Here is a 115,343-nt window from a genome sequence, read left to right as displayed (position 1 = left end):
TGGCTAGCGATGTACTGGTCGAACTCGGCCTGCGGGACGAGCTTCACGTTGAAGAGCATCCGGCTGTGGTCCGTACCGCAGAGCTCGGCGCACCGGCCGGCGTAGACGGCGGGCTTGTTCAGCGTGTCGACCTCGAACTTGTTCTCGACACCCGGGATCACGTCGCGCTTGAAGTGGAAGGCCGGCACCCAGAAGGAGTGGATGACGTCCGGCGAGACGAGGTCGAACTCGACCTTCTGGTTCACCGGGAGCACCAGCTGCGGCCCCTGGGTGTAGTCGCTGACGGGCTTGCCGACGACTTCGACCTTCTTGCCGTTGTAGTCCGTCGTGAAGCGCCAGCTCCACTGGAATCCCTCGACCTTGACCTTCACGGGCGCCTGGCCGGTCATCGCGTTGACGTAGTTCTGGTCACGCGCGGTGAAGTAGAAGAACACGCCGACCATGATGATCGGCACCACCGTGTAGAGGATCTCGATGGGGAGGTTGTAGCGCACCTGGGGCGGCAGCTCATCCTTCGAGTTCTTCTTCTTGCGGTGGAAGGCAACGGACCACAGGATCAGGCCCCACACGACCACGCCGGTGGCGAGAGCGGCGATCCAGGATCCGTTCCACAGATTCTGAACGGTCTCGGCCTGCTTGGTGATAGCGCCGGGCAAGCCGCCCCGGGACCACTCATCGGCACTACAGGCCGTCGCGGACACCAACAGCAGCGCCAGAGCGGCAGCGCGTGGCACCCGGCGGCGGGCCAACGGACGCCGTGCAGAACGGCGGGTCGGACTCACGGATCGCCTACCCCACAGATGAAGCCCAGGAGTCGCTCCTGGGCGGTCGTTTATTCATGTTCACAACTTGTAGTTCACAGCTTTACGCTGGGGGACACACTAGCGCGGACCACCCCCGCCCCCCCGCGCAGCCCCCGAATGCGCCGCACTTGGTGCGACGATTGAGGCGTGGCGTACTTCGACGCGGCCTCCACCGAGCCGCTGCACCCTCAGGCACGCGAGGCTCTGATCGCGGCGCTCGACGTCGGCTGGGCCGACCCGGCGAGACTGTACGGTCCAGCCCGCCGCGCAAGGATGTTACTGGAACAGGCGCGGACGGAAATCGCCGAAGCGCTCGGCGCCCGGCCCGACGAGGTCTCGTTCACCGCCTCCGGGACCCAGGCCGTGCATCTGGGCGTGCTCGGCACCCTGCACGGACGGCGGCGCGCCGGGCGCCGCCTGGTGACCTCGGCGGTGGAGCACTCCAGCGTGCTGCACGCCGCCGGGATCCACGAACGCGACGGCGGTTCGGTCGAGACGATCGGCGTCGGCCGCACCGGCGCGGTGGACCTGGCCGCGTTCGGCGAGGCGGTCCTCTCCGGCGGTACGGCCCTGGCCTGCCTGCAGAGCGCCAACCACGAGGTCGGCACGGTTCAGCCGGTCGCCGAGGCCGCGGCCCTGTGCGCCGAGGCCGGCGTGCCGCTGCTGGTGGACGCGGCGCAGACCGCCGGCCGGATGCCGACGCCGGAGGGCTGGTCGGTGCTGACGGCGAGCGCGCACAAGTGGGGCGGCCCCGCCGGGGTCGGCGTGCTGGCGGTCCGCAAGGGCACCCGGTGGCGCACCCCGCTGCCCGAGGACGACCGGGAGCGCCGCCGGGTCCCCGGCTTCGAGAACGTGCCGGCGATCGTCGCGGCGGCCGCCGCGCTGCGCGCCATGGCGGCCGAGTCGGCGCAGGAGTCGGCCCGGCTCTCGGCGCTCGTGGACCGGATCAGGACGGAGGTGCCCCGGCTCGTCCCCGATGTCGAGGTCATCGGGGATCCCGTCGCGCGAGTCCCACACATTGTCACCTTTTCGTGTCTTTACGTGGAAGGTGAAGCATTGTTGACAGAACTGGATAAGGCAGGATTCGCTATATCGTCCGGCAGTTCCTGCACGGCGAGTACGCTTCGTCCATCACATGTTTTGGAGGCCATGGGCGTGCTTACACACGGCAACGTCCGGGTATCGCTGCCCCAGGGCGCATCCGCCACGGATGTCGACCGCTTCCTCGCCGTCCTGCCGGACATGGTGAAGAGGATCCGCGAGGACGCGGGTGTAAGGACGTGATCAACATTCGGGGAGTGAAGGTTTCATGACGTCCAGGCAGACCGCCACGGAGGGATCCACCCAGCCTCCGGCGCTGACCATCGACGCGCTGGGCAAGAAGTGCCCGATCCCCATCATCATGCTCGCCGAGCAGATCAACCAGGTCCCGCGCAACGGGATCGTCTCGGTCCTCGCCGACGACCCCGCGGCGTTCACCGACATCCCGGCCTGGTGCCGGCTGAAGTCCCACCACCATGTGGCCAGCTACGAGCTCCCCGGCGGCGGCTGGGCCATCCACGTGCGGCGCAACTACTGACTTATCCGGAAAACGGGTAGAACCCCCCGAAAGTCGGCACACGTTTCGGGGGGAACACATGAGCGGAGAGACTGCCAAGGACCTGATGAGCTCGGGAGCCCGGTGCATCGAGGCGCACGAGACGCTCGACCGGGCCGCGCAGCTGATGCGGGAACTGGGGGTCGGCGCGCTGCCGATCTGCGGGAGCGACGACCGGCTCAAGGGGATCATCACCGACCGCGACATCGTGGTGAAGTGCGTGGCCGCGGGCAAGGACCCGTCGAAGGTCACCGCAGGCGAGATGGCCACGGGCCTGGTCTGGGTGCCCGCGAACGCCACCGCCCGGGACGTCCTGGCCAAGATGGAGGAGCACCAGATCAAGCGGCTCCCGGTGATCGAGAACAGCCGCATCGTCGGGATGATCAGTGAGGCCGACCTGGCCAAGCATCTGCCGGACGACCAGCTCGCTGACTTCGTGCACCGCGTCTACGCCAGATCCTGAGCTCCGGCCGCCCGGCGTTCCGCGGCGCCACCGCGGAACGCCGGGCGATCCCGGCCGCCCGGCGTCACGGCGGGCGGCGCGGTCCGGGCGAGGAGCGTGGGGTACGGCGAGCCCGGTGGGCGGCCGGTGCCTCCAGCGGGCTCGCCGTGGCGAGAACTCAGGCGTGGTGGCACTTCACGTGCTGGGCCACCTCGGCGGCGGCCTCGGCGCCGTAGGCGGCGGCGAAGCGCTCCAGGAAGACCTTCTGGCCCAGTTCGTACTCCTGACCTCCGACGCGCTCCAGCACGTGGGTGGCGGTGAGGTTGCCGACCTGGCCGCACCGCTCCAGGGACAGGCCCCAGGCCAGGGCGGACAGGAAGCCGGACCGGAAGGCGTCGCCCACGCCGGTGGGGTCGGCCTTGCCGAGCTCGGGGGCCGGGGGGACGTGCAGGGACGGCTCGCCCTTGCGGTCGATCACGACGCCCTTGGGACCGAGCGTGGTGACGCGGACGCCGACCCGGTCGAGGATCTCCTCGTCGGACCAGCCGGTCTTCTGCTCGATCAGACCCTTCTCGTAGTCGTTGCCGAACAGGTAGGCGGCGCCGTCGACCAGCTCGCGGATCTGCTCGCTGGGCATGCGCGCGAGCTGCTGCGACGGGTCGGCGGCGAAGGGGATGCCGCGCTGGCGCGCCTCGTCGGTGTGCCGGAGCATCGCCTCGGGGTCGTTGGGGCTGACCAGCACCAGGTCCAGAGCACCGAGCCGCTGGGTGATCGGGCCGAGCTCGATCAGCCGGGCCTCGGCCATCGCGCCGGTGTAGAAGGACGCGATCTGATTGTGATCCTCGTCGGTGGTGCAGAGGAACCGAGCGGTGTGGTGGAGCTCGGAGACGTACACCGACTCACAGTCGACGCCGTGCCGCTCCAGCCAGGATCGGTAGTCGGCGAAGTCAGCGCCGACGGCACCGACCAGGATGGGGCTCAGCCCCAGGCAGCCCATGCCGAAGGCGATGTTGGCCGCGCAGCCGCCTCGGCGGACCTGCAGGTCGTCGACGAGGAACGACAGGGACACCCGGTCGAGCTGGTCGGCGATGAGCTGGTCGCCGAAGCGACCCGGGAACGTCATCAGATGGTCGGTCGCGATAGAGCCGGTGACGGCGATGCGCACGGGATCTTTCTCCTCGTTGTCAGCATCTAAAGGAAGGGCGAGCGGTGAAACCCCGCAAGAATACGCGACCTCGCAGACGCGCGACGGCCCCGCGGAGTGAGAGATCTCACCCCGCGGGGCCGTCAGGTGCCGCGCCGCCGCCTAGTTGAACGAGTCGCCGCAGGCGCACGAACCCGTGGCGTTCGGGTTGTCGATCGTGAAGCCCTGCTTCTCGATCGTGTCGACGAAGTCGACCGTGGCACCCACGAGGTAGGGCGCGCTCATCCGGTCGGTGACCACGCTGACACCGTTGAAGTCCGTGACGATGTCGCCGTCCATGGAACGATCGTCGAAGAAGAGCTGGTAGCGGAGGCCCGAACAGCCACCCGGCTGCACGGCCACGCGCAGCTGGAGGCCTTCCTCGCCCTGCTGCTCCAGCAGGCTCTTGACCTTGGCGGAGGCCGCGTCACTAAGGATCAGACCCTGCGCCGTGGTCTCGCTGCTCTCAACCGACATGTGGTGACTCCCGCGTCTGCGTCAACCGCCCGATCGGAACGGCTGTCTGTTTTGACGTCCTTCTTAGACGCTACCAACACCCGCTGGCAGCTACACATTCCTCAGCCCCGAACTACCCCCGTGACCCCGGAATAAAGCGACCACCGGTGTGTGTCATGATTAGTCGTCAGTTCGACGATAAGGGGGTGTGGTCGTGACGACCACCGAGACCGGGCTTCCGCTCTTCGTCCTCGGCAGGGGGACCGACCCGCACAGCGAGCGCGGTGTCGACTGCCCTGGCGAGTTGCCGTCCGCCTCCGACCCGGCGCTGGTGGAGCGCGCCAGGCGGGCCAAGGCCGCGCTCGGCGACCGGGTCTTCGTGCTGGGGCACCACTACCAGCGTGACGAGGTCATCCAGTTCGCCGACGTGACCGGCGACTCCTTCAAACTCGCCCGGGAGGCGGCGGCCCGGCCGGACGCCGAGTACATCGTCTTCTGCGGCGTGCACTTCATGGCCGAGTCCGCCGACATCCTCACCGGCGACTCGCAGCGGGTCGTGCTGCCCGACCTCGCGGCCGGCTGCTCGATGGCCGACATGGCCACGTTCGACCAGGTCGAGGAGTGCTGGGAGGCACTGGAGGACGCCGGGATCGCGGGCGTCACGGTCCCGGTCACCTACATGAACTCCAGCGCCGACATCAAGGCGTTCTGCGGGCGCAACGGCGGCGCCGTGTGCACCTCCTCCAACGCCAGGCGCGCCCTCGACTGGGCCTTCTCCCGCGGCGAGAAGGTGCTGTTCCTGCCCGACCAGCACCTGGGACGCAACACCGCGGTGCTGGAGATGGGCCTCTCGCTGGACGAGTGCGTCGTCTACAACCCGCACCGGCCGAACGGCGGGCTGACCGCCGAGCAGCTCGCGAACGCCAAGATGATCCTGTGGAAGGGCCACTGCTCGGTGCACGGCCGCTTCACCCCCGAGTGCGTGGACGACGTCCGCGCGCGGATCCCCGGCGTCAACGTGCTGGTGCACCCCGAGTGCAGGCACGAGGTGGTCACCAAGGCCGACCACGTCGGCTCGACCGAATACATCATCAAGAAGCTCGAAGAGGCTCCGGCCGGGTCGTCCTGGGCGGTGGGCACCGAGCTGAACCTGGTCAAGCGGCTGGGGCAGATGTTCCCCGACAAGCACGTGACGTTCCTGGACCGGACCGTCTGCTACTGCTCGACGATGAACCGGATCGACCTGCCGCACCTGGTGTGGGCGCTGGAGTCCCTGGCGGCCGGTCAGGTCGTCAACCAGATCACGGTGGACGAGGACACCACCCACTGGGCCAAGGTGGCGCTGGACCGGATGCTGGCCCTGCCCTGATCCGGATCCCTCCACGGGACGGGCCCCGGCGCGCTGCGACCGCCGGGGCCCGTCCCGTTCGCGCGGATCCCCCGTACCCGGGCCGGGTGCGGGGGATCCCGCACGGGCGGGCCGTGCGGGCGGGACTCTCCTGACGGAAGCGACTACCGCAGCTCGTAGACCACCCGGATGTGGACCGAGACGGTCTGCTGCCCGGGACTGACGGAGGCCTTGTCGGCCATCATCGCGCCGCCGAACGCGACCGGCGAGGGCGGTGTGACCCCCTCCTCGCTGATCGACACGATGCGGCCCAGCTCGTCACCGGCCAGCCTGGCGTACTGCTCGGCGCGTGCCCGGGCGTCCTCGAAGGCCGCGTCACGCGCGGCCCTGAGCACCTTGCGGGTGTCGGACACCTCGAAGGAGACGCCGTTCAGCCGGGCCTCCTCCCCGACCGCGGCCACCGCGTCGATCACCTTGTCGGCGGAGTCGATGTCGCGCACCACGGCCTCGACGCCCTGTGCCGCCCGATATCCGGCGACGACGGGGTAGTCGTCGTACACGGGACCGAGGGACAGTTCGTTGGTCTGCAGATCCTTGGCCGCGATCCCGGCGCCGAGCAGCGCCTCGGTCAGCTTGGCGGCGGCCTTGCGCGCGTCGGCGAAGGCCGCGCTCGCGGAGGCACGGCGCACTTCGACGCCGGCGTTCAGGTGCATGACGTCGGGGACGGAGGACAGGTTCCCCTCCCCCACGACCGTGATCTGCGACTGGTTGTCGTTCACCGTCACCTTCGCGGAACCGGAGCCGGAGCCGGAACCGGAGTCGGCGGACGCGATCCCGCCGAACATGCCCAGGGTGACGAGCGCGGCCAGGGCCACGGTGCGAGGAATCTTGATCATAGGTGCATGGCATCACGGGGCGTCGACGGCGGCGGGGAGCCGCCGGTGTGCCCTGTCATATCTTGAACTTCAGATCACCGCGCGCTCCCGCCACCGGGCGAGCAGCCCGGCGTGTTCGGCGTGGGTCCACTCCCTCGCGTCAGCCCTCCCGGGTGAAGCGCATGAACTGCTTCTCGTACTCCTTGGCGTCGGTGCTGGTGGCCAGCACCCGCTTCACCTGCCCCCGAAAGTCGATCACTACCGCCTCGTAGCCGGTGCCCTTGCGCCGCCAGCCGGCGATGTGCTGGTCGTCGTACCAGCCGATGAGCCGTTTGGTCGCGAACGGGATCCTGACCCGGGCCTCGGCGTCGGCGGCGGTGGACCAGATGCAGATCTCCCGCTCGGTCCCCTTGCAGTACGTCATGAGCAGCGTGCCCGACGGGGAGATGTCGTCGCCCTCCACGGTGACCGGGGTTCCGACGTCCAGCAGGGTCTGCAGCACGGTGCCCTGCAGGTCGTAGAAACGGATGCGCTGGGTCTTGCCGGCCAGCGCCCAGGTGCCGACCGCCCGGCCGTCCCCTCGCCAGAAGTAGCTCCAGGTGCCCGCGTCCTTCTCCTTGACGCGGACGATGGCGGCCTTCTTCCTGGCGATGTCGATGACCGCGTAGCCGTACTCCTTGCTGGTGTCGCCGACCGCCTCGTACAGCGTCACCAGGCCCCGCCTGCCGTCCGGGGACCACTGCGGCAGGGTCGGGTAGACCGGCGCCTTGGTGATCTTGATCTTGCTCACCGACCCCGACCGCCGGTCGACGACGGAGACGACGGCGTAGTTGTTCTTGTCGTAGACCTTGTCGGTGGCCAGCGCATGGGTGCCGGAGGCGTTCGTCGTGTACTGGAAGTACTTGCCGTTCTTGGCGAAGCTCCCGCCGGGGGCGCGGACGTAGAGGTTCTTGTCCCAGTCGAGGCTGTAGGCGCTCAGCTTGATCGGGTCGTCCTCGCTCTCGTGGAGCGTGATCGAGCTGCCGGGAAGCTTGATCGTCCTGGTCGCCTGGGGCGGGACGGAGACCGCCGAGGTGGGGGTGGCGGTGGGGTCGCCGGCCTGGGGGGTGGAGTCGCCGGGCCGGGAGGTGGCGGGCGGGTAGGTGCTGCCCGCGTGGGTGGACACGATCGGGTCGGGCGTGGTGCCGCGCAGCGCCAGCGTGATCCCCACGGCCGCGACGAGCGTGACCGCGAGCCCCGCGCCGACCGCCACCCAGACCTTGCGCCCGCTCCTGGGCTCCGGCCCCTGCCCCGGGTACGGCGAGGCGCCGCGGGAGGGGTAGGTCGCGGGGCTGCCGTAGGGCTGCGGGGCCGCCTGCTGCGGGTAGCCATCCGGCCCGCCCCGGAGGTAGCCGTCCGCCTGCTGCGGGTAGCCCGGCCCCTGCTGGTGGTGGGCCTGCTGCGGGTAGCCCCCGGGGCCGGTCTGGGGGTAGCCGTCCGGCCCGGTCTGCCGCTGCGGGTAGCCCGGCCCGGCCTGCGGGTGCCCTCCCGGACCTGTCTGCAGAGGGTGCGGGTTACCCGGCCCCTGCTGCGGATACCCTCCGGGGCCGGTCTGGTGGGGATGGGCCCGGCCCGGCCCGGTCTGGGGATAGCCGTCCGGCCCGGTCTGCCACGGATGGCCGCCCTGCCCCGCACCGGGGTGCTGGGCAGGGGCCTGGCCGCCGGAGCCGGGGCCCGTCTGCTGCGCGGCCGCCGCCGAGCCCTCCGCGAGGATGCCGCGGGGCGCGGTGGGTGCCGGCACGCCCGGCGCGCCGCCGGCGTGGCCCAGCAGCCGCAGCAGCGCCTCCCCCGCCGTGGGCCGCAGGGCGGCGTCCTTGGACAGGCACTGCCCCACCAGGTCACGCAGGGCCGGATCGGTGATCGCCCGCAGGTCGGGCTCCATGTTCATGATCCGGTTGAAGATCGCGGGGAGGCTGTCGGTGCCGAACGGCGGCTGGCCGGTGGCCGCGAAGACCATCGTGCAGCCCCAGGCGAACATGTCGGCGGGTGAGCCGGCGGTCTCTCCCGCGAGCTGCTCGGGGGTCATGTAGGAGGGGGTGCCGATCGCCATCGCGGTCAGCGTGGAGGTCCGGTCGAGCGCCTTGGCGATGCCGAAGTCGATCACCCGGGGGCCGTCGGGGGCGAGCAGCACGTTGGAGGGCTTGAAGTCGCGGTGCACGATCCCGGCCTGGTGGATCGCGACGAGCGCGGTCACCGTGCCGATCGCCAGGCGGTGCAGGGCCGAGCCCTCGCGCGGCCCCTCGCCTGCCACGACGGCGTCCAGCGTCGGGCCGTCGATGTATTCGCTGACGATGTAGGGCCGGTGCTGGTCGACGCCGGTGTCGATGACCGCGGCGGTGCAGAACGGCGCGACCCGCTGGGTCGTGCTGACCTCGCGGACGAAACGCTCCAGCGCCTCCTCGTCCTGGGCGAGGTCGGCGCGGAGCAGCTTGACCGCGACGCGGGCACCCGTGGGCGACACGCCGAGAAACACCGTCCCCTGCCCGCCCTCGCCGAGCCGCGCGGTGAGCTGGTACTCCCGCACCCGCTCGGGATCCCCAGGCCGCAAGGACGCGAGGTCCGGCATAGCCACACCCTCCCTTTAAGGACTTTTTACGGTCCATTGTGAGGGCAAATGGTCACAGTCAGTGCATCACCCCCGGGGCCGCGCCAGCGGGAAGGACAGGGTCTGCCTGATCGACTTCCCGGTCAGCAACATGATGAGCCGGTCCACTCCGATACCGAGGCCGCCGGTGGGCGGCATGGCGTACTCCAGCGTGCGCAGGAAGTCCTCATCCAGCTCCATCGCCTCCGGGTCCCCGGCGGCGGCCAGCAGCGACTGCTCGGTCAGGCGGCGGCGCTGCTCGACCGGGTCGACCAGCTCGGAGTAGGCGGTGCCGAGCTCGACGCCGTAGGCGACCAGGTCCCACCGCTCGGCCAGCCTGGGGTCCTGGCGGTGCGGCCGGGTGAGCGGGGACACCTCCGACGGGAAGTCGGTGTAGAAGACCGGCCCGGCGGTCCGCTCCTCCACCAGCCGCTCGTACAGCTCCAGGAGCATCGCGCCCCGCCCCCACCTCGGGTGGTACGGCACCGCCAGCCGGTCGGCCAGCTTGCGGAGCTCCTGGACGGAGGTGTCCACGGTCACCTGCTCCCCCGCCGCCTCCGAGACGGCCTCGTTGACCCCGACCGTCCGCCAGACGCCGGAGATGTCAATCTCCTGCCCGTGCCTGCGGATCACCGGCGCGCCGAACGCCGCGATGGCCGCCTCCTGGACCAGCTCGCGGGCCAGCTCCAGCATCGTCCGGTAGTCCGCGTAGGCCTGGTAGGCCTCCAGCATCGTGAACTCCGGGTTGTGCTTGTAGGAGACCCCCTCGTTGCGGAAGGTCCGGCCGAGCTCGAAGACCCGCTCCGCCCCGCCCACGCACAGCCGCTTGAGGTGCAGCTCCGGCGCGATCCTCAGGTAGAGCCGCATGTCGTAGGCGTTCATGTGGGTGACGAACGGCCGTGCGCAGGCGCCCCCGTGGACGGGCTGCAGGATCGGCGTCTCGACCTCCAGGAAGCCCCGCCGCACCAGGGAGTCGCGGAGGCCGTGCAGGACCGCCCCCCTGATCCGCAGCGTCTCGCGGGCCTCGGGATCGGTCACCGGGCCGGGGTGACGCCGCCCGGCCCGCGTCTCCTGGCCGGGCGCGCCGCGCCGCCTGCCGGGCGGCGGGCGCAGGCACTTGGCGGTCGTCGCCCACTCCTCTGCGAGCACCGACAGCTCCCCGGTCCTGGTGGTGACGACCTCGCCGACGCAGCCGACGTGGTCGCCCAGGTCCACCGTGTCGCGCCAGCGCTCCAGCCCCGCGGCCTTGGTGATCATGAGCTGGAGGGTCCCGGTCCAGTCGGCGACCGTGGCGAACAGCAGCCCGCCGTGGTCGCGGACCAGCATCACCCTTCCGGCCACCGCCACCCGCTCCCCGGTCCGCAGGTCGGCGGCCCGGCCGGGATGGGCCCGCCGTACCTCGGCGGCGGTGTGGGTGCGCGGGTAGCCCACCGGGTAGGGGTCGCCGCCCCCGGCCCGGATCCGGTCCAGTTTGGCGAGCCGGACCCTGACCTGTTCCGGTACGGCGGGGCCCCGCCCCCCGCTCTCGCCCGGCTCCGGCGCGAGGGCCGCACGGGCCGCCGCGGGGGGCTCCACCGCCGGGCGGGCCGGGCCCTCCCCACGCCGCAACAGGGTGGGCAGGCTCGGCGCGTGCCCCAGGAAGCCTTCGGCGATCACCGAGGCGAGGCCGACCTTGGGCAGGTCCCGGCCGTCCTCGTAGGCGAGGTAGCGCGGCACCCAGTCGGGGCGGTACTTCACGTTCGACCGGTACAGCGACTCCAGCTGCCACCAGCGGGAGAAGAACAGCAGCATCCCCCGCCAGGCCCGCAGCACCGGCCCGGCGCCGATCCTCGCGCCCTCCTCGAAGGCGGCCCGGAAGACCGCGAAGTTCAGCGAGACGCGCTCCACGCCCAGCGTGGGCGCCTGCCTGACGAGGCCGGAGACCATGAACTCCGTCAGGCCGTTGTCGGCCTCGCGGTCGCGGCGCATCAGGTCCAGGGAGAGGCCGTGCTCGCCCCACGGCACGAACGACAGCAGCGCGGCGTGGCCGCCGTCCGGCCCGAGCGCCTCGACCAGCACGCACCTGCCGTCCGCCGGGTCGCCCAGGCGTCCCAGCGCCATGGAGAAGCCGCGTTCGGCCTCGGTGTCCCGCCACGCCTCGGCCCGGTCGATGATCCGGCGCATCTCCTGGGGGGTCAGCTCCTCGTGCCGCCGGACGCGCAGGGTGTATCCGGCCCGCTCGACCCGGTTGACCGCCTGCCGCACGCCGCGCATCTCCCGGCCGGACAGGGTGAAGCGGGCGACCTCGATCACGGCCTCGTCACCGAGCTGCAGGACCCGCAGCCCGGCCCGGTTGTAGGCCCTGGCGCCCTCCTCGCTCGCCCCGATGGCCGCCGGGGTCCAGCCGTACTCCCCGGCCTGGTCCATCCATGTCCGGATGGCCGGTTCCCACGCCTCCACGTCTCCGATCGGGTCGCCGCCGGCCAGGCTGACCCCGGCGACCACCCGGTAGGAGACGGCCGCCTTGCCGCTGGGGGAGAAGATCGCGGTCCGGTCCCTGCGGGTGGCGAAGTATCCGAGCGAGTCGCGCTCTCCCGTGGCGGCCAGCAGCGCGCGCACCCCGGCCTCCTCGTCCGGGGGCAGCTCGGCGCTGGCCTGCTGGGAGCGGAAAAGGACCATGAAGGCGGAGAGGATCGCGACGGCGGTCAGCAGGCCCACGACGAAGCCGACCCAGGCGGGCGGGTGCCCGACCCGGTCGAGGTCGAGGGTGACGGCGCCGCCCAGTGACTTCTCCAGCGCCCAGGCGAACCTGCCCCGCGGCTCCAGCGTGCCGGGGAAGAGCGTGACCAGCAGGTAGGCGACGCCGAAGGACACCGCGAACAGGAGGGCGAGGGTGAGCAGCGCCTTGCGGAAGGCGCCGCGCTGCACCTTGGCGTAGAACTCGCGGCGCGCGAGCACCAGCACGGTCAGCAGGCCGGTGACGAAGACCAGGTTGACGGCGCCGGTGGCCAGGAGCCAGGTGGACTCGCGCCCCCGGAAGGCGCTGTCGCCGAAGAGGTAGACCAGGGGCAGCAGGAGCACGTCGAGCAGGAGGGTCAGCGACAGCAGCACCACCAGCAGCCAGTACGCCGCGCGCTTGTGGCGGGAGAGTGCCCCGGCGAGGATCGCCAGGAACACCGCGTAGCCGAGGTTCGCCTCGACCGAGAAGACGCTGGTGCTGATCACGTCGGTGGCCGGCCGCAGCAGCCTCCGGACCGGCCCGACGAGCGCGATGAGCGCCGAATAGGCCGCCAGCACCGCGAAGAACACGCCCAGCGCCCGGGGCACCGTCGCCGTCCAGCGCCGGTCCTTCAGCCGAGATGCCATCATCACCCCCGAGGTGATCGCTACTCAGGTCGTATACCCGGCTACGTATCGTGAAATCTGCTAATCATCCGGACCGCCTCGGTGATCGCCTCGGGACTTTCGAGCTGGACCTCGTGCCCGGTGCCGGGCAGGGAGATCAGCTTGGCGTCGAGGAGCTCGGCGAGGTCGTGGTGGCAGCGGTCCTCCGGACCGGCGCTGAGGATGACGACGGGGATCTCCGGGAAGGGATGGGTCCCGCGCAGCTCATCGAGCTCGGCGGTCATGTCCGGATAGGCGAGCCACTCGGCCGTCGCGGCGGCCAGGACCCGGCCCCTGCCGTACACGGCACGGGCGCGGTCGTGCGCTCCCATGAGGAGGCGGTGCGCGAAGGGCAGCGCCAGGCAGGCGACGGCGGTCGCGCCGAACGTGCCGCCCAGCGCGGGAAGGGCACGCTGTACGGCGCGCACGGCCGCCGCGCGCGCCGCGCCGCGGGGCCGCACCGCGGACTCGCAGCTGGGGTCGACCAGCACCAGCCCCGCCACCCGCCCGGGGTGGAGCCGGGCGAAGGCCTCCGCGTGCCGGCCCGCCGCCGAGTGCCCCACCACCACCGCCGGCACCCCCGCGAGCGCGCCGATCCGATCCGCCTCCTCGCGCAGCGTGGGCGGCCTGCGGTGGCCGGAGCTGAGGCCCAGGCCCGGCCGGTCGAACCGGATCACCGCGTGGTCGCGGCTGAGGTCGGCGGCGACCCGGTCCCAGTGGAACCACGCTCCCGCCATTCCCGCGCAGATCAGCACCGGCGGCGTCCCGGCCCCCTCCAGCAGGACGTGCGACTTCGGCGGGGCCGCCATCGTCCGGTCGCGCCACAGCGCGACCCCCGGCAACAGCAGCCAGAGCCCGATGACCGCGACCTGGAACCGCTGCGCGAGCCCCACCGGGGCGCCGGACGCGATGGCCGCCAGGGTCCACACCGTGGCGACGGCCATGAGCACGGCCAGCACCGCCCCGCCGTACCCGATGAGCGGCCACCTGCGCCGCCGCAGCGCGCTCACCGGCAGCGCCACGAGGCTGATCATCGCTCCCGCGGACGCCAGGGCGCTGGTCGCCGTATGGATCCGGTGGGACGGCGAGACCCGCCCCGCCGCCTCGGCGGCCGCGCATACGGGGTCGCTCAGCGCGGCGCAGTCCAGCGGGAACAGGCCGCTGTCCAGAACCGTCATCCCGCCCAGCAGCGCGAGACCGAGCCAGCCGGCCGCGCCCCACCGGCCGGGACGCTCGTCGGGGACCAGGGCCACCGCGGCCAGGCAGGCGATCCCGGCGACCACGTCGGCGGCCCGCACCAGCCACGACCACGGCTGGTCGGCCGCCGCCAGCTCGCTGACGTACGCGTCCGGCCCGCCGATCCCGGGGTTGAGGAACTGCGCCGGCAGCCAGGCGCTGTAGCACAGGCCCGCGATGACGAACCCGCAGGCCGCGAACCAGGTCAGCCTCCGCCGGGCGCGCATCGCTCTAGAGCCCGGGAGCGCCCCACAGGGGGAACCAGCGGCTGAGGTCGGGCTCGATCGGGAGCTCCCCCTCGATCGCGGCACGCACCTGAAGCTCCAGCGCGTTGTCCCTGTGCTGACCCGACAGCGGCGCGAACGGGTAGAAGGTGCCCCGCTTGTAGAGGTAGACCAGGGCGAGCTTGCGGGCGGACTCGTCGGCGAACACGACCAGGGAGCAGAGCAGGGAGGGGCCGAAACCCGCCGCCTCAAGGGAGGAGTTGACCGCGTGCAGATCGGTGACCAGGTCGCCGACCTGCTCGGGCGTGCGGCGCACCAGCAGCCAGGTGTAGCCGTAGGCGTCCTTGGACTCCTCCACCGGCGGGCCGCCGCCGGTGGCGAGCAGCTGGGTGACGTCACGCTCCAGCTCGGCGAAGGCCCCGCCCTCGGCCGAGCGGAAGCAGACCGACCCCGTCCCGGTCGGCGCCAGCCCGGTCGCGGCCTGCAGGGTCACCGCCGCCGACGGCAGCGCGAACAGCGCGTCCAGGTCCGGCTTCACCGGTTCGGTACGGCCCAGCAGCGCGTCCCACCACTTCACCGGGTCACACCCCCTGCCCGAGCTGGGCCGAGATCCTGGCGAGCTGTTCCAGGCGCCGGTTCAGCGGCGGATGGGTCGCGAACAGCGTGGCCAGGCTCGTGCCGCCGGACAGCGCGGGGACGAAGAAGAAGGCGTTGAACGGCTCGGCCTCGCGCAGGTCCCTGGTCGGGATGCGGGCCATCTCACCGCTGATCTTGACGAGCGCGCTGGCCAGGACGGAGGGACGCTGGGTGAGCAGCGCTCCGGCGCGGTCGGCGGCCAGCTCGCGGTAGCGCGACAGGGCGCGGGTGAGCAGGAAACTGACCCCGTACACCAGGGCGGAGACCAGCATGATGATCAGGCCGATCGGCAGGCCGCCGCGGTCGTCGCGGGCACGCCCGCCCAGGCCGCTGTAGAGCGCGACCCTGGTCATGAGCCCGGCGACGATGCCGAGGAACGAGGCGACGGTCATCACGGCGACGTCGCGGTGGGCGACGTGGGACATCTCATGGGCGAGCACGCCCTCAAGCTCGGCCCGCTCCAGGCGGCGCAGCAGGCCGGTGGTCACGCACACCACGGCCTTCTTCTGGTTGCGGCCGGTGGCGAACGCGTTCGGGACGTCCGAATCGGCGATCGCCACCCGCGGCTTGGGCATGTCGGCCATGGCGGAGAGACGGTCGATCATGCCGTGCAGCTCTGGGGCCTGCTCCGGGGTGACCTCACGTCCGTGCATCGCGAACAGCGCGATGCGATCGGACATGAAGTACTGCACCAGCAGGGTGCCGCCGGCTATGAGCAGCACCAGGATCGTCCGGACGCCCAGCGTGATCAGCACGCTCACGAAGACGACGTACAGCAGTCCGAGCAGGAACATGGTCAGAACCATGCGACTGGTCAGGCCCCGGTCCGGGGCGAACCGGGTGTGTGCCATATGCCCAAACTATCCGGGAATCAGCCCCTCATCGCCGAGCATCTCCCGCACTTCTTCCATGGAAGCGTCGGCCGGAGGCAAAATCAGCTCCGAGGACTCCAGGCTGTCGTCCGGGAGCGCCTTGCCGACATGGCGGACCTTGTCCAGCAGGTCGTGCAGGCGGGCCCGGAAGGCCTCCTCGTCGCCGGCCTCGATCGCCGCCTCCAGCTCACCGTCCAGGGCGTTGAGAACCCCGAGGTCACCGGGATCGATCTCGGTCTGGCCCTCGCCCATGATGCGAACGATCACAGCCCCTCCCCCGGCTGACGGTACTGCTGGGTCTGGGGGGACTGCTGGGGCTGCTGCTGGGGCTGGGGCTGGGGCTGCTGCTGGGGTGCTCCGGACTCGATCGCGCTCTTGGGCGCGGAGCCCTGCCCGAGCTCGGCCTTCATCCGGGCGATCTCCAGCTCCACGTCCTGGCCACCGCCCATGCGGTCCAGCTCGGCCTGGATGTCGTCGCCGCGCTGCCCGCTGAAGTCGTCGAGCGCACCACTGGCCAGCAGCTCGTCGATGGCGCCCGCGCGGGCCTGCATCGAGGCCGTCTTGTCCTCGGCGCGCTGGATCGCCAGGCCGACGTCGCCCATCTCCTCGGAGATGCCGGAGAAGGCCTCGTTGATCCGCGTCTGCGCCTCGGCCGCGGTGTAGGTCGCCTTGATCGTCTCCTTGCGGGTGCGGAAGGAGTCGACCTTGGCCTGCAGCCGGTGCGAGGCGGTGGTGAGCTTCTCCTCCTCGCCCTGCAGGTTGTCGTGCTGGACGCGGAGGTCGGCGATCTGGGTCTGCAGGCTCGACCGGCGGGTCAGCGCCTCGCGGGCGAGGTCCTCGCGGCCGACGCCCAGCGCCTTGCGGCCCTGCTCCTCAAGCTTGCGCGACTGGGCCTCGATCTGGTTGATCTGCAACTCCACCCGCTTGCGCGAGGTGGCGACGTCGGCCACACCCCGGCGCACCTTCTGCAACAACTCCAACTGACGCTGGTAGGAGTAGTCCAGGGTTTCGCGTGGATCCTCCATCTTGTCCAAGGCGTTGTTGGCCTTGGACTTGAAGATCATGGAAAGTCTCTTCATCACGCTCATGCGCGTCGGCCGTCCCCTTCTTCAAATGCGCTTCGGGTCACCCCAGTGATTCCAGCCCCCCATAGAAAGCTCCGGAGCCACCTAGGTTCACCCTACGCATAACGCACGAGGGCGTCACTAAGTTGCAGTCCCGGTAGGCTGACGATGTGTTCCGACGTACCCAGACCACCGCGGACGACTCCCCCGTCTCCGCTAACGATCCTAAGCCTGCGGGCAAGGGGCGTCCCACACCCAAGCGCCGGGACGCCGAAGGCCGTCGCCGCCAGCCGGTGAACGCCCCCCAGAACCGCAAAGAGGCCTACAAGCAGCTCCGCGAACGCCAGGCCAACGACCGCGTCAAGGCGCGCGAGGGCATGATGCGCGGCGACGAGCGCTACTTCCCGGCGCGCGACCGGGGCCCGGCACGCAAGTTCGCCCGTGACTGGGTGGACTCCCGCCGGATCATCAGCCAGTACTTCCTGCCGTTCTCGCTGCTGATCCTGCTGCTCACCTGGGTCCCCTTCCCCGGCGAGACCCGGCAGTACATCTACGCCGCCGTCATCACGATCGGCTGGCCGATCATGATGGTCGGCGTGCTGTTCACCTCGGTCTGGGTGTCCTGGAAGGTCAAGAAGCTCGTGACCGAGAAGTTCCCCGGCGAGAGTGTCAAGGGCGTCGGCTTCTACGCCGCCATGCGCGCGCTGCAGATCCGCAAGCTGCGCTTCCCGCCGCCCGCCTTCCTCCCCGGCGGCAAGCCCGTCCCGGCGAAGAAGTAGGCGTCCGGGCCCCGTCCTCCGCTGGGGGACGGGGCTCTTCCTTTCCGGGCCTTTCCGGGGTCGGCCCCGGCTCTTCCTTGTCCGGGCCTTGCTTCCTTTCCGGACTCCGGGCCTTGCTTCCTTTCCGGACCTTTGCGGGGTCGACTTCCAGGCCTTTGCGGGGTCGACTCCGGCGGGAGCCGTGCCGCGGCCTCAGTCCACGACGTCCCAGTCGAGCTCGCCCTCGGTCACCCCGGGCTTCCAGTAGCCGACGGCGCCGCCGGTCTCCATCGCGTCGGCGACCGCCTTGAGCAGGGCGTAGTGCGAGCGGATCGGGACCCCGCCGAGCGTGAAGCTCATCTGGCCCTCGTGGTCGGTCTCCCCCACGTCGCGCCTGACCGAGTCGACCACCAGATGGTTGCCGCTCCCGTCGGAGCCGAACGGGATCATGCGCCCGTCCCACCACTCCGTACGCGGGTCGGAGCCCTCACTCTCTCCGTCGACCTCGCACAGCCCCCGCCAGGTGTCGCGGATCTCGCGGACGCCGAGGAAGCCGTTGGACAGGAAGCCGAACGGCCAGGTCCCGCCCACGGCCGCGGCGCCGTTGTGCCGCAGCAGGGAGGCACGCAGGTCGTTGGGGAAGCGCAGGCCCATCTGGGCCTCCGCGACCGCGATCGTCCGGGCCCTGGCGGGCCCCCTGAGCGTGCGGCGGCTCGCGGGGGCGTTCGCCTTCAGCCACCTCTCGATCCGCGCCCACTGCCGGTTCACCGCCCGGGTGACCCTCGGGCTCACCTTCCGCGCCGCCGGGGTCCGCACCACCGGCGCGCAGTCCGTGTCGGGCCCCTCCACCTGCTCCTCGGGGGCAGGGACGAGGTCCTGGAATGTGGGGGCGTTCTCGCCGCCTCCGGAACCCGCCCTCTCCGGCTCCGCCTCCTTCTTGCAGACGGCGGACCATCCGTCCGGCCCCGGGGAGGCGGGTATGCAGTCGCGGCCGTCGAGCACGTCAAGGTTGCCCGCGCCGAGGAAGTGCTCCTCGGTGTACTCCTCCCCCTGGGAGGACGCCGTGGTCTCGTCCTTGGAGAACGTCGAGGTCTCCAGGACCTGGGCGGCGAGGACCAGCAGGCACAGCGCCACCGCGACGGCGCCCCAGCGGGTCAGGCGGCGCCGGGTGGCGTCGTCCAGGGGCGCTCTCGACGGGGGCGCCCCGGTGAGGAAGCGGGGGATGTAGGCCCCGGTGGCGTAGTGCTTGAGATCGTCGGCGGTGGGGGTGCCGAGAATCGGGGCCGGGGGCCACTGCGGTGAGAGGGCCGGTACGGCCTCGGCCTCGGATCGGGGGGCGGCTCCGGGCCCGGGAGCGATCTCCGTGCGGAGGGCGGCACCGGGGAGGGTCGGAGACCTGCGCAGGCGCAGGACCGCCACGACGATCGCCGCCACCGCGGCGGCCACGAGCGCGAGCCGTACCCATCGAGAAGTGATCAACCGCAACACGCCGGGCAGAGTATCCCGAATCGGTCTGTCGCATGACACCTACTAGGGTCGGAAGCATGGAATTCCGCCACCTTGGCCGTAGCGGCCTCATGGTCAGTGAGATCAGCTACGGCAACTGGATCACTCATGGTTCCCAGGTAGAAGAGGACGCCGCCCGGGAATGCGTGCGGGCGGCGCTCGACGAGGGGATCACCACCTTCGACACCGCCGACGTGTACGCGGGCACCAAGGCGGAGGAGGTGCTCGGCCGCGCTCTGAAGGGCGTCCGCCGCGAGTCTCTGGAGATCTTCACCAAGGTCTACTGGCCCACGGGTGCCGGCCCCAACGACCGCGGCCTCTCCCGCAAGCACGTCACCGAGTCCATTCACGGCTCGCTGCGCCGCCTGCAGACCGACTACGTCGACCTGTACCAGGCCCACCGCTTCGACAACGAGACGCCCCTTGAGGAGACCCTCAAGACCTTCGACGACCTCGTACGCCAAGGCAAGGTCCTCTACGTCGGCGTCAGCGAGTGGAACGCCGACCAGATCGCCCGGGCCCTGAAGATCGCCGACGAGATGGGCTTCGACCGCCTGGTCTCCAACCAGCCGCAGTACTCGATGCTGTGGCGGGTCATCGAGGCCGAGGTCGTGCCGCTGTCCGAGAAGGAGGGCCTCAGCCAGGTCGTCTGGTCCCCGATCGCCCAGGGCGTGCTGACCGGCAAGTATCTGCCGGGCCAGCCGCCGCCCGCCGGCTCCCGGGCCACCGACCCGGCCGGAGGCGGCTTCATCTCCCGGATGCTGAACGACGACGTGCTCACCCGCGTCCAGGACCTGAAGCCGATCGCCGCCGACCTCGGTCTGAGCATGGCCCAGCTCGCGGTGGCGTGGGTGCTGCAGAACCCGAACGTGGCCTCCGCCATCATCGGGGCGACCAAGCCGGAGCAGGTCCGCGACAACGTCAAGGCCTCCGGGGTGAAGCTGGACGCCGAGGTGCTGAAGAAGATCGACGACGTTCTCGGCCCGGTGGTCGAGCGCGACCCCGCCAAGACCGTCAGCCCCGAGAAGCGCCCGTAGCCGTCCGGACAGACGAAACCCCGTGAGTCGCCATTCCAAAAATGGCGGCTCACGGGGTTTTCTCATTCATTCGGGACGCAGCGTTTCATTCAGGACGCAGTGACATCTTCGCGTATTCGACCCGGTCGTCCTCAAGCAGAGTGACCCTCTCCACACCGGCTTCCAGCAGCTCACGCCAGCTCTCACCGAGCCACGACTCCGCGTCCGCCTGACTCGGGAACGTTTCGGGCGGCACAACCCCCTCGGTCACCAGCCCGCCGTTCGCGTTCTCATAGCGCCAGTGCCAGGTCATGTCACACGCTCCTTGTCGCAGGTTCTGCCGGTGCCTCCGACGGCTCAGCGAACCCTACATCCCCAAGCATGAGGGCGGACGGACGCAGACGCGCGTCCATCACCCCCGGGCCACACCTCTCCCCCGCCATGCCCGCCCGCCCCCGGATGACCCGACGCCCCCTACCAGACCCCTGTCAGGCATCCCCCAGGCACACGGAGCACCCCCACCGGACAGGCAACACCCTCCCCCACATGGACGGCCCCTCCGGCCATCGCGGCGGCCTTCGTCCGTAGCACCTTGCCCCTTCCCCAGGCAGACTGCGCCTCTCCTGCCCAGGTGGGCGGTGTGCCCGCCGTCGGCCGGTCAGGCCGGGTGCGCCTACCCTGAGGCCGTGAAAGTCCTGATCTCCGGCACGGCGGCGGGCCCCGGCTGGCCTGTCCCGGGCTGCGGGTGCGCCTCCTGCGGGCGCCTCGCCTCCGGCCACCGCCGCCCCACCGAAGTCACCCTCACCGGCTCCGTACGGCTCCCGCTCACCGGCCCGCTCCCGCCCGGCCACCGGGTCTCCACCGGCCCGGACGGTCTGACCCTCACCACCCCTGGCGGGGAGCGGGTTCTCTACGCGGCCCCGGCCCCAGCCGTCTCCCACTCCCCGCAGCCTCCGGCCTCCCACGACACCCCTTCCCCGGACTCCCATGGCGCCCCTTCCCCCGACTCCCGTGACGCCCATCCCCCGGTGGACCCGTACGGCGAGCGCGGAGTGCGGCGGGTCCCGGCGCGCGCGGAGGACGGGCGGCCCGCCTGCGATCTGGTGCTGATCGACGTGCTGGACCGGCCGGAGCGGCTGGGAGACCTGCGCCGCCGAGGCGTGGTCGGCGAGCGGACCCACGTCGTGGCCGTGGACATCGACCATCGGGTGCCGACGGAGGCGGAACTGGCACGGCGGGCGGCGCTGTGGAGGGTGCGGGCCGTACCGGACGGGACGGTCCTCGACACCGGCGAACCCGTCCCAGGCCGGGTCCCGCAACCGCGGCGGACCCTGCTGCTGGGTGGGACGCGCTCGGGAAAGTCGGCCGAGGCCGAACTCCGGCTGGCGGGCGAGCCCGAGGTCCTCTATGTCGCGACCGGGCCGTCCGGCGGCGACGACGACGAATGGACCCGCCGGGTCCAGACGCACCGTGACCGCCGGCCGGCTCACTGGGGCACGGCCGAGACCACCGACCTGGCCGGACTGCTCCGGACCGCCGAGGCCCCGATGCTTATCGACGGACTCGGCACCTGGGTCGCCGCGGTCTTCGACGAGTGCGACGCCTGGTCGGGCGGGGACGGCCGGGACGCGGTCACGGCCCGGTGCGACGAACTGGTCGCCGCCTGGCGGCAGGCCCGCGCCCAGGTCGTCGCGGTCTCCGACGAGGTCGGGCTCGGCGTGGTGCCCGCCACCTCCAGTGGCCGAATGTTCCGCGACGTCCTCGGCCGCCTCAACCAGCGGCTGGCCCTCGAATCGGAGGACGTCGCCCTGGTGGTGGCCGGCCGCCTCCTCCCCCTGCCCATCTGACCGCCCTGCCCGTCCGGCCAGGCACAGCCCCCGCCTTCCGGCCGGACGCAGAGCGACACCCCAGCCATCCCCCGACCGACCCCCGCCCCTCCCCGCACCAGACACGAGACAGCGCGCCGACCCCATCCTCGGACCAAATATGAGGCAGCGCGCCGGCCCATTCCCGCACCAGAAACGAGACAGCACACCGGCCCCAATCCCCGGACCAGGCATGAGGCAGCGCACCTGCCCTGTCCCGGAGCGGATCCGGCACAACGGCTCCGCCGACCCCGGACCAGACCCGAGACGGCGTGCGGTGGGGAGGCGTCCGGTGGCGGGCGGCGTGCGCGGGGCCGCCGTTCAGGGGTTCCGGACTACGATCGTCGATCGTGTCTGAAACGCCGCCTCCGGAGAGACCGTCCACGTTCGCCGACGGGGTGCGCCTCGCGATCGGCACGTTGAGCGTGTTCCCCGTCCGCCCTGGGGTCGTCGACCGCAGGGCCGGGGGGATCGCGATGACGGTCGCCCCGTTCGTGGGAGCGCTGATCGGAGCCGTCGCCGGGGCGGTGCTCACGGTGGCGCTGTGGCTGGAGATCACCCCGCTCCTGTCGTCGGTGCTGGCCGTGGCAACTGTGGCGCTGCTCACGCGGGGGCTGCACCTGGACGGGCTGGCCGACCTGGCCGACGGGCTGGGCAGCGGCAGGCCCGCCGAGCAGGCACTGGACATCATGAAGCGCTCCGACATCGGCCCGTTCGGCGTCGTGACGCTGGTCTTCACGCTGCTGGCCCAGGTGGCGGCGCTGTCGGAGGTCACCGCTGCCGGGGCGGGCCCGATCGCGCTGTTCACCGCCTGCGTGGCGGGAAGGCTGGCGCTCACCTGGGCATGCCGCGCGGGTGTCCCCTCCGCCCGCCCGGGCGGGCTCGGCGCGATGGTCGCGGGCACCGTACGGCGGGGCCCCGCACTGGCCGTGACGGCGCTCATGCTCGCCCTGCCGGCGGTCCTGACGCTTTTGGCCTCCATCGGCGCGTTCAGCCCGGTGTTGCCCGCCTTCTCCGGCGCCTCCGATGGACTCGGCCTGTTCACCTACGTCTCGCCCGGTGATTCCGGAGCCGCTGGAGAAGTGATGCTCTCCGAGGCCTACAGGACGGTCGATGTGGCGGCCGTCGGCCCCGGTTCAGGACGTCCGTCCTCCTCCCTCTGGGGCCCCTGCGTGGCCGTCCTCGCCGGACTGCTGGCCGCCTGGGCACTGCGGCGCAGGGCCGTGCGGCGGCTGGGCGGGATCACCGGGGACGTGCTCGGCGCGCTCGTCGAGATCGCCATGGCCACCACGCTGGTGGTGTATGCGGTGACCGTGGGCTGACCCCGGTCAGACGGCCACCGGGGCGGGCCGCTCGACCGGCCGCCATTTGAACAGCACGGCCGAGACCACGGCCAGCAGGGCCGAGCCGACCAGCCCCGTGATCCCGGCGACGACGAGGTCAGGCGGGTCGGCCGCGTCGCCGACGAGCAGGACGAGGCTCGCCGACGCGTTGAGCGCGCCATGGCCGACGACCGCGGGCCAGATGCTCCCGGAGTAAAGGCGGAGCCAGCCGAGCAGGGCTCCGTAGACCACGCAGAAGACGACGAACAGGGGCGCGGCCCACGCGCCGAGCTCCGGGTAGTTGTAGCCGCGCAGGGTGAGCGGGGCGTGCCAGACACCCCAGATCACGCCGGACACCAGCAGCGCCCGCCAGGTGCCCAGCGGCATCAGGCGCGGCAGCAGCCAGCCTCGCCAGCCCCATTCCTCCCCGAACGCCGCGACCGAGTTGATCAGCGGGGCGATCAGGAACGCCGCCGCGATCTGCACTACGGCCAGCGTCCCGGGATCCACCGGGGACGCCTGCCCCCGGGAAGCCGCGGCCAGTCCGTCGCGGAACAGGCTGAGCCCGTCGAGGTCGACGGAGAGCAGCCCCAGGGCGGCGCTGAGCGCGATGGCCGCGGCGGCCAGCAGCGGGGTGCCGAACCAGGCCATCACGACGAGCGCGAGGGTGCGGCCCCGGCGCTCGCCCAGTGTCAGCCCCGTCCGCCCGGCCCATTCGCGCCAGGTGGTCCCGGGCGCCGCGCGGCGCCTGCCGTACAGCCTGACGGCGAGGACGGCGAGGGCCGGTGTGAACATCATCGCGACACCGGACACCATGATCAGCGGGGAGGCGAGAGAGGCTCCCGTCAGCCAGACGGGGAGGGCGAACAGCCAGGCCAGGCCGTACGCGGTGAGCAGGAACAGCCAGAGGTCGGCTGGACGACGGGGCATGACACCACCTTCGGGGGGAGGTCTTCACGGAGCGGGGAGGCCTTCGGGGAAGGCGTGGGGGGTGGTCCCGGCCGGTGCCCGGGATCAGCGGGCACCCTCCAGGACGAGGGTGTTCAGCAGGGCGGCGCCGCGCTCGGCGTCGTCGACCGAGATGGCGAGCCTGCCGCCCGAGGCGTAGCGCACGACGAGGCACTCCCCGCCTCGGAGCATGATCGTCGCGGCGCCGGGCAGGCCCCGGACGCCCCAGCCGCCCACCTCGCGGGGGAAACGCTCCTCCGACCAGGCACTGTCCAGCTTGACGAGCGGGACGTGCCTGCGGGGCAGGCGCAGCGGTCCGTAGGAGACCTGGAGGCCGTCCTGGGCGATCCGTACGCGCACCGAGCTGAGCGCCACGCCGAGGAGACCGGCGACGATCGCGACCACGAAGGCGGGCCAGGGCCCGCTCTCCGCGCCGAACGCCGCGGCCACCAGCAGGCCCGTCCCGACGGCGACCAGGGAGGCACCGATGGCGAGGAGCCAGCCGTTGCGGGCGGAGGAGACCCAGACCGCCCGCTGGCCGGGGCGCAGTTCGAGCAGGTCGGCGTCGGTGCCGCCCCGCCGGGAGACCTCGTCGGGGCCGGGGCGGGCGGCGAGTGCGCCCAGCCAGCCGCCCAGTGCCAGCCCGGCCGGGGCCAGCAGCGCGGCGAGGGACAGCCCGCCCGCCCGCCGCCAGTCGGGCGCGTCGAGGTTGGCCGACACCGTGGCGAGCTGCACGGCCAGGCAGAACAGGCCGCCTCCGCCCAGCAGCGCCCCCAGCCCCATCCGGCCGGCGCGCCGGCGCAGCCTCGCGGCGCCGGCGGCGGCCGCCACGCAGGCGCCGCCCCCGATCAGCAGCCACAGCGCCGCCCAGACGACCAGCACGACGGCATAGGGCGCCGACCCGTCGGGGCCCGACGGTCCCCAGTGGACGGCCAGCGGGTCGGGCAGCCGGTCGCGCAGCGTCGACGGCACGGCGACCAGCACGGCGGTCACCAGCGTCACCCAGCCGGCGGCAACGGAAACAAATCGGCCTCGCAGGCCCATGGCGGTCTCTCCCTCCGATGACCGGCCGTCCGGCGCGGTCACGAGATCTCCCTGATCAAGTCGATGACGTCGTCGTGGCGGTAGCCGTACTGGGCCGCCTCGGCGAGCAGCGACCGGAGCCTCTCCTCCAGCACGCTGCGGGGGTCGGGGCGGCTGAGCACGCTCACGCCGCGCCCGCGGCGGAACTCCAGCACGCCCTCGTCGCGCAGGTCGCGCAGGGCGCGCAGCACCGTGTTGGCGTTGATGCCCAGCGCCTCCGCCAGGTCACGGGCCGGTGGAAGCCGGTCTCCCGGCGCGTATGAACCCTCGGCGACGGCGCGCCGGATCGCCTCGGCCACCTGGTCGTGCAGGGGCCGGGGATCGTTCAGATCCAAAGTGATCAACATAGTGCTATCGACATTAGCACCATCAGCCCGGATGGTGCTAATCGAAGTGGCATCATCGGGCCGAGTGATTCGTAGGACGAACCCTCGTTTATGCGTACTGCGCAAGCCCGACTAGCATCGGGCGACGTGACCACTGTGCGGCTGAACTCAACTGACAACGCTGTCTCGTTTGATACCGATGCCCTGGTCGTCGGCGTCCACACCGGCCCGGACGGCCCGCGTCCCGCTCCGGGGGCCGAGAGTGTGGACGAGGCGCTGGGCGGCGGGCTCGCCGCGACACTCCTCGCGATGGGCGTCAAGGGCAAGCAGGGCGAGATCGCCAAGCTTCCGACCTTCGGCGCGCTGTCCGCCCCGCTCCTGGCCGTCGTCGGCCTCGGTGACGCTCCCGAGGGCGACTACGACACCGAGTCCCTGCGCCGCGCCGCGGGCATCGCCTCACGCGCCCTCGCGGGCACCTCCCGCGTCGCGCTCGCGCTGCCCGCCGCCGACGCGCGGCGAGCCGGGGCCGTCGCCCAGGGCGCCCTGCTCGGCGCCTACTCCTTCACCACGTACCGGACCACAGGTGAGCAGACCGCCCCGGTGGCCGAGCTGACCGTGCTGAGCGACGCCGACGGCGCCCAGGACGCGGTCGAGCGCGCCGCCACCGTGGCCGCCTCGGTCTCCCTGGTCCGCGACCTGGTCAACACCCCGCCCTCGGACCTGTGGCCGGCCCGCTTCGCCGAGATCGCCGAGCAGACCGGCTCGGCGGCGGGCCTGTCGGTCGAGGTCCTGGACGACAAGGCCCTCAAGGAGGAGGGCTACGGCGGCATCGTCGCCGTCGGCCAGGGTTCGGCCAACCCGCCGCGCCTGGTCCGCCTCGCCTACAGCCACCCGGAGGCCGCCAAGACGGTCGCGTTCGTCGGCAAGGGCATCACCTTCGACTCCGGCGGCCTGTCGCTCAAGCCGACGTCCTCGATGGACTGGATGAAGTCCGACATGAGCGGCGCGGGCGCGGTCTTCGGCGCGCTCGTCGCGATCGCCAGGCTGGGCCTCAAGGTCAACGCGGTCGGCTACCTCTGCCTGGCGGAGAACATGCCCAGCGGCACCGCCCAGCGCCCCTCCGACGTCTTCACCAGCTTCGCGGGCAAGACCGTGGAGGTGCTCGACACCGACGCCGAGGGCCGCCTGGTCCTGATCGACGGCATCGCCCGCGCCGGCCAGGACAGCCCCGACCTGATCGTGGACGTCGCCACGCTCACCGGGGCGCAGATCGTGGCGCTCGGCTGGCGTACGGCCGGCGTCATGGCCAACGACGACGAGCTCCGCGAGGAGGTCGTCCGTACGGCCGGCGAGCAGGGCGAGGCCGCGTGGGGCATGCCCCTGCCGGAAGAGCTCCGCAAGGGGCTCGACTCCCCCGTCGCCGACATCGCCAACCTCCATCCGGAGCGCTTCGGCGGCATGCTGACGGCGGGCATCTTCCTGCGGGAATTCGTGCCCGAGGGGGTCCGCTGGGCCCACATCGACATGGCGGGCCCGGCCTTCAACAAGGGCGAGCCCCACGGCTACACGCCGAAGGGCGGCACCGGGGCGATCACCCGGACCCTCATCGGCCTCGCCGAGCGTTACGCGAGCTAGCCGGCGCCGCGCATGCGGGTCACAAGCGACGTAGACAAATGAAAAGATGCGGTTGTCGGGGCCAGGCCAAGAGCGAGGCCCCGGCGATGCGGCGAGCCGTGCCCGAGGGGGAGGCGTGGATGCTAACCAGTTTCCGCGAGACCAGCCGGGGCACGGAGCGGGCGCGACCGCGAAGACGGTAATCCAATCCGACAAGGAGCTTTCCTGTGGCTGATGGCAGCGGCCCCTACGACATCGTCGTCCTGGGTGGCGGTAGCGGCGGGTATGCCTGCGCCCTGCGGGCGGCCGAGCTGGGCAAGACGGTCGCGCTGATCGAGAAGGACAAGATCGGCGGCACATGCCTGCACCGGGGATGCATCCCCACCAAGACCCTTCTGCACTCGGCGGAGGTGGCCGACGAGACCCGGGAGAGCGCGACGTTCGGCGTCAAGGCCCGCTTCGAGGGCATCGACATGGACGGCGTCCACGCGTTCAAGGACAAGATCGTCACCCGCGCCTGGAAGGGCGTCCAGGGCCTGCTCAAGAGCAAGGGCATCACCATCATCGAGGGTGAGGGCCGCCTCGCGGGCCCGAACCGGGTCGCCGTCGGCTCCGAGGTCTACGAGGGCCGCAACATCGTGCTGGCGACGGGCTCCGCGCCCCGGTCGCTGCCCGGCCTGGACATCGACGGCGAGCGGGTCATCACCAGCGAGCACGCGCTCAAGCTGGACCGGGTGCCCACCTCGGTGATCGTCCTGGGCGGCGGTGTCATCGGCGTGGAGTTCGCCAGCGTGTGGCGCTCCTTCGGCGCCGAGGTGACGATCGTCGAGGCGCTGCCGCACCTGCTCCCGCTGGAGGAGGAGTCGAGCTCCAAGCTGCTGGAGCGCGCCTTCCGCCGCCGCGGCATCAAGCAGGAGCTGGGCGTCTTCTTCGAGGGCGTCAAGTCCACCGACACGGGCGTGATCGTCACGCTCGCCAACGGCAAGACCCTCGACGCCGAGCTGCTGCTCGTCGCCGTCGGCCGTGGCGCCGTCTCCTCCGGCATGGGCTTCGAGGAGGCGGGCATCGCGATCGAGCGCGGCACCGTCACCGTCGACGAGTTCTGCCAGACCAGCGTGCCGGGCGTGTACGCGGTCGGCGACCTGATCCCGACCCTGCAGCTCGCCCACGCGGGCTTCGCCGAGGGCATCCTGGTGGCCGAGCACATCGCCGGCCTGAACCCGGTGCCGATCGACTACGACGGCGTGCCGCGGATCACCTACTCCGACCCCGAGGTCGCGTCGGTGGGCATCACCTCCGCCCAGGCCCGCGAGCGTGGTCACGAGGTCGTCGAGTTCACCTACGACCTCGCCGGCAACCCCAAGAGCCAGATCCTTCAGACGCAGGGCGCGGTCAAGATCGTCACCGAGAAGGACGGCCCGGTGCTCGGTGTGCACATGGTCGGCCGCCGCATCGGCGAGCTCGTGACCGAGGGTCAGCTGATCTACAACTGGGAGGCGCTGCCCTCCGAGGTCGCCCAGCTGATCCACGCGCACCCGACCCAGTCCGAAGCCGTCGGCGAGGCGATGCTGGCCCTGGCCGGCAAGCCGCTGCACGTCCACAACTAATAACAAGCCCTCACTCGGAACACGAGAGAAGACACCCAATGCCGAAGTCCGTACAGATGCCCCAGCTCGGCGAGAGCGTCACCGAGGGCACCGTCACCCGTTGGCTGAAGAAGGAGGGCGAGCGCGTCGAGGCCGACGAGCCGCTCCTCGAAGTCTCCACCGACAAGGTCGACACCGAGATCCCCTCGCCGACGGCGGGCATTCTCACCAAGATCGTCGTCGCCGAGGACGAGACCGTCGAGGTCGGCGCCGAGCTGGCCGTCATCGACGAGAACGGCTCCGCGGGCGCCGCTCCGGCCCAGGAGGCCGCTCCCGAGCCCGAGCCCGAGCCGGCCCAGCCGATCTCCTCGATCCCGCAGCCCGCCCCGCAGGCCGCCGCTCCGGCCCCCGAGCCGGCACCGCAGGCCGCTCCGGCCCCGGCGGCCCCGCAGGCTCCGGCCCCGCAGGCTCCGGCGCCGCAGGCCCAGCAGGCTCCGGCGCCTCAGGCCGCTCCGGCACCGGTCTCCGGTGACAGCCCGTACGTCACCCCGCTGGTCCGCAAGCTCGCCGGCGAGCACAACGTCGACCTGGACGCGCTGAACGGCACCGGCGTCGGTGGCCGCATCCGCAAGCAGGACGTGCTGGAGGCCGCCCGCAACCAGCGCGAGCAGGCCGCCGCCCAGGCTCCGGCCCCGCAGGCCGCCGCCCCGCAGGCTCCGGCCCAGGCGGCCGCCCCCGCCCAGGCCCCCGAGCCGATCGCGGTGGACACCACGCTGCGTGGCCGTACCGAGAAGATGTCGCGCCTGCGTCAGACCATCGCCAAGCGCATGGTCGAGTCGCTGCAGGTCTCGGCTCAGCTCACCTCGGTGGTCGAGGTCGACGTCACCAAGATCGCGCAGCTGCGCGACCGGGCGAAGGCCGAGTTCCAGCGGCGCGAGGGCGTCAAGCTCTCGTTCATGCCGTTCTTCGCCCTGGCCGCGATCGAGGCGCTCAAGCAGCACCCGAAGCTGAACGCCACGATCAACAGCGAGACCAACGAGGTCACCTACTTCGACGCCGAGCACCTCGGCTTCGCGACGGACACCGAGCGCGGCCTGCTCGTCCCGGTGATCAAGGACGCGGGCGACCTCAACATCGCCGGCCTGGCCCGCAAGATCGCCGACCTGGCCGAGCGCACCCGCACCAACAAGGTGAGCCCGGACGAGCTCGGCGGCGGCACGTTCACGCTGACCAACACCGGCAGCCGCGGCGCGCTGTTCGACACGCCGATCCTCAACCAGCCGCAGGTCGGCATGCTGGGCACCGGCGCGGTCGTCAAGCGCCCGGTGGTCCTGGACACCGCCGAGGGTGAGGTCATCGCCGTCCGCTCGATGGTGTACCTCGCGCTCAGCTACGACCACCGCCTGGTCGACGGCGCCGACGCCGCCCGCTTCCTGACGACGATCAAGCGTCGTCTCGAGGAGGGCCGCTTCGAGAACCAGCTGGGCCTCAACGCCTAGTCCCGCTCTCGTCCCACCGGGCCGGTCCGCACTCCGCGGGCCGGCCCGGCTCGTCCCGCGGGTCTTTTCCCCCGCGGCGAATCCGGTGACCGCCGTGCTCCCGAAGTCCCTAGGGGAGGTCGACTAGATTGGACGACATGGCGATCATCGTGACCGGGTCCTCGGGCCTGCTGGGATCGGCTCTGGTCAAGGCTCTGCGGGCCGACGGCGTCCGGGTGGTCCGGTTGGTACGGCGGGCGCCGCAAGGCGCGGACGAGTCGTTCTGGAACCCGGCAAAGGGGCTTATCGACCCGGCGGCCCTGGAGGGCGCCGAGGCCGTGGTCCATCTCGCCGGAGCGGGGATCGGCGACCGGCGCTGGAGCGACGACTTCAAGCGCGAGGTGGTCCGCAGCCGGGTCGAGGGGACCAGGACGCTGGTGAAGGCGCTGACGGAGCTGTCCGCCGGGCCGCCGGCGCTGCTGTCCGGCTCGGCGATCGGCTTCTACGGCGACACCGGTGACCGCGAGGTGGACGAGACGTCGCCGCCGGGCTCCGGGTTCCTGGCGCAGGACGTGGTGGTGCCCTGGGAGGCCGAGACGGCGCCCGCCGAGGAGGCGGGCATCCGGGTGGCCCGGCTCCGCACCGGCCTGGTGCTGAGCCGTGACGGCGGCATGCTGCCCAGGATCCTGCCGGTCTTCAAGCTGGGCCTGGGGGCGCCCCTGGGGTCGGGAGAGCAGTACTGGTCGTGGATCTCGATCGACGACTGGGTGCGTGCCGTACAGCGCGTCCTGAAAGATCCGGAGATCTCCGGGCCGGTGAACCTGACCGCGCCGGGGCCGGTCACCAACGCGGAGTTCACCAGGGTGCTCGGCGAGGCCGTGCACCGGCCCACGATGCCGCTCGCCGTACCCGGATTCGTGCTGCGTACGGCCATCGGGGGGTTCGCGGAGGAGGGGGTGCTGACGGGGCAGCGGGTGGTTCCGCGACGCCTGCTCGAGGCCGGTCACGCGTTCCGGCATATGGGTCTCAACGAGGCACTCGCCGCCGTACTCTAGGGTCCCTGTTTACGCCGAAGCCATTGGAGAGATGACGTATGGGCAGGTCCGGGCAGTCTCACATCCTCGCCATCGGGGGCGGCTCCTTCCGTGCGTCCGAGCGCCACGGATTCATAGAGGCGAGCGCGCTGCTGCGGTACGCCCTTGACCTGACCGGCCAGGACCGGCCCAAGCTGGGCCTGCTGGCCACCGCCACGGGAGACGACTCCGACTGGCTGCTGAAGATGTACGGCGCGTTCCGCGACTGGGACGTCGAGATCAGCCATCTGACCGTGTTCCCGATGCCCAACGTCGAGGATCCGCGTGAGTGGATCCTGAGCCAGGACGTCATCTACGTCAGCGGCGGCAGCGTCGCCAACCTGGCGGCGCTGTGGCGGCTGCACGGCCTGGACGAGGCGTTCGAGGAGGCATGGCGGGCGGGCGTGGTGCTGTCCGGGCAGAGCGCGGGGGCGCTGTGCTGGCACGTGGGCGGCAACACCGACTCCTTCGGGCCGACGCTGCGGACGTGGGCCGACGGCCTGGGGCTGCTGCCCTACTCGTGTGGCGTCCACTACAACTCCGACCCGCAGCGCCGCACGCTGCTGCACGAGTCGGTGGCCTCGGGCGAGCTGCCCGGCGGTTACGCCGCCGACGAGGGTGTCGCGCTCCACTACGTGGGCACCGAGTTCATCCAGGCCGTCACCGTGGATCCCAAGGGCTACGCCTACCGGGTCGAGCACGACGGGACCGGCGGGGTGAAGGAGTTCCGCATCGAGCCTCGCCTTCTCACGTCATGACCACGAACGGGTCAACTACTCTTGATACGTGAGTGACCTGGCGATAGTCCGTCTTGGCGTTGACTTCCCCTACGAGCAGGCATGGGATCTTCAGCGGCGGATCCATGCCCGCCGGGTGGCCGGCGAGATTCCCGACACCTGCCTGATGCTCGAACACGCGCCGGTCTACACGGCCGGCAAACGCACCGCCCCGAACGAACGGCCCTCCGACGGCACCCCGGTCATCGACGTGGACCGGGGCGGCCGGATCACCTGGCACGGTCCCGGCCAGCTCGTGGGCTATCCGATCGTCAGGCTCGGTGAGCCGCTGGATGTGATCTCCTACGTCCGGCTCCTGGAGGAGACGCTCATCCACATCTGCGCCGACTTCGGAGTACAGGCCGGCCGGGTGGAGGGGCGCAGCGGCGTCTGGGTGGCCGGGGACCCCTCGCACGGCCTGCCCGACCGGAAGGTCGGCGCGATCGGGATCAGGGTCGCGGGGGGTGTCACCATGCACGGGTTCGCGCTCAACTGCTCCAACGACCCGAGCTGGTACAACCGGATCGTCCCGTGCGGGATCAGCGACGCCGGGGTCTCCTCGCTGTCGGCCGAGACCGGCCGCAGGATCGTGGTCGACGAGGTCATGCCGTACGCCGAGAAGCATCTGGCCGAGGCGCTCGGCGCACGGGCCTTCGAGCTCCCCGAGGAGGAGCTCTTCCGGCGCTGAGCCCCCGCGCGGGCGGCCGGGACGGCACGCCGTACGGCGTCGGTGCCACGGGGGCACCGCGCCGGTACGGCCATGCCGGCCCGGCCGGCGACGGGACCTCTTTTCGACGCGGGCGCGGACCCGAACGAACGCCCCACATGTGTGGTTCTGCACCACCACCCCCCGCATGTGTGGTCATTCTCCGGCGGGACATAAGCTGGGGCGGTGAGCGAGCGTAGCGAGCGAGCGAATAGACGAAGCCCCTCGGTCCCGCGACCGACGAAGGAGGTCGCATGACCGTTGCTCCGGAAGGCCGAAAGCTCCTCCGCCTGGAGGTCCGCAACGCCGAGACCCCCATCGAGAAGAAGCCCGAGTGGATCAAGACCAAGTTCAGGACCGGTCCCAACCACACCGAGCTGCGGGCGCTGGTCAAACGCGAAGGTCTGCACACCGTCTGCCAGGAAGCCGGATGTCCCAACATCTCGGAGTGCTGGGAGGACCGCGAGGCCACCTTCCTCATCGGCGGCGACCAGTGCACCAGGCGATGTGACTTCTGCCAGATCGACACCGGCAAGCCCAAGGAGTACGACACCGACGAGCCCCGGCGGGTGGCCGAGTCGGTCCGGCAGATGGGCCTCAACTACGCGACCGTGACCGGGGTCGCCCGTGACGACCTGCCGGACGGCGGTGCCTGGCTGTACGCCGAGACCGCCAGGCAGATCCACGCGCTGCTGCCCGGCTGCGGCGTCGAGCTGCTGGTGCCCGACTTCAACGGGGACCAGGGCCAGCTCGAGGAGGTCTTCTCCGCCGCTCCCGAGGTGTTCGCGCACAACGTCGAGACCGTGCCGCGGATCTTCAAGCGCATCCGCCCCGGGTTCCGTTACGAGCGGTCCCTGGGAGTGATCACCAAGGCCCGCGAGGCCGGTCTGGTGACCAAGTCCAACCTGATCCTCGGCATGGGCGAGGATCGCGAGGAGGTCGTCCAGGCCATGCGCGACCTCCACGAGGCCGGCTGTGACCTGCTGACGGTGACCCAGTATCTCCGTCCCACCCCGCGCCACCACCCGGTGGACCGCTGGGTGAAGCCCGAGGAGTTCGTGGAGCTCCAGAAGGAGGCCGAGGCCATCGGTTTCGCCGGAGTCCTGTCCGGCCCGCTGGTCCGTTCCTCCTACCGGGCGGGACGTCTCTACAAGCAGGCCATCGAGGCGCGTCAGCACGCCTGACCTCCCCGTTCCGGCATCGGGCCCCGCGCCTCCCGCGCGGGGCCCTTCCGTTTTCCGCAAGGCGCGTCCCGCCTCGTAGTAAGACGCGTCCCGCCTCGCAGTGCCCGTGAGCGAACCGGTCGCCGGTGCGCCTGGATCGGGTGCGGAAATGCGGCGAAGCGCCCTCGACGTACAGTGACCTTCCGGTGACAGCGACGGTGTCGAAGAGCCATGCCGCACCGGAAGGCCCGACGCCCGTTGCGGGCGGAGCAGTTGCCGTCCCGGGGCCCGGGGTTCAGCGCGCGTTCGATGACAGGCCGGTCGCCCCGCCCGCCCGGTCCGATGCGGCCGCGATTTCCCGGCGTAGCCGTACCGCCAGGAGCGAAGCCCACCCCCAGCCCACCAAGGCCACGAGGCGGAGCAGGAGGCTCAGGGGTTGTGAGTTCTCACCGCGCTCCGACAGCACGCCCGACAGCGCGTAGATCGTCGGCAGGGCCACCCCGGTGACCGCACACGAGGCCGCCCATCGCCGTTCGCCCAGCGCGGCGAACCGCCGGGTGAACACGGAGCAGGCCGCGATCAGCGAGACCAGCACCACAGAGAAGCCGGCGCCGTGCAACACGTAGCTCACGCCGGCGTCGGTGGGCACGCCGGCCGGCGCTCCCTGCGGATAGCCCCACCCAGGGGCGGTGCGGAAGAGCCCCGCGATGACCAGACCGGTTCCGAAAGCGCCCATCAGCAGTGGCCCCCACGTTCCACCGCGGCCGGGATGCAGCACGCGCCGCATCCCCACTGCGAACGCGACGTACAGCAGCCCGGTGACCACGAAGTTGGCGATCTGAATCCAGCCGAGGTCGCCCAAGCTCAGCAGGCTGAGCGGCTGCCGTCTGGGGTCGAAGCCGGGACGCGTGTAGTCCTGGATCAGAACCAGAACGATGAACAGCGGGCCGGCCACAGCGCCGCATGCCAGTAAGGATCTGGTCAGCCGCATCCTCCGCCTCCTTAGCACTGCTAAGGCCATCATGTTTCCTTAGCACTGCTAAGCTGTCAATCGATGAGTGAGACCAAGCGCCCGGCACTCAGCAGGCACACCCTGATCGAAACAGCGCTTCGCCTGGTCGACCAGGTCGGCCTCGACGGACTGACCGTGCGCAGGCTCGCCACCGAGCTGGGTGTGAAGTCCCCGGCGCTCTACTGGCACATCCGCACCAAGCAGGAACTGCTCGACGCCATGGCCGACACGATCATCCTGGCCGCCGGAATGGGCCCGCCCCGCGAAGGCCAGAGCTGGCAGGACTGGCTCACCCGCCGAGCTCACGCCTACCGGGCCTCGCTGCTCGCGCACCGCGACGGTGCCCGCCTGGTCGCCAACGCGGCCGGGCTGAGCCCGGCGACGATCCGGCTGTTCGACGAGGAGCTCACCGCGCTGGTCGGCTGCGGGTTCACTCCGATACTTGCGCTGCGCACGATCGGGAGCTGCACCAGCTACATCAACGGCTTCGTCCTCCGGGAGCAGGCCGAGCGGCCAGAGAGCGCGGACGAGCCGTCACAGCGGCTCTCGGCGGTGGCCGCCCTGCTGGAGCGCGGAACTGACGCCACCTTGCTCCTGGCGATCCGCGAAGGCGGCAGCTCGCTCGGGGACGAAGCCTTCGACCACGGCCTCCGCACCCTGATCGACGGCACGGCCGCCGCGCTCCAGCGCTCCAGCGCCCCCTGACACCCAGCCCGTCCGGCCCGCCGAGGAGACCCTCGCCCCGCACCTGGCCGCCGCCGGCCTCCGAAGCCGGTCCGGCTGTGGTGGCCGGGCACCGACGCCCGGGTGGCCGACGCCGACCGGCTCCGGCAGGCATTCCCGCGCGGATTCGATCGGGAACATGCCTTCCGGCTGTTCGAGCAGACCCTCGGCTGCACCATCCCGAAGATCCGCCGTCCCGAGCGGCCTACTGATCAGCGTGGGCGGCTGAGGGCGACCTCGGCCAGATCCGTCCATTCCTCGGCCGAGGAGTTGGGCACGACCACCCAGTCCTTTATCTCCCTGCCCCGCCCCGAGGGGTCGAACAGAGACGCCCCGGGCAGCTTGAGCGCGGCCGCATGCTCGGGAGTATCCCTGACCAGCCGGAACACCATCGCGCCGTCGCGCTGCAGGCTCGCGAACACCTTCCCCTCCTGATCTTTGAGCGCGGGACTCCCCATCATCCTGGAGATCCGTACACCCAGGTCGGCCAGCTCGGCGCCGACCTGCTTGAAATCCTCTTCTGCGCTCATCGTCAGTCGGTCCCAAACTCCATGGCGGCGTGGTCGAGCAGCTCGTCGCGGTCGGGGCTCTTCCCGCGTGACGCGATCGCCTCGGCCCCGCCTTCCGGCAGCACGGCGATCAGGCTAGCCGTCCTGACGGCACCGATCAAAGCCGGATGCGGGGTGCCGGCCATGCCGAGTCTCGCCGCCGGTCCTCGACCGTGCGCGACAGATCACCATCAGCGCCGGCCAGGGTGAATGTGAAGATCAGAGGTTGAAGACGAGCTCGGAGACGCACCTTGCGGAGCGGGCCTCGCGACCGGGGCTACGGCGGATTTTATAACTTTATGATAAACATACCTACTGGTCACTCGGTTTTTTGGGTGAGACTGTCCCGGTGGACATCGAGAGCCTGATCGGGCGACTTGACCTGAGCGCCAAGGTGCGCCTGCTGACCGGCGCGGACATGTGGTCGCTGCCCGCCCTCCCCGAGATCGGGCTCAGGCGGCTGGTGATGAGCGACGGCCCGATCGGCGTACGCGGGGAGCAGTGGTCCTCCGCCGATCCCTCGATCGCGCTGCCCAGTCCCACCGCGCTGGCCGCGACCTGGGACGTGGCGCTGGTCCGCCAGGCCGGGCGGCTGCTCGCCCAGGAGGCGCGCCGCAAGGGCGTGCACGTGCTGCTCGCCCCGACCCTCAACCTGCACCGCAGCCCGCTCGGCGGCCGGCACTTCGAGTGCTTCTCCGAGGACCCGTATCTGACCGGCGAGCTCGGCGCCGCCTACGTGGAGGGGGTCCAGGAGGGCGGGGTGGGCACCACTCCCAAGCACTTCGTGGCCAACGACTTCGAGACCGACCGGTTCACGGTGAACGTGAGGGTCGGCGAGAAGGCGCTCCGCGAGGTCTACCTAGCGCCGTTCGAGCGGGTCGTCCAGGCCGGCGCCTGGGGCATGATGGCCGCCTACAACTCGGTCAACGGGACCACGATGACCGAGCACCGGGCACTCCAGCGGGACCTGCTGAAGGACGAGTGGGGCTTCGACGGCTGCGTCGTCTCCGACTGGACCGCCGCCCGCTCGACGGCGGCGACGGCCGGGGGCGGGCTCGACGTCGCCATGCCGGGGCCGTCCGGCCCCTGGGGCGAGAAGCTGGAGGCGGCGGTCCGCGAGGGCCGGGTCGCCGAGGAGGTCGTCGACGACCAGGTCCGCCGCGTCCTCCGCCTCGCCCGGCGCGTCGGCGCCCTGGAGGACTCCCCCGGCCCCGGCCCCGCCCCGGCTGCCCCCTCTCCCACCGCCGGTTCCGTCCCGGCCGCCGGCGGCACGGAGATCGACGGTACGGCGCTCGCCCGCCAGGTGGCCGCCCGGTCGTTCACGTTGCTGCGCAACGAGGGCGGCCTGCTGCCTCTCGGCGCTGTCCGGAGTGTGGCGCTGATCGGGTCGGCGGCCGGTGAGGCCCGGGTCATGGGCGGGGGCAGCGCCCAGGTGTTCCCCGCCCGGGTCGTCTCGCCCCTGGAGGGCCTGCGCGGGCGCGGGGACGTCGAGGTCCGCCACGCGATCGGCACCGACCCCCGGGTACGGCTCGCACCCCTGGCCACCCCCGCCCGCGCCCTCTTCCTGGACGCCACGGGCGAGACCCTGGCCGAGCACCCGCTGGCCGGCACAGAGGCCCGCTGGGTCGGGTCGCTCCCCCCGGACGTGGACCCCGCCCGCCTGGCCGCCGTCGAGATCCGCACCGTCTACACCCCCGGGGCGAGCGGCCCGCACGAGTTCTCGATCGCCGGCGTCGGCGCGTTCACCGTGAAAATCGACGGGGACACCGTCTTCGACGGGACGATCACGGCCGAGGGCGGCGACCCGGCCGCGGCGTTCCTCTCCCCTCCGGAGCGCCGGATCACCGCCACGCTCGCCACGGGCACTCCCGTCGAGCTGAGCGTCAGGCACCCCGCGGGAGCGTTCGGCGGCATGGCCTTCGTGTCGTTCACCCTGGGCCACGCCGACCCCTCCCCCGGCGACGACGCGCTCATCGCCGAGGCGGTGGGCGTCGCCGCGGGCGCCGACGTGGCGGTCGTGGTCGCCTCGACCACCCCGGAAGTGGAGAGCGAGGGCTTCGACCGCATCGGCCTGGCCCTGCCCGGCCGCCAGGACGAGCTGATCGCCAGGGTCGCCGGAGTCAACCCGCGCACGGTCGTGGTGGTCAACGCCGGATCACCGGTGGAGATGCCGTGGCTGGAGCAGGTCGCCGCGGTCCTGCTGACCTGGTTCCCGGGCCAGGAGGCCGGTGACGCGCTGGCCGACGTGCTGTTCGGCGACGCCGAGCCCGGCGGCCGGCTGCCCACCACCTGGCCGGTCCGCCAGTCCGACGTGCCCGTCCTGAACGTGACCCCGGCCGGCGGGGAGGTCGCCTACGACGAGGGCCTTTTCATCGGATACCGCGCCTGGGAGCGCGCCGGCCGCGCGCCGGCGTTCTGGTTCGGCCACGGGCTGGGCTACACGACCTGGTCCTACGACACGATCGCCGTCACCGGCACGACTGTGACGGTGGCCGTGACCAACACCGGCCGGCGTGCCGGACGTGAGGTCGTCCAGTTCTACCTCGCCGCGGTGAACCGGGACCCCGACCGGCCCGCCCGCCGGCTGGCCGCCTTCGACGTCGTCGACGCCGGCCCCGGCCAGACCGTGGTCACCACGGTCCACCTGCCCGAGCGCGCCTTCCAGATCTGGACGGAGGAGGGCTGGCGGACCGTCTCCGGCGACTACACCGTCGAGGCGGGCCGCAGCGTCGCCGACCGGCGCCTGGCGGCGACCGTGACGCTGTGAGACCGCCGCACCGCGTCTGACCGGCGGCGGCCCGGCCGTACGAGGCCTCCGTACCACGCCCCACCCGCCGCCGTTCATGACCGTACGAGGCCTCCGTACCACGCCCCACCCGCCGCCGTTCATGACCGTATGAGACCCGCGCCGCCCCGTCCGACGCCGGCGGCGCCCCTCCGGACCGCTCCGCCGGGCGCCGCCGACCGGCGCGCGGCAGGTCACGTTTTCATATCTTGACCCCTGGATTTGTATCCTTCAGAACATGGCCAAGAAGCCCGAAGACCCAGAGCGCCCGGGGCGCATCAAGCAGCTCCGCATGATCGCCAAGATCATCAAGGAGGCCAACCCCAAGGGGATGCCGATCGTCTACGCGTCGGCGCTTGGCACGCTCGCGCTGTGCATCGTGATCGGCCTGGTCACGGGCTGGTTCTGGTATCTGCTGTTCATCGGAATCATGCTGGCTCTCACGGTCGGGCTGGTCGTGTTCGGCCAGATCGCGCAGAAGTCGCAGTATTCGATGCTGCACGGCCAGGTCGGCGCCGCCGCCGCGATCCTGCAGGGGATGCGCGGCAACTGGGAGGTTACCCCGGCCGTCGCCGTCAACCGCGACCAGGACATCGTGCACCGCGTGGTCGGCTATCCCGGCATCGTCCTGGTCTCCGAGGGACCGGGCAGCCGCGTGCAGAAGATGCTCGTCGCCGAGAAGAAGCGCGTCCAGCGGGTCGCGCTCGACGTCCCGGTCTACGACATCCAGTCCGGCGACGGCGAGGGTCAGATCCCCCTCGCCAAGCTGCAGCGGCACCTGATGAAGCTGCCCCGCAACCTCAAGAAGCCCGCGGTCTACGAGATCAACAACCGCCTCAAGGCGCTTCCTCAGACGCTGCCGATGCCCAAGGGCCCGCTGCCGCGCGGGGCGAAGATGCCCCGGCCGAAGATGCGCTGATGGACCTCGCAGGAGTCGACCGGCGCCGGGTGGACGCGGCCGGCACCTCGCGGGCCAACCGCGGCTGGTGGGACGGCGCCGCGGACGAATACCAGGCCGAGCACGGGGAGTTCCTCCGCGACTCGGGTTTCGTCTGGTGCCCGGAGGGCCTGGACGAGGCCGACGCCCGCCTGCTGGGCGAGGTCGCGGGCAAGGACGTCCTGGAGATCGGCTGCGGCGCGGGACAGTGCGGGCGGTGGCTGGCCGACCAGGGGGCCCGGGTGGCGGCCTTCGACCTGTCCTTCCGCCAGCTCCAGCACTCCCGCCGGATCGACTTCGACGGAGGCTCGCCGCTCCCGGTGGTCCAGGCCGACGCCGAGGTCCTGCCCTTCGCCGACGAGTCGTTCGACCTTGCCTGCTCGGCCTTCGGCGCGCTGCCGTTCGTGGCCGACGCGGCGGCCGTTCTCACCGAGACGCGCCGGGTGCTGCGCCCCGGCGGCCGCCTGGTCTTCTCGGTCAGCCACCCGATCCGCTGGGCCTTCCCCGACGACCCGGGCCCCCGCGGGCTGACCGCCGACCGGTCCTACTTCGACCGCTCGCCGTACGTCGAGCTCGGCGACGACGGGCGGCCGTCCTACGTCGAGCACCACCGCACGATGGCGGACTGGATCGGGCACGTCGTCTCGTCGGGCCTGGTCGTGGCGGGGCTGGTCGAGCCGGAGTGGCCCGGCGGCCACGACCGCGAGTGGGGCGGCTGGAGCCCGCTGCGCGGCCGTCACCTGCCTGGCACCGCGATCTTCACCTGCGTCAGGCCGTAGGGACGGCCGGGGGCGGCGAGCCTGCGGACTCCCCGCCCTTCCGGGCCCGGAAGCCCTTCACCGGCCCGCCGGACTCACATGCGCACGACCACGGTGTTCGCCGCCCGGTCGTGCAGGCCTCGCTGGTCGCGGTCCCAGATGAGCGCCGGTACGGCCATGCACAGCAGCAGGGTCCGCACCAGCACCGACACGAAGCCCGGACGGCCGCCGCCGAGCGCGGCGACCCGGATGCCGAGCAGCCGCATGCCGAAGGTCATGCCCATGCTGCCCACCAGCAGGATGTATTCCGCCGCGAAGATCGCAAGCGGGATCCAGCCCTGCTCGGCCGGGTTCACCCCCAGGAGTCCCTGCGCGATCGCCCAGGTGCAGATCAGCCAGTCGATGACGAGGGCGCCGATCCTGCGGCCGAACCCCGCCACCGCGCCGCTGCCCTCCTGGGGCAGTCCGAGCTGCTCTCCCGGATAGCCCAGGTCGACTCCGGCCGATCTGACGCCACCAAGCCAGGTCTGGGTCCATCGGGGTTGCTGCCTGCTGCTCATGGCTAAACGGTATCCGCCCCGGGGGCCGCTCCCGCATCCGCCCGAGCCAGTTGCCCGCGTCACGCGAACGCCGTACGTCATGCGCGGCGGCATCCTCATCGGGCACGTCCCTCCGGAGCGCTCTCCGGGCCCGGCACGGGTGGCATCGGCGGACGGTCCGCGAACCGCGAGCGGGCGTCCCGGGGATCGCGAGCGGGCGTCCCGGGGATGAGGACCGTCACGGTCCGGCGGTGAGACCCGGGCGTTCTGCGACGTGAGACGGGAAATGTCCTGCGAAGTGAGACCGGAGACGTCCTGCGGCGTGAGATCGGGGATGGGGCGGACGTGAGACCCGGACGGCCCCGGACACGGGATCCACGCAGGCCCGGAGGTGAGATCCGGACGGCCCCGGGTATGGGCCCGCGCAGGCCCGGACGTGAAAGTAGGGCAAAGGACGGCCCTTCGCCCGCGGTCCCGCCGGAACGCGGGGCTAGCGTGAAGGCGACTTTCCCTTAACACGAGTGAAACAGACGAGACACGGGGCGGTAACGGCACAGGCCTACGTTCGGCACTGATAGCCCGTGCCCCTTGGGAGGTTCGCGTGTTCAACTCCGCCGACGACGTCCTGAAGTTCATCAAGGACGAAGGGGTGCAGTTCGTCGATGTCAGGTTCACCGACCTGCCGGGGACGACGCACCATTTCACGTTCCCAACGGAGAACTTCGGAGCGAGCGTCTTCACTGACGGCCTCATGTTCGACGGCTCGTCGATCCGGGGTTTCCAGGCCATCCACGAGTCGGACATGCTCCTGCTGCCCGACCCCTCCACGGCCGTGCTGGACCCCTTCCGGCAGCACAAGACACTCAACATCAACTTCTTCGTGCACGACCCGCTGACGGGCGAGGCCTACAGCCGCGACCCGCGCAACGTCGCCCGCAAGGCCGAGGAATATCTCAAGGGCACCGGCATCGCCGACACGGTCTTCTTCGGCCCCGAGGCCGAGTTCTACATCTTCGACGACGTGCGGTTCGAGACCAACGCGCATTCGAGCTACTACCACATCGACTCGATCGAGGGCGCCTGGAACAGCGGCAAGGCCCAGGAGGGCGGCAACCTGGGTTACAAGCCGCGCTTCAAGGGCGGCTACTTCCCGGTCCCGCCGATGGACCACTTCACCGACCTGCGCTCGGAGATGGTCCGCAAGCTCATCGAGGCCGGCATCGATGTGGAGATGCAGCACCACGAGGTGGGCACGGCCGGCCAGGCCGAGATCGACTTCCGGTTCAACACGCTGCTCAAGGCCGCCGACACCCTGATGCTGTACAAGTACATCGTCAAGAGCACGGCCCTGGCGCACGGCCACACGGTCACCTTCATGCCCAAGCCGATCTTCGGTGACAACGGCTCCGGCATGCACTGCCACCAGTCGCTCTGGAAGGACGGCGAGCCCCTCTTCTACGACGAGGTCGGCTACGCGGGCCTGTCCGACACCGCCCGCTACTACATCGGCGGCCTGCTCAAGCACGCCCCGTCGCTGCTGGCCTTCACCAACCCGACGGTGAACTCCTACCACCGCCTGGTCCCCGGCTACGAGGCCCCGGTCAACCTGGTCTACTCCCAGCGCAACCGCTCGGCGTGCATCCGCATCCCGATCACGGGCTCCAACCCGAAGGCCAAGCGCATCGAGTTCCGCGTGCCGGACCCGTCCTGCAACCCGTACTTCGCCTTCGCCGCGCAGCTCATGGCGGGCATCGACGGCATCCGTAACAAGATCGAGCCGGTCGAGCCGGTCGACAAGGACCTCTACGAGCTTCCCCCGGAGGAGGCCCGCAACATCCCGCAGGTCCCCGGCTCCCTGTCGGACGTGCTCGCCGCCCTTGAGGCCGACCACGAATACCTGCTGGAGGGCGGCGTGTTCACGCCGGACCTGATCGAGACCTGGATCGCCTACAAGCGCGAGAACGAGATCGACCCGATCCGCCTGCGCCCCCACCCGCACGAGTTCGAGCTCTACTACGACGTGTGACGGCGAGGTTTCCGGCCTCGGGTTCTGAGCTGGGAAAGCTTGTCGTTGTTTGTCGGTGCTCAGCAATGTCATCCGGACCAGAACGGCCCGGCATCGTGAACGATGCCGGGCCGTTCTTTGCTGGTAGGGCCGTCGATAGCGCGTCCGCAATCGTCAACTCGCCGTCTGCTCCACGCAGTGAGCCTTTATCGGTAAGCGGTCATCACGGTCTGTGAGTACGGCCAGATGGCACGGCCGTACTCCAACCGGAGCAGGACGAACGCCGCGGCGACGATCTCGGTGATCCGATCGGGATCCGAACTCACCCGCCGCACGGCGCCGAAGGGTCAGCGCGTGGCGAGCTGACCGGGGAAGGCGTAGTACGCGTCCCAGATGTCGGTGAAGTACTCGTGGCACGGATCCAGCGCCCCGCCCCAGCCGTCGCTGCCGCCACCCCGGGTCCCACTGTGGACGCCCTTGGCGACGACCTTGCCGGCCGAGGTCACGGTGTACACCGGCCCGCCGGAATCACCGGGGCGCGTGCACTGCCCCTGCTTGACACCGCGGACCGCGTTGCGGATGGTCCTGCCGTCGCTGTAGCGGTGCGTCACCCCGACCGACGCGACCGTCCAGCCGCACTGCTCGCCGGTGGTGGCGCCGCCCGTGCAGTAACGGTCGCCGACGGCCGCGCGGCGCGACCACATGGCCCCGACCGGGCGGGCGACGGTGGAGTACACGCCGCCGACGTAAATGGTCGCCGCCGAGGACTTGCCCGCGTCCAGCTTGATCAGGGAGCCGTCGCCCCGGTACACGCCGTTGACCCGGACACTGCCGCTGTTGTTGGCCCACGTGTCGTTGGACACGTAGCCGATGCTCGTCACCTGCGTGGCCGCCCAGCCGCCCGCCGTGGTGCAGTGGCCGGCGGTGACCATGTACGAGGCGCTGCCGACCCGCCAGGAGAAGGCGTCGGTGCACTTGGTGGTGACGTTCGTCCTGATCCAGGCGCCACCCCAGAAACCACCCGAGGGCGAATCGTGGTCACGGCTGTCGACGCCCGACGGACCCGGGTCGGCGACCTGCAGGATCGCGACGGCGTCGGCGCCGTACCGGCTGGCGAGCGCGGCGCGCAGGGCGTCGCTCGGGACAGCCGACTCCAGCACGACCTGGTCGCGGTCGGCGACGACCCACGAGCTCAGCACCTGGTCGACACCGGGCAGCACGTCCGGGGTGAGCTCCATCACCTCGTCCCTGATCGCCTCCAGACGGGCCAAGCTGTACTTCACCAGCGGAGTCTTGGGCGTGATGATGTACGGGTTGCCCGCCGCGGCCGTGGCGGCGGAGAGCCGCTGCTTCTCGTCCTTCGGCGGGACCGGCGCCGCGCTCTCGGTGGCGCGCAGAGCGCTCGGCGCGGCGGGGGCGGTCTCATCCTTGGTGTCCGACGGCGCCGACGAGGTGTCGTCGGTGCCGTCGTCCGGAGGCGACAGGTCCGGCGGCAACGCGATCGGCTCGGTCGCCTCGGCTTGCGCGCTCGCGCTGACGACCGGGACGTACAGGGTGTCCCACTTCACGTACGGCTTGCCGTACACCTCGGGCTTGGCCAAGGCCTTGGCCTCGGCCTCACGCAGGGCGTAGGCGAGCTTGTAGTCGGGCGGGGTGGCGCCTGCGCCGGGGTCGGTGGTGATCACCTCGACCAGGGGGACCGGGTCGGCGACGGCCCTGGTCATGGGCATGGCAGCTATCAAAGGGAACATGAGCGCGCCGGTGGCCAGCGCGCTCAAGGGGAGGGGGACCCGCATGACATCTCCTGAGATTTCATGATCAAGCGTAAAAACTCAGGAAGTAAACCATGATCATCAGACGCTACGCCAGCAGTGCTGGTAGACCCGGGGGGAGTATCTCTCAAGGGGGCGTGCGAGACTCGGTGCGGCTCAGGAGGCAAGGTGGGTTCGGCGACGGCCGGCGGCGTGGGACGGACAGGCGGCGGACGGCGGGCGGCGTGGGATGGACGAGCGGCGGGCTCTCAGGGACCTCGGAGCTTGATGCGGGCCGCGATCGGCAGGTGGTCGCTGCCGGTGGCGGGCAGTGTCCAGGTCGTGACGGGGGTCGCCGCGCGGGCCATGATGTGGTCGATCCGGGCGACGGGGAAGGCGGCGGGCCAGCTGAAGCCGGCCCCTGCCACCGCCGGGGTCATCCGGGAGGTGACCGGGGCCAGGCCGCGGTCGTCGAGGGTGCCGTTGAGGTCGCCCAGCAGGATGACCGTCTCCAGCCTCTCCGCGGCGATGGCCGCGCCCAGCGCGACGGCGCTCTCGTCCCTCGGGCCGGAGCCGAAGCCGTCCCGCGGCCGGATGCGGACCGAGGGGAGGTGGGCGACGTACACGGCCATGTCGCCGTGCGGCGCCCGCACGGTGGAACGCAGCCCGCGGCTCCACTCGGCTCCGATGCCCTCCGGCCTGATGTCCACCGGCCCGGAGTCCACCAGGGGATACCTGGACCAGAGCCCGACGGTGCCCACGACGGCACGGTGGGGATGGCCGGCCGCGAAGGCGGCTCCGTAGACGGGCAGCGCGCCGGGCGTCAGCTCCTCAAGGGCGATGAGGTCGGCTCCGGTCCGGGCCAGGGCCTGTGCGGTCCCCGCGGGGTCGGGGTTGTCGTCGCCGACGTTGTGCTGCAGCGCCGTCAGGTCGTATGCCGCTCCCCGGCCGGCGGGCAGCAGCCGCCCGCCGAAGAGGACGGCCCAGACCACTGCGGGCAGCACCACGGCCACCGCGGCGGTGGCCGAGCGGCGGAGCAGCGCCAGGCAGAACAGCACGGGAACGGCCAGGCCGGTCCAGGGCAGGAAGGTCTCCAGCAGGCTCCCGAGATTGCCCACGCCGTTGGGGACCACGGAGTGGAACACCGGCAGCCCGGCGGCCGGTACGGCAAGCGCCGCGAGGATCCGCCCGCGCGTCCAGGGCGTCCGGCCTCGCCCGTCCCCGCCCCGGCGCCACCGGCCGGTGCCGCGAGACCGTCTCCCCGCGTCGGTGGCGGCCGCTCCCGGTGTCGCGGGGCTGTCCTCCTGCTCCACCACCCCACTCCTTCCCGCGCCTGCGCCGGTCTCGCCCGCCCCCCCGGCGGCCCGGGAGGGCGCGCGTCCCGTGGAGCCTACCGATGTGGCGGGCGCGGAGAACGCGGCTGCGCGGGCAGACGCCGGCGCCACCGCGGAGGGGGCCGACACCGAGGCACCCGTCGAGGGCAGGGCCGATGAGGGCAGGGCCGACGAGGGCGGGGGCCGGCTCACCAGGCCGGTGGCGGCCTCGCCTCGGCTCAGAGCGGTTGCCTGCCGTCCCCGTCCCCGTCGATCCCGCTCATGGCGCGGGCCGCGGCGGCCACCTGGGCCCGGTAGCGCCGGCGCGCGAACGCCACCAGGAGGATCAGGGCTCCGGCCATCAGGATCGCGGCCCCCAGCCAGTGGAGCGGGAAGACCAGGACGGTCGCCGTCGCGGTCGTCGACGTCCCGCCGGGACCGGGAATGGCCACGGTGGCGCCGCACAGGCACATCAGCGGCGGATCGAAGGTGGTGGCGATCTCGCGGGTGGAGCCCCGGCTCACGGTGAAGTCGGGGAACGGGACGCTCTCCCCGTTCACCCGCAGGCGCAGGCGGTCGTCGCCGCGGAAGTCGCGATGCACGGTTCCGGTGTCGCGCACCGTCGTGGTGAAGGTCAGGGGCCCGCCGAGCGCGAAACTCGGGGCACGCAGGCCCATGACCTCCGCGGAGTCGTCGATGGGCCCGGGAACGGCGATGTAGACGGGAGCGCCGATCCCCCGGTTGATCCGGATGTTGCCCTCGTCGGTCCCGGCGGGCACCAGGAAGACCAGGGCAAGCTGGTGATCACCCGGTTCCGGATCGGGCGGCACGTTGATCCGGACGGACACCTGCCTGGTCCTGCCCGCCGCCAGGCGGAAACGGTCAGGGGTGACGGTGACCCAGTTGCTGGCGGAGTAGGGGGCCTTGGGCTGGAAGAGCAGCGTGCCGTCCAGGTTCGGCTTGAAGTCGGCCTTGCGGACCTCGACGTCGAGCGGCTGCCGCCCTTGGTTGACGACCTGGAACACCTGCTTCTCGCCGATGTCGCCGGGATGGACGGCGAGCCGGGTCGGGCTCACCGTCAGCGAGAAGTCCGCTTCGGGCGCGGGACGGGCCGATCCCGCGCCGGCCGGACCCGCCATCCACAGCAGGCACACGCCGATGAGAACGGCGACGCTCCCGCGCCCCGGCCACAGGGTCACCTTCGGCTCTCCACAGTGCTGTTCCCCACAGTGCCGCTCTCCGCGTAAGGGTCTCTTCCCGCAGCTCCCCCGGGGCTCGCCTACAGGGTGGTGGCCACGTAGTTGATCGTTCCGGTGTAGGTGTCGGGACGCACGAACGGGATCGTGATCCGGTAGTTATGGCTGAAGTCATCGCCGTCCGCGGCCGACGGCGCGGTCTTGCGGAACACCTCGACCGGGTCGCCCAGGGCCAGCGGGACGAACGGCCCACCGGGGATCTGCTCCACCAGCAGCGAGCTGACGGGGATGGTCTCGGGGTTGCCGGCGGTGCCGAGGAGCTCACCGGTTGCCGGGAAGACCGTCACGGTGTAGCCCGCGAAGTTGTTCGTCGTCACGGTGAAGCTCACCGGGTCGGCGGTGTCGACGGTCTGCCTGGGCCTGCCGGTGAGCGTGAACGACGGGGTGAGGTCCGTCAGCGTGATCGCCCCGGTCACCACGACGCGCGCTTCGGTGGTGTCCGAAGCCGTGTCGCCCGGCGCGGCCTTGGCCGCCGAGCTCGTCTCCCCCATCGACAGGACGATGCCGGCCACGAGCGTGCCCGCCGCCATCGCCACCCGTCCTATGCGTTTTCTCGACATCGCCAACGCTCCCATTCCATCCGGATAGATGACCGACTGGGTTGATTACGTCACCGAAAGTAACATCACGGCTGCAGCCTAGGGCAGATTGGTCACGATGCGTAATAAAGGGCGTGTCGCGACTTCCCTGGCCTATGACGCGCTCAAGCGAGCCGTCAGTGCATTGCAAGCCGTTCTGGATATTTATGAGCGGCAAGAGAATGCTCTGTCAGGAGAAAACCGTGTTTCGCACTATTTCCGGCGTCACAGGCATCGTCCTCGTCGTCCTTTCCTCCGCCGTCGCCTGTGGCGCGGGCGACGGCCGGGCGTGCGCCGCCTCCGCCGGCACGGCGGCCGTGACGCCGTACCAGGCCACCGCCACCAAGGGTCCGCAGGCTCCCCGGGCGGTGAAGAAATCACCGAAACCCGGAAAGAAATTCAAGATCGACGACTGCGACTGAGTTACGGCGGCGGCGGACGGACAGCGCGGAATCGCGGCACATTAGGCAGAATGATCCTGACTTACGGCGATAGATCGAGGTGAGTGGATGTGACCGGGATCTCCCGGGATGGAGGGCGGCATCCGGAGATCTCCAAACGTCGCCGCAGGTCGGCCGCGGTGGCCGTGCTCGCGGGAACCCTCGTGGTCGCCAGCGGCTCGATACCGCTCCTGCCCGTCACCCTGAACCGGGTGACGGCCATCGCGTACGCGATCGAGGCCGGGCAGGGGCAGCCCGGCTGGACGGGCGGGGAGATCCCGTACTCGTGGGGCGGCGGCCACGACGACGTCCCCGGCCCCTCCCTCGGCACCTGCCAGGGCTACAGCGGCGCAATCCTCCCCTGCCCGGCCACCAGGACCCGCGGGCTCGACTGCTCCGGACTGGCCAGGTGGGTCTACCGCCTGGCCTACGGCCGCGACGTCCTGGGACCGGGCAACACCGACGACCACGTCAGGCGGCTCACCGAGATACCCGCCGCGAAGGCGCGGCCGGGCGACCTGGTCTTCTACGGCAAGATCGGCAAGCGTAAGGTGAAGACCCACCACGTGGGCATATATGTCGGGCAGGGCAGAATGATCAACGCACTGAGGACCGGCACCGAGATACGGATCGACTCCCTCACCGCGGTCAAGGGTTTCGCCGGCTACTTCCGCTACCTGTAGGAGAGATATGCGCCTGGGCGTGATGTTCGACCGCGACCTTCCCCCGGAGTCGCTCATCCCCTTCTGCCGCCACCTGGACGCGGCCGAGGTGGACGACGTATGGGTGGTGGAGGACCTGGGCTGGACCGGGTCGATCTCGTCGGCGGCCACCGCGCTCGCCGTCACCGAGCGGCTGCGCGTGGGCATCGGGATCACCCCGGCGCCGCTGCGCAATCCGGCCCTGCTGGCCATGGAGCTCGGCAACCTGGCCCGCATGCACCCGCACCGTCTCGCGGCCGGGATCGGCCACGGCGTCCAGGACTGGATGCGGCAGGTGGGCGCGCTGGCCCCCTCGCCGCTGGCCCTGCTGGAGGAGACCATCGTGGCCGTGCGCGCCCTGCTGCGCGGCGAGACGGTCACCCTCCAGGGCCGGGCCGTACGGCTCGACGGGGTGAGCCTGGTGCATCCGCCCGTGACCGCGCCGCCGGTTCTCGCCGGGGTCGTACGGCCCCGCTCGCTGGAGCTGTCCGGGCGGGTGGCCCAGGGCACGATCCTGCCCGAGGGGGTCGGTCCCGCCCAGATCGAGGAGGCGCGCAAGGCGATCGGGGGAGGCGGTCACGAGCTGGTGGTGTTCACCAACCTGTACGTCGGTGACGACCCCGCGGTGGGTGCGCGCCTGGCGGCCGGTTCCGCGGAGTTCCTGCACGTCGATCCGGCCGAGGTCGTGATGGCGGTGGGCTCCCCCGAGGACGCCGCCGACCAGGTCAGGTCGCTGTGGGAGGCGGGGGCCGACACGGTGGTGCTCCGCCCGTTCGGGCCGGACCCCCTCCCCCAGGTAGACCTGGTCCTGGCGGAGCTGCGCTAGAGACCGCCCTCTCCGGAGCCAGATCTGACCCGCCTCCGGAGAGGGCGGGCTCCGGGCCCGAGCCGGGCGGGTCCGGCTCACGGCCCAGACCGGGCGGGACCGGCTCACACCTCAAGCAGGACCGGGGCCGCTCACGCAGGGCGAGACAGGCTCACAGCTCAAGCAGAGCCGGGGCCAGCTCGCGCCACTCGCGCGTGGGCAGGTCCTCGCTCAGGACCTGGACGCAGACATGGTCCGCGCCCGCGTCGAAGTGCTCACGGACCCGCTTGGCGATGTCCTGGACGTCACCCCAGGCGATCAGCGCCTCCAGCAGGCGGTCGCTGCCGCCATCCGCCAGGTCGTCGTCGCCGAACCCGAGCCGCCTGAGGTTCTCCTCCTGGTGACGCGGCCGGGCCTGGGCGTATCCGGCGATGAACCCCCGGGCGAGCTCGCGGGCCCGGTCCGGACGCTCCAGGATGACCGCCTGCTCGACCGCCAGCAGCGCGTCCGGCCCCATGATCTCCCGGGCCCGGGCGGTGTGCTCGACCGGCACGAAGTAGGGGTGGGCGCCCCAGGTCCGCTCGGCGGCGAGCTCCAGCATCTTGGGGCCGAGAGCGGCCAGGACCCGGCGGGGCGGCTCCGCCGGGGCCGGGTTCAGCAGGGGCGCCCGGTCCATCGCGTCCAGGTAGGCGCGCACGGTGGGCAGCGGGCGCCCGTGGTGCGGGATGGGGCCGAGGAAGGGCGGCTGGTCGGCGGTGCGGTGGCCGCCGAGGCCGAGCAGGAAGCGGTCCGGGAAGGCCTCGGCGAGGGTGCGCTCCCCCGCCGCCATGGTGATCGGGTCGCGGAGGAAGATATTGGCGATGCCGGTGGCGACGACCAGCCGCTCGGTGGCGTCCAGCAGCAACGCCGCCTGGGTCAGCGCGTCGCGGCCGAGCCCCTCGCCGAACCAGATCGCGCCGTAGCCGAGCTCGTCCAGCTCCGCCGCCGCGTCCCGGACCATTGCCATCGGCCGGCCGTCGAAGGCGAAGGTCCACACGCCCACTCGCCCGAGATTCATGCTCATCGCTCGAAGGCTCCCAGAGAGTTAACCGGAGGCGATCTCCGGATGTCGCCCACAATACGGAGGCAGCCTCCACTTTTCAACGGGCGGAGACCATCGGGCACGAGAAAGGCCTCCCTCGCCGGAGGGCGTCAGCGCCGACGAGGGAGGCCCGGGGGAGATTACGGGCGGCCGCCCCGGATGCCGGTCATCCGGCGCAGGACGTCCCACCAGAAGGAGGCGCCGAACAGCAGCGCGACCACGCTGATCAGGTAGCCGGGCCAGTGGCCGGGGGTGATCAGGCGCTCCCACCAGACGGCGCCGTTCCAGTTGAAGGACGGGTCCTCCGAACCGTCAGGGGGGATCGTCACGCTCACGATGGCGTGGTCGAAGATCTTGACCAGGGCCGGGGAGCTGAAGGACTCGGTCACGCAGGAGTACGGCTCGACGGCGCCCTCCACGGCGCACTTGTCCCTCAGCGCGCCCAGACCGTCCTGGCCGCCGCTCGCGATGGCCGCCACCCCCGCCCGGTAGGCGTTGTCCCGCAGCAGGGTCTTGCCGTACTCCAGCGCGTCCATGCTGAACAGCAGCGTCAGCACCAGGCCGAGCGCGAACACCACCCACTTGACGTAGCGGCGGTACAGCGTGGACAGCCGCTGCATCTCCCCGTCGAACCAGGCCTCCGTGCCCTTGCGGAACTTGCCCATGTCCCGCTGCGCGCCCTCCCAGACGCCCCGCAGGTGCCCGGCCAGCGGGCTGCCGATGGCCTCCAGCTTGGTGAGCAGGCCCTCGACCCCGCCCTCCTCGGCGGAGACCAGCTCCATCACCGCCCCGGAGAACCGCTCGGGCGGGATGTCGGAGATGCTGGTCCGCGCCCCCGCGGGACGGTCGATCTCCTGGAGCCGTCCGTACAGCCGCCCGGTCATGTCGACCGGAGGTGCGGGCGCCTCGGCGGCGAGCACCGCGGCGGGATCCACCGGGACCGGCTCGACCACCGACGGCGCGGGCTCCGGCTCGTGCCTGGGCCGTGGATCGTCCTTGGAGAAGGGCAGCTTGGCGAAGACGTCGGCCACCTTCGCCGGGATCCACGACGCGCCCTCCCGCGGACCGCCGTCCATGGTGTCGCGGAGGTAGGCCCACAGGAACTTGCTGCGGATCCCGAACAGCCGGACGAAGGCCTCGTTGATCCCGCTCACCATGAGCGACAGGAGCAGGAAGGCCAGAACCAGGCCGATGGCCAGGTCAATGTAAACGGATATCAAAATGGATCACCCGCACCGTTGATACACGCCCGCCCCTCCCGGCGCAATGCGATCGGCGGAAAACGGGTCAGTCTTCGTAGAAGACGCGCTCCACGACCCGGCGGGCCCGGCGGGTGACGCGGCGGTAGTCGTCCACGAGATCCTCGCTGGCGTCCTGCGGGTAGCCCATGGCGCGGGAGATGAGCGCGCGCTCGCGCTGGCCCGCCGGGATGGAGTCGGCGGCGCGCCCCCGGACCAGGACGATGGCGTCGCGGACACGCGAGGCGAACCTCCAGGCCTGGGTGAGCGAGGCCTCGTCGGAGGCCGACAGCAAGCCCTCGGCGACCGCCGCGCGCAGCGTCTCCAGGGTCCGGGTGGTCCGCAGCGACGGCAGGCGCCCGGCGTGACGGAGCTGGATGAGCTGGGCCACCCACTCCACGTCGGACAGCCCGCCCGGACCGAGCTTGGTGTGCAGGGCCGGGTCGGCCCCCCGGGGCAGCCGCTCGGCCTCCATCCGCGCCTTCAGCTTCCTGATCTGCAGCACGGCCGCGTCGGCGATGCCCTCGGCCGGGTAGCGCAGCGGGTCGGCCAGCTCCAGCAGGGCCGTGCCGATCCAGCGATCCCCGGCGGAGAAGCGGGCGCGCAGCAGCGCCTGGGACTCCCACGGCGACGACCAGCGCCCGTAGTAGGCCGCGTAGGAGGCGAGCGTGCGGACCAGCGGCCCCTGGCGGCCCTCGGGACGCAGGTCGGGGTCGATGAGCAGCGGCGGGTCGGGGGCGGGCAGGGCCAGCAGGCGGCGCAGCTCGTTGGCCACCGCGAAGGCCACGTCGGTGGCCTCCCGCTCCGGCACCCCCTCAAGCGGCGCGTGCACGAACATCACGTCGGCGTCGCTGCCGTAGGAGGACTCGAACCCGCCCAGACGGCCCATCGCGATCACCGCGAACCTCGTGCCCAGCGGGGTGCGCCGCTCCATCTCGACCTTGCTGATCGCGGCGTCCAGCGCCGCCTGGATCGTCGTGTCGTTGAGCGTGGACAGCGCCTGGCCGACCTGCTCGATGTCGATGTGCCCGGTGAGGTCGGCGACCGCCGTACGGAACAGCTCCCTGCGCCGCAGCCCGCGCACCGCGGCGACCGCGCCCTCGGCCGCCGTGGGATGGCGGCCGACCGTGGCCCGCGCCTCCGCCAGCAGCGCCTCGGCGGGCCGGGGGACCAGCTCCGCGTCCGAGCCGAGCATCGCCACCGCGTCGGGGGCGTGCAGCAGCAGGCCCGTCACGTAGCGGCTGGTCCCGAGCAGCCGGGCCAGCCGCGAGGCCACCGCGGTCTCGTCGCGCAGCAGCCGCAGGTACCACGGGGTGGCGCCGAGCTTGTCGGAGACCTGGCGGAAGCCGAGCAGGCCGCCGTCGGGGTCGGGGGCGTCTGCGAACCAGCCCAGCATGACGGGCAGCAAGGTCCGCTGGATCGCCGCCCGCCGCGACACGCCGCTGGTCAGCGCGCTGATGTGGCGCAGCGCCCCGGCCGGGTCGGTGTAGCCGAGCGCCTCCAGGCGGGCCTGCGCGGCGGCGGTGGAGAGCCGGGCCTCGGACTCGGGCAGGCGGGCCACGGCCTGCAGCAGCGGCCGGTAGAAGAGCTTCTCGTGCAGGCGCCGGGCCTCCATCGCGTGCCGCCTCCACCAGGTTGTGAACTCCCCCACCGGGTCGCTGGTCATGCCCAGGCTCCGGCCGAGCCGTCGCAGGTCGCCGGCGTCCTCGGGCACCACGTGGGTCCGGCGGAGCCGGTGCAGCTGGATCAGGTGCTCGACCTGGCGCAGGAAGGTGTAGGCCTCGGCGAGGGCCTTGGCGTCCTCCCTGCCGACGTAGCCGCCCCGGGACAGGGCGGCCAGCGCGGACAGCGTGCCGCGGCGGCGCAGCAGCGGGTCCAGCCGGCCGTGGACGAGCTGGAGCAGCTGGACGGCGAACTCGATGTCGCGCAGGCCGCCCGGCCCGAGCTTGAGCTGCCGCTCGGCGTCGCCCGCGCGGGCGTGCTCCTCGACCCGGCGGCGCATGGCCTGCACGTCCTCGACGAACCTGTCGCGGGTGGCCGCCTGCCAGACCATCTCGTTCATCGCGGCGACGTACTGCTCGCCGAGCTCGGGGTCGCCCGCCACCGGCCGGGCCTTCAGCAACGCCTGGAACTCCCACGTCTTGGCCCAGCGCCGGTAGTAGGCCTGGTGGCTGGCCAGGGTGCGGACCAGCGGACCGGCCTTGCCCTCGGGGCGCAGCGCGGCGTCCACCTCCCACAGCGAGCCCTCGGGGGTGCTCGCCGAGCAGGCGCGCATCATGCCCTGGGCCAGCCGGGTGGCGGACTGGAGGGCCTTGGTCTCGTCGACGCCCTCGCGCGGCTCGGCCACGAAGACGACGTCGACATCGCTGATGTAGTTGAGCTCGCGCGCCCCGCACTTGCCCATGCCGATGACGGCCAGCCGTACCGAGCCGGACTCGGCGTGCTCGGACCTGGCGACGGCGAGCCCCGCCTCCAGCGCGGCCCCGGCCAGGTCGGACAGCTCGGCGGTGGCCTCCGTGAGCGAGGCCTCGCCGGTGACGTCCCGCGCGGCCAGCCGGAGCAGCCGTCCTCGGTAGGCGACCCGCAGCGCCACCAGGGTGGCGGTGCCGGCGTCCGTGGCGCGCGGCTCGGGGTCGCCGGGCTCCGCGCCGACCGCGAGCAGCAGCTCGGCGCGGAGCTCCTGCGCGGTCGGACGCCGTACGGCGTGCGCACCGCCGAGGAGGCTCCAGTGCTCGGGATGCTTGACCACGTGGTCGCCCAGGGCGGAGCTGACCCCGAAGACGCCGAGCAGCCGCGCCCGCAGGCCGGCGTCGGACCGGAGCGCGCCGAGGACACTCGGATCCCGCTCTGCCAGCCGGTTCAGCGAGGTGAGCGCCAGGTCGGGATCCGCCGCGGCGACCAGGGAGTCCAGCAGGCCGAGATCGCCGACCGCCTCGGGCCCCAGCTCGTCGAGCAGCCGCTCGGCCCTGGCCCCGTCGGCGAACCCGAGCCGGGCCAGCCGCCCGGCGGTCGTCTGCATGCGGGGCACGGCGCTCACCGACCCTCCATCGTCCTCGAACGCAAGCACGGGCGGCCTTCCCCAATCCCTACCCCGACATCCCTACCCCGGCGGATCGGAAGGCGCACGCCTGCCTGCGGTCGCGCACGCCTCCGGCTCCCGCCGGCGGCGCGGACCGGGCGCCGCGCCTCCGCCTGTGCCCGCCCTCCCGGGTCCGGCTCCGTCTCCGGGTGGCCCGGAGCGTCGCCGCACACGCTAATCCTGAAAGTGTGCGGCGTCGTTAGCGGATTCGCAACGTAATCATCCGGTCACGCGGATCGGACGACGGCGGCGAACCGTTCGGCGAGAAGGCGCCAGGTGCCGACGAGACGTTCCTCGGCCTCCTTCACCTGCATGTCGAGCTCCTCGGCCGAGTAACCCAGAGCGGTCAGGTGGTCGGCCGACTCGCCGGTCCAGCCGGCGAAGATCTCGGCGCCGGCCTCCGGGTGGAACTGCACCGCCCACGCCTTGTCCCCCAGCCGGTAGGCCTGGTTGGGGTAGGGGTCGCCGGTGGCCAGCCGTACCGCGCCCTCGGGGAGGCGGGTCATCGCGTCGCCGTGGTACTGCACGGCCGGGGCGGGGCCGAGTCCCGCGAACAGCGGGTCGGCGCCGGCCTCCGGGAGCGGGACGATCTCCCGCGCGCCCACCTCCAGGCCGTGCTCGCCCCGTTCGACGGAGCCGCCGCAGGCCAGCGTCATGAGCTGGGCGCCCAGGCAGATCCCCAGGGTCGGCACGCCGCCCTCGACCGAGGTCCGGATCAGGTCGCGGGTGGCGGGCAGCCAGGGGTAGCGCTCGTCCTCCCAGGCCGCGGCCTCGCCTCCGAGCACGATCAGCCCGTCATCGGCCCGCTCCGGCACGGACTCGCCCAGATAGGGCCGGACCACATCGCACCCGACCCCGGCCGCGGCCAGCCACTCGGCGAAGAAGCCCAGGCCCGCGTCGGCTCCATGCTCAACGACAGTAATCCTCATGCGGCAATTATGGGCCGCGAGAAGTACAGGACCCATATCGCCCCATAGTGCTTACCGACCCGGGGGGCGGACAGGGAGAGAGCCGATCACCGGGCGTTGCCCCCGGAGGAGGACACCCGCCACCTCGACTTCCTCCCCAAGGCTGAAGCCCGGGGTCGCCACGCTCAAGGAGATTCGGCGAACGCGAGGTCGGGCGACCGATCGGCCGGAGGAACGGCCGTGCTCCGGGAGCGGCGCGAGAGCACGGCCGGCGAGGCACGGCCGCCGTCCGGCGTATGATCCGTCCTGCGGATCCTGAGGAGAACCCCTTGAACCCTGTCTTCGGCGATGTCGAGGTCCCCGGCGGCCGGCTGCGCGTCGCCCGGTTCGGCACCGGGCCGCGCCTGATCGTGGCCGTGCACGGCATCACCGCCTCGCTCATGGCCTGGAGCGGGGTCGCGCGGCGGCTGCCCGCCGAGTGGTCGCTGGTCGCGATGGACCTGCGGGGCCGCGGCCACAGCGCCGGCCTGCCCGGCCCGTACGGCCTGCCGCGGCACGCCGAGGACGTCGGCCTGGTCGCCCGGTCGCTGGGCCCGGAGTCCGGCATCGTGCTCACCGGCCACTCGATGGGCGCCTACGTCGCCGCACTCGCCGCGGCCGGCCGCGACTACGCCAGGGTCGTGCTGGTCGACGGAGGGCTCCCGCTTCCCCTGCCACCGGGCCTGGACCCCGACACGGCCCTGTCGGCCACGCTCGGCCCGGCCATCGCCCGGCTCAGCCAGACCTTCCCGAGCACCGACGCCTACGTCGGCTTCTTCAAGGCGCACCCCGCCTTCGCCGGCAACTGGAACGACCGGGTGGAGGAGTACGTCCGCTACGACGCGGCCGGCCCCGAGGGCGCGGTGCGCTCGCGGGCACGGGAGGAGGCGGTCCGCCAGGACGGCCGGTGGCTGCTCACCGAGGGCGAGGAGATCGGCGCCGCGCTGCACGCGGTGAGGTCGCCGCTGTCCCTGCTGCGGGCCCCGCGCGGGCTGCTGGACCATCCGGTCGGCATGATCCCCGACGGGCTGGCCGCCGCCTGGACCGGGCGGCTGCCCGCTCTGGAGGACGAGCTGGTCGAGGACTGCAACCACTACACGATCCTGATGGAGGACCGCTGCGCCTCGCTGGTCGCCGACCGCCTGGTCCGGTGACCGGCCCGGAGAGGGCCGCTCAGGCGTCGGCCACGCGCCGGGCGGCCAGCCGCCCGGCGTCCGGCCATCGGACGTCCCAGGCCCAGCCGAGCCGCTCGAACAGCCAGATCAGCCGGGCACTCGGATCGACCTGGCCGCGGAGCACGCCGTGCCTGGCGCTGGTGGGGTCGGCGTGGTGCAGGTTGTGCCACGCCTCCCCCAGCGAGATCACCGCCAGCCACCACACGTTGCGGGAGCGGTCCCTGACCGAGAACTCCTCCTTGCCGAAGGTGTGGCAGATCGAGTTGATCGACCAGGTCACGTGGTGCAGGACGAAGATGCGCACCAGCCCGCCCCAGAAGTAGGCGGTGAGCGCGGCGTGCCAGGAGCCGCCCCACAGGCCGCCGGCCAGGGCGGGCAGGCCGAGTGAGAGCAGCACGACCGGCACGTAGGTGAGGTTGTGCGACAGGAACCTGATGGGCCGGTCGGCGAGCAGGTCGGGGCAGAACCGCCGCCTGGAGGTGCGTTCGGGGCTGAAGAGCCAGCCGACGTGGGCGTGGGACAGCCCCTTGGACAGCCCGGTGAACCCGGGGCCGAACCGCCACGGCGAGTGCGGGTCGCCCTCCTTGTCGGCGTACTTGTGATGCCGCCGGTGATCGGCCACCCAGCGGATCACCGGTCCCTGCAGCGACATGCCCCCGGCGACCGCCATGACCACCCGGAGCCACGTCCTGGCCTGGAAGGACCGGTGGGTGAAGTGCCGGTGGTAGCCGACGGTGACGCCGAACCCGGTGATGAGATACATCACCGCGGCGATGGTCACGTCCCGCCATCCCAGTCCCCATCCCCAGGCGAAGGGGACGGCGGCCAGCACGGCGAGGAAGGGCACGACGACGAAGAGGACGACCAGCAAGCGCTCGAACCACGGCACGGGCGCGGCGGCGAGGTCCGTCGGCACAGCGGAAGGGGAGGCCATGCCCGCCGAACCTAATCGTCCAGCTTGACGGAAGCTGCACCTCGAAAGGCGATTTATCCGGTGGAAGTTGTCACCGGGTGAACAGGTCACCGGCAGCCGCCCGGGGGACGTGCCTGCGCCTGCCGTACGCGGAGGCGCCGGCAGCGGAGGCGCCGGCAGCGCAGGCACGGGGACGGGCCCGGCGGCCGGCGACGGGCCGGGCAAAGGGCCGGCCGGACCAGAGCCGGTCCGAGCCGCCGGCAGGCCCGGAGCTTGGAGGTGTTCCGAAGAAGGCCAGGGTCAGGGACAGGCGGGGCGGTAGGCCAGCTCGGGGATGTGCCGTGCCCACTCCTGGGGGGACGGCCCTCCTGCCGCGCGGGAGCACACCGCTCCGGCGGCCCGGCCCGGATCGAGTGGCCGGTCGGCGACGGTGCCGTCCGCGGTGACGGTCCGCAGCGTCCTGCCTCCGTCCGGGAACGCCACGCCCGTCACGGCCCGCTCCACGCCCGCCGCGGGCCGTCCGAGCTGCCCGCCGGTCGCCACGTCCCACAGCGCCACCCGGCCGCCGCCGGAGGTGACCAGCAGCGCGCCGTCCGGTGAGAACGCCGCCAGGTCCACCCCTCCGGGGTGCGCGGCGATCGCCGGGCCGCGGGGCCGCCGGGTGGCGACCTCCCAGAGCTGGACCCGCCCGGCGGCGTCGCCGACGGCGAGCAGGTCCCCCGCCGGGGCGAACGACACCGCGCGCACGTCGCCCGCGCCGTCGAGCGTGGCGGCGGCGCCGCCGCGCAGCGGCGTCAGGGCGACCCCCGCCAGGCCTCCCTGGGCCAGCCGCGTGCCGTCCGGGTGCGGCGCCAGGGCCAGGGCCGTCGTGCCCGCCCCCGGCAGCCGGGTGCCCGGCTTCCGGGAGGCGACGTCCCACAGCTCGACGAACGGCTGGTCGGACATGGTGGAGGCGGCGACGGCGAGGCTGCGCCCGTCGGCGCCGAACGCGATCCGGGACGCGTACTTGCCCTTCCAGCGCAGCTCGCCCAGCCGCCTGCCCGAGGCCGTGTCGAACAGGTGCGCCACGGGTTCGGAGTCGGGGGTGACCGCCAGGGTCCCGCCGTCGGGGCTGAAGACGAGGCCCAGCGACCCGGCGCCCGCCTCCGGGGCCGGCGGGGTCGGCGGCACCGCCAGCGTGGCCACGGCCCGGCCCGTGCGCACGTCTCGCACCTCGACCCTGCGGCGGGTGCCGAAGGCGGTCTGCACGGCCGTGCGGGTGCCGTCCGGGCTGAGCGCGCCGCCCTGGGCGGCTCCGGCACCGGACCACTCGGGCACGCTGAGCGTGACCACCGAGTCCGCGCCGTCGACGAAGCGGACGGCGCGGCCGTCCGGGGAGAAGCGCACGCTCTCGGCTCTGGGCTGCTCGTCGGTCGGGTAGTCCAGCAGCGTCACGACGCCGGGCACGCCCACCAGGACGACCCCGCCCAGATGGAGCACCGCCAGCGTGCGGCCGTCCGGGGCGAACAGCAGGTGCCCGCCCCGCGGGACGCTGGTCTCACCGAGCCTCCTGCCGGACCCCACGTCCCAGAAGACCAGCGTGTCGGCCCGCTCCAGCACCAGCGTCCGGCCGTCGGCGCTCAGCGCCGCGCCCACCGAGCCGGTCCCCTCCGGCGGTGCCGGGGCCCGCAGCGACCTGCCGGTCCGCAGATCCCACAGCCGGACGGCGCCCTCGCCCGAGGTCGTCACGTACCGGCCGCCGCCCGCCGACCGGCCCCAGGCCTGGCCGCCCGGGAGCCGCATCAGCTCCTCGCCGCGCTCGATGTCCCGCACCACCAGGGCGGAGCCGTCGAACGACAGCAGGTCGGCACCGTCAGGGCTGATCGCGGCCCAGCTTCCCGCGTCGCCGTACACCCCGGGCAGCCGGCGGCCCGTCTTCAGGTCCCACAGCCGCAGGCCCTCGGCGGTGTCGATCGCGGCGCGTTCCCGCGTCGCCCCCTGCGCGACGCCGGTCGCGACCAGGCCGGGTGCCCGGATCGAGCGCAGTTCGCGGCCGGTGCCCGCGTCCCAGAGGGTGATCACTCCGGTGCCCGCGCCGAGCAGCGTGGTGCCGTCGGCGCTCAGCGTGTAGTGGGTGGCCGAGCGCGGCACCGGCACGACCGAGGCCTCCCGCTGCGCGAGGGAGCTCTGCAGGGCGGCGCGGGACTCGGCGACCGGCGCGGCCGCGTGGGCCGCCGCGCTGAGCCGCATCGCGGTCAGCGGGTCGGCCCGCCGCAGGGCGTCGGCCTGAGCGGCCAGGCGGCGGGCGACGGCCTCGTCGAGCTGGGCGGCGATCCGCTCGCCCTGCGCGGCCACCGTGACGCGCCGCTGCTCGGCGACGACCACCGCGACCAGCGACACCGCGAGCAGCACGGCCAGGGCGGCGGTGACCAGGCGGCGTCCCCGGATCCGGCGGTGGCGCAGGGACGAGGCGGCCCTGAGGAAGGCGGTCTCCAGATGGTTGAGCGTGATGTGCCTGCGGCCGGTGGCGGCCCACTCCATCGCCTCGTCGAGCGGGGTGCCCTGCAGGAGGTCGCCGTCCTTGCGCCCGCCGGACTCCCAGAGCCGGGCGGCGTCGCTGACCCGCTGACGGACCGGCAGGCCGGGCAGCTCGGCGTCGGACCACTCCCGCAGTCGCGGCCACGCCCGCAGCAGGCCGGGCCGCTCCAGCGTGACGACCTCGTCCGACACCCGGACCAGTCCCGCGCCGGCGAACGCGGCGAGCACCCGCTCGGACTCCGGTGAGCCGTCGATCTCGGCCCGCCCGGCGCCCCGGGACTCCCGGCCGTCCGCGCTGACCAGGCGGAGGAATATCTGCGGGACGACCTCCTGCTCGGCGGGCGTGAGCCCTACGAACACCTCCTCGGCGAGCCGGCCGAGCGAGGGGGAGGCCGCTGCCCGCAGGGCGGCGGCGGCCAGGGCTCCGGCCTCCGGGCTGTCCTGGCCGAGCAGCGCGAGCAGCAGCTCCCGGGCGGCCGGACGGTCCGCGGGGTCCTTGGCCAGGGCGGCCGCGACCAGGGGGCGCACATCCGGCGGCAGGGGTGACAGGTCGGGCTGGCTGGAGAGCACGCGGTGCATGACGGCGCCGAGGGTGTCGGCGCGGAAGGGGTCGTGGCCGGTGGCCGCGTAGAGCACGATGGCGCCGAAGGCGAAGACGTCGGCGGGGGGACCGGCCCGCTCACCGGCGAGGACCTCGGGGGCCATGTAGGTCGGGGTGCCGACGATGAGCCCCGTCGAGGTGAGGGACATCTCGGCGGTGCGGGCGATGCCGAAGTCGATGACCCGGGGGCCGTCGGGGCCGAGCAGCACGTTGTCCGGCTTGAGGTCGCGGTGGACCACCCCGGCGCCGTGGATGGCGGTCATCGCGGTGGCGACGGCTATGGCCAGGCGGCGGAGCCGGTCCTCCTCCAGCGGGCCCGAGTCCCCTACGGCTCGGCGCAGGCTGGGCCCGTCGATGAACTCGCTGACGATGTAGGGGCGGGGCACGTCGAGGTCGGCGTGGAGCACCCGGGCGGTGCAGAACGAGGAGACCCTGGTCGCGGCGGCGATCTCCCTGGCGATCCGCCCCCGGTCGGCGTCGGCGTGCAGCAGCTTGATCGCGACCCGGCGCCCGTCCGGGTCGTATGCGTCGTAGACCACCCCCTGGCCGCCCTCGCCGAGACGGCCGGACAGGAGATGGTCCCCGATGCGCTGCGGATCACCGGGGCCGAGGCGTTGCGAGGTCACCACGGGATGGTAGACGTCCGAACCGGCCCGGTGGTTCGGATCCGGACAGCCCGGCGTTCCGGCACGGGACCGTCCGGCTGCCCGGCACGGGCGGCCCGGCGCGGCACGATCCCGCGCTCCGGTCCGGGACGGGGTGGTCCGGCGCCGGCACGATCCGTCCCGGCGCGGGGCAGGCGGGTCAGGCGGGAGCGATCCAGACGGCCTTGGCGGCGGCCACCAGGGTGCCGTCCACCTCGTAGACGGCGCTCTCGCCGAAGAGCTTGCGGCCCTCACGGCCGGTGGCGCGGGCCACCACGGAGTAGGTGCCGCCGGGGTAGACCCGGCGGTGGACCTGCGCGGTCAGGCGGCCGAGCAGGGCCGACTCTCCGGGCCCGAAGTGGGCCCAGCCGGTGACGCAGTCGAGCGCGGCCCAGATGATCGCGTCGGGGACGGTCCCGTCCTCGTCGGTGACGGTCATCGGCACCCGCCAGCCGGCGGCGACCAGGTCGGTGCCGGACACCGCTCCGGGGAAGATCCGCAGGCCGTCGCCCGGGTCGCGCATGCCGCAGGCGAAGCAGCCGGGGAAGGCGTGGCCGGTGAGCCCGGCGAAACCGCTCTCGGCCAGGGCCGCCTTGTTGAAGGGCACGAACGCCGGGACGTCGATCCGCTCGGCGACCGGGATGGCCTCGACGAGGAGGGTGTCGCCACTGGTGAGGGTGGCGGTGTTGGCGAGGTGGCGGAGATCCAGCTCGGTCTCCAGCGGTGTGGGTGCGTGCAGCGTGACCTCGACAGCCGAGTCGTGCCGGGCGCCGTGCAACGCCTCGGTGACCGTGCCCGCGATCCATCCGCCGTTCGCAGTGCCCTCGGGCCCACGGAAACGCGCCGGAACGGACAACACGGTCTGCAGCTCGGCAGCCGTCGTCATACCGCACCTCCTATCGCCTTATATGGCTATTGATCGTCAAAAATCCCTCTAAACCGACCGACCGATTTTACCGGAGTCGTTGCGTACACAGCGAACCAGGGGTCCGACGGTCTCCGGAGGGCCGGAGCCGGACGGAATGCCGTCCGGTCCGAGGTCACGGTGGAGCGCCCGCCTCGCGGCCGGCGGCCGGCATGGTCGTGCCGACCGGCCGTACCGGCGGGGCGCCCCGGACGGGGCACCCGCGGGCACGGCGCCGAGCATATCGCTGGGAAACTCTGCGACGCCCTGGATTTGATCTGATATCTCGCCGGCCCGCTTCGGCGAGTGAGGGCCCTGCCGCACCCGCCCGGGTGGACGGATGCGGCGGTGTACGGCGCCGCCTACGCGATGGAGCCGGTCCGCCTGATGGAGCCGGTCCAAAGGCTGGCGGCGGTGTTGTAGACCACTGCCGCCTCTCTGTCGAAGTACGGGGAGACGCCGGTGTCGTAGCGGTTGTCGCCGTCGGTGTCGGAGACGCTGATCGTGATGCCGGTGAGGTAGCCGGTGCGGCTTTCGCTGTTGTAGCCGTACAGCCAGGAGGAGCCGAGAGAGCCTTCACCGGTGAACGGGGAGTCGACACCGATGGGCTGATCGGCGGAGATGCCGGAGAGCGTCATGGTGAATGTCGGTCCGGTGGACGATTCAAGGGTCTGGCCTGTGTAGGGCCGGGTTCCGTCAGGGTGGGGGCCGGCCGGATAGCCGAAGACGTCGACCGAGGGGGTCGACGTCTGGTTCCAGGCGAAGCCCTGCCCGCCGACGGTTTCAGTCAGACGCCCGGTGTCGGTCAGCACGCCGGCGGAGGACGAGACGACGCCGTTGTACACGTTCACAAAGGCGAAGTCGCGGCCGTAGTCCGCGTACACGTCGAAGTCGTAATGGGTGAGGGCCTGCTTTCCGACGTACAGACCCCACGGGGTCGTCCCCTCGGAGTAGCCGGGAACGAAGACCCACTTGTCGAGTGCGGCGCCGTCGCTCTGGGGGTCGTACACGCAGTGACCGGCCGTGGCGACAAGGTTGCGGTACTTCGACTGTATGGCGGTGCCCGTACACCAGTGCGCCTGACCGTCGGCGCCGACGAAGAACACCTTGCCCCAGGTCGTGGACGGTTGCCCTTCCTCTGAGAGCAGGGGCGGCAGCGGGTCGATCTGGCCGGGCGCGCCGTCCGGGACGACGGGGGTGGACACGCGTTCCCCGTGGACCACGGTCTGCACGGCGTAGGGTGTGGCGTTCTTCAGATTGGCGGCTCCGTCGGCGAGCCAGAACGCCGCGACCTGCTGAGCGGTCGGCACGGTAAGGGCCAGAGGGACTTTCACCGCACTCGCGGCCTGGGCCGGTGCGGAGACGACAGTGGAGCCCAACAGACCCAATCCGATGCCTAACGCGATCAGTGTGCGCCTCATGGCAGATCTCCCCGTCCAGTCACGGGGCGTCTTTTACCGCCCCATCAGCATGGAAGCCTCGCCTGATGATCAGCAAGGCCAGCTCGAAGGAAGATCATAATGCTCGCGAGATGTCCCGTGAAGAAACGATTGAGATCGTACGTCCAGCGTGAGGAACGGACCCGGCGGGCCGTGGACAGGGTCCGATGAGGCCACCGGATCCCGGCCCGACGGCCCGCAGACAGCCCAGGGCCGACGAGAAGGTGTTGGGCCAACGGTTCACCGCTGTTGGCCCAACACCTTCATTCTGCGAAAATCTGCCGCTGACCTGTGCTTACAGGACCGGCAGGTAGCGGCCGAGCTCGAACTCCGTCACCTGGCGGCGGTACTCGTTCCACTCGGTGCGCTTGTTACGCAGGAAGTAGTCGAAGACGTGCTCGCCGAGGGTCTCGGCGACCAGCTCGCTGCGCTCCATGACCGCGATGGCCTCGTCCAGCGACTGGGGCAGCGGCTGGATGCCCAGCGCGCGGCGCTCGGCCGAGGTCAGCGCCCAGACGTCGTCCTCGGCGCCCGGGGGCATCTCGTAGCCCCCCTCGATGCCCTTCAGGCCCGCGGCCAGGATCAGCGCGAAGGCCAGGTAGGGGTTGCAGGCCGAGTCGAGCGAGCGGAACTCGATACGGGTGGAGCCGCTCTTGTGCGGCTTGTACATCGGCACCCGGACCAGGGCCGAGCGGTTGTTGTGGCCCCAGGAGATGTAGCTCGGGGCCTCGCCGCCGGCTCCGGCGATCGCCTCGGCGCCGCCCCACAGGCGCTTGTAGGAGTTCACCCACTGGTTGCAGACCGCGGTGATCTCGGCGGCGTGCGCGAGCAGGCCGCCGATGAAGGAGCGGCCGACCTTGGAGAGCTGGTAGTCGGCGCCGGGCTCGTAGAAGGCGTTGCGGTCGCCCTCGAACAGCGACATGTGGGTGTGCATGCCGGAGCCGGGGTATTCGGTGAAGGGCTTGGGCATGAAGCTCGCCCAGATGCCCTGCTCCAGCGCGACCTCCTTCATGACCAGCCGGAAGGTCATGATGTTGTCGGCGGTGGTGAGCGCGTCGGCGTAGCGCAGGTCGATCTCCTGCTGGCCGGGACCGCCCTCGTGGTGGCTGTATTCGACCGAGATGCCCATCGACTCCAGCATCATGATCGCGTTGCGCCGGAAGTCGTGGCCGGAGCTGTGCGGGGTGTGGTCGAAGTAGCCGCCGTCGTCGATGGGCTCGGGACGCGCGCCGCGCTCGGGCCGGTTCTTCAGCAGGAAGAACTCGACCTCGGGGTGGGTGTAGAAGCTGAAGCCCATCTCGGAGGCCTTGGCCAGGGTGCGCTTGAGCACCCAGCGCGGGTCGGCGTGCGAGGGCGAGCCGTCCGGCATGAGGATGTCGCAGAACATCCTGGCCGCGCCCGGCGTCTCGCTGCGCCAGGGCAGGATCTGGAAGGTCGACGGGTCCGGTTTGGCGAGCATGTCGGACTCGTAGACCCGGGCGAAGCCCTCGATCGCCGAGCCGTCGAAGCCGATGCCCTCGGCGAAAGCCCCTTCGAGCTCGGCCGGGGCGATTGCCACCGACTTGAGGAACCCGAGCACGTCGGTGAACCACAGCCGGATGAACCGGATGTCGCGCTCCTCAAGGGTGCGGAGAACGAACTCCTGCTGGCGGTCCAAAGCCTTCTCCTTCATCGCCGACGCCGACGTGGTGCGGCACGTCTGGCCTTCTACCAGTCTGCCCGCTCCGTGTTTCGCACACGTTACGAGGAAGAGCGGTGAGATGCCGCATCGGACCCGTCACGCCCGCGCGTGACCTGCTCCGTCGTGCCTCCGCGTGCCTCGCCCCGTCCCCTCCTACAGTGTGCGCCGGAGCCGCTGACGTTCTATTCGGGGGAAGAGACGATGCGCACCGGAGTTCACAGATCATCGGGCGGGGCCTCGCTGCCGGCCCCTCTCACCGAACGGCTGGCGGCGATGGCGGCCCCGTGCCCCATGCATCCGTCGATGTACCAGATCGAGGCCGCGGTCATCGAGTGGTCCCGCAGGGTCGGCCTGGAGGCCGACCCCGGCGCGGGCGCGCATCTGCTGGCCGGGCGGGCCTTCGCCCGGTACGGCATGGGCACGGCCACGCTGTTCGCGAGCTGGCTGACCTGGACCTCCCGCTTCCGCGAGAAGCCCTCGGCGTTCGCCGGGGTGCTCGCGGTGGCCGGGGGCGGCGAGCCGGGGCCGCCGCTGGAACGGGCCTTCGCCGACCTGTGGCGGGTCTGCGCGCCCGGGATGGGCGACGGGTGGCGCGAGCGTTTCCTGGCCGGGCTGGCCGCCCAGCACGCGGCGCTGCTCGACCCCGTGACGCCGTCCGCCGAGGACTACCCGGCGCTGGGCCGGGCCCGCTTCGGCCGGTGCCTGTTCGACCTGGTGGAGCCATGCACGGGGGTGGAGGTGCCCGCGCCGGTCCGGGAGAGCGCGCAGTGGCGGGCGGTCGTCGAGGCGAGCGCCGACGTGGCCGTCTGGTGCGGCGATCTGGTCTCCGGGGGCGGTTACGTGGCGGTGGCCCCGGTCTCGCCGGGCCCGCGCGGCGAGGCGGCCGAACAGTGGGTGATCGACCGCGTCGTGGCCCGGATGGAGGAGCTGTGGACCGCCGCCCGCGCGATTCCCGTGGTCGTGGAACGGCACGGCCTCGACTTCGCCGCCTCCCGTGAGGTGATCCAGGTGGCGTGCGCTTTCTTGACCATTCCCAGGGCTTACCTGGAGTGGCTGTTGGAATCACCTCGCTATCGTCACTTACGGTAACCGTCTGAGTTCTTGACGTAACACGGGGGTCAAGATGAGCACTGAGCTTCTCAAGCACAAATTAGACCGCGCGTTCGCGCACATGGACGTGAACGGCGACGGGAAGATCGAGCGTGACGACCTGCTCGGCCTCGGGGCCCGGATCCTGGTCGGCTTCGGCGAGTCGCCGACCTCGCCAACCGGCAGCAGGCTCGTCCACGGCTTCGAGTCGATCTGGCAGACCCTGTCGGGTGAGATCGACGGCGACGGCGACGGCGCGATCTCTCCGGAGGAGTTCCGTGCCGGCATGACCTCGGCGTTCGTCGAGGGCGACCGGTTCGAGGCGGTGTTCGGGCCGGCCGCCGAGGCGATCGCGGAGCTGTGCGACGCCGACGGCGACGGGGCCGTCGGGCCGGTCGAGTTCAGGGTCATGCTGACCGCGTTCGGCACGCCGCACGACGACGTGGACGTCGCCTTCGAAAGGCTCGACCGCGACCACGACGGGAGCATCTCGGTGGGCGAGCTGGTCGAGGCGGCCCGGCAGTACTACACGAGCGCCGACCCGAACGCGGCCGGCAACTGGCTGTTCGGTCCGCTGTAGTGACGCTGACCCGTACACCGGCCCATATGTCATCCCAGATGGTCACCGCGAAGACCGGCGCCACGGGACCGCGGCCACCCTGGGAGCGGGCTCCCACGGTGGCCGCGACGTTGCTGCTGCCTCTCGTCGACCGGGTTCCCGCGATGGCCGCTCCCTGCCGCATGCACTCCTCGATCGACCGGATCGAGGCCTCCCTCGCCGAGTGGACCCGGGAGGTCGGGCTGGAGACACCGGCGCGGGCGGGGTTCGAGCGGATGGCCGGCCGGGCCTTCGCCGGTTTCGGCGTGGACGCGGCCCTGCTGTTCGCCAAGTGGCTGACGTGGCTGTTCCACTTCGACGACGAGTGGGACGAGAAACCCGCCGGCCACGCGGCCGAGATCGTGGAGGCCACCTTCGCGCGCCTCGGGCGCCTGACGGGATCCGCGCCGCCCCCGGCGGCGTGCTCCGTACCGGCCCAGGCGCGGGGCGGCGCGGTGCCGCTTCAGGCGCGGGGCGCCGCCCCGGTCGAGGCGGCCTTCCAGGACCTCTGGCGGATCACCGCCGGGCGGATGAGCGCGCGCTGGCGGGAGCGGTTCGCCCTGGGGCTGCGCGAGCAGGGCGCGGCCTGCCGCGCGGAGGCGGACAACCGGCGCGCCGGGCGGGTGCCCTCCGCCGGGGAGTACCCGGCGCTCCGCCGGGGGACCGCCGGCCCCTACCTGTTCGACCTGGTGGAGGCGTGCCTGGGAGCGGAGGTGCCGGCGCGGCTGCGGGAGAGCCCGACCTGGCGGACGCTGGTGGACGCCTGCAACGACGTCACCGCGTGGTGCAACGACGTCGCCTCCCATCCCAAGGAGCGGGCGAACGGCGACGTGCACAACTACGTGACGGTCGCGGCCGCCGCGTTCGGGCTTTCGGACGCCGGCGCCGTGGCGTGGGTGAACGACCGCATCGCCGAGCGCGCCGAGGACCTGCGGACCGCCGCCATGCGGCTGCCGGAGCTGTTCGACCGGCTCGGGCTGTCACCGGCGCAGGCCAGGGACGTCAGCAAGGTGGCGTGCGCGTTCCTCTCGGCGCCCAGGGCCCAGTTGGAGTGGCTCCTGGAGTCCAGCCGCTACAGCGTGACGTGACCGCGCGGCTCCCGGGCGCGCTCCCGAGCCGTCCGGGCGGGGCGCGCCCGGCGGGCCACCCGCCCGGCGGCGGGGCCGGCCCCGGCACGCCGCTCCCTCCGGCGTCCTGTCAGGACGCGCAGACCAGGGAGTCGCCCATCGGGGTGCGGCGGTAGACGACCTCGCGGCCGAGGCGGCGGCGCGTCACCAGGCCCCCGTCGGCCAGGACGGTCAGGTGCTGGCTGACGGCCCCCGGGGTGAGGGTCATCCGCCGGGCGAGCGCCGAGGTGGTCGTGGGATCGGCCAGGGCGGTCAGGATCTGCGCCCGGGTACGGCCGAGCAGCGCGGCGAGGGCCCCCGGGGCGGGCGGGGGGCCCGAGGCCCACAGCGTGCCGACGCCCGTCGCCGGGTAGAGGAGCATCGGCTGGTACGGCTCGACCATCACGGCCGTGTCCGGCCAGTAGAAGGCCGTCGGCACCAGCACCAGGCCGTCGCCGCCGATCGGTTCGGAGTAGTCCCAGGGCCGGGTGACCCTGAGCCGGTCGCCGTGCCAGCGCACGTTCGGGTGCAGGTCGGCGAAGAGTTCGCGGGCCCCGCCCACGGCGAGCTGCCGGGAGCGCCGCAGCACGTCCGCCTCCAGCAGGCCGTAGATCCGGGGCCAGAACTCGGCGAACGCCGTCTCCCAGTAGTGCTCCAGGGTGTCGGCGACCCTCGCCACGCCCGCCTCGGGGTCGGCGGTGAAGCGCTCGATGAGGTGGGGGTCGGACCCGACCACCCAGCTCGCCTCCTCGGCCGCCCGCTCCGGGGACGTCCGCCGTACCCGTTCGAGATCGGCGGCGAAGTCGGGCATCGGGGTCTCGGGCGTGGGGGTGACGAAGTCCACGAGATATCCGTGGAGCGGGACCAGCGCGAACAGCTCCGACAGGTCGACGCCGGCCAGGCGGGGCCGTACGGCGCGCACCCAGGGCAGGTGGAGGGAGTGCCTGGCCGGGTCACGCAGCGCGCGCAGGCTCGTGACCAGCTCCCAGATCGGTGAGAACGCGAAGCGGATCCGGGCCACGTCCTCCGGGGCGAAGATCCACTCGACGTGGCACGACTTTTTAGGCACGGCTAAAAGATTCGCGTACCTCCGGGCGCATGTCCAACCCTGGCGGCATGACGAGTAGGACCCTTGCCGGACCCGGTTTCCTGCGATCGAAGATCGGTGGCCTGCCCCCGGCGTTCTGGGCCCTGTGGACCGGCACGCTGGTGAACCGGGTGGGCATGATGGTCCAGCCGTTCATCGGCGTCTACCTGACCCAGGCGCGCGGCATGTCCTATGCCGCCGCCGGGGCGGTGATGGCGGTCTTCGGCGTCGGCTCGCTGCTGTCGCAGATCATCGCCGGCTGGCTGGCCGACCGCTTCGGCAGGCGGATCACCCTGACCGGTGGCATGGTCGCGACCGCGGCCACCATGGTGGCGCTCGGCTACAGCACCTCGCTCCCGGCGATCGTCGCCACCATGTTCGTGCTCGGCATGACCGTGGACGTCTACCGCCCGGCGTCCAACGCCCTGGTGGCCGACCTGATCCCGCCCCTCGACCGGCCGCGCGCCTACGGGCTGCTCTTCTGGGCGCTGAACCTGGGCTTCGCGGTGGCGATGGTCGCGGGCGGCTGGCTCGCCCGGGCCGGGTACGGCTGGATGTTCGGCGTCAACGCCGCCACCTCGCTGGCCTTCGGCCTGCTGGTGTGGCGGGCGGTGCCGGAGACGCTGCCCGCGCGGAGCGGGCCGGGCGGGCAGCGGCGCGGCGGCTTCGCCGACGTGCTCAAGGACCGGCTGATGGTCGCCTTCAGCGTGATCACCCTCATCTCCACCGTGGCCTACAGCCAGGCGTTCACCACCCTGCCGCTGGCGATGACCCACGAGGGGTTCACCACCGTCGACTACGGCATGGTGATCGCCGTCAACGGCGTCCTGATCGTGCTCGTCCAGCCGCTGACCGGCGACTGGTTCGGCCGGCTCGACCACAGCACCGTGCTCGCCGTGGGCCTGGCGGTCATCGGCGCGGGCTTCGCGCTGACCGCCGCCGTCTCCAGCATCATCGGATACACGGTCTCGGTGATCCTGTGGACGGCGGGCGAGATCGTCACCGCGGGCATCCCGGGCGCGATCGTGGCCGCGCTCGCCCCGCCCCACCTGCGCGGACGCTACTCCGGCATGTACGGCTTCGCGTGGTCGGGCGGGGCGCTGCTCGCTCCGCTGCTCGGCACCGGGCTGCTGGAGGTGAGCCCGGCGGCGCTCTGGCCGGCCATCGGCGCGATCAGTCTGGTGGCCGCCGGGGGCCTGCTCGCGATCGGCCCGGCGCTGCGCCGCCGTACGGCGGTGGCGCAGCGTTGATCGCTTGTTGATTGGATTGTTGTTCGCGCCCGTTAAGGTCCCTCTAAGTACGACATAGAAGGGCCGGGGCGATGCGCGGGCTGAGCCGGGTGTTCCCGACGGTTACGCCTGTTCAGGCGCGGGTGGCGGCGGTGCTGGTCACCGCCGTGTCCGTCGCCATGGAGTGCGTCAACATCTGGGTCACGGCGCAGCTGCCGCAGCCCTCCTACACGCCGTTGCCGTTCGCCCCCGAGGACATGGCGGGGACCGCCTTCCCGATCTTCGGAGCGCTGCTGGTCTTCAACCGGCCACGCCTGATCATCGGCTGGCTGCTGGTGCTGGGCGGCCTGGCCTGCGCGACCAACATCCTGCTGGCCAACATCGCCCGGCTGCACGCCCCGACCCCCTACGCGCCGGGCGCGCCCAAGGTGCTGTGGGTGATCGTCGGCCAGAGCTGGGTCGTCGCGACGCTCCTGCTGGGCGTGCTGCTGCCCCTGCTGTATCCGACCGGCCGGCTCCCCTCGCCCCGGTGGCGCCCGCTGGTGGTCTTCGCCGTGCTGGTGCTCGGCCTGGACGGCCTGCGGTCGCTGTTGACCGTCCTCGAGGTGCAGCAGCCGCAGCCGGCCCTCCTGGAGATCCTGCACCGCCTGTCCGCCGGGGCGATGGGGTTGGCCTTCCTGTCGCTGGCGGTGCGCCTGCGGCGCGCGGACCCGGTCGAGCGGCGTCAGATCCTCTGGCCGCTGCTCGCGTTCGCCGGGCTGATCATCCCGTGGGTGGTGGGCGACCCGATCTGGTGGCTGGCCACCTTCACCCTCCCCCTGATCCCCGCCGCGATCGCGGTCGCGGTGCTGCGCTACCAGCTCTACGGCATCCAGACGCTGATCACGCGGACGCTCGTCGGCGCGGGCCTGGTGGGCGCGATCGGCGGGGTGTACGTGGCGGCGGGGGCCGCCTCCAGCCTGTTCCTGTCAGGCGTCGACCGGATCGGCGGCCTGTTCGCCGCGCTCTGCGCCGGGGCGTTCTTCCACCCGCTGCGGCGGGTGCTCCAGCGCGGCGCCGACCGCCTGCTCTACGGCAGCAAGGGCGATCCGGTGGCGCTCGCCGGAGAGCTCAGGCGGCGCCTGCAGCGGACCGACCCGGCCGGCGGGCTGGTCGCCACCCTGGACGTGCTGCGCGAGGGGCTGGCGGTGACCGGGGTGGCGGTGCGCTTCCAGGACGGCGGGCCCGACGAGGCGACGGCGGGAGAGCTGCGGGAGGTGGTCCGCGACATCGAGCTCGTCTGGCACGGCGAGCCCGTGGGCCGCCTGCTCATCGGCCCTCCGGGGGTCAGGCGGCTGCCCGCCGCGCACAACGAGCGGGTCATCGCCGCGCTCACGCCGTACGTGGCGGACGCCGCCCATGCGGTCCGGCTGGTCGGCGCGCTGCGCCGGTCGCGCGAGCGGATCGTCGCCACCCGCGAGGAGGAGCGCCGCCGCCTTCGCCGCGATCTCCACGACGGCCTCGGCCAGTCGCTCAGCGGCATGGCCATGTCCATCAACGCGGCCCGCCGCTCCCTGCACGTCTCCCCCGAGACCGCCGACCTCATGCTCACCGAGCTGCGCTCCGGCATGGACAGCGTGACCAGCGACATCAGGCACCTGGTGTACGGCCTGCGCCCGCCCGCCCTGGACGACCTGGGCCTGGCCGGGGCACTGGCCGAGATGGCCGGGGCCGACGTCGCGGTGGAGGTGCGCGGGGACCTGACCGGGCTGTCGGCCGCCGCGGAGGTGGCCGCCTACCGGATCGTCCAGGAGGCGCTGACCAACGTCCGCAAGCACTCCCGGGCCGAGGTGGTGCGGGTCTCCCTGGAGCGGGGCGAGGACCTGCGCGTCCGGGTGAGCGACGACGGGGTCGGCGTCCAGCCCGGCCGGCGCTCCGGGGTCGGGCTGGCGTCGATGCGCGAGCGGGCCGCCGAGCTCGGCGGCACCTGCGTGATCGGCTCGCCTCCGGAGGGGGGCACCGTGGTCGAAGCGGTGCTGCCGTTGAACTTGAATGTGGAGATCTGACGACCAGTGATTTCTTACAGCCTGCGAACGATGGTGGGTATTGCCGTATGACATTGGACCAGGTAGCTCTACGCTTACGCCTGCAATGCTGACATTTCGCGCTCTAGGGCCTTTTCAGGCGCGCCACGGCGACGTGGTGCTCGACCTCGGCGGCCAACGCCAGATGGCGGTGCTGGCCCGGCTGCTCGTAGCGGGTGGCCGCGCCGTCCCCGTAAGCATGCTCATCGACGAGCTCTGGCCGGGCGAGCCTCCGGCCCAGGCGCTGTCCACCATCCAGGGATACGTCTCGCGGCTGCGGCGCGCCCTGGAGCCCGGCCGCGCGCCCAGGGAGGAGGCGGAGGTGCTGGTCTCCGCCCCGCCGGGATACGCGCTGCGCGCCGCCCCCGGCCAGGTGGACTCCTGGAGGTTCGAGAGGGCGGTCAAGATGGAGGGCGAGCCGGCGGCGGCGTGGGAGCGCCTGAACGACGCTCTCGCGCTGTGGCGGGGCCCCGCGCTCGCCGAGTTCTCCGACCTGCCGTGGGCGGTGACCGAGGCGGGCCGGCTGGAGGAGCTGCGGCTGATCGCGGTCGAGCGCCGTGCCGACGCGGGCCTGCTGCTCGGACAGTCCGGCGCCCTGGTGGCCGACCTGGAGGCGCACGCCTCGGCCCATCCGCTGCGGGAGGAGGCCTGGCGGCTGCTCGCCCTGGCGCTCTACCGGAGCGGCCGGCAGGGCGACGCGCTGGGAGCGCTCCGGCGCGCCAGGGTGATGCTCCGCGACGAGCTCGGGCTCGACCTCGGCGCCACCCTTCAGCGCCTGGAGTCCGACATGCTGTCGCAGGCCGCGCACCTGGACCTGCCCGCGGCCCCCAAGGAGACGGCCTCCGCGCGGGTGACCGAGCGGTCGGCGGGGCCGGCGGCGCTGCGCATCGTGGTGGCCGACGACCAGGCCCTGGTCCGCACCGGCCTGCGGGTCGTGCTGGACAGCGAACCCGGCTTCGACCTCGTGGCCGAGGCCGAGGACGGCGAGCAGGCGATCGCGGCCGTCCGGGAGACCTCGCCCGACCTGGTGCTGATGGACATCCAGATGCCCCGGCTGGACGGGCTGACCGCCGCCCGGCGGATCCTGGCCGACGACTCCCCGCCGAAGGTGATCATGATGACCACGTTCGGCACGGACGACAACCTCTACGCGGCACTGCGGGCCGGGGTGAGCGGCTTCGTCCTCAAGACCTCGGCCCCCGAGCAGCTCATCAGCGCGATGCGCGCCGCGCAGGCCGGTGACGCGCTGATCGACCCGGCCGTCACCACCCGGCTGATCGCCTCGTTCGCCGGGCGCACCGACCCCTCGGCCCCACCCGGGCTCGCCGGTCTCGGCGACACCGAGCTGGACCTGATGAAACTGGTCGCCCGAGGGCTCACCAACCGGCAGATCGCGGCGACCCTGTCGGTCTCCGAACGGTCGGTGTCGCAGTCGGTGTCCAAGCTCCTGGAGCACCTGGGGCTGTTCGACCGGGCCCAGCTCGTCGTCTCGGCCTACGAGTCGGGGCTGGTCAACCCGGGTGGCATAGGCAGGTAACGATGTCCAGGAAGGGACGGGGCCGCGACGAGGCGGCCCCGGCGGTGCCGGAGGCGCCGGGCCGGGAGACCTCCGGGGCCACCGGGCCCGCGCGCCCGGAAGGCACGGACGCCCCGGCCGTCCCGGCGGCCCGCGCCTCGTCCCCGCCCGCCCGCCCGGAGGGCGCCGGCTCCGCGCTCGCCTCGCTGCCCTCGGCCCGGCTGGTCGTCATCGTCGTGGTGGCGGCCACCGCGGTCGCGCTCACGGTGATCGGCATCGTGGTCACCGTGAACCTGCCGCCCGAGTGGTTCCCGGGCATATTCGTCACACCCGACCTGGCCGGGGGGCTGACGTTCCCGGTGATGGCCGCCTTCCTGCTGGCCCACCGCTCGCGTCCGGTCACCGCCTGGCTGATGTGCGTCGGCGGGCTGGGCTGCGCGGTCAACGTCTTCGGCAGCGCCATGATGGGCTACTCCGGGGCCTCGGGCGACCTGGCGGTCGCGGGCTACTACCGCTACGCCGGGGGGATCGGCTGGATCGTGGGCGGCACGCTGCTGGCGATCGTGCTCCCGCTGTACTCCCCCGACGGGCGGCTGCCCTCCCGGCGCTGGCGGCCGCTGGTGGTCGTGGCGGTCGTGGTGATGGTGCTGGAGGCGGTCCGCCTCATCGTGCGCCCGACACCGCCCGCCAAGGACTACCCGCTTCCCCAGATCATCCCCAACTCTCTCGCGATCGAGGCGCTCGCCCCCTACAGCGCCACGATCCAGAACTCCCTGGCCGGCCTGATCAACCTCATGGCGGTCCTGGCCCTGCTCTCCCTGGCCCTGCGCGCCCGCCGGGCCGACCCCGTCCTGCGCCGCCAGATCGCCTGGCCGCTGACCGCGTTCGCCGTCTACGTCGTCTTCCTGCTCGCCGGGGCGGCCTGGCACGTGCCGGCCACGATCGCGACCGCGCTGATCCCGGTCGCCATCGCCTTCTCCGTGCTGCGCTACCGGCTCTACGGCATCGACACCGTGGTCAGCCGCGCCTTCGTGGCCGCCGGGCTGATCTCCGCCGTCAGCGCGGTCTACTTCGGGGTCGGCGCGCTCGCCGGGCTGACCCTGTCCGGCTACGACCGGATCGGCGGCCTGGCGGCGGCGCTGTTCGCCGGGGTCGTCTTCCATCCGCTCCGCCTCGTGCTGCGACGCTGGGTCGACCGGCTCATGTACGGCACGCACGGCGACCCGCGCGCCCTGACCGCCCGGCTGGCACACGAGGTCGGCCAGGCCGATCCCGCCAACGCGCTCGCCGCCGTGGCCGCGGTGATCCGCGACGGGCTGAGCGTCACCGGGGTCGTGGTCGAGGTGAACGACCCGGGGATCAGGCGGGTGGAGGCCGGCCCGCTGGGCCCGGCCCCGCGCACGGTGCCGCTGGTCTGGCACGGGGAACCGGTCGGGCGGCTGCTCCTCGGCTCCCCGGGCCCCCGCAGGTTCGCCGCGGCCCACAACGACCGGCTGATCACCGTGGCCACGCCGTACGTGGCGGACGTGGTGCACGCCGTACGGATGACCGCCGACCTGCAGCGCTCCCGCGAGCGGATCCTCACCGCCCGCGAGGAGGAGCGCCGCCGCCTCCGCCGGGACCTGCACGACGGGCTCGGCCACGCGCTGACCGACATGGCGATGTCGATCAACATGGCCAGGATCAGCATGCGCACGTCCCCCGCCTCCGCCGACCGGCTCCTGTCCGAGCTGCGCAGCGGCATGGACGCGGTCGGCCAGGAGATCAGGGAGCTGGTGTACGGCCTGCGCCCGCCCACCCTGGACGAGCTCGGCCTGGCCGGAGCCGTACGGGCGCTGGCCGTCGAGGGGGACCCGCAGGTGGCCGTCGAGACCGAGGGCGACCTGTCCGACCTCCCCGCGGCCGCCGAGGTGGCCGCCTACCGGATCGCGCAGGAAGGGCTCACCAACGTCCGCAAACACGCGCGGGCCCGTTCGGCGGTGGTCTCGCTGCGACGCGGCGAGTCGCTGGTGGTCCGCGTCCAGGACGACGGGCACGGGCTGCCCGCGGGACCGCGCTCGGGTATCGGCCTGCTGTCGATGCGCGAGCGTGCCGCGGAGCTCGGCGGGACGTGCGTGATCGGCGCGGCGCCCGGCGGCGGCACGGTGGTGGAGGCCGTGCTGCCGATTTCGGCCGCCCGGATGTGAACCTTTGACGCCTTTCAGGTCTCTAACATCCGTTAGAGGATTGATCTGAGGAGATCGTTGTGAAGCACTGGGCCATGGCCGCCGGCGTCGCACTCGCCGTGTCCACCCTCGCCGCCCCCGCACTGGCCTCGTCACAGGCGGCACCGGTCACGGGAGCCACCTACTTCGGCTACAGGGACGGTCAGGTTCAGGTGGTGACCGACCGGCGCCCCGGCCTGACCAGCGTCCGGATCGGCGGCGGGACCCTCTCGGCGCAGTTCTCGGTGGCGCCCGACGGCCGGCGCATCGCCTGGGTCGACGAGAAAGGCCGCCTGCGCGTGGGTTCGGCGAGCGGGGACAAGGTGATCGCCAAGGACGCCGCCTACATCGGCCCCTGCCTGACCCCCGCCTGGACCGCCGACGGCAAGCGGGTCGCCTACCTGAAGAAGGGCACGGCCGCGGCCATGACCGTGGTCGTGGCCGACGCGAACGGCAAGGGCGTCGTCGACTCCGGCACGACCCTCGGCCCCTGCCATCTGACCTGGTCGGCCGATGGCAGGACGCTCGCCGGCTACGCCGGCGACACCGCCGGCGTCTACTTGCTGGACACCCGCTCCCGCGTCTCCGTCAAGGCCCCCGGGATCAAGCTCGCCAACCACGTGGAGAGCCTGTCCCCCGACAGCCGCCGGGTCGTGGTCAACGCGATCGGCCCGAACGCCCCCGGCGGCGACGGCTCCTGGACGCCGTTGTTCACCCCGTCGATCTACGACACCAAGACCGGCAAGAAGATCACCATCCCCGTCAAGGGCAGGCTGGTGGGCGCCCGTTACCTGCGCGACGGCCGCCTCGCGGTCCGCGTCAGGGGCACGGCCGCCAACACGCTGGTGACCCTCGACGCCTCCGGCAAGGAGATCCAGCGGGTGGCCGAGCCCGCCAAGGCCAGGAACCTCGGCCTGCTCGGCGTCCTCGGCTAGGGCGCCGGCCCGTCCGCGGGTGATCGGGGCCCGGCGCCCCGATCACCTCTGGACAGGTTCCGGCGCGGCCGGGAATAGGGTGGAGCACGTGGCTCAACTCCGTATCGCCCTGGCCCAGACCGATCCCGTGGTCGGCGACCTGGCAGCCAACGCCGACAAGCTCGTCGAGTGGACCCGGCGCGCAGCCGGCCGCGGCGCGCACCTGGTGGTGTTCACCGAGATGTTCCTGACCGGCTATCCGGTCGAGGACCTGGTGCTGCGCAGCTCGTTCGTGGAAGCCTCGACCGCCGCGGTCGAGGCCCTCGCCCGGCGGCTGGCCGACGAGGGTCTCGGCGAGATCCCGGCGGTCGTGGGCTACGTGGACCGGGCCGACCTGGCGCCGCGGGTGGGGCAGCCCAAGGGCGCCCCGCTGGACGCGGCCGCGCTGCTCCACCGGGGCCGTGTGGTCACCAAGACCGCCAAGCACCACCTGCCCAACTACGGCGTCTTCGACGAATACCGCTACTTCGTGCGCGGCGACCGGCTGCCGATCTTCCGGTTGCACGGGGTCGACGTGGCCATCGCGGTCTGCGAGGACCTGTGGCAGGAGGGCGGGCCGGTCGCGGTGGTGGCCGAGGCCGGAGCCGGGCTGCTGGTGGTGCCGAACGCCTCGCCGTACGAGAAGGAGAAGGACGACGTACGGCTCGCGCTCGTCTCCCGCCGGGCCCGGGAGGCGGGCTGCGCCCTCGCCTACGCCAACCAGGTGGGCGGGCAGGACGAGCTCGTCTTCGACGGCGACTCGATCATCGTCTCCGCCTCCGGCGAGCTGGTCGCGCGGGCCGCGCAGTTCGCCGAGGAACTGCTGGTCACGGACCTGGAGCTGCCCGAGGCCAGGTTCGGCGGCCTCGGCACGTTCCAGGTGGACGCCGGGGACGGGACCGTCATCACGGTGGAGCGGCTGGAGCTGTCGGCCTTCCCCGTCGAGCCTTACGCCCCCGAGCCGCCCTCGATCGCCCCGCACCTCGACGACATCGCCGAGGTCTACTCGGCGCTGGTCCTCGCGGTCCGCGACTACGTCGCCAAGAACGGCTTCCAGTCGGTCATCCTGGGCCTGTCGGGCGGGATCGACTCGGCGCTGACCGCCACGATCGCCTCCGACGCCATCGGCCCCGACCGGGTGCACGTGGTGATGATGCCCTCGCGCTACTCCTCCGAGCACTCCCTGGAGGACGCCTGGGAGCTGGTGAACCGGCAGGGGGTCAACGCCCGGATCGTGCCGATCGCCGACATCGTGGACAGCTTCGAGAAGGAGATCGAGCTGTCCGGCCTGGCCGCGGAGAACCTCCAGGCCCGGGTCCGCGGCATGATCCTGATGGGCCTGTCCAACCAGCACGGCCACCTGGTCCTCACCACCGGCAACAAGAGCGAGCTGGCCACCGGCTACTCCACCCTCTACGGCGACTCCGCGGGCGGCTTCGCGCCCATCAAGGACGTGCTCAAGACCCTGGTCTGGAAGCTGTCGCGCTGGCGCAACGCCCAGGCGGGGAGGTCCGGCGCGTTCCTGCACGGCTTCGCGGTGCCGCCGATCCCGGAGAACTCCATCGAGAAGGAGCCCAGCGCCGAGCTCCGCCCCGACCAGCGCGACACCGACTCCCTGCCGGAGTACGACGTGCTGGACCGGCTCCTGGACGACTACGTCGAGAAGGACATGGGCTCCGCCGAGCTGATCGCCGCCGGCCACGACCCGGCCCTGGTCGCCCGGATCATCCGCCTGGTCGACCTCGCCGAGTACAAGCGCCGGCAGTATCCCCCGGGCCCCAAGATCACCCCCAAGAACTTCGGCCGCGACCGCCGCCTGCCCATCACCAACCACTGGCGCGAGACGATCGCCTGACATGCCTCGGTGAGGCCCTGGTCGCGGTGGCGTCCGGCCGCTCCGGCGAAGGCGGCTTTCACCTCGCTCTCACCTCCGACGGCCGGCACGCCCTCGTCGCCGAGGATCAGCGAGGAACAGCCGCGGCAGGCGGCGACGGCGTCATGGTCGCCGGCGACGAGGGCGCCGGCGTATCGGGAAAGGAGGTCGTCGATTATCAGGCGTTGCGGGCCGCGATGGTGGAAGCGGTGAAGTCCATCCCCGGAACCAGTCCGGTGAACCTTGTAGTGATGGCGAAGAAAGGATCACTGCTCGGTGTCGGGTTGATCAGTAAGTGCTTCGCCGTCACGGTGGACACGGCAGTACTCACAAATCGGCGTCACAGGGTGACTGCCATGGAGAACTGCCGATAGAGGCGTGGGTTCTGTGTCAGGAGCCGTCGGACCAGAAGAGCTGCAATCTGGTGATGGCGGCCTCTCTGGTCATCCTCGCGATCTCCGCCTCGCTGAGACCGACCCGCGTGATCAGAAGATGGACGAGGTCAGCGGGGAGCGACTCGGCCGGGACGATCGGCATGCCCCGGTCCGGCTTCTCGCCTTCCTTCACGCATTTCCAGAACTCGTCCTCTGTGACATCGAGTTGGTCACGGAGAATGTGCGCCCACAGGCTGCGACCGTAGGAGGTCCGGTCAGGCGGATGTGAAATCCTGGTCCGCAGGACCCTGCCGTCGGGGAGGCACATCTCGTAAGTGACGTGGTGGGTTCCTGAACGGCCACGCGCGTCACGGACCTTGATCCACCCTTCTCCCAGACAGAACTTCTCGTGGTTCTCCCTGGTGGCCTGAGGCCACATCACAATGCCTGACCTGTCAGCCAGCGACGTAGCTCATCGTCATCGCTAAGGGAGATCAACAGGACCAGGCCCCAGTTCTCCCGATGGTTGGGTGCATCGAGGAGACGGTCCTGCCAGTCCTCGGCGTAGTCGCGGAGAGCGTCGACCATCTCATCGATCGCCGCATCAAAGGTGGGACCGTCCGCCGCCACGGGCAGTCCGGGGATGAACACCGACCAGCCGCCGTCCTCGGGCACCACCTCGGCGCGGGACGGGGTCACTGTGGTCAGGAAATCCCGCAGACGCTCAGCGTCAATCACAACGGCTCTGGCCGTATCCCGACGGAGGGTGGCGGTCTGACCACGCGCGGCCGCGTCCAAGAGGTCCTTGAGGTGGGCGCGCGCCTCGGTGTAGCTGTCGTAATGCAGAGATGTCACAGAGCCTCCTGGCATGGTCCTCCAATCGTCAGCTCTGCCCACAAGTACGTCAAGTACTTAGAGTACTTCGCCGCTGATCTCGGCCGCTCTGGAATCTGGAATCCGGCAGGCCCAGGGTTCCGGCAAGCAAGCAGGTCCTGGTGTGCCGGCGCCTGATCCTCGACCCGCGGACCGGCCGCCGAGCCCGGCGGGGCCCGGACGGTCACAGGCACGTCGGCCACGAGCTGCCCGTCCCGGTAGAGGGCGATGCGCGCCTTGGTGACCTCCGGGTTCCCGGTCAGCGCGAGAGGACGTGTTCCAGGTAGGCGCGGAGGAGCTGCTTGGTCTCGGCGATGTAGCCGGGGGCGCCGTCGGGAGACTCGCGGAAGGCGAGTTTGAGGAGTGCGTCGGCGGCCTCGACCGCGACGAGCAGGGGACGGTGCAGACCGGCCGTGTCCACCGGGCGGTGGTCCGGGTCGGCCGGGGCGATCCGCCGGGCCAGGTGGTCGGCGAGCGATTCGGCCACCGCCCGGTTCTCGCTGAAGTCGACGACCGCGAAGCCCGGGACGGTGCGTTTCATCTCGACGTATTCGTCCACGATCAGGTCCGCCATGTCCGGCCAGTGCGCCACTCCCGCCAGCCGCCGCTCGATCCGGGCGAGGAAACGCTCCAGGTTGCGCTGGGCCAGGGCGTCTGCCAGGCCGCGCTTGTCGCGGAAGAAGCGGTAGATCGAGCCGACCGGCACCTCGGCGCGGGCCGCCACCGCCCGGGTGCTCAGCGCGTCGTAGCCGCCTTCGTCGAGCAGAGCGGCCGCCGCGTCGAGCATCTGGTTCACCCGATCCACGCTGCGCTGCTGGACCGGGTTTCTGCGTACGGAGGATCCCACGGCCCCATCATGCCGCGAAGAGAAGGGTGAGCCCGCCGACGGTGTAGCAGACCATCAGGACCAGCAGCGGGATCTGCCCGGCGACCGCCCTCTCCGGCGGGAAGAGCCGTACGGAGCGGTCGTGGGCCGCGACCACGCCGAGCACGTGGCCGGTCACGATGGCCAGCACCTGGACGGAGGCGATCACGCCGACGCCCACCACCTCCTGGTCCACGGTCCGGTCCAGCCCCAGGGAGAGGATGACCGCCTGCTGGCCTTCGATGACGAGGAGCGAGAAGTAGTGGGCGATCAGGTAGCCGACCGCGACGGGGATCAGCGAGTGGGCGAACCGCGGGGCCATACCGTGACCACGGCTGATCACTCCGGCGGCGGCGGTGCAGGCCAGGTAGAGGACCGCCACGAGGCCGATCGCGGCCAGCAGGCCGAGGGTGCCGGTGGCGGTACGGCCCAGCGGCCCGGCCTGCAGGGTGTCCACCCACCACGGGGAGGTGGAGAACCCGTCGTATCCGGTCGTGCCGAGCAGCACGCACACGACGGCGACCAGCCCCGGGGCCGGGCGGAGGGCGTCGAGCCCGTCGAAGGGGTTGCGCAGCACGAGCCTGCCGTCGTCCCTGCGGCCCAGCGGGGACAGGCGGCCGATCAGGGCGGAGTAGGCCTCGAAGGCGTCGGCCCGGTCGAACCACCGCGTCCCGTACCGGAAGGCACCGGCCAGCTGGGCGGCGCCGTACAGGATGGAGAAGGCCAGCAGCGTGGTCGTCGAGGCGGGGGCCGGTGAGACCAGCTCCATCCAGGCGAAGGCCGCCAGGCCGAGCGCGGCCGGCCGGTAGCCGAACGGGGCCGGTCCCTTGTCCCGGCCGCCGAGCAGCAGGTGGATGGTCCGCAGGGGGTTGAGGAGCCGCCAGACCGGGCCGATCAGCAACGACGCCGGGACCAGACCCACCCAGAGGACCACGTAGACCAGGTGGGCCGCCGGGTTCCGGTCCGGGTCGTCGGGCCCGAGGAGCATCCACGCCCCGGTGAAGGCGGCCCCGGCCAGCCCGAGGACCCGCAGGGCCCGCCGGATCCGCGCGCCCTCGGGGAGCCGCACCGGCCGCCCCGCCGCACCGCCTCGGAACCGCGAGTCCGCCCAGAGCAGGGCCAGCCCGAGGAACGACGCGAACAGCGCCGCGAACGCCCCGGCGAAGGCGTAGAACAGCGGGATCGGCAGGTCGTGCCGGCTGCCCAGGCCGTGGGCGAGCAGGCCGGTCACGCCCTGGGAGTCGGTCACGCCGCGCGGGGGGCCGGTCACCGGACGGCGAGCTGGGTCAGGACGAGCCCGGAGTCGTGGGTCTCGACCTCGAACAGCCCGGTGCGGTCGGCGACGACGTCGACGGTGACGGGCCGGCCGGGTTCCAGGCGGTGGGTGAGGTCGAAGCCGTGGACGTGGAGCTCGTCGGCGACATCGGAGGTGACGACCAGACGGACCGCCTGTCCCCTGGCGACCTCGACGCGTCCGGGAGGCGGCACCACCTTCCGGCCGGTGATCGCGATCTCGACCGTCGGCCCCTCGGGGACGCCGTAGCTGTCGTAGGCGGGGGGCGCGGTGGCCACGCTGTGGTCGGTGCCGGGGTTGTGGTGGCCGGTGGAGATGTTGCAGGCGGCCAGCAGCAGGCAGGAACCCGCGACACCCAGCGCCCGCCGCCCCTTCGGGAGCCACGTTCGCCATGTCCCCGGGGCCGTCTCCACGGCCCCGGGAAACCGTGACCGTCTCACGCGGGCACTTCCTCGATGCGCGCGGCGGCGGCCGTACGGCGCGGCTTCGGGGCGAGCAGGACGATCGCCCAGAGGGTCCAGACGCCGGCGAGCAGGCCCCGGATCCAGCCGGGCCCGAGCGGCAGCAGCGGGATCATCATGACCGCCTTGTCGAACGCGTCGATCAGGGCGAGGGCGCCGAGCACGGCCGTGAACCAGCCGAACGCCCGGCCGCGCGACGGTCCCCCGGCCCCGGTCCGCGCCCCGGCCGCTCCTCCCCTCCCGAGCCACAGCCATCCGGCCCCGATCCACCACACGCCCATCAGTGCCAGGGCGGCGGCGGGCAGCGGGGTGTAGGTGTGGGCCGCGCCGAAGACGTCCAGGGTCAGTCCCGCGAGGCCGGCGGACGTGACGGCGAGTCCCGCGCGCGAGCGGAGCCTGCGGAGCTGGAGCAGGATCGCGATCAGGCCGAGGACGAGGGAGGTGGCGAGGGCCAGCTGGACCTCGACCCTGGCAAGGCCGGTCGAGCCGTACCAGTCGCATCCGGCCGGTAGCCGCCTCTCGCTGACGCTGTAGTCGTTGCACAGGTAGTTCTTAGCGATCTTGACGGGTTCGCTGAGGATCCGGGCCGGCCCGGCCGAGCCGCAGGCGGGCAGGGCCCAGGGGGTGGAGGGGCCGATGCCGCGCTGCCAGCAGTTGCCGCTCCCCTGGCCGTCCCAGGAGACGGCGGCCCCGTTGGGGCGGCGGGTCCCCTCGGGCGTCACTCCGAGGTGGTTGCCCTCGTAGAGGTTGTGGTGGGAGGTGTCGAACTGCTTGTCCCAGGACTCCTCGCCCCGGATGAAGGCGGGCACCGCGAGCAGGCCGAAGGCGGCGGACTCGTGACCCCAGATCCAGTTGTCGCGGAAGACGTTCCAGTTGCCGCCCGCCGTGACGATCCCGGTACCCCGGGGCATGCCGATCTGCGGGCAGACGACACCTCGCTCGTAGCCGCGTTCGGCCGCGGGTTTGGCGCAGGTGCCGTCGGCGACGTACCGGTAGTAGTCCTGGTTGTTGTCGTGGATCCGGTTGCGCTCGAACCGCGCGTGGTTCTGCGGCAGGCCCGGATGCCCGGCGAACGCGCTGTCCATCGAGGCGCCGCCCATGTTGTCGTAGAACTCGTTGTCGTGGACGTAGACCGAGTCGCCCGCCGTACCGGAGTAGCCCACCATGTTCTGGTGGCTCTTGCAGCGCCGGATCTCGATGGAGTAGCGCGGCACGTCGTGGCCACGGCCGTCGTTGATGTCGGAGGCGCTTCCCGGATAGATGCCCGAGTCGCCGTTGCCGTGCGACTCGCAGTCGGTGTAGAGGCCGTGGTCGCTGGCGAAGGTCAGGAAGCCGTACTCGTCGTTCCAGCGGGTGAGCATCGTGTCGATGACGAAGCCGTCGGTGGCCAGGATGTAGATCGAGTTGAACGTGGTCCGCTGAGCGGTGAAGTTGCGGAAATAGATCCCGTTGGTCATGTCGGCCCGGATCGCGTTCAGCTTCTTGTACTGCGCGTCGATGATCACGTCCGTCGGTTCCGCGCCGGTGCCCTCGATCTGCAGGTTCCTGATCCCGAGGATGGCGACCAGGTTCTGGTTGTGCGGGCACTGCTTCTGCTGCTCGTAGGAGAGGATCTGGTAGCCCCACGACGACCAGCGGGCGTTCAGGTGGGCGCAGGCGCCGGTGGGTTCCGGCTGGCTGGGCTCCTCCAGGTAGACGCCGGGCAGGATCGCGACGGTCATCCCGGGGCGGTCGACCCGGTCCACCGCCTCCTGCAGGTGGCGGTACCCCTTCTCCTGGCAGCGCTCGAACAGCTCCAGGTTGCGCCGCCTGAGATCGGGCGGGAAGCCTGCGATCCGCCTGCCGAAGTCGGCACGGTCGCTCTTGCAGACCAGCAGGTCGGGTTCCCCGGTACGGCGCACCGGGACGCTGCCCGACCCGTCGGGGAAGGTCACGGGGCGTTCTTCGTGGGCGAGGGCGGCGGAGGCAGGCAGCAGCAGGCCGAGGGTCAGCGCGACGGCGGTCGCGACCCTGCGCAGGGGACGCATGACCGCGAGAGTAGAACAATGTTCATGTTTTGCCTAGGCTTGTCCTGCGTCTCCCCGCCACGGCGAAGATCCGGGGAGGAAGCCCGGGACCGGCCGCCGGATCCGGCCGGCCGCCGGGCAGGCGCGGACCAGCAGAAGGCGCGGCTCAGCAGGAGAGGCGGCTCAGCAGAGGGCGCGGACCAGCGGGAGACGCGGCTCAGCGGGAGGGCGCGGACCAGCGGAAGGCGCGGACCAGCAGGAGAGGCGGCTCAGCGGAAGGCGCGGACCAGCGGGAGACGCGGACCAGCAGGGGGTGCGGCTCAGCGGGAGGCGAGGCCGGCCAGGAGCTGGTCGACGATCCGCTCGGCGGCGTCCTCCGGGAGCTCGCCGACCCCGTCGAGCCCCGCACTCCGGACGTACCACATCACCGTGCCGACCAGCGTCGCCATCGCGATGGGCAGGTCGAGGTCGGCGCGGAGCTCACCCGTCGCGATGCCCCGCTGCAGCAGGGCGCTTATCGCCACCCTGCGCGGCTCGATCGTGGCCTGCCGGATCCGCTCCACCAGGCGCGGATGCCGTTCGGCGTCGTTCATGGCGATGTTCAGGACACACCGGCTGCGCGCGTCGCAGGCGTCGCGCCGGACGACCTCCAGGTAGGCGATCAGGTCCTCGCGGACCGACCTGCCGCCCATCTCCGGAAGAGGCGACTTGAGCTTCGTCAGCGCGTCGACGACCAGGTCCTCCTTGCTGGACCAGCGCCGGTAGATGGTGGTCTTGCCCACCCCGGCGCGGGCGGCGATCGCCTCGATCGACAGCTCGGCGAGGCTCATGCCCTCGCCCATGAGGTCGAGGGTCGCGTCGATGATCGCCTTCTCTGCCCTGGCGCTGCGGGGGCGGCCCGCCGGGCGGGCCGCCTGCGTCTCATCAGTCGTGGTCATCGCACACCTACACTACTGCCGGTTCCTTACCGCGATCCAGGTGCTCGACGGGGGGAAGGGCGCTGTTCTTGCCGGGCAGCCACTTCAGCACCATCAGGGCTCCGAGCAGCGCGATCGCGGCCGACACCAGGGCGGTGACGTGCATGCCGTCCATGAAGGCGTGCTTGGCGGGCTCGATCAGCGCCGCACCGCGCTCCCCGAGACCGCCGGCCACGCCGAGCGTCCCGGTCAGCGACTCGCCCGCGAGGTGCCTGAGCTGCTCGGGCAGGCCGGTCAGCGCGGGGGCGATCTCCTCGCGGTAGGTCGCCGAGAGCAGCGAGCCGAGCAGGGCCACGCCGAGCGCGCCCGCGACCTGGCGGACCGTGTTGCTCATGGCCGAGCCGACGCCCGCCTTCTCCCGGGGGAGCGACTCCATGATCGTGGTGGTGGCGGGCGGCATGATGTTGGCCATCGCCGCGCCCTGGACGAAGAAGACGATCTCGATCACCAGCACCGGGGTGTTCTGGTCCATCAGCGCGTAGGCGGCCAGCGCGGCGGCCACGACGAGCATGCTGACCGTGGCGGTCAGCTTGCCGCCGAAGCGCCTGGCCATCTGCTGGCTGAGCGGGGCGAAGATGATCTGAGCGGCGGCGAACGGGATCATCAGCGCGCCCGCCTGCAGCGCGCTGAAGCCCAGCACGATCTGCAGGTAGAAGACCAGGAAGAACATCGCGCCCATCATCGCGAAGAACACGATGCCGATCATGCCGACCGCGATGGCGAAGCGGGGGTCGCGGAAGTAGGTGACGTCGAAGGCCGGGTGGTCGATGCGGCGCTCGTACCAGACGAAGGCGACCAGCACGGCCACCCCGAGGACCGCCGGGACCAGCACCTCCGCACTGGTGACGGTGGCCAGCTCGCCGGCCCGGATGATGCTGAAGGTGAGGGCGACCAGGCCCACGATGGACAGGACCACTCCGACCGGGTCGAGCTTGGACGGCTTGGGGTCACGCGACTCGGGCACGACCAGCGTGATGAGCACGATGCTGACCAGCACGATCGGCAGGTTGATCAGGAAGACCGAGCCCCACCAGAAGTGCTCGATGAGCAGGCCGCCGGTGATCGGGCCGATCGCCACGGCGATGCCGACGCCGCCGGCCCAGATGCCGATCGCCTTGCCGCGCTCCTGGGGCGGGAAGACGTTGGAGATGATGGCCAGCGTGGCCGGCATGATCGCGGCGCCGCCGATCCCCATGAACGCCCGGGCCACGATCAGCTGCCCGGGATCCTGGGAGTAGGCGCTGGCCAGCGAGGCGAGACCGAAGAGCACCATGCCGATCATCAGCATGCGCTTGCGGCCGGTCCGGTCGCCGATGACGCCGAAGGTGAACAGCAGGCCGGCGAAGACGAGGGTGTAGGAGTTGATCGCCCACTCCATCTGGCTCTGGGTGGCGCCCAGGCCCTCGACGGGGTCGGCGATCGTCTTGAGGGCGACGTTGAGGATCGTGTTGTCGAGCACGACCGCCAGGAGGCTGAAGACCAGCACTCCCAGAACCTGCCACCGCCGCGGATGGCCGAGCTGGTGTTCCATTGGGGGTCCCCGTTTTCGATACGCTAAAGTTTCGCAACGCAACCGTAGCGTTCGCTGTTTCGATACGCAACCGTCTCGTTTCGTATTTACGTGACGTTCATGTGGCCGTGACGCTCACACGCATGTGGACGTGACGCTCACACGGGAGATCAGGCGGCGGCGGTCACGGGCTGCTCGGCCTGCGCCGGGACCCGCCGCCAGAACGGCAGCGCGACCAGCACCATCCCCGCGCCGACCAGTCCCGCGAGGGCGAAGGCCCAGCCGGGGCCGGCGCCGTCGATGACCGCTCCGGCGATCGGCGCGGATAAGGCGCCGCCGATGAGCAGCGCCGTGCCGTGCAGGCCCATCGCCTCCCCCCGGGCCCCCGCGGGGACCCAGCGGCTGAGGGTCTCGACCGTGGACGACAGCCCGGGGGCGCACAGCAGCCCCGCCGGGAGCAGCGCGACGAGCAGCCACCGCCAGTCGCCGCCCACCAGCCCCACCGGGATGGTGAGCACACCCATCCCCCCGACCAGGACCAGCGGGGAGAAGCCGCGCGACAGCCCGCCGTACACGAAGCCGCCGACCAGCGAGTAGGCGCACCACAGCCCGATCGCCAGACCGGTCCACGCCGTGTCTCCGGCGTGCTCCAAGGTCGCCACCAGGGAGAGCTCGGAGGCGGTCAGCACGAAGGTGGCCGCGGAGGCGGTGCCGAGCAGCGCGATGAGCCCCGGGGTCAGCCACTGCCGCCTCAGGACCTTCTCCGCCGGCGCCTCCAGCTCCTCGGCCGAGCGGGTCGGCGGGTTCAGCAGGATCAGCGCCGCGCCGGAGCAGGTCAGCCCCACCGCGACGATGGACATCGTCCACGCGCTGCCGAGCACGGTGATCCCCATCACCCCGAGGGCGGGCCCGGCCATGTAGGACAGCTCGACCATTATCGAGTCGAGGGAGAAGCCGATCCTGCGCTGCTCGACCGGGACCAGGGCCGCCAGGCACTGCCTGATCACGCTGAACACCGGCAGGGCCAGCAGACCGGCCACCACCGAGGCGACCAGCAGCACGGGGTAGGGCAGCGCCCAGGCGCAGGACCAGAAGGCGAGCTGCGCGACGGTGGTCACCGCCAGGACCGGGCGGAGGCCGTGCCTGTCGACGAACCGCCCGGCCAGCGGCGACCCGACCGCCATCCCCACCGTGGTGACCGCGCCGACCGCCCCCGCCGCCAGCCACCCCAGACCCAGGCTGCGGATGTGCAGCGTCAGCGTGATGCCCATCGCCGTCGACGGGACCCGGGCGACCAGCCCCACCAGCAGCAACGTCCGTACGCCCGGAAGGGCGAGCAGGCGACGGTAAGGTTCTATAGCCATTTTGATTGCTTACCTCCGCATGCATTGTGTCGTATGGCACTGACACCGCCGCCACTGGATTACCGCCGGGGCGGGGGGTGTTTAACGAGGCGACCGCGTGCAATCATCGGAAACGTCCGGGGACGCCACTGGGGCGCCTCGAGACTCTTCTGGAGGGTTTTATGTCCTCTTCCGTCACCAGCCGGCCGACCTCCCTCTACGGCGGCCAGGCAGGACGAAGGATCACCGTCCGCGACATCGCCGCCGCCAAGGAGCGCGGCGAGAAGTGGCCGATGGTCACCGCGTACGACGCGATGACCGCCAGGGTCTTCGACGAGGCCGGTATCCCGGTGCTGCTCGTCGGCGACTCGGCCGCCATGGTCGTGTACGGCTACGACTCGACGCTGCCGGTCTCGGTGGACGACCTCATGCCGCTGACGGCCGCCGTGGTACGCGGCTCGTCGCGCGCGATGGTGGTCGCCGACCTGCCGTTCGGCTCCTACCAGTCCTCACCGCAGCAGGCGCTGGAGACGGCCGCCCGCTTCATGAAGGAGGCGGGCGCCCACGCGGTCAAGCTGGAGGGCGGCCGGCGGGTGCTCCCCCAGGTCGAGGCCCTGGTCTCGGCCGGCATCCCGGTCATGGCCCACCTCGGCCTGACCCCCCAGTCGGTCAACGCCTTCGGCGGCTACCGGGTGCAGGGCCGCGGCCAGTCGGGCGACGAGCTCATGGCCGACGCCAAGGACCTGGAGTACGCCGGCGCCTTCTCCGTGGTGCTGGAGTGCGTCCCCGCCGAGCTGGCCGAGCGGGTCACCGCGTCCCTGTCGATCCCCACCATCGGCATCGGCGCCGGCCCCGCCACCGACGCCCAGGTCCTGGTCTGGCAGGACCTGATGGGCCTGACCCCGCACCCCGCCAAGTTCGTCAAGAAGTACTTCGACCTGGCCGGGGAGATGGACAGGGCCGTCCGTGACTTCGCCGACGAGGTGACCACCGGAGCCTTCCCTGCCCCCGAGCACAGCTACCACTGACGCACCGTCACCCCGCGCCCCGGCGCCTCCGGGAGTTCCCCGGAGGCGCCGGGGCGCCGGCACGCTCAGAGCAGGGTCGCCGGGTCGGTGTTGGCGCCGCAGACGATCACGGCCACCCGCTCATCGGGGGCCGGGGTGTAGGCGCCCGAACGGAGGGCGGCGAAGGCCGCGGCCCCCGCGTGCTCGGCGGCTATCCGGTAGGACCGCCACATCTCCCGCCGGGCCTCGACGATGGCCTCGTCGGACACCAGGACGCTGCGGACTCCCGCGGCGGCGGTGACGGCGTAGCCGATCGCGCCGATCCGGCTGGCGCCCAGGGCGTCGGCTCCCACCCCGGAGACCTCCACCCGCACCGGGCCCCCGGCCTCCAGCGCCCGGTGCAGGGTCGGGATGAGCTCGGGCTCGACGGCGACCACGCGTGCCCTTCCCGCGACCGCGGCGGTGATCCCGGCGACGAGCCCGCCGCCGCCGACCGCGACGAGGACGGTGTCCACTCCCCCGGTCTGCTCCAGCACCTCCAGCCCGACCGTGCCCTGCCCGGCGACCACCTCGGCCTGGTCGTAGGCGTGGATCTCCAGGGCGCCGCTCTCCGCCGCCCGCTTGACCGACGCCTCGTACGCCTCGGCGTAGACGGCCCCGGTCTGGGTCACCTCCGCGCCCAGCGCGCGCAGCCCGGCCACCTTCACGGGGCTGGACACCGTCGGCACGAAGATCTCGGCTCGCACGCCGAGGGCCCGCGCCACGTACGCCACCGCCAGGCCGTGGTTGCCGCCGCTCGCCGCGATCACCCCCGCCTCGGGCAGCTCCCCGGCGGTCAGGACCCGGTTGAAGCCGCCCCTGACCTTGAACGACCCCGAGTGCTGCATCCCCTCCAGCTTCAGCAGCAGTCCGGGCGACACCTCCATCACCGGAGTACGGCGAACGTACCCCGCGATCCGCCCGGCGGCCTCCCGCACATCCCCGACCGACACGTCCACGCCGACACCCTTCTCAGAAGGTGACCGTCCAGCCCTCCCGGCGGCCCTGCGCCGCAGTGTAGGAGACTCCGTGGACCTTCAGCCCGGCGACGTCGAGCAGGGTGATCACGCCTCCGCCGTTGCCCAGCGCGAACGGCGCGGCTACGGCGAGCGCGAGCGTCGCGCCGGGGGCCAGCGGGCCGGCCGGCAGCGGGAAGGTGTTCTTCTGCCGGTCGGCCAGGCGCCACCCGGTGAGGTCGACCGGTTCCGGGGAGGCGTTCAGGAGGGTGACGACCTCGTGCTCGGGTGCGGGCCCGGCGGGGTTGACCAGCGCGGCGAGGACGCGGACGGGCTCCTCCCCGGTGCCCGGCCGCTCGGGAGCGCCCTCCAGGGTGTGCCCCGTGGTGTCGTCGGTGTGCCAGGCCTGTGACTGGAAGGCCAGGAAGATCGCGATCCAGCGGGATTCGGCGGGGAGGGACAGGAGCAGTCCGCCGTCCTGCCATACGCCGTCGTCGCCGCGGAAGCGCTCGGAGTTGCCCTGGTTCATATGGATGTCATGGACGCCGTTGCCCGGCCGGAATCCGAAGATCTTGTCAGGGGTCGCCGGTTCGGGGCCCCAGCGCTCGCCGAAGGCGTAGACGAGCGCCCCGGGGTCGGCGATCGCCCGCTGGACGTAGTGGTCGAGCCTGTCCGCCAGGTCGTTGTCCACCCCCGGCAGGTCGGGCGGGAGCGGACGCATCGCGGCGGGGTCGAACAGGTTGCCCCGGATGTAGTCGAGGGCCGCGCCGCCGGCACGGGACGGCAGCGCCGTCCACCCTCCGGCGGCCTGGGGGAGAGCCTGGGTCACGGGGTGCCGGAAGTCCTCGTCGACGAGGTGGAGCAGCTCGGAGGGTGCCTGCTGGGACTTGACGTTGACGGCGACCCGGTAGGAGACTCCCTCCTCGTCGACGAGGTGGATCTGGTAGTGGGGGGTGCCGGCGCCGCCTTCGCGCCGTCTGTCCACGGCCCGCCCCGCGAGGACCCCGTAGCTCTTCAGCGGCATAGATCCACCTTCCGAAAAGGCTGACTTTCCGGATTACACAGTGGCATTCCCCGAAAAATCAGGAAAGCGCCTGAGCGAAATCGGCCCAGAGATCCTCGACGTGCTCGATGCCCACCGCGACCCGGACCGTGCCCTCACCGATCCCGTGGCGGCCGAGCTCCTCGGCCGTCAGCGAGCGGTGGGAGGTGGTCGCCGGGTGCAGGATGAGCGTCTCGACGCCGCCGAGCGACGGGGCCAGCAGCGCCAGCCGTACCGCGCTCATGAACCGCTCCCCCGCCGCGCGCCCGCCGGCCAGGTCGAAGGAGAAGACTCCGCCGAAGTCCGGCAGCAGCTTCGCGGCCAGCTCGTGCGAGGGGTGGGAGGGCAGGCCCGGCCAGTGCACGGCCGACACCGCCGGGTGGTTGTCCAGGCGGAGGGCGAGTTCGCGGGCGTTGGAGCAGTGGCGCTCCATCCGCAGCGGCAGGGTCTGCAGGCCGCGCAAGGTGAGCCAGGCGGCGAACGGGTCGGCGGTGGCGCCCAGCTCGACCGCGAAGTGCCACACCTTCCGGTAGAGCTCCTCGGAGGCGAAGACCGCGATGCCTCCGACCACGTCGGTGTGCCCGCTCAGATACTTGGTCGTGGAGTGGACGACGATGTCGGCGCCGTGCTCCAGCGGGCGGCACAGGATCGGCGAGGCGAAGGTGTTGTCCACCACCGAGACCAGCCCGGCCTCGCGGGCCGCCGCGCACATCCCCGGCAGGTCGGCGACCTGGGTGACCGGGTTGGCGATGGTCTCCAGGTAGACCAGCCTGGTCTCCGGCCGCACGGCCGCGCGCAGCGCCGCCGGGTCGGCTTCGGGCACGTAGGAGACCGTGATCTGGAACCGCGCGACCAGATCGTTGATCATCGCGGCGGTGCCGCCGTAGAGCGGCTTCTGCGCGATCAGGTGGTCGCCGGGCTTGAGCAGGCCGAGCAGCACGGAGTTGATGGCCCCCATGCCCGAGCCGGTGGCGACCGCGCCGACGCCGCCCTCCAGCCCCGAGACGGCCTCCTCCAGCGACCGGACCGTCGGGTTCGACAGCCGCCCGTAGACGAAGGGGCCGTCGGGACGGCCCATCCCGTCGGCGAAGACGGCCGGGTCGTCGAAGACGAAGCCGGAGGTCTGGTAGAGCGGCACCGTGATCGGACGGCTGCCGTCGAGCTGCGGCTGGGGGAGGTGGACGGCCCGGGTTTCCGGACGGAGTTCAGTCATGCGTTAAGAATGTCCGATTCACAGGTTACTTATCAGAGCCAATCAGGCAATATTGGTTCATCATGCGAGCCAATTCCGAGCAACTGCTCGCCAAGCTCGGACGCTGGTCGTCCGGCCGAGGCCCCCTCTACCTCCTGCTGGCCGTACGGCTGCGCGCCCTGATCGACGACGGCGAGCTGCCTCCCGACACCGTGCTGCCGCCCGACCGGACCTTCGCGCGGTGGCTCGCGGTGGGACGGGGCACCGTGGTCGCGGCCTACGACCTGCTCCAGCAGGAGGGCAAGGTGGTGCGCCGGCAGGGCAGCGGCACCCGGGTCTGCAGCGCCGATCCGCCCGCCCTCCGCAACCTCTCCGCCGACGGCGTGGTCAGCCCCCTGCTGCTGCACCTGCTGGCCCCGCCGGACGGCGTCATCCTGCTGACCTGCGCCGCGCCGGACAGCCCTCCCCCGGTGCTGATCGAGGCCTACCAGGAGGCGGCGGCCCGGCTGGCACGGGTCCGGCACGACATCGGCTACCACCCCGCCGGGCATCCGGAGCTGCGCGAGACGCTCGCCTCCTACTACCGGGCACGCGGCGTGCCCACCACCGCCGGGGAGATCCTGGTCACCAACGGCGCGCAGCAGGCACTGACCCTGCTCGCGAAACTGCTGGTGTCCCCGGGGGACACCGTGCTGACCGAGGCCCCCACCTACCCCGGCGCGCTGGAGGCGTTCCGGGACGCCGCCGCCCTGTTCCGCGCGGCCGCCGACGCCGAGGAGTTCTGCGCGGCGCTGGCGGACCGGCCGGTCCTGGGCTATGCCGTCCCGACCGGCCAGAACCCGACCGGCGGGGTCATGCCCGCGCTGACCCGGCGCCGCCTGGTGCGGCTCGCCGCCGAACACGGTGTGCCGATCGTCGAGGACGAGGTCCCCGCCGAGCTCTTCTTCTCCGGCGAGCCGCCGCCCCCGCTGGCCTCCTACGGGACGCCGGGGCGGCTCATCACGGTCGGCTCTCTGAGCAAGCTGGTCTGGGGCGGCCTGCGCGTCGGCTGGATCCGCGCGGCGCCGCCGCTGATCTCGCGGCTGGCCCGGCTGCGGGCCATCCACGACCTCGGCGGCGACGTGCTCGCCCAGCTCGCCTCCGCCTGGCTGCTCTCCCGGGTCGACGAGCTCCGCCGCGACCACGTCGGGGTCCTCCGGCGACGCCACGACCATCTCCGCGCCGAGCTGGTCCGGGAACTGCCCGCCTGGACCGCCGAGCCCGCGCTCGGCGGGCAGACGATCTGGGTACGGCTGCCGCACGGTGACGCCGACGCCTTCGCCCAGGTGGCCCTCCGCCACGGGGTGGCGGTGGCTCCGGGCCGCTCCTTCGACCCGTCGGGCGGACACGGCGACCACCTGCGGCTGCCGTTCCTGTTCTCCGAGGAGACGCTCACCGAATCGGTGGCCAGGCTCGCCTCCGCCTGGCGCGACTACGACGGCACCTTCCGCCCCCACACCCTGCGTGCCCTCCTCGTCTGAGCGAAGTCGTGAATTCCTCACTGCCGCCGGGCGCCACCGGTCTCCGGGATCGGAGGCATGACAGCGATGGCGCGAGCCCGCCGACCTCCCGCGAGGCCACCGCGTTCAGGGAGGCCGCGAAAAGGGCTCCGGCGGAGGAGATCGCCGGAGGGCCGCATCTCTCCACCGGGACGGTGCGCAACCACCTGACCGGCGCCATCGCCAAGACCGGCGCCCGCAACAAGATCGACGCCGTCCGGATCGCCGAGGACGTCGGATGGATCCAGAACATGGAGGCGCTAGACGTCGGTGACGCGGAGCCCGGCGTGGGCCTTGTAGCGGCGGTTGACGGAGATGAGGTTGGCGGTCAGCGCCTCGACCTGGTGGGCGTTGCGCAGGCGGCCGGCGTACACGCCGCGGACGCCGGAGATCTGGCCGGCGAGCGCCTGGACCGTGTCGGTGGCCTCGCGGTCGTCGCCCAGGACGAGCACGTCCAGGTCGACCTCGGCGACCTCGGGGTCCAGCAGCAGGACGGCCGAGACATGATGGAAGGCGGCGACGACGCGGCTGTCCGGGAGCACCGCGGCCGCCTGCTGGGCGGCGCTGCCCTCCTCGACGGCCAGCGCGTAGGCGCCCTGCTTGTCGAAGCCCAGCGGATTGACGCAGTCGATGACGATCTTGCCGGCCAGCTCGGCCCGCAGGGACTCCAGGGTGGACCTGTGGCCCTCCCACGGGATCGCCACGATCACCACGTCCGCCTCGGCGGCCACGGTCGCGTTGTCGGCACCGCGCGCCGGCAGCCCGAGGCCCGCCGCCGCCTCCCGGGCCCGTTCCGCGCTGCGCGAACCGATCAGCACGGTGTGTCCCGCCATGGCGAAACGCCTGGCCAGCCCCTTGCCCTGATCGCCGGTACCGCCCAGGATCCCGATCGAGATTCCGCTCACGTCCAGATTGTCAGTGCTCACTCGTCACTCCTCGGCGTTGTTCCGGGCAGGTCGGCGCCGGGCCGACCCGGCTCCACGACATGCTCAGATCATGCCAGGGCCCGTGTTCACGGGAACAACCGGAGGCGACTGAGGCAGCATGGGCACATGGACGCTCGGTCGGTGGCACTTCTACGCGAGATCCTCGACTCCACCGGCTGGGTGGAGCGCACTCGCGAGTTCGGTCTCGCCCTGCGGGCGACGCGGTCCCCGGGAGGCCTGCTGGTGGTCGGCACCCCCGAGGAGGAGCCCTGGCATCTGACCGCGCATCTCAGCGACGAGGCCCGGCTCGCCGGGCTGCCCCAGCTCGCCCCCACGCTGGTGCGCTGGGCGCCCGCCCCGGACGGGCCCGCGCACCTGCGGATCGGGCTGGAGCGGATCGAGCGGGCCCGGCGGGGCGAGACGCTGTTCGTGGTGACCGAGGAGCGGGCCCCCGAGCCCCTGCTGGAACGGGTGAGCGACGCCCGGCGCACCGGCGCCACGATCCTGGCCCTGAACGGCGGCGACCCCGAGCTGGAGGGGCTGGCCCACGACGCGCTGACGGTCCCCGGCCGGGCCCCGCTCTCCTTCGACGGGGCCCAGCACCTGGTCAGCATGGCGGCGGGCCAGGTGGAGCGGCGTCCCGGCCTGCGCGACCGGCTGGCCAGGCTGCTGGAGCGGGTCAGCGGCCCCCAGGTCACCGACTGACCGGAGCCCGCGCCCGCCCGCGCACCACCGGATCAGCCCCGGCGGGCAGCCGCCCGGCCCGCACACCACCGGACCAGCCTCGGCGGGCAGCCGCCCGATCCGGGCACCACCGGGGGACCCTCGGGTCAGCGGACCTCGTAGCGCTCCCCGAGCCGTGCGACGAGCCCCTCCGCGGCCTCCCTCAGCGCGGCGATGACCACCGCCTGCACCGGGCCGGGCTCTCCCGACCGGGTACGGCTGACACGGGTGACGGCGTCCAGGCGGCGGGCGCCCACACCGGTGATGTCGGTGACCACGACCTCTCCCGCCGGGACGTCCAGCAGGGCCAGCGACGGCACGATCGCCACCCCGTGCCCCGCCGCGACCAGGGCGAGGGTGGGCGGGAACTCCTCGATCACGTGCGCCCGGTGCGGGGTGAACCCGTACAGGGCGGCCAGCCGTTCCAGCGCGTGCCCGCACGCCTGGTCGGCCGGTCCCGCCACCCAGGGCACGCCGCCCAGCTCCGCGACGCCACGCGGGATCTCCGCCCAGCTCGGCGGCACCACGATGCGGTACTCGTCCACGTGGAGGGGATGGGAGACGATCGAGGGCCGCACCGGGACGGGCTTGTCGGCGTCCTGCTCGGTGATGGCCAGATCGATGCCGCCGAGGCGGAGCTCCTGCAGCGCGGGCGGGCCGTACAGCTCGTGGATGCGCGGCCTGATCTCGGGATGGCGCTCGGCCAGCGTGCCCAGCGCCGGCACCAGCAGATGCCTGATGACGGTGGGGAACGCCGCGATCGACACCGGCCCGGCCAGCAGCTCCGAGAACCGGGTCAGCTCCCGTTTCGCCTCGGTCAGCTCCTCCTCGACCCGCTCGGCGTATCCGGCGAGGACCCGCCCCGCCGGAGTGAGCGCGATCCGGCGCTGCGACCGGTCGACGAGCGCGAGCCCGACCTCCCGTTCCAGGAGCGCGAGCTGCTGGGAGACCGCCGAGGCGGTCAGGTGCAGCGCCTCGGCCGCGCGCACGACGCCACCGCGGCGTGCGACCTCATGGAGTACCCGGAGGCGCCGGGGATCGATTTCCATGCAGCAGAGCTTACGTGGATGTTAAGGAGACTTTATTTGCCCTTCAGGGACGAGGGCCGGGATCATGGGGACATGCGCACCCTCCGCACCGGCGTGTGATCCGGTGCCCCTCCTGATCAACGCGCTCGGCTGGATCGGCGCAGGTGTCATGCTGTACGGCTACGCGATGGTGTCCCTCTCCCGGATGGCCGGTGACGGCATGCCGTACCAGACGATCAATCTCGTCGGGGCGATCGCCTTGATGATCAATACGGCCTACCACTCGGCGTGGCCCTCGGCGATCCTCAACGTCGTCTGGGGCGTGATCGGCCTGGTGGCCGTCGCCAGGATGGTCATGGCCCGGACCAGGAAGAAGACGGTGAACGTCCCATGACCCGGCTGGTCGAACTGAGCCACCGCATCACCGAAGGCATGCTCACCTATCCGGGCATCCCCGGGCCGCGGCTCGGCGCGCACCTGACCAGGGAGGCCTCGCGCGAGGTCTACGCCCCCGGCACCGAGTTCCACATCGGCAGCATCGAGCTGGTCGCCAACACCGGCACCTACCTGGACACCCCGTACCACCGCTACCCGGACGGCCCCGACCTGTCCGGGGTGCCGCTGGAGGCGATCGCCGACCTGCCCGGAGTGGTCGTGCGGGCCGAGGGCCTGCGCTCGGTGGGCCGCGACCGGTTCGCCGGATGCGACGTGCGCGGCAGGGCCGTGCTCGTCCAGACCGGCTGGGACCGGCACTTCGGCACCGAGGACTACTTCCACGGCCACCCCTACCTCGAAGCCGGGGCCGCCGAGTGGCTCGTGGCCCAGGGCGCGGCGCTCGTCGGGATCGACACGCTGAACATCGACGACACCCCGCCCCACGGCGAACGTCCCGCGCACACGCTCCTGCTCGGCGCGGGCATCCCGATCGTGGAGCACATGACCGGCCTGGCCGCGCTCCCCGACACGGGGTTCCGCTTCCACGCCACCCCGCCGATGGTGGCGGGCATGGGCACCTTCCCGGTCCGCGCCTACGCGGTCGTGGACGGGTGAGCGCCGGCGGGGAGCCGAGGCGGCCGCCCGGCCGGAGAGGTCATGCATCCGCAACCCTGCACCTCCGCCACCCGCCATCGACTGCGACTCTTCGCTCGTCTACACTCGCTGCGATCATGCTGAAAGGAGGTGCCCCTTGAACGAACTGGGATGCTCTCAAGAGGATCGCGGGATGACCGGGTGCACAACCGGAATCACGATCGACGCGGACGGGCGTGACTCCTCCGGCAGGGCGATGAGCAGACTGGCCGGCGAACATACGGCGTACGTCAATGGGCTGCGCTTCGCCGACGAGGCGCCATTGCCGTACGAGGAATTCGCCGCCGGCTACCGCGAGCTCACGGCAAGTCTCCACGCCTCGTGCGAACAGCTCGCCGGCTCGCTCGATCACGCCGGAGCCGGACAGATCGCCATGGCGGTGGTCAACATGGGAACCGAACTCGCCAACGGCACGCTCACCGACAGCTCACGCGCGACGGCGGGCACGCGTGACTGAGCAGGCCGTAGCAAGCGGGCTGGCGTTGCTGGGTGTCCCGCCCCTGCCTGACCTGGATGCCATCGATCGGCACATCACCGAACTGGACGAGGCCGCCGCACGTCACCAGGCACTTGCCACCGAGAGCAGGCAAGTCCTCCGGCTCGCCTCGGCGAACAGCGGTCCGGCCGCCGACGCGGCGAACGCTCACGTGACCGGCCGCGACGGAACCGCCGCCACCGCTGAGGACCTCGCCCACCGCCTGTCGGTCACCGCCGGCACCCTGCGGTCCACCAGAGGCGTACTGGTCTGGGTCGGCGGATCGCTGGCCGGGTTGGGACTGCTCGCCGTCGCAGCCGTCGTACACGCGCCTCAGCTCCTGCCCAGGCTGAGAGCGCTGGCCGCCAGATTCTCGCTCAGGTTGCGTGAGATCATCGCCCGCATCGGCGCACTGATGCGAGGCATGTCCACGACCTTGACCAACCGCAGGGTCGACAAGATCGCCAGCCGCTTCCACGACAGATGGCGTGAGCCACGCAAGCTTTCCGACAACACCTACGAACCCAGGGTGAAGGCCACCACGGACTCAGCCTGGATCAAGAAGCACGGCACCGATCAGGTCGACATTGCCAACACCCGCTACCGCTCCCTGCCCGCCGACTGGCAGCACGAGAACCGGGAGTCCGCGCGCATCGGTGTCCAGCTCGTCGACGAGGCGCGTGCGAGCGGCGTGAACGTCCGGAGCGAGCGGTTCATGGAGGAGGCGAGTTCGGTAGTGCACGACAGGTGGCTCACCCGCAACGGTTCCTGGGCCAGCGAGGAACAGCGCCGCCCCTACGAACTGCTTTCCATGGCGGAGAAGGAGAAAGATCGCGACGTCATCCGCACAGTCCTCGGGATCTAGGCAGGGCCTCGGCATAGTGGCGTTGACGAGCCCGATGTCCGGTTCGCGGAGGTGGCAGCCGCGTGGTTGCCCCCCCCCCGCAACATGGCCGCCCTACCCAACCTCGCCATCGGCGCCCTGCACCTGACCGGCGCGGCCGACCTCGCCCAGGCCATCCGCCGCCTCTCCCGAGACGCCACCGGCAGCCCGTCCAGCGTGCACAACAAGTGCAGCCGCAACCCCCGGAAACAGCGGGAGTGACTGGCGCAGCAGCCGGCGCCGCTCGGAGGTGAACCCGAGCAGGGCCGACATCACCGCGAGGGTGACCGGTTCGGCATCGCTCAGCTTCGGGGCCAGGCCGATCCTCGGCCGCCACGGGCCCAGGTCCGGCGAAGCCTTCAGTAGATCGTCCACATGCACCTGGAGTGCGGTTGCGAGGGTGTCTATCTCGGTCGTCACAAACCGAGCGTGGACACCCTCGTGCTATCTCCGCGGCCATGTCTCTGTGCCGCCACCCCTTGGACTCAATCGTCTACTCGTCCCCGTTCCAGGTCTTGTCCTCCTCCTTCCACGCCTCGTTGCGCTCGGCCGCCGTCTTCAGCGCGTTGACGGCGGCCTCCCGGGTCTCGTAGGGGCCCAGCCGGTCCTTGTTCGGGCACCCCTCGTCGGGCTCGACCGCCATGTGCTTCAGACAGAACCACCACTGATCACTCATGACGGCAATACTGCCCACTGGGAAGCACAACTAGACTGGGGGACCATGACGACACTGCTCCAGCCCGGGCGGATCTCGCCCATCCGCAAGGTCCCCGCCGGCATCGAGCGGCCGGAGTATGTCGGGAAGAAATCCCCGAAGACCGGCGAGCCCGACGTCAAGACACCCGAGATCATCGAGCGGATGCGGATCGCCGGCAAGCTGGCCGGCCAGGCGCTCGAAGAGGTCGGCAGGCACGTGGCGCCCGGCGTCACCACCGACGAGCTCGACCGGATCGGCCACGAGTTCCTCTGCGACCACGGGGCCTACCCCAGCACGCTCGGCTACCGGGGCTATCCCAAGTCGCTGTGCACCTCGATCAACGAGGTGATCTGCCACGGCATCCCGGACGACACGGTGCTGCGCGACGGCGACATCGTCAACGTCGACATCACCGCCTTCATCGGCGGCGTGCACGGCGACACCGACGCCACCTTCCTGGTCGGCGACGTGGACGAGGAGTCACGCCTGCTGGTCGAGCGCACCCGCGAGGCCACCAACCGGGCCATCAAGGCCGTCGCGCCCGGCCGCCAGCTCAACGTGGCCGGCCGCATCATCGAGGCCTACGCCAAGCGGTTCGGCTACGGCGTGATCCGCGACTTCACCGGCCACGGCATCGGCACCACGTTCCACTCCGGCCTGATCGTCCCGCACTACGACGACCCGTCGCTGGCGGTCACCCTGGAGCCCGGCATGACGTTCACCATCGAGCCCATGCTGACCCTCGGCACGATCGACTACGACATCTGGCCCGACGGCTGGACCGCCGTGACCAAGGACCGCAAGCGGACCGCCCAGTTCGAGCACACCATCCTGGTGACCGACACCGGCCACGAGATCCTGACGCTGCCCTGAGGGCTAACGGGGTGCCGCCGCGGTCACGGTGGTGCCCCCGCCCACGACACCGTTGACGGTGAGCGTGCCTCCGAGGTCGGCGAAGTGGGCGCGCATGGCGGCGATCCCCCGGCCCGCGGCCGGGCCGGAGAAGCCGACGCCGTCGTCGCTCACCGTCATGCGCAGCCCGCCCCCGCCCAGCGTCACGGCGACGGAGACGATGTTCGCGCGGCTGTGCCGCTCGACGTTGGAGAGGGCCTCGCCCAGCGTGGCCAGAACGGCCCTGGCCGCTCGGGGAGGGACGTCCCCGCCGGGCAGCGCCCAGATCTCGACGACGGTCCCGGTGCGCTCGGCCCACTCGGTGAGATGCTCCTCAAGGGCCTGTGCCAGACTCCGGCTCCGCCCGCCACGCATGCGCACTTCCTCGGACACTGATCAACCTTCCTGACGCACAAGGCGACCACCGGTCTCCCGGCACGGCACGCGGCCGGCAGGTCTGACTCGACGTGGCGCGCGACGACCAAGCGCTGCACCCGCTGCGGTGATGCCCGAACCCCCGCTCACCAGGCTACCGGAGGCGCCCGGGGCGGGGATGGAAGATAGGGGGCCGTAGCCGTCCGGCTACTCTGCGCGCTCCCTCTTGTCAAGCTCGGCCAGGTAGTCGTTGTAGGCGTCGAGCTGGGCGTCGCCGGTGCCGCCGGTGCGGGCCGCGAGGGCGTCGGCCCGGCGGTCGGCGCGGCGGGCCTTGCGGTCGTCGTCCTGCCACCACTGGAAGGCGAGTGCGATCAGCACGATCAGCGTCGGGATCTCACCGAAGCCCCAGGCGATGGCGCCACCGGTCCGCTGGTCGGCGAGCGCGGAGACGCCCCAGGTCCGGCCGAGCTGGTCGTACCACTCACCGGCGAGCACGGTGCCCATGCTCATCAGCGCGATGCCGAAGAACGCGTGGAAGGGCATCGTGACGAACAGGAGCATCAACCTGGCGTAGTGGGGCAGCTTGTGCGGCGCCGGGTCCACTCCGATGATCACCCAGAAGAACAGGGAGCCGCTGATCAGGAAGTGCACCGTCATGGCGATGTGGCCGAGGTGCTCCTCCATCGCGGCGGCGAACAGCGGGGTGAAGTACAGCGCGTAGGTGGAGACGACGAAGATCGCGGTGGCGATCGCCGGATGGGAGACGAAGCTGACGAACCTGCTGTGCAGGATCGTGGTCAGCCACTCGCGCGGCCCCCGGTCGCCCCGCTGCGCGGCGGGCTTGAGCGCGCGCAGCGCCAGCGTGACGGGGGCGCCGAGCACCAGGAAGATCGGCACCAGCATGGACAGCGTCATGTGCTCGGCCATGTGGGCGCTGAACAGCACCTTGGCGTAGCGGGAGACACCGCTCTGGGTGGCGATGAGCAGGATCAGCACGCCGATGAACCAGGCGACGGTGCGGCCCACGGGCCAGGAGTCGCCACGGCGGGCGAGCCGTACGACTCCGGCGAGGTAGAGCCCGCCGAGCAGGGCGATCAGGGTGCCGGAGAACAGGTCGAGCCACCACAGCGAGGCCAGGTTGGCCGGCGAGATCTCCGGCGGCATGGGGTAGCCCAGCAGCTCGAAGGCGCGGTCGGCCGGCAGCACCGCCGGGGGCGGGGCGGTGCGGGAGAGCGCGACGGCCAGCCCGACGGTGGCGAACATGACGAGGATCTCGCAGGAGGCGAACCGGACGAAGGTGCCCGGCCCGCCGGCGGCGAGCTGGGGCAGGGTCCGCTTCCTGTGCCACCAGCCGATGGCGCCGAGCACCGCGAACGCGGCGGTCTTGGCCAGCAGCAGCAGGCCGTAGGCGGAGGTGAAGAGCTCCGAGAGCGAGGTGAGCCGGGCCAGGACGCTGAACAGGCCCGACAGTCCCACGCCGATGAAACACCACAGCGCCATGGAGGAGAACCGGGCGGCGGCGACCGCCAGGTGCGGCTGCCGGCGCAGCGCGTGGCCGCAGAGCACCGCGAGCCCGCCCACCCAGAGCGCGAGGACCAGCAGGTGCACCGCGACGCCGGTGGTCGCCAGGTCGTGGTTGGGCGAGGAGGCGGAGTGCCCGGTCAGCGCGGGAGGCAGCAGCGTGATCAGGGCGAGCAGGAGCAGGCCGCCGGCGGCGCCGGCGGTGATCGCCCCGCGGGCGAACAGCGCGATCGCCACCCCGAACAGCACCACCAGGGTGAGCGAGATGCCCTGGGAGACCTGGCTGGCGAAGCTGGTGAGCTCGTTGCCGCCGAGCACGTCGAGGACGGGCAGGCCGAGCGCGTCGGACAGGCTGAACACCATCGTCGCGGCGGCCGCGCCCGCCCAGACGAGCGCGAGCCACGAGGCGGCCCTGACGTAGACGAGGGCGGGCTTGCCGAGCAGGCCCTTGTCGCTGGGGAGGAAGGCCGTGGCGGCCAGCAGCACACCCACGGTGAGCACGCCCGCCACGTCCATCGCCAGCTTGGACAGCGGCAGCCCCCAGCGGGTGAGCGCGCCCTCGTCGGGCAGGCCGGGGATGATGCGCGGGCTCGCTGTTCCTCCGGCGATCATGGCGATCACCAGGCCGGCCACGGCCGCGGCGATGCCCGCGAGCACGAGCTTCACCGTCCGGCCCGTCTCCGTCCGCCGCTCGGCCTGGGCGGCCTGCCCCTGCCCGCTCACGGCTTCTTCTTGTTGCGCATGCTGAAGAACAGGCCGATGCCGACACCGGTCACGCCGCCCACGATGAGCCACATCCAGCCGGGCACTCCGCCCGGGGACTCCGGCTCCTGCCTCGCCTGGGCCGCGGGGGCCGGGCTGATCACGGCCGTGGCCGGGGCGGCGCTCTCGGACGGGGCCGGGGACGCCGGCGGCTCGGAGACGCTCTCGGACGGCGCCGCGGAGGGCGTCTCCGGGCCGACGAGGGTGAAGGGGATCTCCCCTTCGATCGGGTGGCCGTCGGAGGAGACCACCCGATAGGCGATGACGTAGTCACCGGGCGGAAGGTCGTCCTTGAGCCTCTGGGTCACCACCGCACCGTCGACGGCGGGCTTGCCGTCCTGGTGGGCGACGTTGTCCGCGGTGTGCACGACGACGTTCGGGAAGCGCACCGAGGCGCTGAACGTCAGCTTCACCTGCTTGAGGCTCTCGACCTTGGCGCCCTTGGCAGGATCACTGCTCTTGAGCGTGTCGTGGGCGAGGGCGGGCGAGGCGAAGGCCGTGCCGAGGACGAGGGCGGCGATGAGCGCGAGAACGACCGCGACAGGGGAAGTCTTCATGGCAATCCCAAGGCTACCGACGCCATCACGCGGTCCTGACCTCCCCGTCCCGGTCTACAGTCCCACGCAGGCCAGTGCCCGCTGGTAGGCGTCCACACTCCGGGCCGGCTCATCGATGCGCTCCAGGATCCGCGCGGCGGTCAGCCACGCGTGGGCCGTGTATCGGGTGGTCGGCGACTGCTCCAGGCACTCCGCCCCGGCCAGCAGCTCCTGCACGGCCTTGTCCTGCCTGCCCAGCTCGGCGAGGGTCTCGCCGTGCAGCAGCCGGGCCTCTGCCTGCAGGACCTGCGGCATGCCGTCGAGCAGGTCGCAGACGGCGCGCATGTGCTCGCCGGCGCGCTCGGACTGGGAGAGCAGCAGCTCCACCCGGGCGAGGTTCATCGCGCAGCGCATCTTGTCCATCGGGTTGGCGGAGGTCTCGACCAGCTCGGACTCCACCTTGAGCAGCACGTCGCGCCAGGTCTCCGCCTCCATGGGCCGCACGGTCAGCAGCACCTGGGCGTAGTCGCCGCGCAGGCGGGCCAGCCGGCGGGGGTCGCCGTACTCGGACTGGATGGCGATGGCGCGTTCGACGTGGGTGACGGCCTCCTCGGCGTGACCGGTCTCGACGGCGACGATCGCGGCGCCCCAGTGGGCCAGGGTGAGCGACTGCGGCGAGCCGAGGAGGTCGGCGGCGGCGAGCACCTCGACCGAGAACTGGCGGGCCCGGAGCAGGTCGCCGCGCTCGACGTAGGCGGCGAGGAGCTGGGCGCCCAGCCGCATGAGGTCGTCGGTCCAGGCGGGCCGGACCGCCCCGCCGAGGATCTGCTCGGGGACGTGCACCGCCTGGGCCAGGTCGCCCCGCTCGCGGTAGCAGCGCGAGAGCGCGACGGCGACCGCGACGTGTCGCTCGGGGGCCATCAGCGCGGCCTCCTGCCGGCGGAGCGTGTTGAGCAGGACGATCGCCTCGTCCAGGTCGCCGCAGGCCTCGGTCGCCAGCGCCAGGCCGTACTCGGCGTCCTGCCTGAGCCGGGGCAGGCCCGCCAGGCCGTTGTCGGCGAGAAGCTCGGCGTAGCGGGTGCGGGCCTCGGCGACCTCGCCGTTGTTCATGGCCAGCTGCGCGTAGCTCAGCGCGAGCTCGATCTCCTGCATCTGCTCGGCCGTCACGCCATTGATCAGATAGGTGAGGGAACAGTCGAGCTTTTCGGCCAGGAGCTCCAGCACGGAAGGGGTCGGAGTACGCTTGCCGCTCTCGATGAGCGATACGTAACTGTCCGAAAGTTCCGGGTGAGCCAGCTGCGCCTGGGAAAGGCCTCGTTGCCGGCGGACGGTCTTGATGCGCTGCCCGACCAAGTCTTGACCAGTCACGTTACCCCTTGAAAGATGTCATTCGAGCAGCAGAACCTACGACAGGAGTCTCCCCGTGCGCCGACGTCTCGCCTTGTCCGCCCTCGCCATGCTATTTACGGCCGCTTTTGCCGTCACCGGTAATGCTACGACCGCAAGCGCTGATTCGTCTGCCCCCTCAGAGGCCGCCTCTGAGTATTCTTCGGAGTGGTACACGATGCAGTCCCTGGGCTGGAACCACCCGGACTGACCGAAGGATCAGCTCGCTCGCAGGGCCAGGAACAGGTCGACCCGGTCCGCCATCGTGGCCAGGTCCCGCCCGGTGAGCTCCTCCACCCGGCGGATGCGGTAGCGGACCGTGTTGACATGGACGTGCAGGCGCTCGGCACAGGCGTTCCACGAGCCCACACAGTCGAGGAACGTGCCGAGCGTCCGCACCAGGTCGGAATTGTGGCGGCGGTCGTAGTCGAACAGCGGGTCCAGCGTCCTCGCCGCGAACGACCGCCGCACGTCGTCGGGGACGGTGGCCAGCAGCAGCGCGTGCGTGTAGATCTCGTCACTGGTCACGACTCCCCCGCCGCGCGCCTCCGCCAGCCGCCGCGCGTGCCCCGCCTCCTCCGCACCGCCCCGGATCGCCGACGGGCCGGTCAGCGCGGCGCTCACCCCGATCGACACCCGGATCCCGGGCAGCCCGGCCGCCAGCGCCCGCGCCCCCTCCCGAAGCGTCTCGGCCAGCTCGCCCGCGGTGCCGCTCAGCGGCACCAGCGCCACCGCCCCGTCCGCCCCCGCCGCGGCCACCACCCGGGGGCGCAGCAGCTCCTCCAGAACCTGGCCGCCGAGCCTGGCCGGGTCCGGTCCCCGGGCCGCCCCGGGCCGGGTGACGGTCGCGTTCACCACCGAGTACGGCTCGGCCGGGCCGATCCCGCAGGTCCGCAGGCCGGCGTTGAGCTCGGCCGGATCGCTCCCCGCCGAACAGGCCAGCGCGATCAGCTGCTCGGCGAGCCGGCGCTCGACCCGCCTGCCCTCCTCCATCCTCGTCCGTTCCAGCGCGACGCAGGCCGCCAGCTCGAAGCCGAGGTCGGCCTCGCCGAGCAGGTCGCCCCCGCAGACCAGGGCCCAGCCCGCGGCGCGGTGCTCGCGGCCGACGCCGAAGAGGGTGAAGGTCCCCGAGGGGGCGCGGACCGCGTGCGGCAGCCGAGGGGCGGTCAGATACTCGTGCGCCAGCCGTACGGCGTCCGCCCGGTCCAGGGCGCCGGCGATGAGCGCGCCGGTGGAGGAGACGACCGCGCCCGCCATCGCGAGCTCCCCGTCCATCAGCGCGAACAGCTCCGGCAGGCCCGCGCCCTCGGCGACCGCCGCGACGATCCTGCGGTGGCGGCCGAGGGCGTCGCGCAGCTCCGCGTGCCGGGGGGCGACCATCTCAGCGACCGTCCGGAAGGAGACCTCGACGGGCACCACCAGCAGCGGCAGGCCGTGCGCGCGGCACGCCCGGACGAGGTCGTCGGGCACCGTGCCGAGCCAGGCGCTGCCGGCGCCCAGCGCGGCCACCCCGGCCTCGGCCAGGCGGCCCACGAACCGTTCGGAGTCCTCGGGCCCGTTGTGCCACATGAGGCCCGACAGCACCAGCTCCCCGCCGGACAGGTAGCGTCCGGGATCGGGCAGGTCGGTGATCTGCACGCCGGTGAAGTCGCGGTCCAGGTGCTCCTCGCCCGCCAGCAGGGTGAGCCTGAGCTCCGCTATCCCGACCAGGTCACGTATCCGCATAATTGGATAAAACTACAAGAGCCGTCAACAGCCCTCCCCGGCGTTTCGTCGCGCCCGCCATGTTCACCCCTGACCTGGGCTGATGTACTGCTGTGGTGAGCGGCATCGAGACTCGGCAGAGCCGGGGTCAGGGCGTCGGCACGAGCGTGCCGCGCCCCGACGGGACGCTGAAGGTGACGGGCGAGTTCGCCTACTCCTCCGACCTCTACCTCGCGGACATGATCTGGGGGGTGACGCTGCGCAGCCCGCACCCGTCCGCCTGGATCCGCTCGGTCGACATCGGCCCCGCGCTGGCCATGCCGGGCGTGCTGGCGGTGCTCACCCACGAGGACGTGCCGGGCGAGAAGTTCTACGGCCTGGAGCACAGGCACCAGCCGGTGCTGGCCGTCGACCAGGTCCGCTACCAGGGGGAGCCGGTCGCGCTGGTGGCCGCCGACCATCCCGAGCGGGCCAGGCGGGCGGCCGAGGCGATCGTCGTGGAGTACGAGGTCCGCGAGGCGGTCGTCGACCCACGCCGGGCCGCCTTCGACCCCTCCTGCCCGACGGTCCACGACCACGGCAACGTGCTGCGCCACCAGCCGGTCCGGGTCGGTTCCGACTTCGAGGCCCCCGTGGTGGTCACCGGGGAGTACGAGGTGGGCATGCAGGACCAGGCCTTCCTCGGCCCGGAGTCCGGCCTGGCCGTGCCCGCCGAGGACGGCGGGGTGGACCTGTTCGTCGCCACCCAGTGGCTGCACGTGGATCGCGACCAGATCGCGCCGTGCCTCGGGCTCCCCCCCGAGCGGGTACGGCTGTCGCTGGCCGGGGTGGGCGGCGCGTTCGGCGCCCGCGAGGACCTGTCCATGCAGGTCCACGCGTGCATGCTGGCGCTGCGCACCGGCCGCCCCGTGAAGATCGTCTACAACCGCGAGGAGTCGTTCTTCGGCCACGTGCACCGGCATCCGGCCTGGATGCGCTACGAGCACGGCGCGACCCCCGACGGCAGGCTGCTCTACGTCAAGGCGGAGATCCTGCTCGACGGCGGCGCGTACTGCTCCTCCTCCCCCGCCGTGGTCGGCAACGCCGCCTCCCTCGGGGTGGGCCCGTACGAGGTGGGCAACGTCCGGATCGACGCCTACGGCGTCTACACCAACAACCCGCCCTGCGGGGCCATGCGCGGCTTCGGCGCGGTGCAGGCCTGTTACGCGTACGAGTCGCAGATGGACAGGCTGGCCGAGGCGTGCGGCATCTCCCCGGTCGAGGTCCGCGTCCGCAACGCGGTCTCCCAGGGCTCCACGCTGGCCACCGGCCAGGTGATCGACAGCCCCGCGCCGCTGGCCGACATGCTCCGCGAGCTGGCGTCCATGCCGCTGCCCGAGGCCGCCGGGGCGGACCTGCTGGACATGCCCGGCGGCGTGTCGCAGACCACCCACGGCGAGGGGGTGCGGCGGGGCGTCGGGTACGGCGTCGGCATCAAGAACATCTGTTTCTCCGAGGGCTTCGACGACTACTCCACCGCCCGGGTCAGGGTCGAGCTGCTCGGCGGCGAGCCGCACGTCCTCGTGCACACCGCGGCGGCGGAGGTCGGCCAGGGCCTGGTGACGATCCAGGAGCAGATCGCCCGCACCGAGCTGGGCGTCGACCGGGTGACGGTCGCCCAGGCCGACACCTCGGTGGGCTCGGCCGGGTCCTCCTCGGCCTCCCGCCAGTCGTACGTCACGGGCGGCGCGGTCAAGACCGCCTGCGAGGCCGTACGGGAGCGGCTGGACGCGCTGCGGGCCGACGGGTCGTCGCTGGTGGAGGCGCTGGAGCGGGCCGGAGCGGTCGAGGAGACCCGGGAGTACCGGCACCGGCCGACCTTCCCGATGGACCCCGTCACGGGGCAGGGCGACTCCCACACCCAGCTCGCGCTGTGCGTGCACCGCGCCGTGGTCGACGTGGACGTGGAGCTCGGCCTGGTCAAGGTGGTGGAGCTGGCGGCCGTGCAGGACGTGGGGAAGATCATGAACCTGTCCGCGCTGGAGGGGCAGATCCACGGCGGCTCGGCGCAAGGGCTGGGGCTGGCGCTGATGGAGGAGATCCAGGTCACGGACGGGCGGGTGCTCAACCCCTCCTTCACCGACTACCTGATCCCCACCGTCCTCGACATGCCGCCCATGCGCGTGTCGATCCTGGAGAACCCCGATCCGCACGCCCCCTACGGCCTGCGCGGCGCGGGTGAGCCCCCCACGCTGTCGTCCACCCCCGCCGTGGCCGCCGCCGTACGGGCCGCCACCGGCCTGCCCCTGTCACGCGTGCCCATCCGCCCCCATGACATCGTGCCGAACGGGTAGGAACCGACCATCCCCCTGCGCGAGGGGGGAGTTATGGATCGGTTCGATCGGTTCTTCGAGCTGTCGGCACGCGGTTCGACCGTCGGCCAGGAGGTCCGGGGCGGTCTCACCACGTTCATGGCGATGGCCTACATCATCCTGCTGAACCCGATCATCCTGGGCGGAGCCGTCGACGTCACCGGCGCGAAGCTGTCGATCCCGCAGCTCACCGCGTCGACGATCATCGCGGCGGCGGTGAGCACGATCCTGATGGGACTGGTGGGCAACGCGCCGTTCGGCGTCGCGGCGGGGCTGGGGCTGAACGCGGTGGTCGCCTACCAGGCCGCGCCGTTCATGACCTGGGCGCAGGCGATGGGGCTGGTGGTGCTGGAAGGCCTGGTCATCGTGGTGCTGGCGGTCTCCGGGGTGCGGCGGCTCATCATGAACTCCATCCCCCTGGCGCTCAAGCACGCGATCAGCGTGGGCATCGGGATGTTCATCACGCTGATCGGGCTGGTGGACGCCGGGTTCGTCGCGAGGGGGACGGGGACGCCGGTGCAGCTCGGCAGGACCGGGCACCTGACCGGCTGGCCGGTGGCGCTGTTCTGCTTCGGCCTGCTGCTGGTGATCGTGCTGTTCGTGCGCAAGGTCCGGGGGGCCATCCTGATCGGCATCGTGGTCACCGCCGTGCTGGCGATCGTGGTCAACTCGGTCGCGAGGATCGACCCGGCGAACTGGGGAGTCGTGGTGCCCCGGATGCCGGAGGCGGTGGTGGCGCTGCCGGACGCCGGGCTGATCGGCCAGGTGGACCTGTTCGGCGGGTTCGCCCGCGCCGGGGCGGTGACCGCGACGGTCGTGCTGTTCACGCTGGTGCTGTCCGGGTTCTTCGACGCGATGGGCACGATCATCGGGGTGAGCGACGAGGCGGGCATGGTGGACGACGAGGGCCGGGTGCCCCGGCTGGGGGCCATCCTGACCGTCGACGGCGTGGCCGGGGCGATCGGCGGGTTCTCCAGCGCCTCGGCCAACACGGTCTTCGTGGAGTCGGCGGCCGGTGTCGGCGAGGGCGCCAGGACCGGCCTGGCCGCCCTGGTCACCGGCGGCATGTTCGTGGTGACCCTGTTCTTCACCCCGCTGGCCACGGTCGTCCCGGCCGCCGCGGCGGCCCCCGCGCTGGTGCTGGTGGGCGCGCTGATGATGACGCAGGCCAGGAACGTGCCCTGGGAGGATCTGACCCTGGCCATCCCGGCCTTCCTGACGATCGTCATGATGCCGTTCACCTACAGCATCACCAACGGCGTCGGCGCCGGCGTGATCAGCTACACCGCCATCCAGGCGGCGACCGGCCGGGCCCGGCGGATCCCGTGGCTGCTCTGGGTGGTCACCCTGGTCTTCGCGGCCTACTTCGCCATCGAGGGCATCCGGGGGCTGCTCGGCTAGACCATGTCGTCGGAGTCGCAGGCGACGCCGTCATTGTCCTTGTCGGTGTACCACTTGTACTCCTTGTGCTGCTCCCGGTAGTAGGGCCCGTAGCCCTCCTTGGCCGCGGCCTTGCAGTCGGAGTATCGGGGATCGTCCTCGTCCCCCTCCTGCCCGCCTCGGGCCGCCGCCGTGGGCGCGGGGGTCGGGGCGGGGGTCGTCGCGGCGGCCGTGGTCCCTGTCGTGGTCCCGGTCGTGGCCCCTGTCGTGGCCCCGGTCGTCGCGGCGGTGCCTGTGGGGGCGGTGCCTGTGGGGGCGGTGCCTGTGGGGGCCGTGCCTGTGGGAGCGGTCCCCGGTGGAAGCGTGCCGGTCGTGGCCGGCGGGGTCGCGGACTGGTCGGAGACCGGGGGCGGGGAGACCTGGCCCTGCGGGGACTGGCCGGGCGACGGCGTCACAGCGCCCGCCGCGCCGCGCAGCCGGGCGACCATGGCGTCCGCCTGCTCCTTGGTGAAGGAACCCGCGATGCTGAGACTGTCCTCGGTGATCACCTGGGCGACGCGGGGCGCCGCCACCACCTTCTCCCCCACGACGATCGCGAGCTGCTGCTTGACCGCCTCCTGGGTCAGGTCGTTGATCTGGTCGCGGAACGCGGGGGCGAACGCGATCCTGACCGAGTAGGCGCCGCTGCTCTCCAGGACCGTCTCGATCTTGTGCACGGCGGTCACGCTGACTCCCCCGGCGAGGGTGTAGCAGGTCTGTCCCGTGTCGTCGGGCACGCCCTCGGGGGTCGCGCAGGCGCCGGGCTGCGAGCCGGTCACCGGGGCGAAGTGGATGGGGACCGACAGGCGCCGGGGTGGCGGCGCGCCGAGCGGCATGTCGGGGTTCCTGGTCATGAGCACCGCGAGGGTGCCGAGCACGCCGGTGGTCAGCACGACGACGACCAGGGCGGCGATCAGGACGACGGTGGTGCCCCTGCTCGCCCTCGGGTCACCCGGCGCGCCCCCGCCCGGACCGCCGGGACCGCCGGGACCGCCCCCCGGCCCCTGCGGGCCCGAGGGAGAGCCGGGTGGCAGGGGTCCGTGGGGCCCGGACGGTCCGTGGGGCCCGCCGTGAGGCCCGGCCGGTCCTCCGGGCGGCCCCGCGGGACCGTGGGGCCCGGCCGGGGCTCCAGGCCCTCCCGCAGCGCCGTACGGCTCCGTCGGGGAGCCGAGAGGGCCCGCCGCCGTGTACGGCTCCGCCGGAGAACCCGGAGGCCCCTCGGCCGTGTGCGGCTCCGCCGGAGAACCCAGGGGTCCCGCCGCCGTGTACGGCTCCGTGGGAGAACCCGGGGGCCCCTCGGCCGTGTGCGGCTCCGCCGGAGAACCCGGGGGTCCGGCGGCGATGTACGGCTCTGTCGGGGGGCCGGGTGACCCCGCCGAAGAGCCGGGCGGTCCGGGGGCGGCGTGCCGCCCGGTCGGGCCGCCGGAGGCACCCGCAAGATGTCCGCGAGACCCGGGTGGAGGTCCCTGCGGCACGGGTGGGTCACCCGGACCCGCGTGCATCTCCATCGTCATGTCCCCGTATTCCTCGCATTTGCTCGCGGCGAGCCTACCGATCAGCGAAAGGACCGGGTAACCGGACAGTAGGACCGGTCCCGGAAACCCGATGATTCACAGAGCTTGACATTCTGTCATCATCGATGGTCGATTCTTTCCATCTTGCACATGGTGGTCCTTTTCCGGGGAACGCAGAGTGAAGAAGACACAGGCGCGAATCCTGGAGGAGCCGTGAAGATCTCAGTTCCCCGCGAGGTCAAGAACCACGAATACCGGGTGGCCCTCACTCCCGCGGGAGCCCACGAGTTCGTCCGGCACGGTCATCAGGTCTTCGTCGAGAGAGACGCCGGCGCCGGATCCTCGATCCCCGACTCCGACTTCCAGAGCGTGGGCGCGATGATCCTGGACTCGGCGGACGACGTGTGGGCCGAGGGCGATCTGGTCCTGAAGGTGAAGGAGCCGGTCGCCGAGGAATACCACCGGATGCGCAAGGGGCAGGTGCTGTTCACCTACCTGCACCTGGCCGCGTCCGAGACGTGCACCCGCGCCATGCTCGAATCCGGCGTCACCGGCATCGCCTACGAGACCGTGCAGAACGCGAACGGCTCCCTGCCGCTGCTGGCCCCGATGTCGGAGGTGGCCGGACGGCTCGCCCCGCAGGTGGGGGCCTACCACCTGATGCGGCCCGAAGGCGGGCGCGGCGTGCTCATGGGCGGGGTGTCGGGCGTGCACGCGGCGAACGTGGTGGTGATCGGCGCCGGGGTGTCCGGCATGAACGCCGCGGTCATCGCGCTGGGCATGCAGGCCGAGGTGGTGCTGCTGGACAAGAACATCGACCGGCTCCGCCAGGCCGACATCATCTACCAGGGCCACTGCCAGACGGTCGCCTCGAACAGCTACGAGGTCGAGCGCGCGGTCCTGGCCGCCGACCTGGTCATCGGCGCGGTGCTGGTGCCCGGCGCGAAGGCGCCCAAGCTGGTCAGCAACGAGCTGGTCTCGCGGATGCGGCCGGGTTCCGTCCTGGTCGACATCTCCATCGACCAGGGGGGCTGCTTCGAGGACTCCCGGCCGACGACCCACGACGCGCCGACCTACCGGGTGCACGACTCGATCTTCTACTGCGTGGCCAACATGCCGGGCGCGGTCCCGCACACCTCGACCTACGCGCTGACCAACGTGACCCTGCCCTACGCCCTGGCGATCGCCGACCTGGGCTGGCGCGAGGCGCTGAGGAGCGACCCGGCGCTGGCCGGCGGCCTGAACACGCACGAGGGGCACCTGACCAACCTGCCCGTGGCCGAGGCTCACGGGCTGGAGGCGATATCCCCGGAGCGGGTGCTCGCATAACCCTGACAGATACCCGTACCCGGCAGGCGGAACGCCCAATCCATGAAATAGCTCACATCTCTCAAGATCTTGACCGGAGGGTTTACCTGAGCAAACAATGCCTTATGCGAAGTGATCTCCATACACAGAAGTTCACACGCAAGACTTCCAAAAAGTCGCCACTACCACCACGCCCGTAGCGGCCCTCTCCCCCTCAAGGGCATGCGGCCGGGAAAGCCCGCCCGCGG

The 115,343-nt window shown here is 71.9% G+C and carries 99 protein-coding genes and 2 pseudogenes (1 of these 101 only partly in view); 45 read left to right on the top strand and 56 right to left on the bottom strand.

Features of this window, described 5'->3' with window-relative positions; all coding sequences use genetic code 11:
- A protein-coding gene (gene ctaC, locus SROS_RS12930; RefSeq protein ID WP_434096150.1) for an aa3-type cytochrome oxidase subunit II crosses the window boundary here: on the bottom strand, positions 1–734 show its 5' portion. It extends 16 nt beyond the left edge of the window; only the first 734 of its 750 coding nucleotides appear in the window; it begins with the start codon at positions 732–734; its stop codon lies beyond the left edge, outside the window.
- Positions 735–950: 216 nt separating this feature from the next.
- Here ctaC and SROS_RS12925 point away from each other — a divergent pair, with 216 nt between their 5' ends.
- From SROS_RS12925 to SROS_RS12915, 3 genes are read left to right on the top strand one after another with little or no spacing between them, the layout of a single operon-like run.
- Positions 951–2,087 carry a cysteine desulfurase family protein gene (locus SROS_RS12925; protein ID WP_012889380.1) on the top strand — a complete coding sequence of 379 codons (1,137 nt, stop codon included), beginning with the start codon at positions 951–953 and terminating at the stop codon, positions 2,085–2,087.
- A gap of 25 nt (positions 2,088–2,112) precedes the next feature.
- Complete coding sequence (locus tag SROS_RS12920; protein ID WP_012889379.1) at positions 2,113–2,382, top strand: sulfurtransferase TusA family protein; 270 nt, start codon at positions 2,113–2,115, stop codon at positions 2,380–2,382.
- A gap of 58 nt (positions 2,383–2,440) precedes the next feature.
- Positions 2,441–2,863, top strand: coding sequence for a CBS domain-containing protein (locus tag SROS_RS12915; protein WP_012889378.1), 423 nt, complete (start codon positions 2,441–2,443; stop codon positions 2,861–2,863).
- 157 nt (positions 2,864–3,020) lie between these two features.
- Here SROS_RS12915 and SROS_RS12910 read toward each other — a convergent pair whose 3' ends face one another.
- Together SROS_RS12910 and erpA are read right to left on the bottom strand one after the other, a co-directional pair.
- Positions 3,021–4,007, bottom strand: a complete 987-nt coding sequence (locus tag SROS_RS12910) for a carbohydrate kinase family protein (protein ID WP_012889377.1) — start codon at positions 4,005–4,007, stop codon at positions 3,021–3,023.
- Between the two features lie 141 nt (positions 4,008–4,148).
- On the bottom strand, positions 4,149–4,502 hold the full coding sequence (gene erpA, locus SROS_RS12905) for an iron-sulfur cluster insertion protein ErpA (RefSeq protein ID WP_012889376.1): 354 nt from the start codon (positions 4,500–4,502) through the stop codon (positions 4,149–4,151).
- Positions 4,503–4,695: 193 nt separating this feature from the next.
- On the opposite strand from erpA, the gene nadA reads away from it, so the two are divergent.
- Positions 4,696–5,850, top strand: coding sequence for a quinolinate synthase NadA (nadA, locus tag SROS_RS12900; RefSeq protein ID WP_012889375.1), 1,155 nt, complete (start codon positions 4,696–4,698; stop codon positions 5,848–5,850).
- A 143-nt stretch (positions 5,851–5,993) separates the two neighbouring features.
- Here the strand turns inward: nadA and SROS_RS12895 are convergent, their stop codons facing one another.
- The 8 genes from SROS_RS12895 to SROS_RS12855 form a co-directional block, all read right to left on the bottom strand.
- A complete protein-coding gene (locus tag SROS_RS12895) occupies positions 5,994–6,725 on the bottom strand; it encodes an SIMPL domain-containing protein (RefSeq protein WP_012889374.1) in 732 nt (243 codons plus the stop codon).
- A 139-nt stretch (positions 6,726–6,864) separates the two neighbouring features.
- The gene (locus SROS_RS52855; RefSeq protein WP_012889373.1) at positions 6,865–9,309 is read right to left on the bottom strand and encodes a serine/threonine protein kinase; all 2,445 of its coding nucleotides are present in this window, start codon (positions 9,307–9,309) and stop codon (positions 6,865–6,867) included.
- Positions 9,310–9,375: 66 nt separating this feature from the next.
- Positions 9,376–12,672, bottom strand: coding sequence for a bifunctional lysylphosphatidylglycerol synthetase/lysine--tRNA ligase LysX (lysX, locus tag SROS_RS12885; protein WP_012889372.1), 3,297 nt, complete (start codon positions 12,670–12,672; stop codon positions 9,376–9,378).
- A 41-nt stretch (positions 12,673–12,713) separates the two neighbouring features.
- The gene (locus SROS_RS47345; RefSeq protein WP_012889371.1) at positions 12,714–14,153 is read right to left on the bottom strand and encodes an alpha/beta fold hydrolase; all 1,440 of its coding nucleotides are present in this window, start codon (positions 14,151–14,153) and stop codon (positions 12,714–12,716) included.
- Between the two features lie 4 nt (positions 14,154–14,157).
- The gene (gene pspAB / locus SROS_RS12870; RefSeq protein WP_012889370.1) at positions 14,158–14,727 is read right to left on the bottom strand and encodes a PspA-associated protein PspAB; all 570 of its coding nucleotides are present in this window, start codon (positions 14,725–14,727) and stop codon (positions 14,158–14,160) included.
- 4 nt (positions 14,728–14,731) lie between these two features.
- Complete coding sequence (gene htpX, locus SROS_RS12865; RefSeq protein WP_012889369.1) at positions 14,732–15,637, bottom strand: zinc metalloprotease HtpX; 906 nt, start codon at positions 15,635–15,637, stop codon at positions 14,732–14,734.
- A gap of 9 nt (positions 15,638–15,646) precedes the next feature.
- Positions 15,647–15,925 (bottom strand): PspA-associated protein PspAA, encoded by a 279-nt coding sequence (gene pspAA / locus SROS_RS12860; RefSeq protein ID WP_012889368.1) that lies wholly within the window; start codon positions 15,923–15,925, stop codon positions 15,647–15,649.
- Positions 15,922–16,746, bottom strand: coding sequence for a PspA/IM30 family protein (locus SROS_RS12855; RefSeq protein WP_012889367.1), 825 nt, complete (start codon positions 16,744–16,746; stop codon positions 15,922–15,924). The genes pspAA and SROS_RS12855 overlap by 4 nt, the downstream gene beginning before the upstream one ends.
- A 146-nt stretch (positions 16,747–16,892) precedes the next feature.
- Here SROS_RS12855 and SROS_RS12850 point away from each other — a divergent pair, with 146 nt between their 5' ends.
- The gene (locus SROS_RS12850; RefSeq protein WP_012889366.1) at positions 16,893–17,501 is read left to right on the top strand and encodes a DUF3043 domain-containing protein; all 609 of its coding nucleotides are present in this window, start codon (positions 16,893–16,895) and stop codon (positions 17,499–17,501) included.
- A 192-nt stretch (positions 17,502–17,693) separates the two neighbouring features.
- Here the strand turns inward: SROS_RS12850 and SROS_RS53840 are convergent, their stop codons facing one another.
- Positions 17,694–18,968, bottom strand: coding sequence for an SMI1/KNR4 family protein (locus tag SROS_RS53840; RefSeq protein ID WP_148269058.1), 1,275 nt, complete (start codon positions 18,966–18,968; stop codon positions 17,694–17,696).
- A 56-nt stretch (positions 18,969–19,024) separates the two neighbouring features.
- Between SROS_RS53840 and SROS_RS12840 the strand changes: the two genes are divergently transcribed.
- Complete coding sequence (locus SROS_RS12840) at positions 19,025–20,023, top strand: aldo/keto reductase family protein (RefSeq protein WP_012889364.1); 999 nt, start codon at positions 19,025–19,027, stop codon at positions 20,021–20,023.
- Positions 20,024–20,108: 85 nt separating this feature from the next.
- Here the strand turns inward: SROS_RS12840 and SROS_RS12835 are convergent, their stop codons facing one another.
- Positions 20,109–20,315 carry a hypothetical protein gene (locus SROS_RS12835; RefSeq protein ID WP_012889363.1) on the bottom strand — a complete coding sequence of 69 codons (207 nt, stop codon included), beginning with the start codon at positions 20,313–20,315 and terminating at the stop codon, positions 20,109–20,111.
- A gap of 373 nt (positions 20,316–20,688) precedes the next feature.
- Here SROS_RS12835 and SROS_RS12830 point away from each other — a divergent pair, with 373 nt between their 5' ends.
- Complete coding sequence (locus SROS_RS12830) at positions 20,689–21,849, top strand: bifunctional adenosylcobinamide kinase/adenosylcobinamide-phosphate guanylyltransferase (protein WP_043651920.1); 1,161 nt, start codon at positions 20,689–20,691, stop codon at positions 21,847–21,849.
- 368 nt (positions 21,850–22,217) lie between these two features.
- Positions 22,218–23,189 carry an adenosylcobinamide-GDP ribazoletransferase gene (locus SROS_RS12825; RefSeq protein WP_012889361.1) on the top strand — a complete coding sequence of 324 codons (972 nt, stop codon included), beginning with the start codon at positions 22,218–22,220 and terminating at the stop codon, positions 23,187–23,189.
- A 6-nt stretch (positions 23,190–23,195) separates the two neighbouring features.
- On the opposite strand, the gene SROS_RS12820 is transcribed toward SROS_RS12825, so the two are convergent.
- From SROS_RS12820 to SROS_RS12810, 3 genes are all read right to left on the bottom strand, one after another.
- Positions 23,196–24,119 carry a CPBP family intramembrane glutamic endopeptidase gene (locus SROS_RS12820; protein WP_012889360.1) on the bottom strand — a complete coding sequence of 308 codons (924 nt, stop codon included), beginning with the start codon at positions 24,117–24,119 and terminating at the stop codon, positions 23,196–23,198.
- Positions 24,120–24,203: 84 nt separating this feature from the next.
- Positions 24,204–25,223, bottom strand: coding sequence for a hypothetical protein (locus SROS_RS12815; protein WP_012889359.1), 1,020 nt, complete (start codon positions 25,221–25,223; stop codon positions 24,204–24,206).
- Entirely contained in the window at positions 25,220–25,555 is a 336-nt protein-coding gene (locus tag SROS_RS12810; RefSeq protein WP_043651917.1) for a GntR family transcriptional regulator, read from the bottom strand. The genes SROS_RS12815 and SROS_RS12810 overlap by 4 nt, the downstream gene beginning before the upstream one ends.
- Positions 25,556–25,657: 102 nt before the next feature.
- Here SROS_RS12810 and SROS_RS12805 point away from each other — a divergent pair, with 102 nt between their 5' ends.
- From SROS_RS12805 to lipA, 7 genes are all read left to right on the top strand, one after another.
- A complete protein-coding gene (locus SROS_RS12805; RefSeq protein ID WP_012889357.1) occupies positions 25,658–27,181 on the top strand; it encodes a leucyl aminopeptidase in 1,524 nt (507 codons plus the stop codon).
- A 206-nt stretch (positions 27,182–27,387) separates the two neighbouring features.
- A complete protein-coding gene (lpdA, locus tag SROS_RS12800) occupies positions 27,388–28,767 on the top strand; it encodes a dihydrolipoyl dehydrogenase (RefSeq protein ID WP_012889356.1) in 1,380 nt (459 codons plus the stop codon).
- Between the two features lie 38 nt (positions 28,768–28,805).
- Positions 28,806–30,245 (top strand): 2-oxoglutarate dehydrogenase, E2 component, dihydrolipoamide succinyltransferase, encoded by a 1,440-nt coding sequence (sucB, locus tag SROS_RS12795; RefSeq protein WP_012889355.1) that lies wholly within the window; start codon positions 28,806–28,808, stop codon positions 30,243–30,245.
- Between the two features lie 137 nt (positions 30,246–30,382).
- Positions 30,383–31,279: a TIGR01777 family oxidoreductase gene (locus tag SROS_RS12790; protein WP_169369294.1), complete on the top strand. Its 897-nt coding sequence runs from the start codon at positions 30,383–30,385 to the stop codon at positions 31,277–31,279.
- Between the two features lie 38 nt (positions 31,280–31,317).
- Complete coding sequence (locus tag SROS_RS12785; protein ID WP_012889353.1) at positions 31,318–32,055, top strand: Type 1 glutamine amidotransferase-like domain-containing protein; 738 nt, start codon at positions 31,318–31,320, stop codon at positions 32,053–32,055.
- Positions 32,056–32,083: 28 nt separating this feature from the next.
- Entirely contained in the window at positions 32,084–32,761 is a 678-nt protein-coding gene (gene lipB, locus SROS_RS12780) for a lipoyl(octanoyl) transferase LipB (protein WP_012889352.1), read from the top strand.
- A gap of 272 nt (positions 32,762–33,033) precedes the next feature.
- A complete protein-coding gene (gene lipA / locus SROS_RS12775) occupies positions 33,034–33,963 on the top strand; it encodes a lipoyl synthase (RefSeq protein WP_012889351.1) in 930 nt (309 codons plus the stop codon).
- Between the two features lie 274 nt (positions 33,964–34,237).
- Here the strand turns inward: lipA and SROS_RS12770 are convergent, their stop codons facing one another.
- On the bottom strand, positions 34,238–34,933 hold the full coding sequence (locus tag SROS_RS12770) for a DUF998 domain-containing protein (RefSeq protein ID WP_012889350.1): 696 nt from the start codon (positions 34,931–34,933) through the stop codon (positions 34,238–34,240).
- Positions 34,934–34,996: 63 nt separating this feature from the next.
- Between SROS_RS12770 and SROS_RS12765 the strand changes: the two genes are divergently transcribed.
- On the top strand, positions 34,997–35,659 hold the full coding sequence (locus SROS_RS12765) for a TetR/AcrR family transcriptional regulator C-terminal domain-containing protein (protein ID WP_012889349.1): 663 nt from the start codon (positions 34,997–34,999) through the stop codon (positions 35,657–35,659).
- A gap of 230 nt (positions 35,660–35,889) precedes the next feature.
- On the opposite strand, the gene SROS_RS12760 is transcribed toward SROS_RS12765, so the two are convergent.
- A complete protein-coding gene (locus SROS_RS12760) occupies positions 35,890–36,207 on the bottom strand; it encodes a hypothetical protein (RefSeq protein WP_012889348.1) in 318 nt (105 codons plus the stop codon).
- Positions 36,208–36,209: 2 nt separating this feature from the next.
- A pseudogene (locus SROS_RS49480) lies at positions 36,210–36,383 on the bottom strand (argininosuccinate synthase); the annotation flags it as partial.
- Between the two features lie 191 nt (positions 36,384–36,574).
- On the opposite strand from SROS_RS49480, the gene SROS_RS12755 reads away from it, so the two are divergent.
- The 3 genes from SROS_RS12755 to SROS_RS12745 all read left to right on the top strand — a co-directional run bounded on the left by SROS_RS12755 (position 36,575) and on the right by SROS_RS12745 (position 40,726).
- Positions 36,575–38,992: a beta-glucosidase family protein gene (locus SROS_RS12755; RefSeq protein ID WP_012889347.1), complete on the top strand. Its 2,418-nt coding sequence runs from the start codon at positions 36,575–36,577 to the stop codon at positions 38,990–38,992.
- A gap of 256 nt (positions 38,993–39,248) precedes the next feature.
- Positions 39,249–39,929 (top strand): DUF4191 domain-containing protein, encoded by a 681-nt coding sequence (locus SROS_RS12750; protein ID WP_012889346.1) that lies wholly within the window; start codon positions 39,249–39,251, stop codon positions 39,927–39,929.
- Complete coding sequence (locus tag SROS_RS12745) at positions 39,929–40,726, top strand: class I SAM-dependent methyltransferase (protein WP_012889345.1); 798 nt, start codon at positions 39,929–39,931, stop codon at positions 40,724–40,726. The genes SROS_RS12750 and SROS_RS12745 overlap by 1 nt, the downstream gene beginning before the upstream one ends.
- 74 nt (positions 40,727–40,800) lie before the next feature.
- On the opposite strand, the gene SROS_RS12740 is transcribed toward SROS_RS12745, so the two are convergent.
- Positions 40,801–41,265 carry an RDD family protein gene (locus SROS_RS12740; RefSeq protein WP_012889344.1) on the bottom strand — a complete coding sequence of 155 codons (465 nt, stop codon included), beginning with the start codon at positions 41,263–41,265 and terminating at the stop codon, positions 40,801–40,803.
- A 580-nt stretch (positions 41,266–41,845) separates the two neighbouring features.
- Between SROS_RS12740 and glnA the strand changes: the two genes are divergently transcribed.
- Positions 41,846–43,270: a type I glutamate--ammonia ligase gene (gene glnA / locus SROS_RS12735; protein WP_012889343.1), complete on the top strand. Its 1,425-nt coding sequence runs from the start codon at positions 41,846–41,848 to the stop codon at positions 43,268–43,270.
- A gap of 326 nt (positions 43,271–43,596) precedes the next feature.
- Here glnA and SROS_RS12730 read toward each other — a convergent pair whose 3' ends face one another.
- The 4 genes from SROS_RS12730 to SROS_RS12715 all read right to left on the bottom strand — a co-directional run bounded on the left by SROS_RS12730 (position 43,597) and on the right by SROS_RS12715 (position 48,129).
- Positions 43,597–45,045, bottom strand: coding sequence for a chymotrypsin family serine protease (locus tag SROS_RS12730; RefSeq protein WP_012889342.1), 1,449 nt, complete (start codon positions 45,043–45,045; stop codon positions 43,597–43,599).
- Between the two features lie 224 nt (positions 45,046–45,269).
- On the bottom strand, positions 45,270–46,184 hold the full coding sequence (locus SROS_RS12725) for an endonuclease/exonuclease/phosphatase family protein (protein ID WP_043655439.1): 915 nt from the start codon (positions 46,182–46,184) through the stop codon (positions 45,270–45,272).
- Between the two features lie 368 nt (positions 46,185–46,552).
- Positions 46,553–47,512 (bottom strand): fimbrial biogenesis chaperone, encoded by a 960-nt coding sequence (locus SROS_RS12720; protein ID WP_012889340.1) that lies wholly within the window; start codon positions 47,510–47,512, stop codon positions 46,553–46,555.
- Between the two features lie 80 nt (positions 47,513–47,592).
- A complete protein-coding gene (locus SROS_RS12715) occupies positions 47,593–48,129 on the bottom strand; it encodes a hypothetical protein (RefSeq protein ID WP_218919833.1) in 537 nt (178 codons plus the stop codon).
- Positions 48,130–48,314: 185 nt separating this feature from the next.
- Here SROS_RS12715 and SROS_RS12710 point away from each other — a divergent pair, with 185 nt between their 5' ends.
- The 3 genes from SROS_RS12710 (at position 48,315) to SROS_RS12700 (ending at position 50,114) form a co-directional block, all read left to right on the top strand.
- A complete protein-coding gene (locus SROS_RS12710; RefSeq protein ID WP_012889338.1) occupies positions 48,315–48,569 on the top strand; it encodes a hypothetical protein in 255 nt (84 codons plus the stop codon).
- 89 nt (positions 48,570–48,658) lie between these two features.
- A complete protein-coding gene (locus SROS_RS12705; protein ID WP_012889337.1) occupies positions 48,659–49,270 on the top strand; it encodes a C40 family peptidase in 612 nt (203 codons plus the stop codon).
- A 7-nt stretch (positions 49,271–49,277) separates the two neighbouring features.
- Positions 49,278–50,114, top strand: coding sequence for an LLM class flavin-dependent oxidoreductase (locus SROS_RS12700; RefSeq protein WP_012889336.1), 837 nt, complete (start codon positions 49,278–49,280; stop codon positions 50,112–50,114).
- A gap of 151 nt (positions 50,115–50,265) precedes the next feature.
- Here the strand turns inward: SROS_RS12700 and SROS_RS12695 are convergent, their stop codons facing one another.
- From SROS_RS12695 to SROS_RS12680, 4 genes are all read right to left on the bottom strand, one after another.
- A complete protein-coding gene (locus tag SROS_RS12695) occupies positions 50,266–51,156 on the bottom strand; it encodes a TIGR03620 family F420-dependent LLM class oxidoreductase (RefSeq protein ID WP_012889335.1) in 891 nt (296 codons plus the stop codon).
- Positions 51,157–51,314: 158 nt separating this feature from the next.
- Positions 51,315–52,394, bottom strand: a complete 1,080-nt coding sequence (locus tag SROS_RS12690) for a hypothetical protein (protein WP_012889334.1) — start codon at positions 52,392–52,394, stop codon at positions 51,315–51,317.
- A 67-nt stretch (positions 52,395–52,461) separates the two neighbouring features.
- A complete protein-coding gene (locus SROS_RS12685) occupies positions 52,462–55,431 on the bottom strand; it encodes a bifunctional [glutamine synthetase] adenylyltransferase/[glutamine synthetase]-adenylyl-L-tyrosine phosphorylase (RefSeq protein WP_043655433.1) in 2,970 nt (989 codons plus the stop codon).
- A gap of 287 nt (positions 55,432–55,718) precedes the next feature.
- Entirely contained in the window at positions 55,719–56,420 is a 702-nt protein-coding gene (locus SROS_RS12680; RefSeq protein WP_012889332.1) for a type 1 glutamine amidotransferase, read from the bottom strand.
- A gap of 308 nt (positions 56,421–56,728) precedes the next feature.
- Here SROS_RS12680 and SROS_RS12675 point away from each other — a divergent pair, with 308 nt between their 5' ends.
- The gene (locus tag SROS_RS12675) at positions 56,729–57,592 is read left to right on the top strand and encodes an alpha/beta hydrolase (protein WP_012889331.1); all 864 of its coding nucleotides are present in this window, start codon (positions 56,729–56,731) and stop codon (positions 57,590–57,592) included.
- 19 nt (positions 57,593–57,611) lie between these two features.
- Here SROS_RS12675 and SROS_RS12670 read toward each other — a convergent pair whose 3' ends face one another.
- The 5 genes from SROS_RS12670 to SROS_RS12650 all read right to left on the bottom strand — a co-directional run bounded on the left by SROS_RS12670 (position 57,612) and on the right by SROS_RS12650 (position 66,288).
- Positions 57,612–58,547: an acyl-CoA desaturase gene (locus tag SROS_RS12670; protein ID WP_012889330.1), complete on the bottom strand. Its 936-nt coding sequence runs from the start codon at positions 58,545–58,547 to the stop codon at positions 57,612–57,614.
- Positions 58,548–58,826: 279 nt separating this feature from the next.
- Positions 58,827–62,270 carry a WD40 repeat domain-containing serine/threonine protein kinase gene (locus SROS_RS45890; protein ID WP_169369292.1) on the bottom strand — a complete coding sequence of 1,148 codons (3,444 nt, stop codon included), beginning with the start codon at positions 62,268–62,270 and terminating at the stop codon, positions 58,827–58,829.
- Between the two features lie 178 nt (positions 62,271–62,448).
- Positions 62,449–63,174 (bottom strand): hotdog fold domain-containing protein, encoded by a 726-nt coding sequence (locus SROS_RS12660; RefSeq protein WP_012889328.1) that lies wholly within the window; start codon positions 63,172–63,174, stop codon positions 62,449–62,451.
- A gap of 380 nt (positions 63,175–63,554) precedes the next feature.
- Positions 63,555–64,502, bottom strand: a complete 948-nt coding sequence (locus SROS_RS12655; protein WP_245564621.1) for a trypsin-like serine peptidase — start codon at positions 64,500–64,502, stop codon at positions 63,555–63,557.
- 424 nt (positions 64,503–64,926) lie between these two features.
- Positions 64,927–66,288, bottom strand: a complete 1,362-nt coding sequence (locus SROS_RS12650; RefSeq protein ID WP_012889326.1) for a glutamine synthetase family protein — start codon at positions 66,286–66,288, stop codon at positions 64,927–64,929.
- Positions 66,289–66,513: 225 nt separating this feature from the next.
- Between SROS_RS12650 and SROS_RS12645 the strand changes: the two genes are divergently transcribed.
- The 3 genes from SROS_RS12645 to SROS_RS12635 are packed head-to-tail and all read left to right on the top strand — an operon-like array spanning position 66,514 to position 69,087.
- Positions 66,514–67,401, top strand: a complete 888-nt coding sequence (locus tag SROS_RS12645; RefSeq protein ID WP_012889325.1) for a terpene synthase family protein — start codon at positions 66,514–66,516, stop codon at positions 67,399–67,401.
- A gap of 34 nt (positions 67,402–67,435) precedes the next feature.
- Complete coding sequence (locus SROS_RS12640; protein ID WP_012889324.1) at positions 67,436–67,981, top strand: EF-hand domain-containing protein; 546 nt, start codon at positions 67,436–67,438, stop codon at positions 67,979–67,981.
- A 26-nt stretch (positions 67,982–68,007) separates the two neighbouring features.
- Positions 68,008–69,087, top strand: a complete 1,080-nt coding sequence (locus SROS_RS12635) for a terpene synthase family protein (RefSeq protein ID WP_012889323.1) — start codon at positions 68,008–68,010, stop codon at positions 69,085–69,087.
- Between the two features lie 109 nt (positions 69,088–69,196).
- On the opposite strand, the gene SROS_RS12630 is transcribed toward SROS_RS12635, so the two are convergent.
- Positions 69,197–70,174 carry an ArsR/SmtB family transcription factor gene (locus tag SROS_RS12630; protein WP_012889322.1) on the bottom strand — a complete coding sequence of 326 codons (978 nt, stop codon included), beginning with the start codon at positions 70,172–70,174 and terminating at the stop codon, positions 69,197–69,199.
- Between the two features lie 47 nt (positions 70,175–70,221).
- On the opposite strand from SROS_RS12630, the gene SROS_RS12625 reads away from it, so the two are divergent.
- From SROS_RS12625 to SROS_RS12595, 7 genes are all read left to right on the top strand, one after another.
- The gene (locus tag SROS_RS12625) at positions 70,222–71,442 is read left to right on the top strand and encodes an MDR family MFS transporter (protein WP_043655424.1); all 1,221 of its coding nucleotides are present in this window, start codon (positions 70,222–70,224) and stop codon (positions 71,440–71,442) included.
- A gap of 71 nt (positions 71,443–71,513) precedes the next feature.
- Entirely contained in the window at positions 71,514–73,466 is a 1,953-nt protein-coding gene (locus SROS_RS12620; RefSeq protein ID WP_012889320.1) for a sensor histidine kinase, read from the top strand.
- Positions 73,467–73,551: 85 nt separating this feature from the next.
- Complete coding sequence (locus SROS_RS54195; protein ID WP_012889319.1) at positions 73,552–75,021, top strand: BTAD domain-containing putative transcriptional regulator; 1,470 nt, start codon at positions 73,552–73,554, stop codon at positions 75,019–75,021.
- Positions 75,022–75,023: 2 nt separating this feature from the next.
- Positions 75,024–77,186, top strand: a complete 2,163-nt coding sequence (locus SROS_RS12610) for a sensor histidine kinase (protein ID WP_012889318.1) — start codon at positions 75,024–75,026, stop codon at positions 77,184–77,186.
- A gap of 59 nt (positions 77,187–77,245) precedes the next feature.
- Positions 77,246–78,139, top strand: coding sequence for a TolB family protein (locus SROS_RS12605; protein WP_012889317.1), 894 nt, complete (start codon positions 77,246–77,248; stop codon positions 78,137–78,139).
- An 88-nt stretch (positions 78,140–78,227) separates the two neighbouring features.
- On the top strand, positions 78,228–80,012 hold the full coding sequence (locus SROS_RS12600) for an NAD+ synthase (protein ID WP_052317188.1): 1,785 nt from the start codon (positions 78,228–78,230) through the stop codon (positions 80,010–80,012).
- A gap of 26 nt (positions 80,013–80,038) precedes the next feature.
- On the top strand, positions 80,039–80,404 hold the full coding sequence (locus tag SROS_RS12595; RefSeq protein ID WP_043651903.1) for a hypothetical protein: 366 nt from the start codon (positions 80,039–80,041) through the stop codon (positions 80,402–80,404).
- 16 nt (positions 80,405–80,420) lie between these two features.
- Here the strand turns inward: SROS_RS12595 and SROS_RS52105 are convergent, their stop codons facing one another.
- From SROS_RS52105 to SROS_RS12550, 9 genes are all read right to left on the bottom strand, one after another.
- A complete protein-coding gene (locus SROS_RS52105) occupies positions 80,421–80,597 on the bottom strand; it encodes a hypothetical protein (RefSeq protein WP_245564620.1) in 177 nt (58 codons plus the stop codon).
- Between the two features lie 245 nt (positions 80,598–80,842).
- Positions 80,843–81,259 (bottom strand): prevent-host-death protein, encoded by a 417-nt coding sequence (locus tag SROS_RS12585; RefSeq protein ID WP_012889313.1) that lies wholly within the window; start codon positions 81,257–81,259, stop codon positions 80,843–80,845.
- Between the two features lie 277 nt (positions 81,260–81,536).
- Entirely contained in the window at positions 81,537–82,124 is a 588-nt protein-coding gene (locus SROS_RS12580) for a TetR/AcrR family transcriptional regulator (protein ID WP_012889312.1), read from the bottom strand.
- Positions 82,125–82,131: 7 nt separating this feature from the next.
- Positions 82,132–83,391: a hypothetical protein gene (locus SROS_RS12575; protein WP_245564619.1), complete on the bottom strand. Its 1,260-nt coding sequence runs from the start codon at positions 83,389–83,391 to the stop codon at positions 82,132–82,134.
- Between the two features lie 17 nt (positions 83,392–83,408).
- Entirely contained in the window at positions 83,409–83,876 is a 468-nt protein-coding gene (locus SROS_RS12570) for a hypothetical protein (RefSeq protein ID WP_012889310.1), read from the bottom strand.
- Entirely contained in the window at positions 83,873–85,924 is a 2,052-nt protein-coding gene (locus SROS_RS12565) for a right-handed parallel beta-helix repeat-containing protein (RefSeq protein ID WP_012889309.1), read from the bottom strand. The genes SROS_RS12570 and SROS_RS12565 overlap by 4 nt, the downstream gene beginning before the upstream one ends.
- A 299-nt stretch (positions 85,925–86,223) precedes the next feature.
- Positions 86,224–86,841 (bottom strand): TetR/AcrR family transcriptional regulator, encoded by a 618-nt coding sequence (locus SROS_RS12560; protein ID WP_012889308.1) that lies wholly within the window; start codon positions 86,839–86,841, stop codon positions 86,224–86,226.
- A gap of 7 nt (positions 86,842–86,848) precedes the next feature.
- Complete coding sequence (locus tag SROS_RS12555) at positions 86,849–88,411, bottom strand: MFS transporter (RefSeq protein WP_012889307.1); 1,563 nt, start codon at positions 88,409–88,411, stop codon at positions 86,849–86,851.
- A 149-nt stretch (positions 88,412–88,560) separates the two neighbouring features.
- Positions 88,561–89,754 (bottom strand): MFS transporter, encoded by a 1,194-nt coding sequence (locus SROS_RS12550; RefSeq protein ID WP_012889306.1) that lies wholly within the window; start codon positions 89,752–89,754, stop codon positions 88,561–88,563.
- Positions 89,755–89,915: 161 nt separating this feature from the next.
- Between SROS_RS12550 and panB the strand changes: the two genes are divergently transcribed.
- Positions 89,916–90,761 (top strand): 3-methyl-2-oxobutanoate hydroxymethyltransferase, encoded by an 846-nt coding sequence (gene panB / locus SROS_RS12545; RefSeq protein WP_012889305.1) that lies wholly within the window; start codon positions 89,916–89,918, stop codon positions 90,759–90,761.
- 65 nt (positions 90,762–90,826) lie between these two features.
- Here the strand turns inward: panB and SROS_RS12540 are convergent, their stop codons facing one another.
- Genes SROS_RS12540 through SROS_RS12530 form a run of 3 tightly spaced genes read right to left on the bottom strand, consistent with a single transcriptional unit; the run spans position 90,827 to position 93,990 of the window.
- The gene (locus SROS_RS12540) at positions 90,827–91,738 is read right to left on the bottom strand and encodes a threonine/serine dehydratase (RefSeq protein WP_012889304.1); all 912 of its coding nucleotides are present in this window, start codon (positions 91,736–91,738) and stop codon (positions 90,827–90,829) included.
- Between the two features lie 13 nt (positions 91,739–91,751).
- Positions 91,752–92,759, bottom strand: a complete 1,008-nt coding sequence (locus SROS_RS12535; RefSeq protein ID WP_012889303.1) for a DUF2278 family protein — start codon at positions 92,757–92,759, stop codon at positions 91,752–91,754.
- A gap of 58 nt (positions 92,760–92,817) precedes the next feature.
- Positions 92,818–93,990, bottom strand: a complete 1,173-nt coding sequence (locus SROS_RS12530) for a trans-sulfuration enzyme family protein (protein ID WP_012889302.1) — start codon at positions 93,988–93,990, stop codon at positions 92,818–92,820.
- A gap of 62 nt (positions 93,991–94,052) precedes the next feature.
- On the opposite strand from SROS_RS12530, the gene SROS_RS12525 reads away from it, so the two are divergent.
- The gene (locus SROS_RS12525; protein ID WP_012889301.1) at positions 94,053–95,489 is read left to right on the top strand and encodes an aminotransferase-like domain-containing protein; all 1,437 of its coding nucleotides are present in this window, start codon (positions 94,053–94,055) and stop codon (positions 95,487–95,489) included.
- A 278-nt stretch (positions 95,490–95,767) separates the two neighbouring features.
- Here the strand turns inward: SROS_RS12525 and npdG are convergent, their stop codons facing one another.
- A complete protein-coding gene (npdG, locus tag SROS_RS12520) occupies positions 95,768–96,433 on the bottom strand; it encodes an NADPH-dependent F420 reductase (protein WP_012889300.1) in 666 nt (221 codons plus the stop codon).
- A gap of 126 nt (positions 96,434–96,559) precedes the next feature.
- On the opposite strand from npdG, the gene SROS_RS12515 reads away from it, so the two are divergent.
- Positions 96,560–97,138, top strand: coding sequence for a hypothetical protein (locus tag SROS_RS12515; protein ID WP_012889299.1), 579 nt, complete (start codon positions 96,560–96,562; stop codon positions 97,136–97,138).
- A 125-nt stretch (positions 97,139–97,263) separates the two neighbouring features.
- Here the strand turns inward: SROS_RS12515 and SROS_RS12510 are convergent, their stop codons facing one another.
- On the bottom strand, positions 97,264–98,205 hold the full coding sequence (locus SROS_RS12510; RefSeq protein ID WP_012889298.1) for a LysR family transcriptional regulator: 942 nt from the start codon (positions 98,203–98,205) through the stop codon (positions 97,264–97,266).
- Positions 98,206–98,308: 103 nt separating this feature from the next.
- Between SROS_RS12510 and SROS_RS12505 the strand changes: the two genes are divergently transcribed.
- The 4 genes from SROS_RS12505 to SROS_RS12490 all read left to right on the top strand — a co-directional run bounded on the left by SROS_RS12505 (position 98,309) and on the right by SROS_RS12490 (position 100,613).
- Complete coding sequence (locus SROS_RS12505; RefSeq protein WP_148269050.1) at positions 98,309–98,578, top strand: CBU_0592 family membrane protein; 270 nt, start codon at positions 98,309–98,311, stop codon at positions 98,576–98,578.
- The gene (locus SROS_RS12500; protein ID WP_012889296.1) at positions 98,575–99,234 is read left to right on the top strand and encodes a cyclase family protein; all 660 of its coding nucleotides are present in this window, start codon (positions 98,575–98,577) and stop codon (positions 99,232–99,234) included. The genes SROS_RS12505 and SROS_RS12500 overlap by 4 nt, the downstream gene beginning before the upstream one ends.
- Positions 99,235–99,370: 136 nt before the next feature.
- A complete protein-coding gene (locus tag SROS_RS12495) occupies positions 99,371–99,730 on the top strand; it encodes a hypothetical protein (protein ID WP_148269048.1) in 360 nt (119 codons plus the stop codon).
- Positions 99,723–100,613, top strand: a complete 891-nt coding sequence (locus SROS_RS12490; RefSeq protein ID WP_012889294.1) for a hypothetical protein — start codon at positions 99,723–99,725, stop codon at positions 100,611–100,613. The genes SROS_RS12495 and SROS_RS12490 overlap by 8 nt, the downstream gene beginning before the upstream one ends.
- Positions 100,614–100,835: 222 nt before the next feature.
- On the opposite strand, the pseudogene SROS_RS54395 reads toward SROS_RS12490, so the two are convergent.
- Together SROS_RS54395 and SROS_RS12480 are read right to left on the bottom strand one after the other, a co-directional pair.
- Positions 100,836–101,051 (bottom strand): annotated as a pseudogene (locus tag SROS_RS54395) (IS982 family transposase); the annotation flags it as partial.
- A gap of 73 nt (positions 101,052–101,124) precedes the next feature.
- Positions 101,125–101,307: a hypothetical protein gene (locus SROS_RS12480; protein ID WP_012889293.1), complete on the bottom strand. Its 183-nt coding sequence runs from the start codon at positions 101,305–101,307 to the stop codon at positions 101,125–101,127.
- A 45-nt stretch (positions 101,308–101,352) separates the two neighbouring features.
- Here SROS_RS12480 and map point away from each other — a divergent pair, with 45 nt between their 5' ends.
- A complete protein-coding gene (map, locus tag SROS_RS12475) occupies positions 101,353–102,201 on the top strand; it encodes a type I methionyl aminopeptidase (RefSeq protein WP_012889292.1) in 849 nt (282 codons plus the stop codon).
- A 3-nt stretch (positions 102,202–102,204) separates the two neighbouring features.
- Here map and SROS_RS12470 read toward each other — a convergent pair whose 3' ends face one another.
- The 5 genes from SROS_RS12470 to SROS_RS12450 all read right to left on the bottom strand — a co-directional run bounded on the left by SROS_RS12470 (position 102,205) and on the right by SROS_RS12450 (position 108,524).
- The gene (locus SROS_RS12470; protein ID WP_148269046.1) at positions 102,205–102,612 is read right to left on the bottom strand and encodes a sensor histidine kinase; all 408 of its coding nucleotides are present in this window, start codon (positions 102,610–102,612) and stop codon (positions 102,205–102,207) included.
- Between the two features lie 189 nt (positions 102,613–102,801).
- Positions 102,802–104,838: a bifunctional copper resistance protein CopD/cytochrome c oxidase assembly protein gene (locus SROS_RS12465; protein WP_012889291.1), complete on the bottom strand. Its 2,037-nt coding sequence runs from the start codon at positions 104,836–104,838 to the stop codon at positions 102,802–102,804.
- Positions 104,835–105,434, bottom strand: a complete 600-nt coding sequence (locus SROS_RS12460) for a copper resistance CopC family protein (RefSeq protein ID WP_012889290.1) — start codon at positions 105,432–105,434, stop codon at positions 104,835–104,837. The genes SROS_RS12465 and SROS_RS12460 overlap by 4 nt, the downstream gene beginning before the upstream one ends.
- Positions 105,435–105,488: 54 nt before the next feature.
- On the bottom strand, positions 105,489–106,781 hold the full coding sequence (locus SROS_RS12455) for a helix-turn-helix domain-containing protein (RefSeq protein WP_012889289.1): 1,293 nt from the start codon (positions 106,779–106,781) through the stop codon (positions 105,489–105,491).
- Positions 106,782–107,018: 237 nt separating this feature from the next.
- Complete coding sequence (locus SROS_RS12450) at positions 107,019–108,524, bottom strand: PucR family transcriptional regulator (RefSeq protein WP_012889288.1); 1,506 nt, start codon at positions 108,522–108,524, stop codon at positions 107,019–107,021.
- Positions 108,525–108,619: 95 nt separating this feature from the next.
- On the opposite strand from SROS_RS12450, the gene SROS_RS12445 reads away from it, so the two are divergent.
- Together SROS_RS12445 and SROS_RS12440 are read left to right on the top strand one after the other, a co-directional pair.
- Positions 108,620–110,836: a xanthine dehydrogenase family protein molybdopterin-binding subunit gene (locus SROS_RS12445; RefSeq protein ID WP_245564618.1), complete on the top strand. Its 2,217-nt coding sequence runs from the start codon at positions 108,620–108,622 to the stop codon at positions 110,834–110,836.
- Between the two features lie 33 nt (positions 110,837–110,869).
- Complete coding sequence (locus SROS_RS12440) at positions 110,870–112,255, top strand: NCS2 family permease (RefSeq protein WP_012889286.1); 1,386 nt, start codon at positions 110,870–110,872, stop codon at positions 112,253–112,255.
- Here SROS_RS12440 and SROS_RS12435 read toward each other — a convergent pair.
- On the bottom strand, positions 112,252–113,166 hold the full coding sequence (locus SROS_RS12435; RefSeq protein WP_012889285.1) for an excalibur calcium-binding domain-containing protein: 915 nt from the start codon (positions 113,164–113,166) through the stop codon (positions 112,252–112,254). The two genes, SROS_RS12440 and SROS_RS12435, sit on opposite strands and share 4 nt — an antisense overlap.
- Positions 113,167–114,000: 834 nt before the next feature.
- On the opposite strand from SROS_RS12435, the gene ald reads away from it, so the two are divergent.
- Positions 114,001–115,116: an alanine dehydrogenase gene (ald, locus tag SROS_RS12430; protein ID WP_012889284.1), complete on the top strand. Its 1,116-nt coding sequence runs from the start codon at positions 114,001–114,003 to the stop codon at positions 115,114–115,116.
- Positions 115,117–115,343: the final 227 nt, after the last annotated feature.

Source organism: Streptosporangium roseum DSM 43021 (assembly GCF_000024865.1).
Lineage (GTDB): Bacteria > Actinomycetota > Actinomycetes > Streptosporangiales > Streptosporangiaceae > Streptosporangium > Streptosporangium roseum.
Note: the sequence above shows the minus strand (reverse complement) of the source record. Positions and strands in the feature narration are given on the sequence as shown.

Excerpts from the sequence above, each read along its gene's own strand:
- SROS_RS12920 (WP_012889379.1), top strand. The coding sequence starts at position 2,113 with ATGACGTCCAGGCAGACCGCCACGGAGGGATCCACCCAGCCTCCGGCG.
- SROS_RS12915 (WP_012889378.1), top strand. The coding sequence starts at position 2,441 with ATGAGCGGAGAGACTGCCAAGGACCTGATGAGCTCGGGAGCCCGGTGC.
- erpA (WP_012889376.1), bottom strand. The coding sequence starts at position 4,502 with ATGTCGGTTGAGAGCAGCGAGACCACGGCGCAGGGTCTGATCCTTAGT.
- SROS_RS12895 (WP_012889374.1), bottom strand. The coding sequence starts at position 6,725 with ATGATCAAGATTCCTCGCACCGTGGCCCTGGCCGCGCTCGTCACCCTG.
- SROS_RS52855 (WP_012889373.1), bottom strand. The coding sequence starts at position 9,309 with ATGCCGGACCTCGCGTCCTTGCGGCCTGGGGATCCCGAGCGGGTGCGG.
- lysX (WP_012889372.1), bottom strand. The coding sequence starts at position 12,672 with ATGGCATCTCGGCTGAAGGACCGGCGCTGGACGGCGACGGTGCCCCGG.
- SROS_RS47345 (WP_012889371.1), bottom strand. The coding sequence starts at position 14,153 with ATGCGCGCCCGGCGGAGGCTGACCTGGTTCGCGGCCTGCGGGTTCGTC.
- htpX (WP_012889369.1), bottom strand. The coding sequence starts at position 15,637 with ATGGCACACACCCGGTTCGCCCCGGACCGGGGCCTGACCAGTCGCATG.
- SROS_RS12855 (WP_012889367.1), bottom strand. The coding sequence starts at position 16,746 with ATGAGCGTGATGAAGAGACTTTCCATGATCTTCAAGTCCAAGGCCAAC.
- SROS_RS12840 (WP_012889364.1), top strand. The coding sequence starts at position 19,025 with ATGGAATTCCGCCACCTTGGCCGTAGCGGCCTCATGGTCAGTGAGATC.
- SROS_RS12835 (WP_012889363.1), bottom strand. The coding sequence starts at position 20,315 with ATGACCTGGCACTGGCGCTATGAGAACGCGAACGGCGGGCTGGTGACC.
- SROS_RS12820 (WP_012889360.1), bottom strand. The coding sequence starts at position 24,119 with ATGCCCCGTCGTCCAGCCGACCTCTGGCTGTTCCTGCTCACCGCGTAC.
- SROS_RS12805 (WP_012889357.1), top strand. The coding sequence starts at position 25,658 with ATGCGTACTGCGCAAGCCCGACTAGCATCGGGCGACGTGACCACTGTG.
- sucB (WP_012889355.1), top strand. The coding sequence starts at position 28,806 with ATGCCGAAGTCCGTACAGATGCCCCAGCTCGGCGAGAGCGTCACCGAG.
- SROS_RS12790 (WP_169369294.1), top strand. The coding sequence starts at position 30,383 with ATGGCGATCATCGTGACCGGGTCCTCGGGCCTGCTGGGATCGGCTCTG.
- SROS_RS12785 (WP_012889353.1), top strand. The coding sequence starts at position 31,318 with ATGGGCAGGTCCGGGCAGTCTCACATCCTCGCCATCGGGGGCGGCTCC.
- lipA (WP_012889351.1), top strand. The coding sequence starts at position 33,034 with ATGACCGTTGCTCCGGAAGGCCGAAAGCTCCTCCGCCTGGAGGTCCGC.
- SROS_RS12770 (WP_012889350.1), bottom strand. The coding sequence starts at position 34,933 with ATGCGGCTGACCAGATCCTTACTGGCATGCGGCGCTGTGGCCGGCCCG.
- SROS_RS12765 (WP_012889349.1), top strand. The coding sequence starts at position 34,997 with ATGAGTGAGACCAAGCGCCCGGCACTCAGCAGGCACACCCTGATCGAA.
- SROS_RS12760 (WP_012889348.1), bottom strand. The coding sequence starts at position 36,207 with ATGAGCGCAGAAGAGGATTTCAAGCAGGTCGGCGCCGAGCTGGCCGAC.
- SROS_RS12750 (WP_012889346.1), top strand. The coding sequence starts at position 39,249 with ATGGCCAAGAAGCCCGAAGACCCAGAGCGCCCGGGGCGCATCAAGCAG.
- SROS_RS12745 (WP_012889345.1), top strand. The coding sequence starts at position 39,929 with ATGGACCTCGCAGGAGTCGACCGGCGCCGGGTGGACGCGGCCGGCACC.
- SROS_RS12740 (WP_012889344.1), bottom strand. The coding sequence starts at position 41,265 with ATGAGCAGCAGGCAGCAACCCCGATGGACCCAGACCTGGCTTGGTGGC.
- SROS_RS12730 (WP_012889342.1), bottom strand. The coding sequence starts at position 45,045 with ATGCGGGTCCCCCTCCCCTTGAGCGCGCTGGCCACCGGCGCGCTCATG.
- SROS_RS12715 (WP_218919833.1), bottom strand. The coding sequence starts at position 48,129 with ATGTCGAGAAAACGCATAGGACGGGTGGCGATGGCGGCGGGCACGCTC.
- SROS_RS12710 (WP_012889338.1), top strand. The coding sequence starts at position 48,315 with ATGAGCGGCAAGAGAATGCTCTGTCAGGAGAAAACCGTGTTTCGCACT.
- SROS_RS12700 (WP_012889336.1), top strand. The coding sequence starts at position 49,278 with ATGCGCCTGGGCGTGATGTTCGACCGCGACCTTCCCCCGGAGTCGCTC.
- SROS_RS12695 (WP_012889335.1), bottom strand. The coding sequence starts at position 51,156 with ATGAGCATGAATCTCGGGCGAGTGGGCGTGTGGACCTTCGCCTTCGAC.
- SROS_RS12685 (WP_043655433.1), bottom strand. The coding sequence starts at position 55,431 with ATGCAGACGACCGCCGGGCGGCTGGCCCGGCTCGGGTTCGCCGACGGG.
- SROS_RS12680 (WP_012889332.1), bottom strand. The coding sequence starts at position 56,420 with ATGAGGATTACTGTCGTTGAGCATGGAGCCGACGCGGGCCTGGGCTTC.
- SROS_RS12670 (WP_012889330.1), bottom strand. The coding sequence starts at position 58,547 with ATGGCCTCCCCTTCCGCTGTGCCGACGGACCTCGCCGCCGCGCCCGTG.
- SROS_RS12660 (WP_012889328.1), bottom strand. The coding sequence starts at position 63,174 with ATGACGACGGCTGCCGAGCTGCAGACCGTGTTGTCCGTTCCGGCGCGT.
- SROS_RS12645 (WP_012889325.1), top strand. The coding sequence starts at position 66,514 with ATGCGCACCGGAGTTCACAGATCATCGGGCGGGGCCTCGCTGCCGGCC.
- SROS_RS12640 (WP_012889324.1), top strand. The coding sequence starts at position 67,436 with ATGAGCACTGAGCTTCTCAAGCACAAATTAGACCGCGCGTTCGCGCAC.
- SROS_RS12635 (WP_012889323.1), top strand. The coding sequence starts at position 68,008 with ATGTCATCCCAGATGGTCACCGCGAAGACCGGCGCCACGGGACCGCGG.
- SROS_RS12625 (WP_043655424.1), top strand. The coding sequence starts at position 70,222 with ATGACGAGTAGGACCCTTGCCGGACCCGGTTTCCTGCGATCGAAGATC.
- SROS_RS12620 (WP_012889320.1), top strand. The coding sequence starts at position 71,514 with ATGCGCGGGCTGAGCCGGGTGTTCCCGACGGTTACGCCTGTTCAGGCG.
- SROS_RS54195 (WP_012889319.1), top strand. The coding sequence starts at position 73,552 with ATGCTGACATTTCGCGCTCTAGGGCCTTTTCAGGCGCGCCACGGCGAC.
- SROS_RS12610 (WP_012889318.1), top strand. The coding sequence starts at position 75,024 with ATGTCCAGGAAGGGACGGGGCCGCGACGAGGCGGCCCCGGCGGTGCCG.
- SROS_RS12565 (WP_012889309.1), bottom strand. The coding sequence starts at position 85,924 with ATGCGTCCCCTGCGCAGGGTCGCGACCGCCGTCGCGCTGACCCTCGGC.
- SROS_RS12560 (WP_012889308.1), bottom strand. The coding sequence starts at position 86,841 with ATGACCACGACTGATGAGACGCAGGCGGCCCGCCCGGCGGGCCGCCCC.
- SROS_RS12555 (WP_012889307.1), bottom strand. The coding sequence starts at position 88,411 with ATGGAACACCAGCTCGGCCATCCGCGGCGGTGGCAGGTTCTGGGAGTG.
- SROS_RS12550 (WP_012889306.1), bottom strand. The coding sequence starts at position 89,754 with ATGGCTATAGAACCTTACCGTCGCCTGCTCGCCCTTCCGGGCGTACGG.
- panB (WP_012889305.1), top strand. The coding sequence starts at position 89,916 with ATGTCCTCTTCCGTCACCAGCCGGCCGACCTCCCTCTACGGCGGCCAG.
- SROS_RS12535 (WP_012889303.1), bottom strand. The coding sequence starts at position 92,759 with ATGCCGCTGAAGAGCTACGGGGTCCTCGCGGGGCGGGCCGTGGACAGA.
- SROS_RS12530 (WP_012889302.1), bottom strand. The coding sequence starts at position 93,990 with ATGACTGAACTCCGTCCGGAAACCCGGGCCGTCCACCTCCCCCAGCCG.
- SROS_RS12525 (WP_012889301.1), top strand. The coding sequence starts at position 94,053 with ATGCGAGCCAATTCCGAGCAACTGCTCGCCAAGCTCGGACGCTGGTCG.
- SROS_RS12515 (WP_012889299.1), top strand. The coding sequence starts at position 96,560 with ATGGACGCTCGGTCGGTGGCACTTCTACGCGAGATCCTCGACTCCACC.
- SROS_RS12510 (WP_012889298.1), bottom strand. The coding sequence starts at position 98,205 with ATGGAAATCGATCCCCGGCGCCTCCGGGTACTCCATGAGGTCGCACGC.
- SROS_RS12500 (WP_012889296.1), top strand. The coding sequence starts at position 98,575 with ATGACCCGGCTGGTCGAACTGAGCCACCGCATCACCGAAGGCATGCTC.
- SROS_RS12480 (WP_012889293.1), bottom strand. The coding sequence starts at position 101,307 with ATGAGTGATCAGTGGTGGTTCTGTCTGAAGCACATGGCGGTCGAGCCC.
- map (WP_012889292.1), top strand. The coding sequence starts at position 101,353 with ATGACGACACTGCTCCAGCCCGGGCGGATCTCGCCCATCCGCAAGGTC.
- SROS_RS12460 (WP_012889290.1), bottom strand. The coding sequence starts at position 105,434 with ATGAAGACTTCCCCTGTCGCGGTCGTTCTCGCGCTCATCGCCGCCCTC.
- SROS_RS12450 (WP_012889288.1), bottom strand. The coding sequence starts at position 108,524 with ATGCGGATACGTGACCTGGTCGGGATAGCGGAGCTCAGGCTCACCCTG.
- SROS_RS12440 (WP_012889286.1), top strand. The coding sequence starts at position 110,870 with ATGGATCGGTTCGATCGGTTCTTCGAGCTGTCGGCACGCGGTTCGACC.